At 73.3% G+C, this 111823-nt stretch carries 104 protein-coding genes and 1 pseudogene (1 of these 105 cut by a window edge); 42 read left to right on the top strand and 63 right to left on the bottom strand.

All coding sequences use genetic code 11. The features are described 5' to 3' along the window. Together AB0G11_RS02695 and AB0G11_RS02690 are read right to left on the bottom strand one after the other, a co-directional pair. Positions 1–350, bottom strand: the start of a protein-coding gene (locus AB0G11_RS02695) for a homogentisate 1,2-dioxygenase (RefSeq protein ID WP_357583506.1). Its footprint begins 832 nt before the window's first position; 350 of the gene's 1182 nt are visible here — the first part of the coding sequence; it begins with the start codon at positions 348–350; the stop codon falls past the left edge of the window. A gap of 195 nt (positions 351–545) precedes the next feature. Further along, positions 546–1241 (bottom strand): helix-turn-helix domain-containing protein, encoded by a 696-nt coding sequence (locus AB0G11_RS02690; RefSeq protein WP_219510363.1) that lies wholly within the window; start codon positions 1239–1241, stop codon positions 546–548. Between the two features lie 203 nt (positions 1242–1444). Here AB0G11_RS02690 and AB0G11_RS02685 point away from each other — a divergent pair, with 203 nt between their 5' ends. Beyond that, positions 1445–3055, top strand: coding sequence for an FAD-dependent oxidoreductase (locus AB0G11_RS02685; RefSeq protein ID WP_357583504.1), 1611 nt, complete (start codon positions 1445–1447; stop codon positions 3053–3055). A gap of 29 nt (positions 3056–3084) precedes the next feature. After that, positions 3085–3558 carry an OsmC family protein gene (locus AB0G11_RS02680; RefSeq protein WP_357583502.1) on the top strand — a complete coding sequence of 158 codons (474 nt, stop codon included), beginning with the start codon at positions 3085–3087 and terminating at the stop codon, positions 3556–3558. A 35-nt stretch (positions 3559–3593) separates the two neighbouring features. On the opposite strand, the gene AB0G11_RS02675 is transcribed toward AB0G11_RS02680, so the two are convergent. Beyond that, the gene (locus AB0G11_RS02675) at positions 3594–4133 is read right to left on the bottom strand and encodes a dihydrofolate reductase family protein (RefSeq protein WP_357583500.1); all 540 of its coding nucleotides are present in this window, start codon (positions 4131–4133) and stop codon (positions 3594–3596) included. A 119-nt stretch (positions 4134–4252) separates the two neighbouring features. Between AB0G11_RS02675 and AB0G11_RS02670 the strand changes: the two genes are divergently transcribed. Genes AB0G11_RS02670 through AB0G11_RS02645 form a run of 6 tightly spaced genes read left to right on the top strand, consistent with a single transcriptional unit; the run spans position 4253 to position 8279 of the window. Further along, entirely contained in the window at positions 4253–4903 is a 651-nt protein-coding gene (locus AB0G11_RS02670; RefSeq protein WP_219510358.1) for a TetR/AcrR family transcriptional regulator, read from the top strand. Between the two features lie 33 nt (positions 4904–4936). Further along, the gene (locus tag AB0G11_RS02665; RefSeq protein WP_357583498.1) at positions 4937–5554 is read left to right on the top strand and encodes a TetR family transcriptional regulator; all 618 of its coding nucleotides are present in this window, start codon (positions 4937–4939) and stop codon (positions 5552–5554) included. Between the two features lie 4 nt (positions 5555–5558). Next, positions 5559–6041, top strand: a complete 483-nt coding sequence (locus AB0G11_RS02660) for a nitroreductase family deazaflavin-dependent oxidoreductase (RefSeq protein WP_219510355.1) — start codon at positions 5559–5561, stop codon at positions 6039–6041. Next, a complete protein-coding gene (locus tag AB0G11_RS02655; RefSeq protein WP_357583496.1) occupies positions 6038–6586 on the top strand; it encodes a DUF6461 domain-containing protein in 549 nt (182 codons plus the stop codon). The genes AB0G11_RS02660 and AB0G11_RS02655 overlap by 4 nt, the downstream gene beginning before the upstream one ends. Before the next feature lie 3 nt (positions 6587–6589). Then, positions 6590–7564: a pyridoxal-phosphate dependent enzyme gene (locus tag AB0G11_RS02650; RefSeq protein WP_357583494.1), complete on the top strand. Its 975-nt coding sequence runs from the start codon at positions 6590–6592 to the stop codon at positions 7562–7564. A 25-nt stretch (positions 7565–7589) separates the two neighbouring features. Next, the gene (locus tag AB0G11_RS02645) at positions 7590–8279 is read left to right on the top strand and encodes a class I SAM-dependent methyltransferase (RefSeq protein ID WP_357583492.1); all 690 of its coding nucleotides are present in this window, start codon (positions 7590–7592) and stop codon (positions 8277–8279) included. Positions 8280–8289: 10 nt separating this feature from the next. Here the strand turns inward: AB0G11_RS02645 and AB0G11_RS02640 are convergent, their stop codons facing one another. Then, positions 8290–8730 (bottom strand): nuclear transport factor 2 family protein, encoded by a 441-nt coding sequence (locus AB0G11_RS02640; protein ID WP_219510351.1) that lies wholly within the window; start codon positions 8728–8730, stop codon positions 8290–8292. Positions 8731–8786: 56 nt separating this feature from the next. Beyond that, positions 8787–9668 carry a LysR substrate-binding domain-containing protein gene (locus AB0G11_RS02635; protein WP_357583490.1) on the bottom strand — a complete coding sequence of 294 codons (882 nt, stop codon included), beginning with the start codon at positions 9666–9668 and terminating at the stop codon, positions 8787–8789. A 107-nt stretch (positions 9669–9775) separates the two neighbouring features. Between AB0G11_RS02635 and AB0G11_RS02630 the strand changes: the two genes are divergently transcribed. The 4 genes from AB0G11_RS02630 (at position 9776) to AB0G11_RS02615 (ending at position 16071) form a co-directional block, all read left to right on the top strand. Next, positions 9776–10159, top strand: a complete 384-nt coding sequence (locus AB0G11_RS02630) for a hypothetical protein (RefSeq protein WP_219510350.1) — start codon at positions 9776–9778, stop codon at positions 10157–10159. After that, the gene (locus tag AB0G11_RS02625; RefSeq protein WP_219510349.1) at positions 10152–11723 is read left to right on the top strand and encodes a multicopper oxidase domain-containing protein; all 1572 of its coding nucleotides are present in this window, start codon (positions 10152–10154) and stop codon (positions 11721–11723) included. The genes AB0G11_RS02630 and AB0G11_RS02625 overlap by 8 nt, the downstream gene beginning before the upstream one ends. 107 nt (positions 11724–11830) lie before the next feature. Beyond that, complete coding sequence (locus AB0G11_RS02620) at positions 11831–13066, top strand: FG-GAP-like repeat-containing protein (protein ID WP_357583488.1); 1236 nt, start codon at positions 11831–11833, stop codon at positions 13064–13066. Positions 13067–13245: 179 nt separating this feature from the next. Continuing rightward, positions 13246–16071 carry a hypothetical protein gene (locus AB0G11_RS02615; RefSeq protein ID WP_357583486.1) on the top strand — a complete coding sequence of 942 codons (2826 nt, stop codon included), beginning with the start codon at positions 13246–13248 and terminating at the stop codon, positions 16069–16071. Positions 16072–16238: 167 nt separating this feature from the next. Here AB0G11_RS02615 and AB0G11_RS02610 read toward each other — a convergent pair whose 3' ends face one another. After that, positions 16239–16709, bottom strand: a complete 471-nt coding sequence (locus AB0G11_RS02610; protein ID WP_219510345.1) for a DoxX family protein — start codon at positions 16707–16709, stop codon at positions 16239–16241. A 286-nt stretch (positions 16710–16995) separates the two neighbouring features. Between AB0G11_RS02610 and AB0G11_RS02605 the strand changes: the two genes are divergently transcribed. Continuing rightward, the gene (locus AB0G11_RS02605) at positions 16996–17988 is read left to right on the top strand and encodes an aldo/keto reductase (RefSeq protein ID WP_357583484.1); all 993 of its coding nucleotides are present in this window, start codon (positions 16996–16998) and stop codon (positions 17986–17988) included. An 11-nt stretch (positions 17989–17999) separates the two neighbouring features. Here AB0G11_RS02605 and AB0G11_RS02600 read toward each other — a convergent pair whose 3' ends face one another. From AB0G11_RS02600 to ngcE, 4 genes are all read right to left on the bottom strand, one after another. Next, the gene (locus AB0G11_RS02600; protein ID WP_357583482.1) at positions 18000–23237 is read right to left on the bottom strand and encodes an amino acid adenylation domain-containing protein; all 5238 of its coding nucleotides are present in this window, start codon (positions 23235–23237) and stop codon (positions 18000–18002) included. Between the two features lie 192 nt (positions 23238–23429). Then, positions 23430–24290: a carbohydrate ABC transporter permease gene (locus AB0G11_RS02595; RefSeq protein WP_357583480.1), complete on the bottom strand. Its 861-nt coding sequence runs from the start codon at positions 24288–24290 to the stop codon at positions 23430–23432. After that, complete coding sequence (locus AB0G11_RS02590) at positions 24290–25177, bottom strand: sugar ABC transporter permease (protein ID WP_308126015.1); 888 nt, start codon at positions 25175–25177, stop codon at positions 24290–24292. The genes AB0G11_RS02595 and AB0G11_RS02590 overlap by 1 nt, the downstream gene beginning before the upstream one ends. Before the next feature lie 25 nt (positions 25178–25202). Then, complete coding sequence (gene ngcE, locus AB0G11_RS02585) at positions 25203–26594, bottom strand: N-acetylglucosamine/diacetylchitobiose ABC transporter substrate-binding protein (RefSeq protein ID WP_357583478.1); 1392 nt, start codon at positions 26592–26594, stop codon at positions 25203–25205. Between the two features lie 133 nt (positions 26595–26727). Here ngcE and AB0G11_RS02580 point away from each other — a divergent pair, with 133 nt between their 5' ends. From AB0G11_RS02580 to AB0G11_RS02550, 7 genes are all read left to right on the top strand, one after another. Next, on the top strand, positions 26728–27681 hold the full coding sequence (locus tag AB0G11_RS02580; protein WP_357583476.1) for a hypothetical protein: 954 nt from the start codon (positions 26728–26730) through the stop codon (positions 27679–27681). Further along, the gene (locus AB0G11_RS02575; protein ID WP_357583474.1) at positions 27678–28604 is read left to right on the top strand and encodes a BadF/BadG/BcrA/BcrD ATPase family protein; all 927 of its coding nucleotides are present in this window, start codon (positions 27678–27680) and stop codon (positions 28602–28604) included. Before AB0G11_RS02580 ends, AB0G11_RS02575 begins: the two co-directional genes overlap by 4 nt. Further along, entirely contained in the window at positions 28601–30094 is a 1494-nt protein-coding gene (locus tag AB0G11_RS02570; RefSeq protein WP_357583472.1) for a glycoside hydrolase family 3 N-terminal domain-containing protein, read from the top strand. Before AB0G11_RS02575 ends, AB0G11_RS02570 begins: the two co-directional genes overlap by 4 nt. An 18-nt stretch (positions 30095–30112) precedes the next feature. Then, a complete protein-coding gene (locus AB0G11_RS02565; RefSeq protein WP_357583470.1) occupies positions 30113–31321 on the top strand; it encodes an ROK family transcriptional regulator in 1209 nt (402 codons plus the stop codon). Between the two features lie 52 nt (positions 31322–31373). Further along, on the top strand, positions 31374–32270 hold the full coding sequence (locus AB0G11_RS02560) for a Rieske 2Fe-2S domain-containing protein (RefSeq protein WP_219510336.1): 897 nt from the start codon (positions 31374–31376) through the stop codon (positions 32268–32270). A 56-nt stretch (positions 32271–32326) separates the two neighbouring features. Then, on the top strand, positions 32327–32908 hold the full coding sequence (locus AB0G11_RS02555) for a TetR/AcrR family transcriptional regulator (protein ID WP_219510335.1): 582 nt from the start codon (positions 32327–32329) through the stop codon (positions 32906–32908). A gap of 277 nt (positions 32909–33185) precedes the next feature. After that, on the top strand, positions 33186–33596 hold the full coding sequence (locus AB0G11_RS02550; RefSeq protein WP_357583468.1) for a PPOX class F420-dependent oxidoreductase: 411 nt from the start codon (positions 33186–33188) through the stop codon (positions 33594–33596). 39 nt (positions 33597–33635) lie between these two features. Here the strand turns inward: AB0G11_RS02550 and AB0G11_RS02545 are convergent, their stop codons facing one another. Further along, entirely contained in the window at positions 33636–35168 is a 1533-nt protein-coding gene (locus AB0G11_RS02545; RefSeq protein ID WP_357583466.1) for an alpha/beta hydrolase, read from the bottom strand. 183 nt (positions 35169–35351) lie between these two features. Between AB0G11_RS02545 and AB0G11_RS02540 the strand changes: the two genes are divergently transcribed. Continuing rightward, the gene (locus tag AB0G11_RS02540; RefSeq protein WP_219510330.1) at positions 35352–35660 is read left to right on the top strand and encodes a hypothetical protein; all 309 of its coding nucleotides are present in this window, start codon (positions 35352–35354) and stop codon (positions 35658–35660) included. Positions 35661–35711: 51 nt separating this feature from the next. Here the strand turns inward: AB0G11_RS02540 and AB0G11_RS02535 are convergent, their stop codons facing one another. The 8 genes from AB0G11_RS02535 to AB0G11_RS02500 form a co-directional block, all read right to left on the bottom strand. Then, positions 35712–36692: a glycoside hydrolase family 11 protein gene (locus AB0G11_RS02535; RefSeq protein WP_357583464.1), complete on the bottom strand. Its 981-nt coding sequence runs from the start codon at positions 36690–36692 to the stop codon at positions 35712–35714. A 152-nt stretch (positions 36693–36844) separates the two neighbouring features. Next, a complete protein-coding gene (locus AB0G11_RS02530) occupies positions 36845–37204 on the bottom strand; it encodes a hypothetical protein (RefSeq protein ID WP_357583462.1) in 360 nt (119 codons plus the stop codon). A gap of 10 nt (positions 37205–37214) precedes the next feature. Then, entirely contained in the window at positions 37215–38120 is a 906-nt protein-coding gene (locus tag AB0G11_RS02525) for a hypothetical protein (RefSeq protein ID WP_357583460.1), read from the bottom strand. After that, a complete protein-coding gene (locus AB0G11_RS02520) occupies positions 38117–38509 on the bottom strand; it encodes a YbaB/EbfC family nucleoid-associated protein (RefSeq protein WP_357583458.1) in 393 nt (130 codons plus the stop codon). The genes AB0G11_RS02525 and AB0G11_RS02520 overlap by 4 nt, the downstream gene beginning before the upstream one ends. A 74-nt stretch (positions 38510–38583) precedes the next feature. Next, entirely contained in the window at positions 38584–39030 is a 447-nt protein-coding gene (locus AB0G11_RS02515; protein WP_357583456.1) for a nuclear transport factor 2 family protein, read from the bottom strand. Positions 39031–39045: 15 nt separating this feature from the next. After that, entirely contained in the window at positions 39046–39237 is a 192-nt protein-coding gene (locus AB0G11_RS02510) for a ferredoxin (RefSeq protein WP_357583454.1), read from the bottom strand. Beyond that, on the bottom strand, positions 39237–40142 hold the full coding sequence (locus AB0G11_RS02505; RefSeq protein WP_357583452.1) for a pyridoxamine 5'-phosphate oxidase family protein: 906 nt from the start codon (positions 40140–40142) through the stop codon (positions 39237–39239). The genes AB0G11_RS02510 and AB0G11_RS02505 overlap by 1 nt, the downstream gene beginning before the upstream one ends. A gap of 28 nt (positions 40143–40170) precedes the next feature. Next, positions 40171–40623, bottom strand: a complete 453-nt coding sequence (locus AB0G11_RS02500) for a VOC family protein (RefSeq protein ID WP_357583450.1) — start codon at positions 40621–40623, stop codon at positions 40171–40173. Positions 40624–40722: 99 nt separating this feature from the next. Here AB0G11_RS02500 and AB0G11_RS02495 point away from each other — a divergent pair, with 99 nt between their 5' ends. After that, on the top strand, positions 40723–41337 hold the full coding sequence (locus tag AB0G11_RS02495; RefSeq protein WP_357583449.1) for an ABATE domain-containing protein: 615 nt from the start codon (positions 40723–40725) through the stop codon (positions 41335–41337). Between the two features lie 94 nt (positions 41338–41431). Next, complete coding sequence (locus tag AB0G11_RS02490; RefSeq protein ID WP_357583447.1) at positions 41432–42439, top strand: serine hydrolase domain-containing protein; 1008 nt, start codon at positions 41432–41434, stop codon at positions 42437–42439. Between the two features lie 38 nt (positions 42440–42477). Here the strand turns inward: AB0G11_RS02490 and AB0G11_RS02485 are convergent, their stop codons facing one another. The 4 genes from AB0G11_RS02485 to AB0G11_RS02470 all read right to left on the bottom strand — a co-directional run bounded on the left by AB0G11_RS02485 (position 42478) and on the right by AB0G11_RS02470 (position 50259). Beyond that, positions 42478–46572 carry a S8 family serine peptidase gene (locus AB0G11_RS02485; protein ID WP_357583445.1) on the bottom strand — a complete coding sequence of 1365 codons (4095 nt, stop codon included), beginning with the start codon at positions 46570–46572 and terminating at the stop codon, positions 42478–42480. 35 nt (positions 46573–46607) lie between these two features. Further along, positions 46608–46739, bottom strand: coding sequence for a hypothetical protein (locus tag AB0G11_RS02480; protein WP_281427272.1), 132 nt, complete (start codon positions 46737–46739; stop codon positions 46608–46610). A 32-nt stretch (positions 46740–46771) separates the two neighbouring features. Next, entirely contained in the window at positions 46772–49819 is a 3048-nt protein-coding gene (locus AB0G11_RS02475; protein ID WP_357583443.1) for an AAA family ATPase, read from the bottom strand. Between the two features lie 110 nt (positions 49820–49929). Further along, positions 49930–50259, bottom strand: a complete 330-nt coding sequence (locus tag AB0G11_RS02470) for a hypothetical protein (RefSeq protein WP_357583441.1) — start codon at positions 50257–50259, stop codon at positions 49930–49932. On the opposite strand from AB0G11_RS02470, the gene AB0G11_RS02465 reads away from it, so the two are divergent. From AB0G11_RS02465 to AB0G11_RS02455, 3 genes are read left to right on the top strand one after another with little or no spacing between them, the layout of a single operon-like run. Then, complete coding sequence (locus AB0G11_RS02465; RefSeq protein WP_357583439.1) at positions 50237–50398, top strand: hypothetical protein; 162 nt, start codon at positions 50237–50239, stop codon at positions 50396–50398. The two genes, AB0G11_RS02470 and AB0G11_RS02465, sit on opposite strands and share 23 nt — an antisense overlap. Further along, positions 50392–50532: a hypothetical protein gene (locus tag AB0G11_RS02460; protein WP_357583438.1), complete on the top strand. Its 141-nt coding sequence runs from the start codon at positions 50392–50394 to the stop codon at positions 50530–50532. Before AB0G11_RS02465 ends, AB0G11_RS02460 begins: the two co-directional genes overlap by 7 nt. After that, positions 50520–50690: a LuxR C-terminal-related transcriptional regulator gene (locus tag AB0G11_RS02455; protein WP_219510310.1), complete on the top strand. Its 171-nt coding sequence runs from the start codon at positions 50520–50522 to the stop codon at positions 50688–50690. The genes AB0G11_RS02460 and AB0G11_RS02455 overlap by 13 nt, the downstream gene beginning before the upstream one ends. Here AB0G11_RS02455 and AB0G11_RS02450 read toward each other — a convergent pair. Continuing rightward, a complete protein-coding gene (locus AB0G11_RS02450; RefSeq protein WP_357583436.1) occupies positions 50687–51589 on the bottom strand; it encodes a GntR family transcriptional regulator in 903 nt (300 codons plus the stop codon). The genes AB0G11_RS02455 and AB0G11_RS02450 overlap by 4 nt on opposite strands. 98 nt (positions 51590–51687) lie before the next feature. On the opposite strand from AB0G11_RS02450, the gene AB0G11_RS02445 reads away from it, so the two are divergent. Beyond that, positions 51688–52779 (top strand): FAD-dependent monooxygenase, encoded by a 1092-nt coding sequence (locus tag AB0G11_RS02445; protein ID WP_357583434.1) that lies wholly within the window; start codon positions 51688–51690, stop codon positions 52777–52779. A 19-nt stretch (positions 52780–52798) separates the two neighbouring features. On the opposite strand, the gene AB0G11_RS02440 is transcribed toward AB0G11_RS02445, so the two are convergent. The 5 genes from AB0G11_RS02440 to AB0G11_RS02420 all read right to left on the bottom strand — a co-directional run bounded on the left by AB0G11_RS02440 (position 52799) and on the right by AB0G11_RS02420 (position 60249). Further along, positions 52799–53752 carry a GNAT family N-acetyltransferase gene (locus AB0G11_RS02440; RefSeq protein ID WP_357583432.1) on the bottom strand — a complete coding sequence of 318 codons (954 nt, stop codon included), beginning with the start codon at positions 53750–53752 and terminating at the stop codon, positions 52799–52801. A gap of 61 nt (positions 53753–53813) precedes the next feature. Next, positions 53814–56051 carry a heavy metal translocating P-type ATPase gene (locus tag AB0G11_RS02435; RefSeq protein WP_357583430.1) on the bottom strand — a complete coding sequence of 746 codons (2238 nt, stop codon included), beginning with the start codon at positions 56049–56051 and terminating at the stop codon, positions 53814–53816. A 23-nt stretch (positions 56052–56074) separates the two neighbouring features. Then, positions 56075–57025 carry a hypothetical protein gene (locus AB0G11_RS02430; RefSeq protein ID WP_357583428.1) on the bottom strand — a complete coding sequence of 317 codons (951 nt, stop codon included), beginning with the start codon at positions 57023–57025 and terminating at the stop codon, positions 56075–56077. A gap of 91 nt (positions 57026–57116) precedes the next feature. Next, positions 57117–58505, bottom strand: a complete 1389-nt coding sequence (locus AB0G11_RS02425) for an MFS transporter (protein ID WP_219517930.1) — start codon at positions 58503–58505, stop codon at positions 57117–57119. Positions 58506–58647: 142 nt separating this feature from the next. Continuing rightward, positions 58648–60249: an ABC-F family ATP-binding cassette domain-containing protein gene (locus tag AB0G11_RS02420; RefSeq protein ID WP_357583426.1), complete on the bottom strand. Its 1602-nt coding sequence runs from the start codon at positions 60247–60249 to the stop codon at positions 58648–58650. A gap of 254 nt (positions 60250–60503) precedes the next feature. Here AB0G11_RS02420 and AB0G11_RS02415 point away from each other — a divergent pair, with 254 nt between their 5' ends. Beyond that, positions 60504–61160 (top strand): TetR/AcrR family transcriptional regulator, encoded by a 657-nt coding sequence (locus tag AB0G11_RS02415; protein ID WP_219517934.1) that lies wholly within the window; start codon positions 60504–60506, stop codon positions 61158–61160. A 31-nt stretch (positions 61161–61191) separates the two neighbouring features. Further along, on the top strand, positions 61192–62721 hold the full coding sequence (locus AB0G11_RS02410) for a serine/threonine-protein kinase (protein WP_357583424.1): 1530 nt from the start codon (positions 61192–61194) through the stop codon (positions 62719–62721). Positions 62722–62820: 99 nt separating this feature from the next. On the opposite strand, the gene AB0G11_RS02405 is transcribed toward AB0G11_RS02410, so the two are convergent. The 11 genes from AB0G11_RS02405 to AB0G11_RS02355 all read right to left on the bottom strand — a co-directional run bounded on the left by AB0G11_RS02405 (position 62821) and on the right by AB0G11_RS02355 (position 78145). Beyond that, on the bottom strand, positions 62821–64230 hold the full coding sequence (locus tag AB0G11_RS02405; RefSeq protein WP_219517937.1) for an MFS transporter: 1410 nt from the start codon (positions 64228–64230) through the stop codon (positions 62821–62823). A 124-nt stretch (positions 64231–64354) separates the two neighbouring features. After that, the gene (locus tag AB0G11_RS02400; protein ID WP_357583422.1) at positions 64355–66886 is read right to left on the bottom strand and encodes a DUF4118 domain-containing protein; all 2532 of its coding nucleotides are present in this window, start codon (positions 66884–66886) and stop codon (positions 64355–64357) included. Further along, positions 66883–67713: a potassium-transporting ATPase subunit C gene (locus AB0G11_RS02395; RefSeq protein WP_357583420.1), complete on the bottom strand. Its 831-nt coding sequence runs from the start codon at positions 67711–67713 to the stop codon at positions 66883–66885. Before AB0G11_RS02395 ends, AB0G11_RS02400 begins: the two co-directional genes overlap by 4 nt. After that, positions 67714–69744, bottom strand: coding sequence for a potassium-transporting ATPase subunit KdpB (gene kdpB / locus AB0G11_RS02390; protein WP_219517940.1), 2031 nt, complete (start codon positions 69742–69744; stop codon positions 67714–67716). Position 69745: 1 nt separating this feature from the next. After that, positions 69746–71407, bottom strand: a complete 1662-nt coding sequence (gene kdpA / locus AB0G11_RS02385; RefSeq protein WP_357583418.1) for a potassium-transporting ATPase subunit KdpA — start codon at positions 71405–71407, stop codon at positions 69746–69748. Then, positions 71407–71496: a K(+)-transporting ATPase subunit F gene (locus AB0G11_RS02380; RefSeq protein WP_219517942.1), complete on the bottom strand. Its 90-nt coding sequence runs from the start codon at positions 71494–71496 to the stop codon at positions 71407–71409. The genes kdpA and AB0G11_RS02380 overlap by 1 nt, the downstream gene beginning before the upstream one ends. 230 nt (positions 71497–71726) lie before the next feature. Beyond that, positions 71727–72407 (bottom strand): hypothetical protein, encoded by a 681-nt coding sequence (locus AB0G11_RS02375; protein ID WP_219517943.1) that lies wholly within the window; start codon positions 72405–72407, stop codon positions 71727–71729. Between the two features lie 16 nt (positions 72408–72423). Further along, complete coding sequence (locus AB0G11_RS02370) at positions 72424–75153, bottom strand: ATP-binding cassette domain-containing protein (protein WP_357583416.1); 2730 nt, start codon at positions 75151–75153, stop codon at positions 72424–72426. Further along, entirely contained in the window at positions 75150–76355 is a 1206-nt protein-coding gene (locus AB0G11_RS02365) for an OmpA family protein (protein WP_357583414.1), read from the bottom strand. The genes AB0G11_RS02370 and AB0G11_RS02365 overlap by 4 nt, the downstream gene beginning before the upstream one ends. Positions 76356–76377: 22 nt before the next feature. Further along, complete coding sequence (locus AB0G11_RS02360; protein ID WP_357583412.1) at positions 76378–77502, bottom strand: hypothetical protein; 1125 nt, start codon at positions 77500–77502, stop codon at positions 76378–76380. Then, a complete protein-coding gene (locus AB0G11_RS02355) occupies positions 77483–78145 on the bottom strand; it encodes a hypothetical protein (protein WP_219518427.1) in 663 nt (220 codons plus the stop codon). The genes AB0G11_RS02360 and AB0G11_RS02355 overlap by 20 nt, the downstream gene beginning before the upstream one ends. A gap of 328 nt (positions 78146–78473) precedes the next feature. On the opposite strand from AB0G11_RS02355, the gene AB0G11_RS02350 reads away from it, so the two are divergent. Next, positions 78474–79265 (top strand): IclR family transcriptional regulator, encoded by a 792-nt coding sequence (locus AB0G11_RS02350; RefSeq protein WP_357583410.1) that lies wholly within the window; start codon positions 78474–78476, stop codon positions 79263–79265. A 104-nt stretch (positions 79266–79369) separates the two neighbouring features. Here the strand turns inward: AB0G11_RS02350 and AB0G11_RS02345 are convergent, their stop codons facing one another. The 5 genes from AB0G11_RS02345 to AB0G11_RS02325 form a co-directional block, all read right to left on the bottom strand. Further along, a complete protein-coding gene (locus AB0G11_RS02345) occupies positions 79370–80584 on the bottom strand; it encodes a DUF6596 domain-containing protein (RefSeq protein ID WP_357583409.1) in 1215 nt (404 codons plus the stop codon). Continuing rightward, on the bottom strand, positions 80581–80916 hold the full coding sequence (locus AB0G11_RS02340; RefSeq protein ID WP_219518419.1) for a YciI family protein: 336 nt from the start codon (positions 80914–80916) through the stop codon (positions 80581–80583). The genes AB0G11_RS02345 and AB0G11_RS02340 overlap by 4 nt, the downstream gene beginning before the upstream one ends. A gap of 78 nt (positions 80917–80994) precedes the next feature. Then, on the bottom strand, positions 80995–81705 hold the full coding sequence (locus AB0G11_RS02335) for a TetR/AcrR family transcriptional regulator (protein WP_219518416.1): 711 nt from the start codon (positions 81703–81705) through the stop codon (positions 80995–80997). Positions 81706–81763: 58 nt separating this feature from the next. Beyond that, positions 81764–82714, bottom strand: coding sequence for a zinc-binding dehydrogenase (locus AB0G11_RS02330; protein WP_219518413.1), 951 nt, complete (start codon positions 82712–82714; stop codon positions 81764–81766). Positions 82715–82717: 3 nt separating this feature from the next. Beyond that, positions 82718–83119 carry a helix-turn-helix domain-containing protein gene (locus AB0G11_RS02325; protein ID WP_219518410.1) on the bottom strand — a complete coding sequence of 134 codons (402 nt, stop codon included), beginning with the start codon at positions 83117–83119 and terminating at the stop codon, positions 82718–82720. A gap of 114 nt (positions 83120–83233) precedes the next feature. Here AB0G11_RS02325 and AB0G11_RS02320 point away from each other — a divergent pair, with 114 nt between their 5' ends. Further along, positions 83234–84133: an NADP-dependent oxidoreductase gene (locus AB0G11_RS02320; RefSeq protein WP_357583407.1), complete on the top strand. Its 900-nt coding sequence runs from the start codon at positions 83234–83236 to the stop codon at positions 84131–84133. Between the two features lie 3 nt (positions 84134–84136). Here the strand turns inward: AB0G11_RS02320 and AB0G11_RS02315 are convergent, their stop codons facing one another. Then, positions 84137–85171, bottom strand: coding sequence for a hypothetical protein (locus tag AB0G11_RS02315; RefSeq protein ID WP_357583405.1), 1035 nt, complete (start codon positions 85169–85171; stop codon positions 84137–84139). Next, entirely contained in the window at positions 85168–85557 is a 390-nt protein-coding gene (locus tag AB0G11_RS02310) for a GntR family transcriptional regulator (RefSeq protein WP_219518402.1), read from the bottom strand. Before AB0G11_RS02310 ends, AB0G11_RS02315 begins: the two co-directional genes overlap by 4 nt. 57 nt (positions 85558–85614) lie before the next feature. On the opposite strand from AB0G11_RS02310, the gene AB0G11_RS02305 reads away from it, so the two are divergent. The 3 genes from AB0G11_RS02305 to AB0G11_RS02295 are packed head-to-tail and all read left to right on the top strand — an operon-like array spanning position 85615 to position 87640. Beyond that, positions 85615–85971: a hypothetical protein gene (locus AB0G11_RS02305; RefSeq protein WP_357583403.1), complete on the top strand. Its 357-nt coding sequence runs from the start codon at positions 85615–85617 to the stop codon at positions 85969–85971. Next, positions 85968–86849: an ATP-binding cassette domain-containing protein gene (locus tag AB0G11_RS02300; protein WP_357583401.1), complete on the top strand. Its 882-nt coding sequence runs from the start codon at positions 85968–85970 to the stop codon at positions 86847–86849. The genes AB0G11_RS02305 and AB0G11_RS02300 overlap by 4 nt, the downstream gene beginning before the upstream one ends. Continuing rightward, positions 86846–87640, top strand: a complete 795-nt coding sequence (locus AB0G11_RS02295) for an ABC transporter permease (RefSeq protein ID WP_357583399.1) — start codon at positions 86846–86848, stop codon at positions 87638–87640. Before AB0G11_RS02300 ends, AB0G11_RS02295 begins: the two co-directional genes overlap by 4 nt. On the opposite strand, the gene AB0G11_RS02290 is transcribed toward AB0G11_RS02295, so the two are convergent. After that, positions 87641–88276 carry a helix-turn-helix domain-containing protein gene (locus AB0G11_RS02290; protein ID WP_357583397.1) on the bottom strand — a complete coding sequence of 212 codons (636 nt, stop codon included), beginning with the start codon at positions 88274–88276 and terminating at the stop codon, positions 87641–87643. A gap of 64 nt (positions 88277–88340) precedes the next feature. Between AB0G11_RS02290 and AB0G11_RS02285 the strand changes: the two genes are divergently transcribed. After that, complete coding sequence (locus AB0G11_RS02285) at positions 88341–88478, top strand: hypothetical protein (protein ID WP_357583395.1); 138 nt, start codon at positions 88341–88343, stop codon at positions 88476–88478. Here the strand turns inward: AB0G11_RS02285 and AB0G11_RS02280 are convergent. The 3 genes from AB0G11_RS02280 to AB0G11_RS02270 form a co-directional block, all read right to left on the bottom strand. Beyond that, positions 88457–89599: a serine hydrolase domain-containing protein gene (locus AB0G11_RS02280; protein ID WP_357583393.1), complete on the bottom strand. Its 1143-nt coding sequence runs from the start codon at positions 89597–89599 to the stop codon at positions 88457–88459. The genes AB0G11_RS02285 and AB0G11_RS02280 overlap by 22 nt on opposite strands. A 107-nt stretch (positions 89600–89706) precedes the next feature. Continuing rightward, positions 89707–90360 carry a response regulator transcription factor gene (locus tag AB0G11_RS02275; RefSeq protein ID WP_219518151.1) on the bottom strand — a complete coding sequence of 218 codons (654 nt, stop codon included), beginning with the start codon at positions 90358–90360 and terminating at the stop codon, positions 89707–89709. Next, positions 90348–91565 carry a sensor histidine kinase gene (locus AB0G11_RS02270; RefSeq protein ID WP_246646850.1) on the bottom strand — a complete coding sequence of 406 codons (1218 nt, stop codon included), beginning with the start codon at positions 91563–91565 and terminating at the stop codon, positions 90348–90350. Before AB0G11_RS02270 ends, AB0G11_RS02275 begins: the two co-directional genes overlap by 13 nt. A 206-nt stretch (positions 91566–91771) precedes the next feature. Between AB0G11_RS02270 and AB0G11_RS02265 the strand changes: the two genes are divergently transcribed. The 3 genes from AB0G11_RS02265 (at position 91772) to AB0G11_RS02255 (ending at position 93636) form a co-directional block, all read left to right on the top strand. Further along, positions 91772–92497 carry a LuxR C-terminal-related transcriptional regulator gene (locus AB0G11_RS02265; protein ID WP_357583391.1) on the top strand — a complete coding sequence of 242 codons (726 nt, stop codon included), beginning with the start codon at positions 91772–91774 and terminating at the stop codon, positions 92495–92497. A gap of 79 nt (positions 92498–92576) precedes the next feature. After that, positions 92577–93104: a hypothetical protein gene (locus tag AB0G11_RS02260; RefSeq protein WP_219518146.1), complete on the top strand. Its 528-nt coding sequence runs from the start codon at positions 92577–92579 to the stop codon at positions 93102–93104. An 85-nt stretch (positions 93105–93189) separates the two neighbouring features. Continuing rightward, entirely contained in the window at positions 93190–93636 is a 447-nt protein-coding gene (locus AB0G11_RS02255) for a hypothetical protein (RefSeq protein WP_357583389.1), read from the top strand. Between the two features lie 52 nt (positions 93637–93688). On the opposite strand, the gene AB0G11_RS02250 is transcribed toward AB0G11_RS02255, so the two are convergent. The 5 genes from AB0G11_RS02250 to AB0G11_RS02230 all read right to left on the bottom strand — a co-directional run bounded on the left by AB0G11_RS02250 (position 93689) and on the right by AB0G11_RS02230 (position 98669). After that, positions 93689–93970, bottom strand: coding sequence for a hypothetical protein (locus tag AB0G11_RS02250; RefSeq protein ID WP_219518144.1), 282 nt, complete (start codon positions 93968–93970; stop codon positions 93689–93691). A gap of 78 nt (positions 93971–94048) precedes the next feature. Beyond that, positions 94049–95035, bottom strand: coding sequence for an aldo/keto reductase (locus tag AB0G11_RS02245; protein ID WP_219518142.1), 987 nt, complete (start codon positions 95033–95035; stop codon positions 94049–94051). A gap of 75 nt (positions 95036–95110) precedes the next feature. Then, a complete protein-coding gene (locus tag AB0G11_RS02240) occupies positions 95111–96709 on the bottom strand; it encodes a peptide chain release factor 3 (RefSeq protein ID WP_219518140.1) in 1599 nt (532 codons plus the stop codon). 27 nt (positions 96710–96736) lie between these two features. Then, positions 96737–98197 carry a SulP family inorganic anion transporter gene (locus tag AB0G11_RS02235; protein ID WP_219518138.1) on the bottom strand — a complete coding sequence of 487 codons (1461 nt, stop codon included), beginning with the start codon at positions 98195–98197 and terminating at the stop codon, positions 96737–96739. A gap of 64 nt (positions 98198–98261) precedes the next feature. Further along, positions 98262–98669 (bottom strand): MerR family transcriptional regulator, encoded by a 408-nt coding sequence (locus tag AB0G11_RS02230; RefSeq protein WP_219518136.1) that lies wholly within the window; start codon positions 98667–98669, stop codon positions 98262–98264. Between the two features lie 120 nt (positions 98670–98789). Here AB0G11_RS02230 and AB0G11_RS02225 point away from each other — a divergent pair, with 120 nt between their 5' ends. Further along, complete coding sequence (locus tag AB0G11_RS02225) at positions 98790–100292, top strand: alkaline phosphatase D family protein (RefSeq protein ID WP_357583387.1); 1503 nt, start codon at positions 98790–98792, stop codon at positions 100290–100292. Here AB0G11_RS02225 and AB0G11_RS02220 read toward each other — a convergent pair. The 3 genes from AB0G11_RS02220 to AB0G11_RS02210 form a co-directional block, all read right to left on the bottom strand. Continuing rightward, a complete protein-coding gene (locus AB0G11_RS02220) occupies positions 100261–100752 on the bottom strand; it encodes a hypothetical protein (RefSeq protein ID WP_357583386.1) in 492 nt (163 codons plus the stop codon). The two genes, AB0G11_RS02225 and AB0G11_RS02220, sit on opposite strands and share 32 nt — an antisense overlap. Positions 100753–100859: 107 nt before the next feature. Further along, a complete protein-coding gene (locus AB0G11_RS02215) occupies positions 100860–101744 on the bottom strand; it encodes a sugar phosphate isomerase/epimerase (RefSeq protein WP_219518132.1) in 885 nt (294 codons plus the stop codon). Positions 101745–101752: 8 nt separating this feature from the next. Then, positions 101753–103864 carry a PQQ-dependent sugar dehydrogenase gene (locus AB0G11_RS02210; protein ID WP_357583385.1) on the bottom strand — a complete coding sequence of 704 codons (2112 nt, stop codon included), beginning with the start codon at positions 103862–103864 and terminating at the stop codon, positions 101753–101755. 173 nt (positions 103865–104037) lie between these two features. Here AB0G11_RS02210 and AB0G11_RS02205 point away from each other — a divergent pair. From AB0G11_RS02205 to AB0G11_RS02195, 3 genes and pseudogenes are all read left to right on the top strand, one after another. Then, positions 104038–104736 (top strand): annotated as a pseudogene (locus AB0G11_RS02205) (BTAD domain-containing putative transcriptional regulator); the annotation flags it as partial. Continuing rightward, a complete protein-coding gene (locus AB0G11_RS02200) occupies positions 104718–107027 on the top strand; it encodes a tetratricopeptide repeat protein (RefSeq protein WP_357583699.1) in 2310 nt (769 codons plus the stop codon). The pseudogene AB0G11_RS02205 and the gene AB0G11_RS02200, both read left to right, overlap by 19 nt. 411 nt (positions 107028–107438) lie before the next feature. After that, complete coding sequence (locus AB0G11_RS02195) at positions 107439–108107, top strand: response regulator (RefSeq protein WP_357583383.1); 669 nt, start codon at positions 107439–107441, stop codon at positions 108105–108107. A 273-nt stretch (positions 108108–108380) separates the two neighbouring features. Here the strand turns inward: AB0G11_RS02195 and AB0G11_RS02190 are convergent, their stop codons facing one another. The 4 genes from AB0G11_RS02190 to AB0G11_RS02175 all read right to left on the bottom strand — a co-directional run bounded on the left by AB0G11_RS02190 (position 108381) and on the right by AB0G11_RS02175 (position 111818). Then, the gene (locus AB0G11_RS02190) at positions 108381–109184 is read right to left on the bottom strand and encodes an ABC transporter permease (RefSeq protein WP_357583381.1); all 804 of its coding nucleotides are present in this window, start codon (positions 109182–109184) and stop codon (positions 108381–108383) included. Continuing rightward, the gene (locus AB0G11_RS02185) at positions 109181–110125 is read right to left on the bottom strand and encodes an ATP-binding cassette domain-containing protein (protein ID WP_357583379.1); all 945 of its coding nucleotides are present in this window, start codon (positions 110123–110125) and stop codon (positions 109181–109183) included. The genes AB0G11_RS02190 and AB0G11_RS02185 overlap by 4 nt, the downstream gene beginning before the upstream one ends. A gap of 272 nt (positions 110126–110397) precedes the next feature. After that, a complete protein-coding gene (locus AB0G11_RS02180) occupies positions 110398–111234 on the bottom strand; it encodes a DUF4097 family beta strand repeat-containing protein (RefSeq protein ID WP_357583377.1) in 837 nt (278 codons plus the stop codon). A gap of 44 nt (positions 111235–111278) precedes the next feature. Further along, a complete protein-coding gene (locus tag AB0G11_RS02175; RefSeq protein ID WP_219518061.1) occupies positions 111279–111818 on the bottom strand; it encodes a toxin-antitoxin system HicB family antitoxin in 540 nt (179 codons plus the stop codon). Positions 111819–111823: the final 5 nt, after the last annotated feature.

Below are 111823 nucleotides of genomic sequence, written 5' to 3'. Positions count from 1 at the left end.
GCGTTGCGGTAGAGCGGGCTGTCGGCGTCGGCGGCGACGTACGAGATCGTCACGTCGGAGTTGCCCATGAGGACCCGCCGGTCGAGGATCGGGTCGCCGCCCGGCTCGAACGCGTGGGTGCGCAGGTGCCGTGGCAGCAGCGGGTCGTTCGGCCGGAGCCCGCCGCCGGTGTCGGGCCGGCTCTCCGCCGCGGTGATGGCGGTCGGGATCCGGCGGTGGTACAGGAACGACTGGGTCCAGCTGAACCCCTCCTCGCCCTGCATCTCCTCGTGGTAGAGGACGCCGTCGCCGCCGCGGAACTGGGAGTGCCGCTTGCGCGGCACTTCGCCCAGGCGCCTGTAGTAGACCATGGCCACCCCATTCGAGATCGTGCCCCTGCATGCATGGGCGTTCTATTATCGGTTACAGGTACCGCATATCGGCGATCCTCGCGCAGGGGGTGAAGGGTTGTCAATCGTGCGGACATGCGAAAGGCCCCGGTGCCCGCTCGGGGCTCCGGGGCCTCGCACGCCCGCGCTCGGCGCGGGCGGAGGTCACGTCAGGGGTCAGGTGAGGGCGAGCGCGATGCTCCTGGCCAGCGTGATCACCTCGTCGGCCAGCGCCCGCTCGTCGTGCTGACGCTCCTTGGGGATGACGACGCCGACGCTGGCGTCGCACCAGCCGTTGACCACGATGGGCGCGGCGATGCCGGTGAAGTTGGGGACGAGCTCACCCGTCGTGACCACGTACCCCTGCTCGCGCCCCTGGGCGACCTTGTCGCGCTCGCCCGGCTCGGCCGGGCGGCCGGCCAGGATGGCGATGCCGGTGGCGGCGGTGCCCAGCGGGTGGCGCGAGCCGGTGCGCAGGCCGATGTGGAAGCTGGCCCGCTTGGGCTCGACGGAGGCCAGGGTGACGGCGCCGTCACCGTCGGCGACGTGCATGACGGCGGTGGCGTCGAGGCGCTCGGCGATCTCGGTGAGCAGCGGGCCCGCCACGACCAGGAGGTTCTGCGACACCTGGCGGGCCAGCGTGAACAGGCCCATGCCCAGCAGGTAGCGGCCCTCGCGGTTGCGCCGGACGAACCCGCGCCGCAGCAGGGTCGCCAGCAGGCGGGCGGCGATGGAACGGTGGACGCCCAGCTTGGCGGCGGCCTCGGTCGGGGAGAGCCCGTGGTCCGGGTCCGCCTCGGCGAGGATCTCCAGCAGGTGCAGCCCCCGGTCGAGCGTCTGCGCGATCTCAGCGGGTCTGGCCGGTTCGGTCACGGTCTCACTCCCAGGCGAAGGACGGGGTTACCACCCCTCGAAAATCGGGGCATGTGAGCGATTATCGCGCTTCGCGCACTCACGCGCCAACACGACTTCACCGTACGCCTTGGCCGTACCTCTTGAAGTCCGGCCGCAGACAGGGCACGCTATGACCAATAGACGGTCGTAGCGACCGAATATCGGTCACGCCGGAGGTGGCGATGGTTCTGCCGGACAGCTCAAGTTCTTCTCCCCGTGTGGTGATCGTGGGAGCGGGGCCCGTGGGCCTGGCCACCGCGCTCCTCCTCGCCCGGCAGAACGTGCGCTCGGTGGTGCTGGAGCGGCGTGACCAGCCGAGCTGCCGCCAGTCGAGAGCCGTCACCGTGCAGCGTGACATCCTCGCGCTGTATGACCGGCTCGGCCTCGCCGACGAGATCGTCAACGACGGCGTGAGCTGGTCACTGGGCCGCACCTACTACGGCGACCAGGAGATTCTCCAGCTCAGGTTCCCGCCGAAGGGCGAGGAGATCTACCCGCCTTTCGTCAATTTCCCGCAGTTCCGCATCGAGGAGCTGCTCCACGAGGCGGCGCTGGCGACCGGCCTGGCCGACATCCGGCTCGGCCGCACCGTCGACGCCTTCGAGCAGGACGATTCCGGCGTACGGGTCACCGCCACCGGCCCCGACGGCGAGGAGACCCACACCGGCGCCTACCTGGTCGCCGCCGACGGCATCGGCAGCCGGATCCGCCGCCACCTGGGCATCACCTTCGACGGCTGGCAGACCCAGGGCCGCTTCCTCGTCGCCGACTTCGAGGCCGAGCTGCCGTTCGAGCGGGAGCGGCGGCTCTGGTTCAACCCGCCCTTCCACCCCGAGGGCATCGTGCTCATGCACGGCGTGACCCGGCGGCTGTGGCGGCTCGACTGGCAGATTCCGCTGGACGCCGACGCCGACGTCCTCACCGACCCCGAGCGCGTCCGCGCCCGCATCGCCACCGCGATCGGCGACCACCCGGTGCGCGTGGTCCGCAGCAACACCTACACCTTCCAGCAGTGCCGGGCCTCGGCCTTCCGCAGCGGCCGGGTGTTCCTGGTGGGCGACGCCGCGCACGTCGTGTCGCCGTTCGGCGCCCGCGGCATGAACAGCGGCATGGAGGACGCCGAGAACCTGGCCTGGAAGCTCGGCTTCGTGCTCAACGGCCAGGCCGGGCCCGCGCTCCTGGACAGCTACGAGGCCGAGCGGGCCGCCGCCGCCGACCACAACCTGGCGGTCACCGGGGCGTCCATGAAGTTCATGACCCCCGACGACGAGGCCGGCCGCCGGGCCCGCGACGCCGCGCTGGCCGCCGCCGCCGACGCCCCCGACCAGGCGAACCGGGTCGACAGCGGCAAGCTGTACGAGCCGTTCCCCTACACCGGCTCCGTCCTGACCGCGCCGACCGCGCTGCCCTCCCCCCGGGTGCGGCCGGGCGAGCCGCTGCCCGACCTGCGCTGCGCCCAGGGCGGCCGGACGACCACACTGCGCGCCGCCGTCGCGGGCGCGCTCACCCTGCTGGCCGTGCCCGGCCGGGGCGGCCTGACCTCCGGGCTGCGGACCGCGCTCGACGCCGTCCCCGCCCCCGCGTGGGTGCGCCGCGCCGTCCTGGCCCCCACCCCCGCCGGTTCCGGGGTGCTCACCGTGCTGTCCGACGAGATGTGGGACGTGTACGCCGGCGAGCAGGACGTCGTGTACGTGGTGCGCCCCGACTGCTACGTGGCCGCCGTCGTCCCCCTGGACGGCGGCCGCGTCGACTTCGGCGCGCTGACCGCCGCGGCGTCCAACACCACCCGCTGACCGCCCCGCCACGACAAGGAGCAGTGAACATGATCGACAGCAGCACCGTCGCCGAGATCGCCCGGGTGAGCGTCGAGGCCGCGCCCGGCCGCACGAAGCTGGTCACCGTGCCGCTGGACGGGCAGGTGCCGATGGGCATGCACGGCGGGGTGGCCGAGCACTACAACGTGCCGCTCGACACCATCGAGCCGCACGCCACCACCCTGGACTACCTGGTGGGCGCGACCGCCGGATGCCTGACCGGCACCCTGTCCGGCCTGCTCGGGCGGCTCGGCCAGCCGACGACCGACGGCGCGCTGACGTCGGAGGCCGAGGGGATCATCGTCAAGGACGGCGGGGTGCTGCGCATCGCCTCCGTGCACGTGCGCTACCTGGTGCGCCTGGCCGAGGGCGTGGACCCGGACGAGGTGGCCCGGGCGCACGACCGGCACACCCGCCACTGCCCCATCGCGCGGACCATCGGCGACAGCGTGGAGATCACCACCACGCTGGAGACCGTCTGATGATCCGGTCGGGCTGGCCAGGCTGGTCGGGCTGGTCAGACGGTGGGCGCGTAGGCCAGGTGCAGCACGCCGCTGGCGAAGGTCTGCGAGCCGGTCAGGCGGAGCGGCGCCTGCGCGCCGTCGCCGAAGAGCCGCTTGCCCGAGCCGACGACGATCGGGTGGAGCAGCAGGTGCAGCTCGTCCAGCAGCCCCTCGCGCACGAGTGAGCTGACGAGCGTGCCGCTGCCGGACATGCTGATCTTCCCGCCCGGCTGCTCCTTGAGCCGGGCGATCTCCTTGACGAGGTCGCCGGTGACGAGCGTGGAGTTCTGCCACTCGGTGACGGAGGTCAGCGTGTTGGACACCACGTACTTCGGGGTGTCGTTCATGTATCCGGCCAGGTCGTCGGTCGAGGTGGGCCAGTAGGAGGCGAACTCCTCGTAGGTGCGGCGGCCCAGGAGCATCGCCTCGGTGCCGTCCATCATGGCCTGGACGGCATTGCCCATCTCGTCGTCGAAGTAGGGGAAGTGCCACTGGTCGGGCGCCTCGACCACGCCGTCAAGCGAGATGAAGAGGCCACTCACGATCTTGCGCATCCGCGTTCTCCCTCTGCTGTAGCAGTACCGTACGGTACAGTTCTGCGTGATCGGAACCGTACGGTACTGTACGCTTGGTGTCAACAGGCCTGTTCACCGCACGCGTAGGAGGAACCGAAGTGACGCAAGTCGAAGCCCCGCACGCGACGGCCAAGGAACGGCCCGGCGCCCAGGTCAGGCGGCGCATCATGGACGCGGCCATGGAGGTCTTCCTGCGCGACGGGTACGTGGGCGCCAAGACCGACGAGATCGCGGCCGCCGCCGGGGCCTCGAAGCAGACGATCTACAAGCACTTCGGCCGCAAGGAGCAGCTCTTCGAGGAGATCGTGCTCGACCGGCTCGTCGGCATCGACCAGATCTTCAAGGCCGCGATGACCGAGCTGGCCACCGCCGACGACGTGGAGACCACGCTGCGGGCCGTCGCGCACGAGTTCGTGCGCGCTCTCACCCAGCCGTCGCAACTACGCGTGCGCCGCCTGGTCATCGCCGAGGCCGGCCGCTTCCCCAAGCTCGGCCGGGCCTACTTCGAGGCGGGGCCCGAGCGCGTGCACGCCTCGCTGGCGTCGTGCTTCGAGGAGCTCGCGCGCCGGGGCCTGCTGCGGATCGACGACTCGCTGATCGCGGCCAACCACTTCACCTGGCTCACCACCTCGATCCCGGTCAACAGGGTCATGTTCTGCGGTGACGACGTCGCATTCACGGAGGCGGAGCTCGACCACTACGCCGACTCCGCCGTGCGGGTCTTCCTGGCGGCCTACCGGCCCGGCTGAGCCCCGTCCGGGCGGGCGTGCTAGTTTGGCCGCATGACCAACTTGGCCGAGCGACCAAATTCGCCGCGCGGCGACCGGCGGCGCGAGCAACTGGTGGAGGCCGGGCTCGCGCTCCTGGGCGAGCACGGGTGGCCCGGCGTCACCGCGCGGGCCGTGGCCGAGCGCGCCGGCACCAACCCCGGCCTGATCCACTACCACTTCGGCGGCCTGCCCGGCCTGCACGCGGCGATCTTCCGGCGCGGCACCGACCTCCTCGTCAACCCGCTCGTCGACGAGCTGCTCGCCGCCGAGGACGAGCGGACCGCGCTGGCCGCCATCCGCGCCCTGCTGCCGCGCACCGGCGGCGCCGAGCCCGCGCCCCGGCTGGCCGCCGAGCTGATCATCGGCGCGACCCGCGACCCCGCGCTCGGCGCCATGCTGCGCGACGAGCTCCGCCAGGCCCGGCAGCGGATCGCCGACCGGCTGCGCGCCCTCCACCCCGGCCGGCCCGCCGCCCGGGCGATCGGGATCGCCACGCTGGCCGTCGCCGCGATCGACGGGCTGATGCTGCACCAGATGATCGACGGCGAGCTGCCCACGGACGAGGCGCTGGCCGTGGCGGAGAGCCTGCTCCCCGGCGAGGACCCGGCCACGACACCCGGAAGGGGCTGACACAGTGGAGATCGTCAAGAGGCCCGCGCCGCCGACCGGGCTGAGCCGCAGGCTGTGGCGGCTGCCCATCCTCCTCTACCGCCTGGGCCTGGGCGCGCTGCTGGGCCGCCGCGTCATGCTGCTCAACCACACCGGCCGGGTCTCCGGGCTGCGCCGCCAGGCCGTCATCGAGGTCGTCGCGCACGACGGGCGCGGCTACCTGGCCGCCTCCGGGTTCGGTGTCAAGGCCGACTGGTATCGCAACGTCATGGCCGCCCCGGAGGTGACCGTCCAGGTCGGCGGGCGCGTCCTCCAGGTGACGGCCACCCCTGTCCCCGCCGAGGAGGGGCCTGACATCATGGCCCGATACGCGTCCCGGCACCCCGCCGCCGCCCGCCGCCTGTGCAAGCTCATGGGCTACGCCGTCGACGGGAGCCAGGAGGATTACCGCGAGGTGGGCATGCACATTCCGTTCGTCCGGTTCGAGCCGAGGCAGGACCGGCGATGACCGGCTCGGCCCACGCCTGGCTGTGCGCCGGGTTCACCGGCGACCCCGGCGGGCCCTGGCTGCACGCCGGGTTCGCCCGCGACCTGACGCCCGAGGAGGCCATGCGGCGCATCGGCGTCACCCCCGGCCCCCTCGGCCAGGACGGGCACGGCGTCTCCGCCTACGCAGCCGACGGCGGGACCGTCCTGCTCGAACGCTTCGGCGACGGAGCCGTCCACGACGGGATCGCCCGCCTGTCGGCCGGCACGGTCGCGGCCGTCGTCCGGGTCACGCACAGCGGCGCGGACTTCGGCTACTACGCCGACGGGGAGCTGATCACCGCGTTCGGCCTGTTCTCCTACCGGCTCCGGCGGGGCTCCGACCCCGACCGGCTCGCGGACGACCTGCGGGCGCTCGGCGTCGACGTCGACGGTGAGCGGCCCGAGTTCCCCGGCCATCCCGTCGCCGGCGCGCTCGCCCTCGCCGAACGCGCCACGGGCGTCCACCTGTCCAGCGCCCACCGCGCCGCCCCCGTCCTGACCGGCGTCGGCCGCCCGGAGCGCTGACCGATGCCGCCCGCCGAGCCCGGCACGCGCCTCGACCTCGGCCGGATCCGCGCGGCCCGCGCGGTGATCGACCCGCGCTTCCTGGACACGCCGCTGTACGAGTGCGACGCGCTGGGGCAGCGGCTCGGCTGCACGGTGAGCGTCAAGCTGGAGACGGCGAACCCGGTCCGCAGCTTCAAGGCCCGGGGGACCGAGCTGGTCACGAGCCTGCTGGCCGATCAGGGCAGGCCGGAGGTGGTGTGCGCGAGCGCGGGCAACCTCGGCCAGGCGCTCGCCTGGTCGGGCCGCCGCCGCGGCCTGGGCGTGACCGTCGTGGCCGCACGCCGGGCGCCCGCCGTCAAGCTCGACCGGATCCGCGCGCTCGGCGCCGAGCTGGAGCTGGTGGCGGGCGACTTCGACCAGGCCCGCGAACGGGCCGCCGAGCTCGCCCGGCAGCGGGGCGTCCGGCTGGTCGAGGACAGCCTCGACCTCGAGACGTGCGAGGGCGCGGCGACCATCGGGCTGGAGCTGGCGGCCGGGACGCCCGCGTTCGACACGGTCCTGATCGCCCTGGGCGGCGGGGCGATGGCCACCGGCGTGGGACACGTCATGAAGACGCTGCTGCCGGAGGTCGAGGTGATCTGCGTGCAGCCGCACGGCGCGCCCGCGATGACCCGCTCGTGGCACGCGCGCGAGGTCGTCACCACCGACACCACCGACACCATCGCCGACGGCGTCGCCGGCCGCCGCCCGATCCCCGCCGTCCTGGCCGACCTGCTGGCGGTCGCCGACGACGCCGTCCTGGTCGAGGAGGCGTCGATCGTCACGGGTCTGCGGCTGCTGCTGGAGCACGCCGGGCTCGTCGCCGAACCGTCGGCGGCCCTCGGCGTGGCCGCCGTGCTGGAGGACCCTGACCGGTTCGCCGGGCGCCACGTCGTCACCGTCGTCTGCGGCGGCAACGTCGACCTCGGCCCCTACCGGCGCTGGGTCGGCCTGTAGCGGGCGCTCGCGCGATGATGGCCCGATGCGCACCGCTTACCATGACGCGCTCGGCGACCACTTCGCCGGGCATGCCGAGACGAGCCCGTACAACGCCTACACCGACAGGCCCGCGATGCTCGCGCTGGCCGGCGACGTGTCGGGGGCGCGCGTCCTGGACGTCGGCTGCGGGGCGGGCCACTACGCGGCCGAGCTGGTGGCGCGCGGCGCCCAGGTGGTCGGCGTCGACGGCAGCGCCACCCTGCTGGGCCACGCGCGGGCCCGCGTCGGCGGCCGGGCCGAGCTGCTGCTGCACGACCTGGAGGAGCCGCTGGGCTTCGCCGCCGACGCGTCGTTCGACGGGGCGCTCTGCGCGCTCGTGTACGAGCACGTCCGCGACCGGGCGCGGCTGCTGGGCGAGCTGCGCCGCGTGCTGCGGCCGGGCGGCTGGCTGCTGGTGTCGACCACCCACCCCACGGCCGACTGGCAGCACTTCGGCGGCTCGTACTTCAGCCACGACTGGCGGGACCTGCCTCTCGGCGACAGCGGGCTGTCGATCCACTACCAGCGCCTGCCGCTGGAGACGTTCCTGGGCGAGCTGCTGGCGGCGGGGTTCGTGCTGGAGCACCTGGCCGAGCCCCGGCCCACCGCCGAGCTGCGGGAGGTCGACGAGGCCGCCTACGACCGGCTGCACCGGGCGCCGTCGTTCCTCACGGTCCGGCTCAGGCGCCCCTGACCCGCTCGGGTCAGGGCTGGAGGTCGACGACGCCCCGGCCGCTGGCCAGGTCGAACGGCACGGACACCTGGTCGTGCGCGATCAGCCAGCGGCCGTCGGCCTTGCGGAAGCAGAACGTGCCCCGCACCCACATGCCGCTCGTCGCCGTGCCGTTCTTCAGCGTGCCGCTCAACCGGCCGAAGCAGTGCCCGAACGCCACCTCGTCGCCCACGGTGAGCGCGAGGTCGCGGACCTCGTAGTCGACGGTCTCGAAGACCGCGAACACGTTCGTCCAGTTCTTCATCTTCGCCTCGACCCCGACGTGCTGCAGGGGCGGCTCTATGTCGAAGGACACGACGTCCGCCGCGTAGAGGCTCCGCAGACCGTCGAGGTCCTTGGCCCGGAGCCCTTCGACGATCTTCCCGACGTGCTGCCGGATCGCGGCCTCGTCGCTCTCGCGCTGTGTGGGCATGATGATGCGTCCTCTCCTGTGGTGTCATCGGTACGACGACGCAGCCCCCTCGAACGTCAGGCCGGGTCCCAGTCCCAGCCGGTGATCGTGGAGCGCATCAGGCGGGCGGCGGCCGGCAGGCGGCTGCCGGTGGCCCAGTAGAGGGTGACCGTGCGCCGGCAGTCGGGGCTGTCGACGGGAATCCAGCACCCGGCGAACCCGGCGGAGACGCGCCTGGCGAAGCCGGGGACGAGGCCGATGCCGAGCCCGGCGCTGATCAGCCCGGCGATGGCGCTGGGCTCGTCCACCTCGCAGACGATCTTCGGGGTGAGGCCGCGCGCGGCGAACAGCCGCTCCAGCAGGCGGCGCTGCCAGTGGCCCGCGCGGGCGCTGACGAGAGGCTGCCCGGCGAGCTCGTCGACGCTCACGCGGGCGCGGCCGGCGAGCGGGTGGCCGGGCGGCGTGGCCACCCCCACCACGTCGTCGAGCAGCTGGACCGCCGTCAGGCCCTCGGCGGCGATGGGCTGGGAGGCCACGCACAGGTCGACCTCCTGTGCGCGCAGGGCGCGGGCCATGTCGTCGGCGGGCATCCAGCGGAGCTCGACCTCGACGTCGGGATGGGCGCGCTTGTAGGCGGCCAGCGGCCCGGTGAGCGTGAGGAACGTCTCCGACGCCAGCCGCACGCCGCCGACGCCCTCGCTGACGGCGTCGGCGACGGCCCGGGCGCCCGCGTCGAGCTCGCCCAGGGCGCGTTCGACGTGGCCGAGGAAGAGCCGGCCCACGTCGTTGAGCCGGAGACGGCCGCTGCGCTCGAACAGCGGCGTGCCCAGCTCGTTCTCCAGCCGGGCGATCGTGCGGCTGAGCGACGGCTGGGCGACGCGCAGCTCCTCGGCGGCGCGGCTGAGGTGCTCCAGCCGGGCCACGGCCACGAACTGGCGCAGCGCGTTCAGATCCATCATGCCTCCCGGTGCATGACAGCATAGCAATATTGATCTTCGACAAGATAACCGTCGAGTCATAGTGTCGGACGCGTCGACGAACGGACGACGTGACAGGAGGATCCGTCATGACGACGCCGACGGCATGGGCCCTGCGGGCCGTCGTCAGCGCGCACCTGGTGGCGATCGCCGCCCAGCCGGTCTTCGCCGGGGTCTATCTGACCGGTGACTACGGGAGCCTGCGCTGGCACGCGGTGGGCGCCGACGTGACCACCTCCATCGGCTACGTGCAGCTGGTGGTGGCCGTCGTGGCGTGGGTGCGGATGCGCCAGGTCTGGCCGTTCCTGGCCACGCTGGCGGTGGTCGCGGCCGAGACCGTGCAGTACTTCGCCGGGATGGAGAGCGCGCTGTGGCTGCACGTCCCGCTCGGGGTGACGACCGTCGCGGGGGTCGTCGTGCAGTTCATCGCCACCTGGCGGCCTCTCGGACGGCGGGAGGTCCGTGATGCCTGAGCAGTACGGGGTGACCAGGCGGCGGCTGTTCGGCATCGGCGGGACGCTCGGGCTGGTGGCCGCCGCCGGGCTGTCGACCTCGGCCGCGCTGGCCCGCCGCCCGGCCGTCACCGGCGCCGAGCTGCGCAGCGCCGTGCCGCTGCCGCCGCCGTTCCGGGTGCCGCTGCCGCTGCCCGCCGTGCTCAAGCCGGTCAGCACCGCCGGCGGCGTCGACCGCTACGCGATCACCCAGCGCGAGGTGACCGCGGAGATCCTGCCCGGCGTCAGGACGCCGCTGTGGACGTACGAGGGCGTCTTCCCCGGGCCCACGATCGAGTCGCGGCGCGGCAGGCCGGTCACCGTCACGCACCGCAACGACCTGCCCGTGCCCACCGTCGTGCACCTGCACGGCGGCCGGACCCCGGCGGACTCCGACGGCTACCCGACCGACCTCGTCCTGCCCCGCGAATGGGACCACGGCGGGCACGCCATGCACGACCCGCGCGCGGTGGTGTCGGAGCTGACCAGGGAATACACGTTCCCTCTCGACCAGCGGCCCACCCTGCTCTGGTACCACGACCACCGGATGGACTTCACCGCCCCGGCGATCTGGCGCGGCCTGGCCGGGCTGCACATCGTGCGCGACGACGCCGAGGACGCGCTCGGCCTGCCCGCCGGGCCGCGCGAGCTGCCGCTCATGATCGCGGACCGGGCTTTCACCGCCGACGGCGGCCTCGACTACCCGTCGCTCGACCCCACGCTGCGCGGACGGCCGGGCGTGCGCGAGGAGTACCTGGCCGGCGTGCTCGGCGACGTGATCCTGGTCAACGGCGCGCCCTGGCCCGTGCACGAGGCCGACGCCGCCCGCTACAGGCTGCGCCTGCTGAACGCCTCCAACGCCCGCCACTACGAGCTCGAAGCGGTCACCGGCGACGGGCGCCGCCTCGACCTCGTCCAGATCGGCGCCGACCAGGGGCTTCTCGCGGCGCCGGTCACCCACCGGGTCCTGCCGATGGCCCCCGCCGAACGCCACGACGTGGTCGTCGACTTCTCCGGCGTCCCCGTCGGCGGCCTGGTCCGGCTGGTGAACCGGCTCGGCTCGGGCCGGACGCGCGACGTGATGGCCTTCCGCGTAGCGCGCAGGGCCGCCGACGACAGCCGCATCCCCCGTACGCTCTCCACCGATCTGCCCCGATGGCGGCGGTCGGACGCGGTCCGGGTGCGCGACCTCTCGTTCCGTGCCGGGCGGATGCACGGCCGTCACGGCTGGCTGATCGGCGGGCTGCCGTTCGACCCCGCCCGCACGGACGTCACCGCCCGCCTCGGCGACGTCGAGATCTGGCGGCTCGTGGCGGACGTCCACCACCCCGTCCACCTGCACCTGGTCGGCTTCCAGGTGCTCTCGCGCCGGGGCCGGCCGCCGCTCCCCCACGACGCCGGGCTCAAGGACACCGTCGCCCTGCGGCCGGGCGAAGGGGTGGAGATCATCACCCGCTTCGACGGCTACCGGGGGCGCTACCTGTTCCACTGCCACAACGCCGAGCACGAGGACATGGCCATGATGGCCAACCTGGAGATCGTCTAGCCCTCGTACTCGACGACCGGGCGCAAGCCATCCCACCTCCCGCGCCAGTGTCACACGGGCCCTGCGCCGAGTGGCCGTGGGTGGGATGGATCCGCAATCATCGGGATATGTCACGGCGGCTCGTGCTCGCGTTCACGGCACTCCTCATCACGCTCACCGCGTGCGATCCCGGCGCGGGCGCGGCCCCGGCCGGCCCCACCGGCGCCGCCTCCCCCGCGGACCGTTGCGCCAAGGCGAGCGCGCGGGACTTCGACGGCGACGGACACGACGACGTCGCCGTGGGCAACCGCATGCTCACCGGCGGGCAGGTGTCGATCCTCAGCGCGGGCAAGCTCGTCCACCTGCGCATCCCCGACCTGGCCGCCGACGCCATCGGGTCCTCGGTGGCCCTCGCCCGCGTCAACGCCGACGGGTGCGCCGACGTCGTCGTCGGAGCCCCGTACACGAAGGTCGACGGCGGGCACAGCGCGGGCGCCGTCTACGTCCTGTACGGCGGGAACGCCGCGCCGTACAGGAAGATCGTCTCGCCGAACCCGCAGCCGGGCGCTCGGTTCGGCGCCGCCGTGGCCGCCCACGGCGGGACCATCGCCATCGGGGCGCCGGAGGAGAACGACAGCGGCGTCCAGCAGGCGGGCGCCGTCTACGTGACCGACGGCGACACCACGCCGCCCCGGCGCATCACCCAGGAGACCGAAGGCGTCCCCGGCAACAGCGAGCCGCACGACGGCTTCGGCGCCACCGTGGCCGTCGGCCCACTCCCCGACGGCCGCACCGGGCTGCTCGTCGGCTCCCCACGCGAACGCGACGACGGCAGCGGCAGGCAGCTCGCCAACGGCATCGGCCCCTACGACGGCGCCGTGACCATGATCGCGGACGTGCGGGCCGAGCGGCTCGAAGCCGTCAAGCACGACGGCGGCAGCGAGTGCGAGCTCGGCGACGCCGTCGCCTACGTGCCCGGCGGCACGTTCGCCGCCACGGAGGGGCAGTGCGGCAACGTGCTCGTCCTCGACCACGCCCGGATCCTCGACACCGTCGAGTGTGGAGCCTGCGGGTCCTCCAGCACCGGCTCCGCGCTCGCCGCCGCACCCGACGGGCGGGTGGCCGTGGCCTGGGGTGACTCGGCCCAGGTGCTGTCGATGCGGGAGGGCGTGCCCGGCACCGTCGTCCCCACGCTGCCCGGCGGCAACCTGCCGGTGGCCTTCTACGGGACCAAGCTGGTGTTCGGGATGCCCCAGGAGGCGCCGCCCCTGGGCGTGACCGTCTTCGACCCGGCGACCGGGCGCAGCGAACAGGTCATGAGCGCGATCCGCGACGTGGAAGGCGTCGGCGAAGCCCTCGGCTGACCCCCCGGGCGTTCCCCCGGGTGTCGGCTGCCGGTGCGCCCTCCCGGACGCCAGTGGGCCCTCCCGGATGTCGGTGGGGCGCTGGGGCCTTCCCCCGGCCTCCTGATGTCGGCCCCTGGTTGTCGGTGGGGGTCGGTAGCGTTCGGGCGTTGCTTGCCGTGGCCGGGTGGAGGTGGGGCGTGGGTCCGTGGGAGGAGATCCGGCGACGGATCGAGAACGGGGACGGCGGGGACGGGCTGGTGGCGTTCCTGTTGGGACTCGGGGCGGCCGACCGTAAGGCGGTGGCCGCGGAGCTGCCCGGCTACCTGGCCGGGCGGGTGCGCGACGAGTCACCCTGGGGGGTCGCCGGCGCCGCTCCCGCCCTGCGCATGGCGGGGGCGGCCTGCCTGGGCGGGGCCGCCCAGGTCGCCGCCTGGCTCGACCGGCGCGAGCTGCGTCCGGTGCCGTCGCCCAAGGCCGACGCCGAGCGGATCTCGCGGCTGGTCCGCGACCGGCCGGAGCCGTGGCGGCGCGACCTGGCCCGACGGCTGGCCGCCGGGCTCCGTCCGGGCGGTCGCGGGCTCGCGGGGCGGGTGGACGGCGAGCCCGGCTGGGACCTGGCCGCCACGCTGGTGATCGAGACGGGGATCGAGCCGCCCGACAACGACGCGTTCGTGGCGGGCTGGGTGTGGCACCTGCACCACAGGCTGTGGACAGGCGCGGGCGCCGACCTGGTGCGCGACCATCCGCTGCTGGAGTTCATGGTGCCCCGGCTGTTCCAGGCCGAGGGCGTCGCCCGGCCGCTGGCGCACGACCGGGCGTGGAACTCGGCGTACCAGCACCCCACGGTGATCGGGGCGCTGGCCGGGCTGGCGGGCGAAGGGCGGCTGGACCGGAAGGCGCTGATCGGCGGGTGCGCGTCGAAGTTCCTCAACGGTGGCGACGCCCGGGAGGTCGAGCCGTTCGTGTCCCTGTGGGAGGAGCTGCGGCCGGAGGTGGCGGAGCTTCCCGTGGTGGACCTGGTGCGGGTGCTGCCGTTCGCCGCCTCGCCGCTGGTGCGGCTGGCCGCCGCCGAGCTGCGCCGCGCCGACGAGGCGGGCGGGCTGGGCGACGAGCTGTTCGCCGAGGCGGTCGGCGCGCTGGCGTTCCGGCAGGAGCGGAAGTACGTCACGACGGCGCTCCAGTGGATCGCGCAGTCCGCCCCCACCCGCCCAGCCACCCCACGCCCGAAGGCCCCGTCCGACCGCGTCGGGGGCCAGCCCGGCGAGGGGGCGTCCGGCCTGGTCGGGGGCCGGCCCGGTGAGGGGGCGTCCGGTCACGGCGATGAGGCGGGCGGCCAGGGAGCGTCCAACCGCGTTGATGGGGCGGTTGTGGCGTTGGGGCTGGTTTTCGGGGTGGAGGTGCCGTCGTTGCGGGATCGGGCGGTGCGGTTGGCGGTCAAGCTGGCGCCGCAGGCGAGCCGGGCGGCCCGTGAGGCGGTGCGGGAGGCGGCGGCGGTCCTGCCGCCGGAGGCCCTGGCCCGGATCGCCGCCGCCTACGGGGAGGTCGTGCCGGCGCCGCCCGAGACCCCGGTCACCACGCCGTTGACCGCGCCCGCGCTGCCGGGCATGCCGGGGCCGATCGGCTCGGCGGCGGAGCTGGCCGCCGCGCTGTCCTCCATGAGCTGGCCGCACGACCCCATCCGCTACGAGCTGATGCTCGCCGCGCTGGTCGAGCACGTCCACCGTGACCGCGAGGGCACTGCCGAGGCGCTGCGGCCGTGGCGGAACGAGCGGTGGGGCAGCTTCGAGCACGGCTACCCGTTATGGGCTGACCCGAGCACCTGCTATCACCCTTACTCGCTGCTGTCCCTGTGCGCGCTCGCGGTGGTGTCGCCGTCGGACAGCGCCGTGCTCTCCCGCCAGATCAGCGACTATCTGGCGAGGAATCCTCCCTATGAGACCGTGCTCGACTGGTTCATCAGGGACCGCTACCGGGAGGTCGTGGCCCTGTTCGAGGCGGGTGGGAGCGTCCCGTTGCTGCTGGCCACCCCGACCGCGCGCACGGGGCGCCTCGACGCCGCAACGCTCGTCGACCGGCTCGAACTCCTGGGTGACCGCGAGCCGCTGCCTCTCGACTTCTGCCAGGCGCTGCTCCGCCTGCCCCGGGCCGTCGACCCGGTGGCGCTCGGCCGGGCGGAGAGGCTGACGTCGGCGGCGGGGCGGAGGCTGGCGGCGTGGCTGCGGGCGGGCGGGGCGGCCGATCCGGTCATCGCGTACGGCCCGGCGAGCGTGATGCGGAACCTCGGCGGCTACCAGAACTACGCCCCCGTCACCGAGCTGCACGCCCGTATGACGTCGGCGCCGGGCCTGCCGGAGCGGATCCGCGAGCTGTTCACGCTGGAGCCCAGGGAATACTTCGCCGGCCATTCGGACCGGATGGCGTGGTGGCCCTCGGTGCTGCCGTCCCATCGGGAAGCGCTGGCCGCGCACGTGCTGGAGTGTTTCGCCGTGGACCTGCGCCACCGTGACGCCCAGGTGGACGTGCTGCCCGCGCTGGCGTACGGGGACGGTCCGGTGGGGCGGGCCACGGCCGCCGCGATCGTGCTGGGCATGGGGCACAAGCAGCCTGCCGTACGGGTGCACGCGATCGACGCGGCGAAGATCCTCGCCCTGCGTGGGGAATTGTCAGCCGGGGATCTCGGCTGGGCGCTGGCCACCCTTGTGGCGCTGGACTCCGTGACGCTCAAGCGGGTCGCGCCCGCGCTGGAGGAGCTCGCGCTGTCGGGTGCGCACGGCGAGACGTGGACGATGCTGGCGTCCGCGCTGCCCGCCCTGCTGCCGGGGGCCGGTGAGCCTGCCCGTCCAGGGCTTGCCGACCTGCTCGCGGTCGCGGTCAAGGCCGCCGCCCTGGCCGGGGCACGCACCGGCCCACAGGCCGGAGCGCGGGTCGGCATTCCCGGGCTGGCCGAGCTGGCGGCCCGCAAGGGCGCCGCCCGCCCGGTGGCCGAGGCCCGCGCCCTCCTCCAGGCGATCGCCCCGGCATGACCCGCTGGGGCGGCCGCTCCAGCCCGCGCGCCGCCCCGGCCCGGCCGACCCGGCACGGGCGCACCGGCTCGGCCCGACCGACCCCGCCCGACCTGGTGTGAGGCGTGGGCCCGGGGGGCATGGAGATGCCTCCCGGGGCAGGGCCGGGAGGCGGGGGGCTGGTCTGGTCATGCACGGGCGGGGACCAGGCGGGCGCCGAGTGCGCGGGCGCCGATCACCATGGCGGCCGCCGCGAGCACGATGTCCTTGAAGATGTACTGCGCCTCGAGCGTGGGGGCCCCGGGGAACAGGTTCGTGAAGAACAGCGCGTACGGGGCGAAGAAGCCGGCCAGCGCGCCGGCCATCACCACGAGCCCGGTCTTCAGGAACTTGCCGGTGACCAGCGTGAGCCCGATGAAGACCTCCATGGCGGCGATGACGAACTGCGCCGCGTAGCCAGACAGCATGCCGAACGACAGCTTCTCCAGCGTGGCCACGGACAAGGCCTCCGCCGGGCTGACCCCTGGGAAGAACTTGAGCGTGCCGAAGGCCACGAACACCAGGCCGAGGCTGACCCGCAGGATGTCGATGCTGTGCCGGGACAGCCAGCCGGCCAGCCCGGTGATCATGGTCTGGGTGGGGGTGACGGTGGTGTTCATCTCGCGCTCCCTGTCGGTGTCGTTCCGCGTTGGATCCAGAGTCGCGAAATCCAGGTCCGGCGACGTCGGCCCACGGGAGGCAGTCGTCCTACACCGTCGCACGTACGCGGGGACCGGCGCGTACCGCCGTGGGCCTCGGGGATCGCCCCTAGGGACGGACGAGCGCCACGTCAGAGCGCACGGGCCCGTACGACGGCGGGCGTAACGGGTGGTGGTTGACCTCGAGCCGGCTCTAGCGGCGATACTCCGGCTCTGCCCTCCGATGAACGTCCGGGAGAGGATTCTCATGAAGTACCGCGTGATCGGCAGTGATCCGGGGACCCGTCGCCGGGTCAGCGTGCTGAGTCTGGGCACGATGCTGTTCGGCACGGCGGTGGACGAGGCGACCTCGTACGCCGTTCTGGACCGGTTCGTCGAGGCCGGCGGCAACTTCCTCGACACCGCCAACAACTACGCGTACTGGGTCAACGGCACGCAGGGCGGTGAGAGCGAGGCGCTGCTCGGCCGGTGGCGGCGCAGCCGGGGGGTGACGGACGAGGTCGTCGTCGCGACGAAGCTCGGCGGCCGGCCCAACGCGCCGGCGACGAGTCTCAGCCATGATCTGGAGGGTCTGTCGGCCCGGGTGATCCGGGAGTCCTCGGAGCGCAGCCGGGAGCGGCTGGGCATGGAGAGGCTGGATCTGCTGTACGCGCACGCGTACCTGGAGAGCTGGCGGGTGCCGCTGGAGGAGACGGTGGAGGCGTTCGCGGCGCTGGTGACGGAGGGCGCCGTGGGGCTGCTCGGGGCGAGCAACCACTGGTCGTGGCGGCTGGAGCGGGCCCGGGGGCTGGCGGCGTCGGCGGGGCTGCCCGGTTATGAGGTGCTGCAGTATCAGCACTCCTATCTGCGCCCGCGTCTGGACGTGCCGACGCCGCGTTCGGTGGACGGCAATCTCGGCGCGGTGGGCGGTGACCTGCTCAGCTATCTGCGAGCCGAGCCGGCGCTCACGCTGGTGGCGTACTCGCCGCTGCTGGGCGGCGCGTACGTGCGTGACGACAAGCCGCTGGGCGACGCGTACGACCATCCGGGCACGCCGCGGCGGATGGCGGCGCTGCGGGAGGTGGCGCGTGAGACGGGGGCGAGCGTCAACCAGGTGGTGCTCGCCTGGCTCATGGGCGGCGACGTGCCGGTGATCCCGCTGGTCGGGGCCTCTTCGGTCGAGCAGTTGGAGGAGAGTCTTGGCGCGGTGGACCTGGAGCTGACGGCCGGGCAGCGGGCGGTCCTCGACGCCGCCCGCTGAGCCGGACGCCGCTATTCGCTCTGCTTGAGGCGGGCGACGCCGATCAGGTCGTCGGGGGTCGCGTCGGGGACGTGGTCGTCGAAGCGGGACAGCACCCTGGTCCGGAGCGCGCCTGCCACCAGCAGCGCGATGAACAGCCCGAAGATCACGTAGATCAGCGCGATGCCGCGTCCCGGCCCGGTGCCGATCACGGCTCCGACGGTGCCGGCCAGCGCACCGCCGGGGAGCATGAGCGGTTCGAGTGCCCGTTCGGCGAGCGGCGTCAGCACGCCGACGCCGAGCGGGATCGTGGACCAGGCCACCATCTGGTTGAGCGCGAACACCCTGCCGTGGTAGCGCTGGGGCACCTTGACCTGGATGATCGTCGCGTACACGCCGTTGACCAGCGCCAGCCCCAGCGACACGCCGAACGCGCCGATGCCGATGAGCACGAGCGACCGGGTCAGGCCGACGAGCACGCAGGACACCGCGATCACCAGCGTGAGCAGCAGCATGCCGATCATGCGCCGGCGGCGGGGGCCGCCCCACAGGCTCATCCACAGGCCGCCTGCCGCCGCGCCCGCGCCGCCGCACAGCGCGATCACGCCGACCTGCGACAGGCTGGAGAAGGAGAGCACGAGCGGCGAGTAGAGCATGAAGACCGGTGACAGCACGATGGCCAGCAGCGCGAAGAACGCGACCATCGCCCGGAAGTCCCGGTTGCCGATCGACAGCCGGAACCCGGCCTTGATCTCGGCGCCGACCGACTCCCTGCGCTGGTGGGCGAGCGTGGCGGGGAAGCGCACCACGGTCAGCACGATGGCGGCGACCAGGTAGCCGATGATGTCGGCGATGAGGATGCCGCCGAGCCCGATCACGGACATGAGCCCGACCGCGGCCAGCGGGGCGACGAACTGGGCGACGCCCGCCGTCATCTGCGCGACGCCGTTGGCGTGCCCGAGGTAGCGCTTGGGCACGAGCTGCGGGATGGCCGACGAGTACGCGACCCGCTGGAAGGCCAGCGCCACCGACAGCATGGTGAGCAGCGGGTACAGGGTCCAGGTGTCGAGCCCGTCGGTGAACAGCAGGGCGGCCGCCGCGCCCTGGATGGCGAGGCCGGCGAGGCTGCTCGCGAGCATCACCTTGCGCCTGCTGGTCCGGTCGACGATGGCGCCGACCAGCGGCGCGGCGAGCACGCCGGGGATCACGGCGAGCACGGTCATCAGCGCCATCTGCGCGAGCCGCCCGGTGCTCAGGTAGATCCAGATGGGGATGGCGAACTCGGTGATGGTCGCGCCGGTGATCGTCACCATCTGGCCGAGCGCCACGGCCAGGAAGCGTCCGACGCTGGGTTCGGGTCCGGCTGTGGTCTCCGGGGAGGCGGCCCGGGGAGTGGAGGTGGCCTCGACGCTCCAGCCGGGGCCGCTGTCGCCGGGGGTGAGCGGGTCGCGGGAGAGGATCGCGGCCAGCTCCTCCGCCCGATATTTCAGGAAGTAGTGACCGGCTTCGCTGATCACCGCCAGCGTCGTGCGCCCGGTCATGAAGTGCCACTCGCGGTAGCGCTCCTCGTAGTACTCCGTCGTCGGGTCCTGCTCGCCCACGACCGACACGATCGGCGCCCGCAGCGGCGCGGCGTCGGCGTCCAGCAGTCCGGTGAAGTACTCCTCCGCCTGCCGCGCGTCGTGCCGCATGTTGCGCACGATGAACGCCCGCTGCTCCTCGTCGAGGTCGCCCAGGTCGGCGCCCATCGAGGTCAGCCAGGCGAGCTGGCCCCGGTCGCTGCGCCACCGGTCGCTGCCGGTGAGCTTCGCCCACAGGCCGAGCAGCCCGCGCGTCGGCCGGGCGAACGGGAAGATCCCGCCCAGGTAGACGGTCTCGATCTCGCGGCCTGCCTCCTCCAGCAGCCGGGCGATCGCCACGGTCAGCGCGCCGCCGACCCCGCAGTGCCCGTACAGCGACAGCGGCCCGCCGACCTTCTCCATGATCTCGGCCGCGCACTCGGCGGCCACCTGCGCCAGCGGCCTGGGCTCCTCGGCGAGGCCGAGGTCGTGGCCCGGCACGGCCACCGAGTACAGCGCCGTGCCCTCCGGCAGGGCGTCGGCCAGCGGCTGGTAGACGACCGCGCTGCCTCCGCCGTACGGGACGCAGACGAGCGTGCGCGTGGCCGGGCCGGGCGGCGTGAGCAGGTAGAGCAGCCCGCGCCGGGCCGACGGCTCGCCCGCCACGGCGGCCAGCCGGCGCACGGTCGGATGCTGGAACAGGTCCATCACGCTGACCGGCGCGCACTCCTCGGGCAGGTCGCGGCGGAGCCTGGCGACGACGCGGGTGGCCAGCAGCGAGTGGCCGCCCAGGTCGAAGAAGTCGTCGAGCGCGCCCACCCGGGGCAGCCCGAGCACGTCGGCCACGGCCGCCGCGATCACCTCCTCGACCGGCCCCGACGGCGGCTCGTAGGCCACGCCCTGGTCGGGGCGCTCGGCCTCCGGCTCGGGCAGCGCGGCCCGGTCGACCTTGCCGTGCGACTTCAGCGGCAGCCGGTCCAGCCACACGTAGCGGGTCGGCACCATGTACTCGGGCAGCGCGGCGCCCAGCGCCCGCCGCAGCTCGCCGACCGGCATCCGCTCGCCGTCGGCCACCAGGTACGCGACCAGCTCCAGCGCGCCGGGCTCGCCCCGGGCGTCGGCCACCGCGTGCGCGACGCCGGGCAGCTTGCGCAGCGCCTCGTCGATCTCGCCCAGCTCCACCCGGTAGCCGCGGATCTTCACCTGGAGGTCGCGGCGGCCCAGGAACTCCAGGTCGCCGCTCGGCAGCCAGCGGGCCAGGTCGCCGGTGCGGTAGAGGCGCTCGCCCCGGACGGTCACGAACTTCTCGGCCGTCAGGTCCGGCCGGCCGAGGTACTCGCGGGCCAGCCGGTCACCGCCGACGCACAGCTCGCCGGGCACGCCGATCGGCACCGGCCGCATCGCGGCGTCGAGCACGTGGACGCGGGCGTGCCCGAGCGGGCGGCCGATCGGCGTGACGGGGCCGCGGATCTCGTCGTCGGGCCTGACCGTGTAGGTGGTGACGCCCACGGTGGTCTCGGTCGGGCCGTAGTGGTTGACGATCTCGCACCGGCCCAGCACCGCGAGCTCCCTGGTCTGCTGCCAGCTCGACCCCTCGCCGCCGAAGATCATCGTACGGCGGGGCAGCAGCTCCTCCGGCGGCACCTCGGCGGCCAGCGCGCCGAAGTGGGACGGGGTCATCTTCAGGTAGTCCAGGCCGTGGCCGGCGAACTCGGCCCCGGAGATCCGCGACGGGTACAGCTCCAGCGTCCCGCCGGTCATGAGCGCCAGGTAGAAGACCGTGACGCCGAAGTCGAACGAGAGCGACTGCAGCAGCCCGAACCTGGCCCCGTCCACGACGCCGAAGCGTTCGCGCACGTCGGACAGGTAGTTGAGGACCTGCTGGTGCTGGACGGCCACGCCCTTCGGCCGCCCGGTGGACCCGGAGGTGTAGATCACGTACGCCAGGTCGTCCGGCCCGGCCGACGGCCCGACCGGCTCGCCGCTCTCCTGCGGGACGCCGAGCAGCGGCCCCGCGAAGCCGCCCACCGGCGTGTCGGCGACCAGCGCCGCCGCGCCCGAGTCGGTCAGCAGGTACGCCAGCCGCTCGTCCGGCTGCTCGGGGTCGACGGGCACGTACGCGGCTCCGGCCTTGAGCACGCCGAGCACGGCCACGGCGAGCTCGGGCGACTGCTCCAGGCAGATCGCCACCCGGTCGCCGATGCCCACCCCGGCCTCGCGCAGCAGCGCGGCGAGCCGGTCGGCGCGGCCGTCGAGCTCGGCGTACGTGAGCGTGCGGCCGGCCTGGACGATGGCGGGGTGCGACGGGCGGGCGGCGGCGGTGGCGGCCACCATCTCGTGCAGCGTGCGCGCCCGGGGCGGCACCGGTTCGGCCCGGCTCCATGCGTCGAGGAGGGCGAGCTCCCCCGGCCCGGCGAGTTCGAGCTCCGACAGCCGCACTTCGGGGTCGTCGGCCACCTGGCGCAGCACGTTGGCGAAGTGGCCGGAGAAGCGCTCGGCGGTGGCGCGGTCGAACAGGTCGGTGCTGTAGACGAGGAAGAGCCGCAGCCCGTCGGCCCCGGGCGCCGCCTCCAGCGCCAGGTCGAACTTGGCCTGCGCGGTCCCCGGGTCGTAGGGCTCGGCCGTCACGCCGTCGAGCGCGAGCTGCCCGGCGGTCTCGGCGCCCATGACGAACTCGGCCTGGAACAGCGGCGTGCGGCTGAGGTCGCGGCGCAGGTCGAGGGCGTCGACGAGCCGGTCGAACGGCACGTCGGAGGCCATCAGCGACTCCATCGCCGTGGCGCGCACCCGGTGCATGAGCTCGCGGAAGGTGGGGTCGCCGGACAGGTCGGTGCGCACCACCAGCGTGTTGAGGAAGAAGCCGATCAGCGGCTCCAGCTCCTCGCTGTCGCGGGTGGAGACCGGGGTGCCCACGCACACGTCCTGCTGGCCGCTGTAGCGGGAGAGCTGCGCCTGGAACGCGGCGAGCAGCGTCATGAACAGCGTGCACCGCTCCCGCCTGGCCAGCAGGCCGATGCGGTCACTGATCCCGGCGGGCAGGGTGGTGACGACACGGTCGCCGGCGGTGGTCTTCACGAGCGGGCGCGGCCGGTCGGCGGGCAGTTCCAGCGCGGGCGCGTTCCTGAGCCGGTCGACCAGCGCCTGGGGCGGCGTGGCGTCCCGCTCGCGCTGCTCGCGGGCGTGGTCGGCGTACTGCAGGGTCAGCGGGGCCGGGGCCGGCTCGCCGTTGTAGGCGCGGGTGAGCTCGCGCAGCAGGATGCCGAGCGACCAGCCGTCGGCGGCGATGTGGTGCAGCACGACGACGAACACGTGCTCGCCGGGGCCGAGCCGGATCAGGCCGGCCCGCAGCGGCTGGTCCTCCACCAGGTCGAACGGCCGTCCGGTCCACTCGGCCACCAGCCGGGCGGCGCGTTCCTCACCGTCGGGGCCGGCCAGGTCGACCCGGGTCAGGGTGACGCGCGGGTGCGGGTCGACGACCGCGACCGGCCGGCCGTCCTCGTCGGCGTAGCGGGTGCGCAGCACCTCGTGCCGGGCGGCGACGGCGAGGAGGGCGCGTTCGAGCGCGCCGGCGTCGAGCGGGCCGCGCAGGCGCTCGGTGACGAACATGTTGTAGGAGGCGTTGCCGGGGTCGAGCTGGTTCAGGAACCAGAGCCGCTCCTGGCCGGACGACAGCACGCGGGTATGGCCCGCGACCACGTGATCGGTAGTCATTGGGCTGTCTGCCTCCAAGACATGGGATCTATAAGAGAGCGGATTCTAATAGGAAAGAATCTTTTCTATTTAGATGATCGCCAGTCTCGCACCAACGAAGCGGCATGCGCAAGGGTGATGCAGCAGACAGGGTGGGGTCCCAGCTTGACTCCTACGGCAAATACATCGGACCCTTCGAGTCAACATCGCCGCCTACTTGAGCGCCCCCGCGGTCATGCCGGCCTGGATGCGCCGCTGGAGGAGGACGTAGACGATCAGGATCGGCGCCATCGCGATCGTCAGGCCCGCGAACAGGCCCGAACGGTCACCCGCGTAGCCCTGCTCGACCGCGAGGTTGGCCAGCCCCTGCGACAGGACGAACTTGCTGTCGTCGCTGACCAGCACCAACGGGATCAGATACTGGTTCCACTGGCCGATGAAGTTGAAGATGCCGACGCTGATGAGCCCCGGCTTGGCCATCGGCAGCATCACCCGGAAGAACGTGGCCACCTCGCCGCACCCGTCGAGCTTGGCCGCCTCGGCGACCTCCTCGGGCAGCGTGCGGAAGAACGCCACCAGGAAGAACATCGAGAACGGCAGCGAGTACGCGGCGTACACGAGGATGAGGCCGGGCAGCGAGTTGCCGAGCCCGAGGTTCTGCACGACGAAGAACAGCGGGACGAGCGCCATGAAGACGGGGAACGTCATCCCGGCGATGAAGAAGTAGTAGAGCACGCCCTTGACGCGGAAGTCGAAGCGCGCGAACACGTAGGCGCCCATGGCCGACAGCAGCAGCGTCAGCACGACGCCGCCGACGACGACGATCACGGTGTTGCCGAAGTACGTGCCGATGGAGGCGGTGTCCCAGGCGCGGGCGAAGTTGTCCCAGCGCAGGGCCTCGGGGAGCGACCACGGGTCGGCGACGATCTCCGGGTCGCTCTTGAGCGAGCTGACGACGGCCCAGATCAGCGGCACGGTCGACACGACGGCCCACAGGACGAGGAACGCCTGGGCGACGGCGATCGTCGGGCCCGCGGATCTGCCTCGCGGCCTGCGCGCACCGGTGGCGGCCATCAGAATTCGATCCTCTCTCGGCGGGTCGCGCGGAGCGTGAAGGCGGACAGGGCCAGGGTGACGACGAAGAGCACGACGCCCATCGCCGAGGCGTAGCCGAACCGGCCGTAGGAGAACGCGTTCTGGTAGAGGTAGAACGAGCCCACCTGGGTGGAGTCGTTCGGCCCGCCGCCGGTCATGATCTGCACGATGGCGAACGCGTCCAGTGCGGCGATCCCCAGGTAGACGGCCGCTGTGCGGATGTTCTCCCAGATGAGCGGCACGGTGATGCGGAAGAAGACCTGGCTCCTGGAGGCGCCGTCGAGCACCGCCGCCTCCAGCAGCGACGCGGGGATCGCCTTGAGGCCGGCGGTGAACAGGACGACGTAGAAGCCGACGCCGTTCCAGACGAGGACGGCGAGCACCGCCCAGAAGGCCAGTCTCTCGTCGCCGAGCCACGACGGCTGCACGTGCCCGAGCCCGATCGCGCGCAGCCCGCCGTTGAGCAGGCCGTTGATCGGGTTGTAGATGTTCATCCACAGCACGCCGATGATCGCGATCGACAGCACGTACGGGAAGAAGAACACGACCCGGTAGAACGTGGCGCCCCGGACACCGCGGATCTCCCCGCTGCGGGGGCCGCCCGCGGCGTTCAGCATGAACGCCAGGAACAGCGCCAGCCCGATCGTGACGAGCGGCAGCGTGATCAGGAGGATCAGGTTGTTGCCGAGCGCCTTCCAGAAGACCGGGTCGCCGAAGAGCTCGGCGAAGTTGGCCAGGCCGATCACGTCGAACTCGGCCGACAGGCCCCGCCAGTCGGTGATGGCGATGTAGAACGCCTGCACGTACGGCGAGGCCACGAACACCGTGTAGAGGATGAGCGGCGCGGCGAGGAAGCCGACGATCACACGGCGCTGGTGCCGGTTTCGCATCTCAGTTCCGGGCCGCGTCGGTGAGGCGCTGCGCTTCCTTGGCGAGCTGGTCGGCCTTCACGTCGCCGTTCATGAACCGGCCCATCACCTTGGCGATGTCGTTCCACAGGCGGCTGTTACGGGTGTCGACGGTCAGGCCGAAGATGTTGTCGCCGGCCTCCTTGAGCGCGTCGTTGATGGAGACGAGGCCGTGCTTGGCATCGGCGGGCAGCGTGGCGTTGCGGTTGGAGGAGAGCGCGCCGGCCTGGGCGATGAAGTTGGAGCCGCCCTCGTTCGAGAGCATCGCGCGCAGGAACTCCAGGCCGCCGGCGGAGTTGGCGGCGTCACGCGGCACGATGTACGGCTCGCCCGCCTTGGCGCACAGGGCGCCGAACGGCCGGTCGTCGGCGTCGGTGATCGACGGGACGCGGCAGATCGACATGTCGAAGCCGGCCGGGACGCTGTCGCCCATCTCCTTCTCCAGCCAGGAGCCGCCGGGGACGAATCCGGCCTTGCCCTGGAGGAACTGCATCTGGGCGTCGGTGTGGTTGAGGCCCGAGCTGCCCTTGAGCACCCAGCCGTTGGCGGGGATGGCCTCGAACGCCTTGAGCGCGGCGACGGCCCGCTCGTCGGTCCAGGCGTCCTTCTCGAAGTTGTTGATCTTGTCGATGACTTCCTTGCCCGCGACCTTGTAGATCATCGAGGCCAGCCACCAGAACATGTAGTACGGGAACTGGCCGGGGTAGGTCCAGGGGGCGATGCCGGCGGTGGCCATCTTGTCGCACAGCCCGAGGTAGTCGTCCCAGGTCTGCGGGTAGGTCCAGCCCTTCTCCTCGAACAGGGAGGCGCTGTACCAGGCACCGTAGGCGCCGTAGGAGTAGTTGAGGACGACGAACTGGCCGTCGTGCGTGCCGACCTCGACCACGCCGGGGCGCAGGGTGTCGCGCACGGGCACGGCTGGATCGCTCCAAGAGGGCGCGTCCAGCAGCGGGGCCAGCGACAGCAGGGCCTTGTCGCCGACGAGCGCGCCGTAGTCGATGGCGTTGGAGCCGGAGTTGTTGACGACGTCCGGCGGGTTGCCGGCGACGAAGCGCGGCTGCAGCGTCTGCTGGATCTGCTGGGTGGAGGTCTGCTTGACCTCGGTCTTGGGATGCTTCTTCTGGTAGAGCTCGACGGGCAGCTTGATGTAGGCCTGGCCGTAGCCGCCGTCGAAGAGCACGACCTCGACGGGCGTGCCGGCGGCCACCCCGAACGGATTGCCCGCGACGGCACGGCCCGTCGGGGACGCGGCGGGCGCCTGCTTTCCGCCGGACGTGGCACAGCCGGCGGCGAGCGCGCCGGCGACGGGGGACAGCGCCAGGAACGCCAGGACCGAACGGCGGGTCGGCTGGGGCTGCGACGGACGATCATGCATTCGGGTACACCTCCACAGGATTCGTACTCCTTTGACGATCCTGAGTAAGGTAAGCTACCTTACTAACATGGCTACAGCAACAGTTTTCCCGTGGAACTCCTTTGACGAGGCCTTTCGCAGCCAGCCCAAGTCGTTGGCGGACCTCGCCGGGGCTCTGCCGGGGCAGCTTGACCGTCACGGCGACGTCACCCGCCTCGTCGCCTTCGCGATCGGGGCCAGCCGCGCCGCCGCGCACGTGCTGGTCGCCGGGCTCACCGCGCGCGGCGTGGCGTGCGAGCTGCTGACTGGAGCCGATTTCACCGCCGACCAGGTGCGCCCGGAGACGACGTACCTGGGGGTCTCCCAGTCGGGACGCAGCGTCGAGATCGTGCGCGCGCTGTCACTGGCCCCCGAGGAGTCGCGGATGAGCGTCGTCAACCGGACGCCCTCGCCGGTGTCCGAGCTGGCCCCCCGGCACCTGTGGCTGGGCGGCGTCGCCGACTCCCGCGTGTCCACCGTCGGCTACACGGCCACCGCGCTCGCCCTGGCCATGCTGGCCGAGCACCTGACCGGCGGCGTCGACGAGCCGCGCTGGCGCTCGTTCGGCGAGCGGCTGGCCGCGGTGATCGACGGGCAGCGCGCGGCAGCCGGGCGCATCGCCGCCGACCTGGTGCGCGCCGGCCACCTCGACGTGGTCTCCTCCGGAGTGGGGCTGGCGGCGGCCGAGGGCGCCTCGCTGCTGTTCCGCGAAGGCGTCGCACTGCCTGCCTCCAGCTTCGACACCCGCTCCTACCTGCACGGATTCATGGACAGCGCCCGGCCGGGCACCGTCCACGTGATCGTCGACTGCGGCAGCGAGGCGCTGCTCGCCCGCCAGCTCGCCGACCACGGCGCCACCGTGCACCTCATCGGCGCCGAGCCGATCGCCTACGACGGCCCCGGCCCGCTGCACCAGATCCACCTGCCCGGGATGAGCGGCGCCGAGCTGTCCATCGCGGCCACCGTCATCTGCCAGATGGTCGTCCAGGAGGCCTGCGCGGCCACCGGCCGGCGCCCCGAGGACGCGGTGTTCACCCGCCTCGACACGAAGGTGGAGACGACCGCGTGAGCGTGGCCCCCCAGCCGCGCCCCGGCGTCGCGGGCCTCGACATCGGCGGCTCGTACCTGCGCGTCCACGTCGAGGACGCCGTCACCGGCGAGCACCTCGCCGGTCAGACCCTGCCCAACACCGACTGGAACGACCTGTCCACGGCCGGGCGCGCCGCGCTGATCCGCGCCGCCACCGGCCAGGTGACGCCCGCGAGCCACCGGCTCGCCGCCGTCGGCGTCGGCGCCCGCGGCTGCGACTCCGAGGCGCTGACCAGGGAGCTGCACGCCGCCGTGGCCGCAGAGTTCGGCCCCGGCGTCACCGTACGGGTCTGCAACGACGCCCTGCTGGTCGGCCTGGCAGGCGGGTACGACCATGCCGTGTCGGTGATCGCGGGAACCGGGGCCGTCGTCGGCGGCCGGACCCCCGACGGCGTCACGATCCTCACCGACGGGTGGGGCTGGCTGCTCGGCGACCACGGGAGCGCGCCGCGCATCGTCATCGACGCCCTGCGGCTGTACGCCGAGAGCCTGGACCGCGGCGAGGGCGACCGGGTGTTCCGCACGTTCGTCGCCGGCGCGTTCGACGTCATCGAGGACCGCCGCCTCCCCGGAGCGCTGGAGGGCGTGCGCGAGGAGCTGGGCGAGCTCGCCGAGAGCGTCTTCGCCTGCGCGGAGGCCGGCTCCCCCAGCGCGCGGCGGGCCATCGTGGGCAACGCCCAGCGGCTCGCCGGCAACGTCGCGGCCGCGCTGCGCCTCGGGGTCCGCGCGGACGCCGTCGTCGGCGCGGGCGCGGTCATGGTCAAGCAGCCGTCGTTCCGGTCCGCGTTCGCCGAAGCGCTGGTCGAGCAGGGCGTCACGCTGCCGCTGTCGGTCCTCGGCACCGAGCCGGTCTTCGGGGCCGTCCGGCTCGCCCACCTGGCATATGAGGAGCAATTCGCATGACATCAGACCTGCGGCAACTCGCCCTCGGCACCGTGCTGCCCGCGTTCGAGGGCACCACCGCTCCGCCGTGGCTGCTCGACCGGCTGCGCGAGGGGATGGCGGGCGTCATCCTGTTCGGCCGCAACATCGTGTCGCCGCAGCAGGTGGCGGAGCTGGTCCGGCAGATCCGCGAGGCCCGGCCGGACGCCGTCGTGGGGATCGACGAGGAGGGCGGCGACGTCACCCGCATCCACCACGACGAGGGCAGCCCCTACCCCGGCAACCGGGTGCTGAGCGAGAACGGCGACCTGGACGCCACCCGGGCGGTGGGCCGGGGCATCGGCGCCGAGCTGCGCGACCTCGGCGTCAACTACAACCTGGCGCCGATCGGCGACTACGTGACCGACCCGCTCAGCCCGCTGACCACCCGCTCCTACGGCCGCAGCCCGCGTGACAACGCCGAGCACGCCGCCGCCTGGATCGAGGGCCTGCAGGAGGCGGGCGTGGCGGCGTGCGTCAAGCACTACCCGGGGCTCGGCGGCTCGCTGCTGGACTCGCACCTGTCGCTCGGCCGGGTGACCGCCGGGCGGGCCGAGTTCGACGACGAGCACCTGCGTACCTTCGTCAGCGCGGCCGCCTCCGGCGTGGCGAGCATGATGACCGCGCACGTGGTGGTCGACTGCCTCGACCCCTCGGCGCCCACGACGCTCAGCCCCGCCGTGATCAGCCGCCTGCTGCGGGACGAGATCGGCTACGACGGCGTCGTCATCTCCGACGCACTGGAGATGCACGGCGTGCTGAACCACGCCTCGTCGCTGCCCGCCGCCGCCGTGGGCGCGCTGCGCGCCGGCGTCGACGTGCTGTGTCTCGGGGCCGAGCAGTACGAGGAGGCGACCACCGCCGTCGTCGACGCGATCGTCGCCGCCGTGCGGTCCGGCGAGCTGCCCGCCGAGCGGCTGGAGGAGGCCAACCGGCGGGTCGCCGCGATGGCCCGCGCCTACCCCGGCACGGTCGGCGTGCCCGGCGCCGCCGACACCGCCGCCGAGCGCGCGGCCGGGCTGGCGGCGGCCTGGGGGGCGACCACCGTCGAGGGCGACGCGTCGATCGCGGGCAGCACGGGCGGCACCGGCAGCACGGGTGGCACTGTGCACGTCGTCACGTTCGACGACCGGACCTCCATCGCGGCCGGGCCCGTCCCGTGGGGCATCGGGCCGGAGCTGCGCGCGGCCGGCGTCGCGTTCGCCGACCACGTCCTGACCCCGCCGATCAGCGACCCGCCCGACCTGCCGGGCCTCGGGCCGTCCGACGTCGTCGTGGCCGTCGTACGGGACCTGCCCCGCCATCCCGCCAGCGCCGAGGTCTTCGACCGGCTGGACGCGCCACGCCTGGTCGTCGTCGACATGGGCTACCCGGGGACGGACTACCCGCGCGCCACCGGCGTGGTCCGGACCTTCGGCGCCTCCCGGGCGAGTTCCGCCGCCGCCGTACGCGCCCTGACAAGACAGGCGTGACTCCGATTGGATGACCACATGCGTTCGCCGGAACTCCCCCCGACCCAGCGCCACGTCCTGAGTCACACGCTCGGCCACGGCTCGACCACCCGGCCCCGGCTGCTCGCCGCCACCGGCCTGTCGAAGCCGAGCGTCAACGACGCCGTCAGCGCCCTGGAGGAGGCCGGCTACCTGCGCCGCAACGGCAGGCACGTCCCGGCGACGGGCAAGCCGGCCGTGCTGTTCGAGGCGGCCGACGAGGTCGGCTGGGCGCTCGGCGTCGACCTGGGCAGCTCCCACGTCGAGCTGATGGCCGTCGACCTCGCCGGGGCGCGCACCACGCACGTGTCCATCTCCGAGCCGGTCCGCCCCGGCGAGGCCCGCCGCCGCGAGCCGTCGCCGCACGTCATGGAACGGGCGGCCCGGCAGCTCGCCGACTGGTGCGCCGGACGCGACCGGCTGCGGGCCGTGACGATCGCGCTGCCGCAGATCATCGACGCCCGCCGCAGCCAGGTGCCCGCCTCCGCCGGACAGGAGAAGGGCGCCGTCGCCACGCTGCTCGACGCGCTCACCGACCACTTCGACGGCCCGGTGCGGCTGGAGAACAACGTCAACTGCTCGGCGGTGGCCGAGATGCGGATCGGCGCCGGGGCCGACGTGCCGAGCCTGGCCTACCTGCAGCTCGGCGTGGGCGTCGGCGCTGGGCTCATCAACGAGGGCCGGCTGGTGCGCGGCGCGCACGGCGCGGCGGGCGAGCTGTCGCGGCTGCCGTTCCCGTGGGCCGACGGCGCCGAGCAGACCTCGCGCCACGCGATGGAGGAGCGGCTGGCGGCCTCCCGCCTGGTCGACTCCTACCGTTCGCAGGCTCCCGGCGCGGCCTCCGTCGGCGAGGTGGTCAAGGCGATCCTGGCCGACGTCGCGGCCGGCTCGGCCGAGGCCAAGGCCGTGCTCGACGCGTACGTGCTGGACGTCGCCAGGGCGTGCGCCGCGCTCGCGGCGGTCGTCGACCCCGACCTGGTGGTGATCGGCGGCGAGATCGGCGACGCTCCCGAGGTCGTCGAGGCGGTGCAGGCGGCGGCCCGGCCGCTGCACGAGTTCGTGGCGATCTCCAGCAGCGTCGTCGGCGCGCTGGCCACCGTGCTCGGCGCCGTCATCCTCGGCCTCGAACAGGCCCACTCCGAGCTTCTCGGCGAGTACGCGGTGCACGCGACGGCCGCCGTCGACCGGCTGCGCGCCGAGCGGCCGTAGCGCGCCGGGCTCCCCCAGGCATGAGTCACCCGGCCTGGGGAAGCCAGCCGTCATGAGCAAAAAAGTCGAGGACTGGAGTGCGCTCGACGGCGCATCGAACAAGCTCGCGGGCCTGGTCGGACGGCTGACACGCCCAGACGCGATCAAGAACGCGCTGTCGGGCACCTGGCTGGGCCACTCGCTGCACCCCGTTCTTACGGACCTGCCCATCGGCGCCTGGACCATGGCCTCCTTCCTGGACGTGGCCGGAGGCGAGGCCGGGGCCGAGTCGGCGCGCCGCCTGGTCGGCGTCGGGCTGATCGCCACCGTGCCGGCCGCGGCGGCGGGGGCGTCCGACTGGTCGGAGACCTACGGGCCCGAGCAGCGGACCGGGCTCGTGCACGCGCTGTGCAACGTGACGGCGACCGCGCTCCAGGCGGCCTCCTGGGTCGCGCGCGGGCGCGGGCAGCGGCGGGCCGGGATGCTGCTGAGCGGCGCGGGCCTGGCCATGACGTCGATCGGCGCGTACCTGGGCGGACGCCTGTCGTTCGTGCAGGGCGTCGGCGTCAACCACACCGCGTTCCAGCAGCCCGTCACCGACTGGACCGACGTCGCGGCGGTGGCCGAGGTGAGCGACGGCCGGGCGCACCGCGTCACGGCGGACGGGGTGGCCGTGCTGCTCGTCCAGCACGACGGGACGCTGCACGCGCTCTCGGCCACCTGCACGCACGCCGGCGGGCCGCTGGACGAGGGCACGATCGTCGGCGACGGCTGCATCCGGTGCCCGTGGCACGGCAGCACGTTCCGGCTCGCCGACGGCAAGGTGGTGCGCGGGCCCGCGACGGTCGAGGAGCCGCGCTGGGACGTGAAGATCGACAACGGCCGGGTGCTCGTCCGGTCCACGACCGGCGACCGGGAGCCCGTACGGGCGGTGATCCGGAGCACCGAGCGGATCACCGCACGGGCCTGACCCCGAACGCCCGCAACCCCCGCCAACGGCACGTGCCGTTCTAATAGGCTGTCCACATGACGGACACCCCACGCACCCGGGCCGACGACCGGACCGAGGCCATCAGGCGCACCACGCTTGAGCTGGCCCAGGAGATCGGCTACGCCAAGCTCAGCATCGAAGGGGTCGCGGCCCGCGCCGGCGTCGGCAAGCACACGATCTACCGCCGCTGGCCGTCCAAGGGCGCGCTGTTCCTGGACGCGGTCCTGTCACCGCAACAGCCGGACCTCGACTACCCCGACACCGGCGACGTCATGGCCGACCTCCGCACGCAGATCCACCATGCCGTCGACCTGCTCGGCCGCCCCCCGTTCGGGCCGCTCTTCCAGTCGCTGATCGGCGAGGCCCAGCACAACCCGGCCGTCGCCGCCGAGCTGAACGAGCGCTTCACCAAGCCGCAGGAGGCCAAGACCGTCGCCCGGCTCACCAAGGCCAGGGAGCAGGGGCAGCTCGCCCCCGAGTTCGACCTGGACCTGGCCATGTCGATCCTGACGGGGCCGCTGTTCTTCACCCTCATGGTCACGCAGGAGCCGGTGACGCACGAGTACGTCGACCGGGTGCTCGAAGCCCTCTTCGCCGGAATGCGCCCCCGCCCCTAGCTAGGCAGCGCGCCACCCTCATGGGGTGCGCACACGGGCTCGGCCTTCCAAGTCAGCTCCGTGGTCGTTCAGTGGGTGAACTCTGCGATGTTCGCGGTCTCGTGAGGTCGCCGCCCTGCCCGGGATCCAGGTCCGCCGCGCGGACGTCGCGCTCCACGATCTCCAGGGCGCGCTCCAGCGTCTTCCACCAGTCTTGGTCTTCGATGGCCACGCCGCAGTCTGGCGTCACGTACGGCTTCCCGGCAAGGGGAAGGGCGTGACAGAAAGGAGGAGCGTCATGGCGTTCACCGAGGAGGAGATCGCGTACCTGCGGTCGCAGCCGCTGGCGCGGATCGCGACGCTGGGACCGGGCGGGCAGCCGGACGTGGCGCCGGTCGCGTTCGAGTTCGACGGCGAGCGGTTCTGGGTCGGCGGGTCGGGCGCGTCGGTGCTGGAGACGCGCAAGTTCCGCAACGTCAGGGCCGGCAACCACCTGGTGGCGGTGGTGGTCGACGACCTGGTGTCGATGGAGCCGTTCGTCGCGCGGGGGGTGCGCGTCTACGGCCGGGCCGGGGAGCCGGTGGAACGGGTCGGCATGGTGGGGCCCGGCTTCTACCTCGGCATCACGCCCGTGGTGTCGTGGAGCTGGAACCTGGCGGGCGAGCCGGTGGGCGCCACCTGGTACGAGGCGCGCAGGACAGTGCACTGAGGGCCGGGCCCGGGGTGGTTTCCGGGCCCGGCCACGGGGTCAGCGGGGCAGCGACGACCAGGGGAGGCCGTCGGTGGGCCAGAGTTCGGCCTGCCGCTTGAGCGTGTTCTCGACCCGGCCGCCGACGGGGCAGCGGTAGCCGTGCGGGGGCACGGTCAGCGAGATCAGGTAGTTGTCGATGGGCACCGTGCTGCACTCGTCCTTGCCGTAGATGCGGTGGCCCCAGCCTTCGTAGGTGAGCAGCACCGCCTTGCGGCCGAGCTGCCTGGCGACGTTGGCCGACCAGCCGTACGGGGTGGACGGGTCGTGCAGCGAGTTGCCGAGCAGCAGCGGCGCGCTGCCCTTGTAGCGCAGCCGGTGCTGCGGGTTGTTGGTGGGGTGGTTGAGGCAGACGGGCAGGTCCTCGATCGGCATCGGGTTGAAGCGCATGTCGGGGGCCCGGCGGGCGGAACTGCGCAGCAGTGCGGCGTATTCGCGGTAGTTGCGCACCCGCAGACTGTAGTCCTGGCACAGGATGACGGTCGGCAGGTGGGCGAGTTCGCCCTGCACGGGCTGGCGGCCGGGCAGCGGGGGCACCCAGTCGGGCGGGGTGCCGCCGTTGAGCGCGTTGATCATCTGGGCGAGGAGCTGCCAGGCGGGGCCTTCGGTGCCGAGGACGCCCTGCCACAGCACCTGCAGCTCGGTCATCGGCCGGTCGGGCACCCCGGGGTAGTAGAGCTCGCCGCGCCGGGCCTTGGCCAGCAGGTCCTTCCAGATCGCGCGGACGTCCTGGCCGTGCAGGGCGCAGCTCGGCTCCTGGTCGCACCAGCCGACGAACTGGTCGAAGGCGTCCTCGACGGCGGCGGCCTCGCTGTCGAGGAACTGCTTGACGCGCAGGCTGTGGTCCATGTTGCTGTCGAGGGCGAGCGCGCGGATCCGGCCGGGGAACAGCTCGGCGTACATCTGGCCGATCAGCGTGCCGTACGAGATCCCGTAGTAGGTGAGCTTCTCCTCGCCGAGTGCGGCGCGGATGGCGTCCAGGTCGCGGGCCACGCTGACGGAGTCGACGTGGTCGTACAGGGGGCCGGTGCGGGCGCGGCAGTCGGCGCGCAGCCGCTCGTTGTAGGCGGTCCACCTGTCGAAGTCGGCCTGGCTGGTCATGACGGCGTACGGCATCTCGTTGTAGACGGACGCCGAGCAGACCACGGGGTTGCTGCGGCCGACGCCGCGCGGGTCGAACCCGACGATGTCGAAGTGCCGCTGCAGTTCGGGGGTGAAGAAGCCGGGGGCGCCGTAGGCGGCTTCGACGCCGGAGCCGCCGGGGCCGCCGGGGTTGATCACCAGTGAGCCGATGCGGGCGGCGGGGTCGGTGGCCTTGCGCCTGGCCAGGGCGAGCTCGACGGTGGGGCCGTCGGGCTGTGACCAGTCGATCGGGACGGCCAGCTTGCCGCACTCGGCGGCGGGCTCCTCTTCGCACGGCGTCCAGGTGATCGCCTGGGGCGGCTGCTGGGGGCTCGCTCCGGCGGCCTGAACGGGTAAGACTGCCGCGACCGTGACGAAGGCGGTCGCCAGCAGGGTCAATCTTCTCTTCACATCGCTCCCATCGGTCATCCGGCCGAGTTAGATCATGCCGGGTCGGCAGGGCGTGCGAAGCAAGATGAGAAATGTCGTGGTTGACGGGCAAACGGCTGTCTTGACGGTGGGGGAAACAGCGATCTAGCCTCACTTTTAGGAAACTTTCCTAAAAGTAAAACCCCCCCACCCCTGGAGACTCGTATGAGCCTTCGTCATCGTGCCGCCATTCTGGCGGGCGCCGCAGCCCTGGCCTTCGGCCCGGCCGTCCTCCTCGCCTCCCCCGCCGCCGCGGCGCCTACGGGATGCACCACCCAGTACGGCGCCGGCTCGGCGAGCAGCTTCTGCTCCTCCGGCACCGGCATGCACCAGGTCGTCGTCCTGCAGAAGCACGCTTCGCCGCTCGCCGGCCCCATCCTCGTCGTCGGCCCCTGTGTGCCGGTCGGGCAGACCTCGCACACCTCCATCACCCCCTGGCCCGTCGTCTCGATCCGCGCCAACACCTGCGGCTGAGCCGGCATCGGCGCGGCGGCCCCGGCCGCCGCGCCTTCGCGTGCCCCGGGGTCAGCCCGCGCTGCAGGAGACCGTCGGCCAGTTCCAGTTGCCGTTGTGCTGGATGGTCACGCCCCAGTTGTTGCCATTGCCGTTCGGCCTGGCGGTGAGCACCTGGGAGCTGGGATAACTGGCGCTGACGTTCCAGGTGGACAGGACCTTCGCCGGGGAGGGCACGTTCATCGTCACGGTCCAGTTGCTGGAGCCGCTGACCGCGACGTTCAGGTTGTAGCGGTCGCTCCACTGCTGGCCCGCCGACAGCGTCGCCGAGCACCCGCCGCTCCCGTTGCCCCCGTCGCCGCCGCCGGTGGTGCCGCCCACGGTGATGTTGGAGTTGCCGCTGCTCTGGTAGCCCTCGGTCGCCATGATCATGTAGTCATGGCCGCCCAGGTTCATGCCGTGCCTGGCCCAGGCGTCGAAGTGGTTGCCCGAGGTGATGGTGCCGCCGGTCTTCTTCGACTGCCGGACGCTCCAGTACTGGTTGAACGTCCTGGTCCCCTCGATCGACGGGGCGTTGTAGCGGGTCGTCTGGTAGATGTCGTACGTGCCGCCGTCGCTGGTGACCGTGCCCTTGTACGTGCCCGTGGGCCGATAGGTGCCCCAGTTGTCGACGATGTAGTACTCGACGAGCGGGTTCCTCGTCCAGCCGTAGAGGGTCAGGTAGGCGTTGCCTGACGGGTTGAAGCTGCCCGAATAGCTGACGGTGCGGCGTCCGCCGGTGCTCCAGCCCTTGCCCGCGACGAAGTTGCCGGTGTTGCGCCACGAGGTGCTGTAGTTGCCGCCGGAGCCCAGCTCCATGGAGACGGTCCCGTTGCTGTCGGTCCAGAACGAGTAGAAGTAGCCGTTGTTGGTGCCCGTCTGGTTGGTCGTGATGGCCGCGTGGGCGACGCCGGGGAGCATCGCCGTGGCCACGGCCACCGCCACGACGCAGGAGCGGGCGACGAACCGCCTGACGGGTCCGCGGCGTTTCGGGGGTGCGAGGGGCTCGTTCATGTGCGCGCTTCCTCCTCGAAACTATCGGCGAGTTGGCGAAAGTATCGGCTCGAATTTGTCAAGCTGTCAATGCCGCCCACTCGTCACGATGCCGAGATCCCGGCTCACCTGCGCAGTTGTCCCGATGAAAATTTCGTACGGCTACCGAAACATCAGCTCGCCCCCCAGATCGGCCGGTCCGGGTCGCCGGGCGGGAGCTTCGACAGGATCAGGGCGACCTGGTTCCAGTCCCCCACCTCGACGTTGTCCCTCATCAGGCGCAGCCGCCGGGCGATCTCCCCGTGCCCGGTCAGGAAGTTCGCCACCCCCTCCTGGATCTGCCCGGTCACCGCCTCGTACCCCGACGCGCCACCCTCCCCCTTGAGGAACGTGGCGCCCAGGTCGTCGTCACCCCAGAACGCGCCGATCGCCTCCAGGTCCCTGGCCGCCTCCCCGACGAACCGTCCGAGCTCGTCCCGCTCGACGTCGAACGCGTGCGCCGCCGAGCGCATCATGTGCTTGTGGATGTCCATGCCGTCCTCCTCAGCTCGCGGGTTTGTGCGCCATCGTGAAGTAGAGGAGCAGCCGGCCCAGCGTCTCCTTCCACGTCGGGATCAGCTCGGCGCCCTCCTGGCCGTTCATGGCGTCGTACGAGGGGCCGTATCCGATGGAGCCGCCGGCCACCCGGCTCAGGAAGTAGCGGACGTCGGGATTCTGGCTGATCCTGCCGGCCAGGGGCATCGCGGCGTCGAACGCGCCGTAGAAGGCGACCGAGGCGGCGAACTCCTTGAGCGCCTGCGTGGCGTTCTGCTCCAGCGAGCCGGGGTCCTCCCCGCGCAGCGCCTTCACGCCCGCGACCACGGCCACGTCCCCGACGGCGAAGAAGGTGCTGCCGATCGTGTACTCCGTCAGCTTGGCCAGCACGATTCTGGCGACGCTGTGCTCCAGCAGCTTGGCCAGCATGCCCGCCTGCGCCCGGCGCATGAGGAACTGGCTGATCTGGTACGCCGTCCCCGCCTGCCAGGGGAAGGTGGTGATGAAGATGAAGCTGGCGAAGTTGGCCAGCGCCAGCGTCCAGTACGTGTGCCGCGCGGTCTCGATGACCTCCGCGTACTCGGCGCACGCCTGGCTGTTCTGCCGGCAGCGCTGGGCGAGCCTGGCGGCGTAGCCGGCCGTGGGCGGCTGTGGATAGAGGCCGGCGGTAACCGCCTTCTTGAAGGCGTCGACCCCGGCCCCGCTGTTCTGCCTCCACACCGTCTCCGCGGCGGCGAACGTCTTGTCCGGGCTCCGCTCGACGCGTTCGGCCAGCCTGGCCCACACCTCGGCGGCCTGGCGGGCCTTGGCCGGGTCGCCGGTCGGGTAGTCCACGGCGAGCATCTTGAAGACGAACCCGGCGATGCCCAGCGCGCCGAACCCGTAGATGCTCGCGCGGCCCGGGTTGATCCTCAAGGCCGCCGCCCGCGGTCGCCCCCGGCGCCCGGCCGGTCGCCGCTCGGGCCCGCGCCGTCCAGCACGGTCTCGGCGATGAAGGGGGCCACCAGGTCGCCCGCCTCCCGCTCGGCGTCCCGGGCGGCCCGGCCCGCCGCTTCGAGTACCGCCGCCGCCAGCTCCGCGGAGCCGAGCCGCATGGCGCGCGGGTCGATGGTGAGCCCGGTCAGCGCCCCCGTCTGTGTCACCTCGGCCACCACCCGGCCCTCGGCGGCCTCCCCCCGTCCCTTGACGGCGGCCATCCGGCCGCTCAGCCGCTCGATCGCGGCCACGTCCTGCCGGAACTGGTCCAGCAGCCGGCCGAGCTCCTGGTCGCCGCCCGCGTTGAACGGATCGCCCGGTGAGGTCATCGCGTCTCCTGACTCTCGTGATCATCGCTGTACGAGAGTTAACCAGGAGGAAATACCGGCTATTTCCCTCTTTGTCAGGCGAGCGGCAGGGGCACGCCCCGCTCATCCTCCCCGCGCGGCCCGAAGATCCGGCGCTCGCCGGCGGCGATCGGCAGGTCGTTGATGCTGGCCTCGCGCCGCCGCATCAGCCCGCTCGCGTCGAACTCCCACAGCTCGTTACCGTAACTGCGCCACCATCCCCCGGCCGCGTCGCTCCACTCATACTGGAAACGGACGGCGATCCGGTCGGCGGTGAAGGCCCACAGCTCCTTGCGCAGCGCGTAGTCCAGCTCCCTGGCCCACTTGCGGGTCAGGAAGCCGACGATCTCCTCCCTGCCGGTGACGAACTCGTCCCGGTTGCGCCAGACCGAGTCGGGTGTGTAGGCGAGGGACACGCGGCGCGGGTCACGGGTGTTCCAAGCGTCCTCGGCGGCCTGGACCCTGGCGCGGGCGCTCTCTTCGGTGAAGGGCGGAACGGTCATGAGCTCTCTCCTCGGTCAGTCTTCTTCGAGCGTGATCGCCTGGACGGGACAGGCACGCGCCGCCTCCTCGACGGCGGGCCAGTACGCGTCGCCGGGCTCCGCGTCGTAGACCAGCTCGTCATCGGCGTCGAGGCTGAACACCTCCGGCGCGGCGAACACGCACTGGGCGTGGATCTGGCACAGGGCGTCGTCGACGCGGACCCGCATCACGCCCTCCTCTCGGCGGCCTGGGCCGGGTTGAACCGCGAGTAGCCGCCGAACGACCAGCGTTGCGGAAGCCCTCCGGTGATCTGGACGGCCCGCTCGACCTCGAAGTCGACGAGCCGGTGGGCGCCGGGCACGGCCGCGGCCCGGCCGGGGTCCCAGTCGACGCGGGCCCGGCCGGTCAGCTGCAGTGTGTCGCCGTTCTCCCAGTCGAGGAACAGCAGCCCGCAGCGGGGTTCGACGGCGAGGTTGCCCAGCGTCATGAACATGGAGTTGCCCGTGTAGTCGGGCCAGGTGAGCCGCCCGTCGCCGGTCACGGTGACGAACCCGGGGTTCCCGCCCCGGTGCGAGGCGTCGGCGCCCTGCCCTGCCGCGTAGGTGGCGACGAAGAAGGTGTCGGCCCCGGCGATCCACCGCCGCTGGTGATCGGTCAGCTCGCCGGTGACGGCCGCCGCCCGGCCCGGCGAGGGCAGCTCGTCGAGGTACGTACGCGTCTGGATGTACTTCGGACAGTTCGCGTACACCTGGTGGGTGCTGGTGACGAGCCGGTCGCCGTCCCTGCGGGCCCGGCCGTTGACCCGCATCCTGCGCCGCCCGGAGGGCTCGATGACGAGCATGCCGAGGTCGCGTTCGGTGTCGAACAGGCCGGCGAGCGGATCGCCCGCGCCGGGCAGCCGGTCGGTGACGACGGTCCGGTCGTCCGGGGCGGTGACGAACCCCGGCGGGCCGGTGATCAGCCCGGCCCAGGCCGCGCCGGTGTCGTCGGCGGCCGCGATCACGACCAGCCGCTGCTCGCGGAGGAAGTTCGCGGCGACCGGCGGGACGGCCGCGCCGACACCCGCCGATCCCCATCCGTCGGTGGTCAGCCCGGCCCGGCGTTGCACCACGTGTTCGCCGTGGTGGAGCACGGTCGGCTCCTTTCCTGGCCGCTGGGTTCTAGAAGAAGCCGCACGTCGGCGCGCCCTTGGTGGGCGCGGGTGCGGTGTCGGCGCCGGAGGGGGCGTAGATCTCCAGGCGGATGCCGTCCGGGTCGGTGAAGAACACGCCGCCGGACGAGGCGCCTTCGCCGTGCGGGACGACGCCGTCGTGCAGCGGCTGCACGCCGAGCCCGCGCAGGACGGCCTCGGCGCGGTGGACCGCCTCGATGTCGGGGGCCTGGAACGACAGGTGGTGCAGGCCGGGCCGGTCGGCGGGGAACGCGCCGTCGCTCTGCTGCCACAGCGTGACCATCAGGGCGCCGTCGCGGCCGAGGAGGGCGTAGCGGCGGTCGCCGTCGGTCTGCTCGTTGTAGACCTCCAGCTCCAGGACCTGGCGGTAGAAGGCGGTGGAGCGGGCCAGGTCGGTCACGTTCAGGCCGACGTGGCCGGTCCGCAGGGCCAGTGCGCTCATGCGAGTCCTCCGGTTTTTCTCATGGTTAAAGGCAAGGACGACCGTTAGAAATATGGCGGACGGTCCTCACGGTGTCAAGCTGCCGGTAGCGTTAGAAGTGTGGATGTGGCAGACCTCACCGGTGGCGGCGCTCCCCAGCTCGGGGAGCTGCCGCCGATCGAACTCGGCAACACCACGCATGCCGTGCGCGGCCAGGTCCTCGACGGCCTGCGTACCGTCGAGCACCTCGCCGCGTGGCTGCGCGACGTGCGCGACCGGCTCGCCGTCCCGCTCTCGGACGCCGACCTCCTGGGCGTGACCGGCGACGACCTGCGTCACGCGCGGGAGCTGCGGGAGGCCGTACGCGCCCTCGCCGCCGCGACCGTCGCCGGGCAGGAGCCCGGGCCCGGCTCGGTCGCGACGCTCAACGCGCACGCCGCCCGCGCCCCGCGCTGGCACGAGCTGCGCACCGGCCCGGAGCCGCAGGCCGTCGTGCGCACCGCCGGGCGCGCCGTCGACGCCGCGCTCTCCGCGCTGGCCGAGGACGCCGTCACCCTGTTCGCCGGGCCGCAGCGCCACGAGCTGCGCGCCTGCCAGGCCCCGGGATGCGTGCTCTACTTCCTGCGCGAATCCGCGCGGCGCGAGTGGTGCTCGGCCGGCTGCGGCAACCGGGCCAGGGCCGCCCGCCACTACGCCAAGGTGCGCGGCACGAAGAAGCCCACTGGGGCCGCATAGCCCGGAGCCTCCAGAATAAGCAACCGCAGTTGACTAAATTCGAAATAGTCAACTACGGTTGCTTGCATCTTCCCCTGACGCCTCTGGAGGCACCATGTCCCCGTTCCGCCCCGATCAGCTCGCCGCCGCCCTCGACCGGGCCGTGGCCGACGGCGACGGCCCCGGCATCGTCGCCGAGCTGCGCGACCGCGACGGGACCCGCTGGTTCGGCACGGCGGGAGTGGCCGACCTGACCACCGGCCGCAAGCGGCGGCCCGGCGAGCACTTCCGCATCGGCAGCTTCACCAAGGCGTTCGCCGGCACGGTCGTCCTGCGCCTGGCCGCCGAGGGCAGGCTGAGCCTGAACGACACGGTGGCCACGTGGCTGCCCGGCGTGGTCGAGGAGCACCTGGGCGGCGACGGCTCCGCGATCACCGTCAGGCAGCTGCTCAACCACACCAGCGGGCTGCCCGACGCCGTCATCGGCCAGGAGCCCCCGCGCCCCGAGACGCCGGGCACGCGCTTCATCTACTCCAAGCTCAACTACACGCTGGCCGGGATGATCGTCGAGGGTGCGACCGGCTCCACTCTGGCCGCCGAGATCGACCGCCGCATCGCCGGCCCGCTCGGCCTGACCGGGACGTACCTGCCGACGGGCGCCGAAACGGTACGCGAGCCGCGCGCCCGGCACTACTCCCGCTCCGACGAGGGCGGCGGGCCCGCCGACCTCCACGACGTGACGGACGCCGACCTGAGCTGGGCCGGGGCCGCGGGCGGCATGGTCTCGACGACCGCCGACCTGCACCGGTTCCTGCGCGCCCTGCTCGACGGCGAGCTGCTGCCGCCCGCCCAGCAGGAGGAGATGTTCACCACGGTCCCGACCGACGGCGCGGACTGGGTGCCCGGCACCCGCTACGGCCTCGGCGTCTACGAGCAGCGGCTCCCGTGCGGGGTGACGCTCTGGGGCGGCGGCGGCTTCATCCAGGGCTCGACCTCGTTCGCGATGGGCGACCGCCAGGGCCACCGCACGCTGGTGGTCAACCTCAACGGCGACTGGAACGACTTCCTGAAGACCTTCGACGACCTGTACGAAACGGCCTTCCGCCCGGGCCGGGACGCGTGAGCGCCCGGCGTCGGCGACGCCGGGCGCTCACGAGCTGACTAACGCAGGCCGAAGGCTCGGACGGTGGTCTGCTTGACGGTGTTGCCCGCCTTGTCCCACGCCTCGACCTTGAGGGTCACGGCGCCCTTGGTGGCGCCGAGCGCGGGATAGCGGGTCCTGGCGGTGTACGTGCCGTCCTTGCCGCGCTTGACGGGGACGGGCGTGTACGTGGCGCCGTCGTCGGTGCTGGCCCACAGCTTCAGACCGGCGATGCCCGGCATGTCCGACGCGGACGGCGAGTGGTAGGCGGACACGGTGAAGGCGTGCGTACGACCGGCGCGCACGCTGTTGGCGGCGTCCAGCGTGTCACCCAGGTCGTAGCCGACGAACACGACCGGGGCCGGCTTGCAGGGGTCCGCCGTGCCGTACAGCACTTCGAGCGAGCAGAACGAACCGGGCAGCCGCTCGGCCCCGGCCGCCGGGGCGGTGAAGGTCCACTCGGTGTCGTGCCGGTCGTTCCTGGCGGTCAGCCGGTAGCTGCCCGCCTGCTGCGGCAGGGTGAAGACCGGCAGGACGGTCGAGCCGCCGGCCTCGGTGCGCGGGATCTCCTTGCCGTCCCTGTAGAGGCGGACCTCGAACCCCGGCTTGGTCAGGTCGTTCGTCGGCCAGTAGCCGCCGCTGTACTGCCTGGCGCCCGGGGAGCCGTAGCTGGGCTCGAACTCCGCCCACAGCTTGTCGCCCTGGACGCACATCATGCACCGGAAGAAGGCGCCGAGGTTCGCGCCCGGCTTGGCCAGCTTGTAGACCTTGTCCGAGCCGGTCGCGGCGCCGGGCGTGAACGGCGTGGCCATCCAGGTCTGACGGATCCGGACCGGCTTGTCGAGCACCTCCAGCGCCCACTGCGGGACCCGGGCGTCGGCCGGCGTGCCGCGCAGCTCCTCCATGCCGTGCGACCAGAGCATCCCGCCGTCGAGCGGCCCGACCCAGTCGCGGCGTTCCTGGAGGCCGAGCCGGGGGCCGCCCCACCCGGCGAGCTTCGTCGACAGCGGCATGACGTCGTCGGGCTTGTGCGCGTACCGCCAGTCGTCGTAGCGGTGAGGAGCGACGACGTGGGCGTCCAGATCGACCCTGGCCAGGTCACGCTCGCCGAAGGTGTAGTGCAGCGAACGGGACACCCGGCCCTCCTCGTAAGGGGCGAAGGTGTAGCTGTAGGGCGTCTCCTCGGTGCCGGTCACCCGTACGGTCAGCCGCTTGCCGCCGGTGAGCCGGGCGCGCAGGGCGAGCCCTTCGGCCGACGGCAGCGACACCGTGGCGACGCCGATGGGCTTGGCCTCCCCCGTGAACGGGACCTGCGTGAAGCCCAGCGGGATCGCGCAGCCGGACCCGGGCTTCGGGAAGTACGCGACCACCGCCGCGCCGGCGTCACGGATCGGGCCGAGCCGCTCGATCTGCACGCCGCACGCGTCGCCGAACACGCCCTGCGACAGCGGCGCCTCCAGCAGGACGAGCTTGCCGCGCAGGTCGCGGCCCGCGAGGTCCTCCGGCCTGCCCTCGCCGACGTCGACGACGTCCAGGTCGCGGGTCCCGGTGAGCGGCACGTAGCCGGGGAAGCCGTCGCTCTGCTCGTGCACCCCGGCGGTGTTGACGCCGTGCAGCGCGGTCATCGGGTGCAGGGTGAGCTTGTCACGCCCGCGCACGCTCATGGCGACCTCGGCCCGGCCGAGGGTGAAGCGGGTGTGGAAGCGGAAGGCGCCCTTGGTGACCTTCTCGGTGGGCAGCGCCCACAGCTTGGCGGCCCCTCCGTAGGGCGCGCGCGGCCAGGTGAACCCCATGTAGGAGTCGCCGTTGCCGACCGTCCGCTGATACGCCAGGTAGACGTAGTTGTTCAGCGGCTCGGCCGGCTGCGGGGTGCTGAACCGCACCTGGCTCAGCTTCCGGCCGTCGAGCGTGATCTCGGTGTCCTCCGTGACGGTCAGCTCCGGCACCGACAGCATCGCCAGGTTGAGCCGGTCGTCGTCGTCGACCCACTGCACGAACTGGGCCACGCTGATGACGCCGTGCGGGACGCGGACGATCGTGGTGCCCTCGGCGGGCACGGAGACGCCGCCGATGACGCCCTTGCCGCCGGACACGTCGATCGTGTCCTGAGCCCACGGGGTCAGCGGCTTGCCGTCGCGGCCCAGGGTGTGGATGGTGAGCGTGGCCTTGGGCGTCTCACGGACGACGCCCACGGGGGTGCGCAGCCGGACGCCGTCGGCGGTCGCGGTGACGGCGCCGGTGTAGTTGTCCAGCTTTGCCAGCGCCTTGGGGTCGACGGTGACCGTGGCGGTGGCCGCGCCTCCTGCTGGCACGGTGAGCGTCGTCGCGCCCAGTCTCAGCGCGCCCTCGACCGCGCCGCCGTCCGACCCGCTCAGGGTGGGGGCGAGCGTCAGCGTGACGGGCGCGCCGCCCAGGTTGGTGTAGGTCAGCTCGCGGGTGGCCGGCTCGGCGCCGCTCTCCACCGCGCCGAAGTCGATCCCGCCGGTGACGGCGAAGACCTGCTGGGTGTACGCGGTGGCGAGGTCGACGCGGCCTGCGCCCTGCTTGTACACGCTGAGGGCGTCGTCCTTGGCGGTCGACATGAGCGCGGCCTTGAGCTGCGGTCCCGTCCATTCCGGGTGCCGCTGCGCCATGATCGCGGCGGCTCCGGCGACGTGCGGGGTGGCCATCGAGGTGCCGTTCGCGGCCGTGTAGTGCTCGTCGATCGGGCTGCCCATGCTCGTGCCCGCGGCGCGCGCCGCGGCGATGGCCACGCCGGGGGCGGCGATGTCCGGCTTGAGCCCGCCGCCGACCCGCGGTCCCTGGCTGGAGAACGGGGCCCATGCGTCGTTCTTGTCCACGGCGGCCACGGTGAGCGCGGCCTCGGCGGTGCCAGGGGTGGCGACCGTCTCGGCGCCGCCCTCTCCAGCGTTGCCCGCGGCGATCACGAACAGCGCGCCGGACGACGCGGTGAGCGCGTCGACCGCCTGGCTCATCGGGTCGCTGCCGTCGCTGGCACCGCCGCCCAGGCTCATGCTGACCACTTTGGCGCCGGAGGCGGCAGCCCACTCCATGCCCTCGATGATCTGTGAGTCCTGGCCCGAGCCCGCGTCGGACAGCACCTTGCCGACGATCAACCGCGCGCCCGGCGCGACGCCCTTGTGCCTGCCGCCTCCGGCCGCGCCCGAGCCGGCGATCGTGGAGGCGACGTGGGTGCCGTGGCCGTGGCCGTCCCGCACCTCCTCGCCGGGGATGAAGGACCTGCTGTCGGCGATCCGGTCCGCCAGGTCGGGGTGCGTGGCGTCCACCCCGGTGTCGAGGACGGCGACCTTCACACCCGCGCCGTCGTGCCCGCCGGCCCACGCCTGCGGGGCGCCGATCATCGGGACGCTCTCCGCCAGATCGGCCTTGACCTTGCCGTCCAGCCACACCTTGGCGATCCCGCCGCGCAGCGCCGCCCGCCCGGCGAACCCGCTCGCGTCCGGCTCGGCCCGCACCGCGGTCCAGAACGCGCCCGCCTCCGCCTTGGTGACGGCCAGCGCGGCGGCGTTGACGCTCTCCAGCGTGAGCACGGGCTCGCTGGCGGGTATGGCCTCGGCCGCCGAGGCGACCGCCCGGTCCGTGTGCTGCCCTGGATACTGCACGATGACGGGTAACTGCTTGGCCCGGTCGTCGGTGTAGCCGTTCTCGGCCAGGTAGGTGACGTTGAACAGCTCCCGGTCCAGGCGGCCCGCGTTGATGGCGGGCACGGCGTCGCTCGGGGTGACGTAGACGCCGTCCGGGGTGGCGAGCGTGGAGAGCTGGGCGGTGGTGCCGTCGGGGCGCACGCTCGACTCCGGCCGGACGGAGTACGTGCCGCCGCCCGCGTCGCTGAGGCGCACCCGGTCGCCGGTGATCAGGGTGACCGTGCGGTCGCCCTTGCCGAGCCCGGCCAGCGCGATCGGGCCGGTGACCTGCCCGGTCGCCGGGGCGGTCGCCGGGGCGGTCGCCGGGGCGGCGGGCTCGGGTTCCTGGGCCAGAGCGGGCGCGCCCGGAACGGCGAGCGTGCCGAGGACCAGGGCCGAGGCCGCGATCAGCGCGCCGGTGCGGCGGGGCCTGAAGGAGGGGGGATCATGCGGTGAAGTGCGTGGAGACATACCGAACTGCCCTTTCGGGTGCTGAGGGGTGAGAGTCAGACGGGCTCGAACCCTTCGGGGGCGTCTTCGAGTGGTTCGATGACCGGCTGCTCCGGCGGGGCCGCCGGTCCTTTCCGCGCTGGGTCGGAGTCAGCCGGATCGCCGTCGGTGGCGTCGGTTTCGGACATGCCCCAAGCGTCGTCCGCACCGCCGGTGGGGACTATGGGTAGGCCACCCCATTCGCGGCCCCCGTACCGGGCGGGTCACTACGGGGGTCCCCGAGGTGAGCGGCGAGCGCGGTGCGGGAGCGCAGGCCGAGCTTGCGCAGCGCGGCGCCCAGGTGCTTCTCGACCGTCCGGGGCGAGACGAACAGCCGGCGGCCGATCTCCCGGTTCGTCAGCCCGGCGGCGGCCATTTCGGCTATCTCCCGTTCCCGGGGCGACAGGTCAGCGCCGTACCCCTGCGGGCCGCCGGGATACCGGCCCCTGACCGTCACCCCGTGCTTGCGGGCGAGCTGCGCCGCCCGGTCGAGATCCCACCGCGCAGCCAGCTCCCGAAACCCCGCGATCGCCTCCAACAACAACCCCGGAGCATCCGAAGGGCGGGAGAGGCCGACAGCCCCGGAAGAGGCGGCACCCCCCGAAGAGGCGGCAGCCCCCGAAGAGGCGGCCCTCCCGGGTGGGGCGGCTGGTTCGGCGGGGTCGGGTTCGGTGGGTTTGGTGGGTTTGGTGGTGAAGAGGTGGGCGGCGGCGAGTTCGCGGGACTGGGCCGCCTCGTACGGGGCTCCCAGGAGGTCGTAGCCCGCCGCCGCCGCGCGGAACAGCGCCGCCGCGTCCGCGCCGTCGGCGGCGAGGTGGCCGCGGGCGTGCGCCAGGGCCGCCGCAGCCATCGGCGCGTCGAGCCCGTCGAGCTGCGCCGACACCCGCTCCACCAGCGCGGCGGCCTCGGCACGCCGGCCCGCCGCCGCCATCGCCTCGGCCAGCGCGGGCAGCGCGCGCACCGCCAGCGGCCAGAGCCCCTTGACCTCCCACACCTCGACCGCCGCCTCGACGGCCGCGAGCGCGGCCCCGGCCTCGCCGCTCGCCGTGGACAGCCGCAGGAAGGCGGCCATCGACAGCGGAAGCAGCTCGTAGGCCCCCTGGACCAGGGCGGTGCCGGTGACCTCGGGCAGCTCGCGCCGGGCGGTGTCGAGCTCGCCACGCGCGAGCGCCAGGCAGGCTGCGACGATCTCGGCGCCCAGGCGGTCGAACGGCCGCCCGCCGTACTCGTCGAGCAGCAGCGCGGTCTCCTCCTCCAGCCCGTCCCAGCGGCCACGGCAGCAGGCGAGCAGGAGGGCGACCAGCCGGCAGCGCGACAGCGGCTCGCGTGACGACTCCTCGCCGGCCGCGCCGCGCATGGCGGCGGCCAGCAGGTCGGCGGCGACGGCGTAGTTGCCCGCGAGGCAGGCGTTCTCGGCGATGGACCGGTAGGCGCCCACCTCCTGCCGGTGCCGTGGCCGGCCGCCGGTCCTGCGGCGCACCTCCTCGGTCAGCTCCAGCCAGCGCGGGTCGCCGTACCCGCTGAAGGAGGTCGCGACCTTGCCGAGGACGAAGACCTCCTCGGCCGGGTCGCCGACGCGCGGGGTCGTCTCCAGGGCGCGTTCCAGCCACGTGACGTGCTCGGCCAGCGGCACGCTCGGGTCCATCGGCCTGCCGAGCGACGCCATCGCCCAGGCCGTGAGGTCGGGCCGGTCGGCGAGGTCGCCGACGGCGGCGGCGATGGTGCGGCGCTGCGCGCCCGAGTCCTCGCCGAGCCTCTCCTGGAGCATGCCGACGAGGAAGTTGAGCTCGCCGCGCAGCGGGCCGGGCTGCTCCGTCTCCAGCGCCTGCGTCAGCAGGCCGATGATCTGGGGCGGGCGCAGCACCTGGGCGGCGGCCCAGCCGAGGCGCGCGGCCAGGCGGCCCCGGCGTCGCGGGTCGAGCGGGGCGTGGCGCAGCACGTCCTCCAGGATGCGCACGGCTTCGGCGTCGTCGCCGAGGCGCGAGGCCTGCTCGGCCGCCCGTTCCGCGGCCTCGACCCAGTCGGCCAGCCGCCCGGCCTGGCGCAGGTGGTGGGCTTCCTGGCCGAGCGGCACGGGCCGCAGCTCCCGTACGACCGCCGCCGCGCGGGCGTGCAGCTCCTGGCGGCGCCCGAGCGGGATCGCGCCGTAGACGGCCTGCGCGGCCAGCACGTGCCGGAACGCCACCGCGCCCGCCTGCTCGGCCAGCAGCCCGGAGACCAGCAGCTCGTCCACCCCGGCCACGGTGTCGGCCCTCGGCAGCCCGCACACCCGGGCCAGGTCGGCCGGCCGCGCCGGGGCCTGTAAGACCGCGGCTGCCTCCGCGACGGCACGCGCCGCCTCGGGCAGCCGGGCGACCCGTTCGCGCACCGAGTCGCGCACGCCGGGCGGCACGTCGAGCTCCGCCACCGCCTTGCGCGCCCATCGCCCGCTGCGCAGCCTGATCAGCGCGCCCCGCGCGCGCAGCAGGGCCATCAGCTCCTGTACGGCCAGCGGCAGCCCTGACGACAGCTCGTGCAGGTGGGCGCCGAAGTCGGCGGTGACGCCGGACTCGCCGAGGATCGCCGCGGCCAGGTCGCCGGTCTGGGTGACGTCCAGCGCCTTCAGCAGAATGTGATCGTGGAACACCGCGTCCGCCGGACGCCCGGTCACCTCCCTGACGACCGCGCCGGCCTCCTCGCCCCGGTAGGTGAGCACGATCGACAGCCCGGGCGGCGGCACCGCCAGCGCGTAGGCGAGGAACTCGACGGTCTGCTCGTCGGCCCAGTGCAGGTCCTCCACGACCAGCACCACCGGGCCGAGCGCGCGCAGCACCTCCGCGAGCCCTCGGAACAGCCGGTGCCGTTCGGCGGCCCGGTCGTCGAGCGGGTCCAGCGCGGGCGGCAGCACCGGGGCCAGCTCGGGCAGCAGGCCGCGCAGCGCGCCCGCCACCGGCGACAGCCCGGCCCGCGCCAGCGGCTCCTCGGCGCCGCGCAACGCCTCCACCAGCGGCCCGAGCGGGAACGGCTCCCGGATGCGCCGGGCACCGCCGCGCAGCAGCAGCCGGCCGGCGGTCTCGGGCCGTGCCGCCAGCTCGGCCAGCAGCCTGCTCTTGCCGATCCCGGCCTCGCCTTCGAGCACCACCACGGCCGGTGGCCGGCTCACCGCCGCGGCCAGGCGGCGCAGCTCCTCCTCGCGCCCGACCAGGACCGGCGAGATCACCCGTCCCGAGACCGTGTCACCGTTGGTCATCGGGACCGCCTCCGCTCACCAGGCCATGCTGCGATCATTCATACAGCAACCGGCCCGGCGGGCTCACGGGCGGGCCGTGCATTGTGCATGGCGCATCGGTGCACGCGGAACTACTGGCCGGCGCCGAGCGCGACGGCGGGCACGGACCAGCGGGCGGGCAGCCACAGCAGGGTGTTGGCCACGGCCAGGCCGACCAGCGGCGACAGGGCGCCTTCGCCGACGTGCAGCGCGGCGGCGGTGACGGCGAGGATGTGCGCTGGGAGCGTCCGCCGCCAGTGTCGGGCGGGCCTGGCCCGGGGCACGCCGTGGTGGAGCTGGAACGCGACGGCCAGGACCGCGGCCGTGACGGCGACGGCCCAGCGGCCGGGATCGGCGGCACCACTGCCGGGCCCGCTGTCGGCGACGTTGTGGAGCGCGATGACGGCCACGTTGACGGTCATCGCGGTGAGCGCCCACCAAGCGAGCCGCGACGGCGCATCGGGCGGGCCGGTGGGGGCGGCGGGCGTCGAAGGCGCGCCGGGAGCGGCGGCGACCGCCCTGGCCTCGGCGGCGGCCTCGCGGGCGGCTGCCGGGTGCTGATCCTCACCGCGCTGGGCCGGCCCGGCAACCTGCGGCGCGGCGTCGACGCGCACGTGTCGGGGTTCATGCTCAAGGACGCGCGGCCGCAGGAGCTGGTGGCCGCGATCCGCGACGTCGCGGCGTGCTGCGCCTGACCGGCGCCGGGGCCGGGGCCGCGCCCCGCGACATCGCCAGGGACCTGTACCTCAGCTACGGCACCGTGCGCAACTACCTGGCCTCCGCCGTCACCAAGCTGAACGCCCGCACCCGGCAGGACGCGATCCGCATCGCCACCGAGGCCGGCTGGCTCTAACTCGTCGCCGACCGTTCGATCAGCCTGTCGATGCCGTCGAGCAGCGGCTGCAGGCCGAACTCGAAGAACGCGTCCAGGTCCAGGTCGTAGCCCTCGCTCGGCAGCCCGGCGAGCACCTTGGCGAACGTGGGCATGCGGCGCAGGTCGAGGGCGCTCATCCGGGCGTCGACCCACTCCTGGTCGGACACCCCGGTCGCCGCCTGGACCTGGGCCTCGTGCTCCAGGTTGGCGGCCAGGCCCTGGACGTGGCTGAAGACCAGGACCTGGAGGTTGAGCATGGTGACCGAGCCGAGGCCGAGGCCGTCGAGCGCGGCCAGCAGGGACTCGGCGTAGACCATCAGGTTCGGCAGGGGCAGCGGCCGGTTGAGCGGGGTGACGTGGGCCAGCCACGGGTGCCGCCGGTGCACCCGCCACAGCAGCCGCGCGATCAGCTCGATCCGGTCCCGGCGGCCCTCCGGCAGCGTCTCCGGCCACTCGGCGTCGCCGTAGGCCGCGTCGGCCATGAGCGCCACCAGCTCCTCCTTGCCGCCCACGTAGCGGTAGGGCGACATGGCCGAGACGCCGAGCCGGGCCGCGACGCCGCGCATGGACAGCACGGCCAGCCCCTCGGCGTCGGCGATCTCCATCGCCGCCGCGACGACGCGCTCGCGGGTCAGGCCCTGCTCCCCCTGCGGGCGGCGCCGCTGGGCGCGGTCGGCGACGACGGTGCCGGAGCGCGGGCGGGCCTCGACCAGGCCCTCGTGGCCGAGCGTGGCGAGCGCCTTGGCCGCCGTGGCGAGGGCGACGCCCCATTTCATGGCGATCTGCCTGGTCGACGGCACCCGGTCGCCGGGCGCGAGCTCGCCGTCGTCGATCCGCCGCCGGAGGTCGTCGACGATCTGCTGGTACGGCGCGGGCATGCGTCTCTCCTTCTGTACTAGTACAGAACTTACCAGATAGCCCTTTGCAACCTCTGTATTTACGCTGTACGTTCAGTCGTACACGAGAGGGGTTCACCATGAAGAAGGCACTCATCTCCGGCGCGGGGACCGCCGGATCCGCGCTGGCGTACTGGCTGGGCCGCCAGGGCTTCGCCGTCACCGTCGTCGAACGGTCACCCGCTCTGCGCACCGGCGGGCACGCGGTCGACGTACGCGGCGCGGCGCTCGAGGTCGTCGACCGGATGGGCCTGCTGGAGCGGGTCCGGGACGCCAGGACCGCCTACCGGGGCATGTCCGTGCTCGACGGCGACGGCAACGAGGTCTTCCGCACCACCGAGACCACCTACAGCGGCGGCCGGCTCGACAACGACGACGTGGAGCTGTTCCGCGACGACCTGGCGGGCATCCTGCACGAGCACGCCCCGGCCGGCTACCGGTTCGGCGACTCGATCACCGCGCTGCTCGAGCACGAGCACGGCGTGCGCGTCACGTTCGCCCACGCCGAGCCGGCCGACTACGACGTGGTGATCGGCGCGGACGGGCTGCACTCGGCCGTGCGCCGGCTGGCCTTCGGCCCCGAGGAGCGCTTCGTCCACCCCATCGGCCAATATGTCGGCATCTGCACGATGGACAACTTCCTCGGCCTGCGCGACTGGCAGACCTGGCTGAAGGACGGCGACGCCGGCTACGGCCTCTTCACCACCCGCGACAACAGCCGCATCAAGGTCTACCTGGGCTTCAACGCCGGGCCGATCGCCTACGACCACCGCGACGTCGAGCAGCACAAGCGCATCACCGCCGAGCACTGCGGCGGCCTGCGCTGGGAGACGCCCAAGCTGCTGGAGGGCATGTGGGCCGACCCGGACTTCTACTTCGACGCCATGGCCCAGGTCCGCATGGACCGCTGGTCGGCCGGGCGGGTGACGCTGCTGGGCGACGCCGCCTGCTGCCCCTCCCCGATGTCCGGCCAGGGCACCAGCCTGGCGTTGGTGGGCGCGTACGTGCTGGCCGAGGAGCTGGGCAGGGCCGGTCACGAGACCGCGTTCGCCCGCTACGAGGCCCGCATGCGGCCCTTCGCCGAGGTCAACCAGGCCCTCGCGCTGGAGAACCCGGGCGGCCCCGCCGCCGAGGAGTCCGTCGACCGGGCCAAGAACGCCATCACTCTGTGACGGCGGCTCAAGCTCGCCATCACTGCCTGACGTGCACGTACGAGGTCCTCGTCCGGAACGTGGCGAACCCGGCGCGCTCGTAGACGGAGACCGCGCCGGTGCCGTTGTCGGCGTCGACGCTGAGCCCGGCCGTGGCGTAACCCTGGGCCCGGAACGCGGTGAGCGCGTGGGAGACGAGCGCGCCGGCCACGCCTCTGCCCCGCCACTCGGCGACCGTGGCGACGACCTGGATCCACGCCTCGGGCGCGCCGGTCGGGGCGGGCCGGTGGTGGGTGAGCAGGCAGCCCACGGCGTGCCCGCCGGCCACGGCCAGGAACGAGCCTGCGGGACGGAAGACCCCGGTGCCGGTGATGGAGCGGTTCCAGCTCTCGGCGGTGTGCGGCGTGTAGCCCCAGTGGTCGCGGAAGGCGGCGTTGCGCACCTCGCGCGCCTGGTCGTCGAGCTCGGGAGCCCAGGGGACGATCGTGACGCCGCCGGACGGCCGGGGCGGCGGGACCGGGACCGTCAGGTCGCGCCGCCGGTCCTGGAAGACACGGGTGGGCACGAACCCGGTGCGCTCCGCCAGCACGGCCAGCCCGTGGTTGTCGTCGGGGACGTGCAGCTGCAGGTGGAGCGGCTTGCCGGGATGCTTGCGGGCGTGCAGCTCCGGCGCGGTGGCGAGCACCCAGTCGATGATCCGCCTGCCGTGGCCGCGCCTGCGATGGGCGGGGTGCACGCCGCCGCCCCACAGGTCCATCAGGTGGACGGGCTCCGCCGCGTGCCTGACCGGGGCCAGCCCGACCGCGACGATCTCCCGGCCCACGCGGGCCGCCAGCGTGCCGCGCTCCAGGTCGAGCAGCGGGTTGGCGAGGCGTTCCGTCATGAGGTCGACGCTGACCTGGTCACCGGAGCGGTCGGCCGCCGCGACGGCGGCGGCGAACTCCGCCCAGGCCGGCGCGTCGTCCGGGGTGAGCGGTCCCCACGTCACGTCCATGATCCCAGGCTAATGCGCCGCCGCCGGAGGTCGTCCGGCGGCGGCGCGTCACGCCCCGAGATCACTTGAAGCTGCGCAGGCGCAGGCTGTTGCTGACCACGAAGACGCTGGAGAACGCCATCGCGGCCCCGGCGATCATCGGGTTGAGCAGGCCGAGCGCGGCCAGCGGCAGGGCGGCCACGTTGTAGGCGAAGGCCCAGAACAGGTTGCCCTTGATCGTGGACAGCGTCCGGCGCGACAGCCGGATGGCGTCGGCCGCCACCCGCAGGTCGCCGCGGACCAGGGTCAGGTCGGACGCCTCGATCGCGGCGTCGGTGCCGGTGCCCATCGCCAGGCCGAGATCGGCCTGGGCCAGCGCGGCGGCGTCGTTGACCCCGTCGCCGACCATCGCCACGACCTTGCCCTCGCCCTGGAGCCGCTTGACCACGTCCACCTTGTCGGCGGGCAGCACCTCGGCGATCACCTCGTCGATGCCCACCTCGGCGGCGACGGTCCGGGCGACCGCCTGGTTGTCGCCGGTCAGCAGCACCGGCGTCAGCCCGAGCGCGCGCAGCTGGGCGATGGCCTCCTTGCTGGTCGGCTTGACCACGTCGGCCACCTCCAGGACCGCGCGGGCCTCGCCGTCCCAGCCGACCGCGACAGCCGTGCGCCCGGCCTCCTGCGCCTCGCGCAGAGCCTGCTCCAGCGCGGGCGTCAGGTGCTGCGACCACTCCTGGAGCAGCCTCGGCCGGCCGACGAGCACCGCGTGCCCGTCGACGACGCCCTGGACGCCGAGCCCTTCGACGTTGGCGAAGCCGTCGACCTCGGGCAGCTCGCCCACCTTGGCCTGGGCGGCGTTGGCGATGGCGCGGGCGATCGGGTGCTCGGAGGCGTGCTCCAGCGCCCCGGCCAGCCGCAGCACCTCGTCCTCGTCCTGGCCGTCGGCCACGTGGACGCCGGTGAGGGTCATCCGGCCCTCGGTGACGGTGCCGGTCTTGTCCAGCACCACGGTGTCGATGCGCCGGGTGGACTCCAGCACCTCCGGGCCCTTGATCAGGATGCCGAGCTGGGCGCCCCTGCCGGTGCCGACCAGCAGCGCGGTGGGGGTGGCCAGGCCGAGCGCGCACGGGCAGGCGATGATCAGCACCGCGACCGCCGCGGTGAACGCCGCCCCGACGCCGTCTCCGGTGCCGAGCCAGAAGCCCAGCGTGCCGACCGCCAGCGCGATCACGATGGGCACGAACACGCCGGAGATCCGGTCGGCCAGCCGCTGCACCTGCGCCTTGCCGGTCTGCGCGTCCTCGACGAGCTTGGCCATCTGGGCGAGCTGGGTGTCGGCGCCGACCCGGGTGGCCCGGACGATCAGCCGGCCGCCCGCGTTGACGGTCGCCCCGGTCACCGGGTCGCCCGGCCGCACCTCGACCGGCACGGATTCGCCGGTCAGCATGGAGGCGTCGACCGCCGAGCTGCCGTCCTCGATCACGCCGTCGGTGGCGATCTTCTCGCCGGGCCTGACCACGAACCGGTCGCCGACCTTGAGCTGCGCGGTCGGGATGCGGCGGCCGTCGGCCAGCTCCACGTCCTTGGCGCCCAGCTCCAGCAGCGCGCGCAGCGCCGCGCCGGCCCGCCGCTTGGACCGCGACTCGAAGTAGCGGCCCGCCAGGATGAACGCGGTCACGCCCGCGGCGGCCTCAAGATAGATGTTGCCCGAGCCGTCGCTGCGCGCGATGGTGAACTCGAACGGGTGCGTCATGCCCGGCACGCCCGCGGTGCCGAAGAACAGCGCCCACAGCGACCAGCCCAGCGCCGCGATGGTGCCGATCGAGATCAGCGTGTCCATCGTGGCGGCGCCGTGCCGCAGGTTGGTCCACGCCGCCTTGTGGAACGGCCAGCCCGCGTACACCACCACAGGAGCGGCCAGCACCAGCGACAACCACTGCCAATAGGTGAACTGCAACGCCGGCACCATCGCCATCGCGATCACCGGGACCGACAGCACCACGGAGGTGATCAGCCGCTGCCGCAGCGTGCGCAGCTCGTCGTCCCGCGGCTCGGCCGCGCCCTCGCCGGCAGCCTCGTCCTGCTCGGACGGGGGCAGCGCGGCCGAGTAGCCGGCCTTCTCCACCTCGGCGATCAGCAACTGCGTGTCCACGCCCTCGGGGAAGGTGACCTTCGCCTTCTCCGTCGCGTAGTTGACCGTCGCGGTCACGCCGTCGAGCTTGTTGAGCTTGCGCTCGATCCGGTTCGCGCACGACGCGCACGTCATGCCGCCGATCGAGAGTTCGACCGCGCTCTGCCGGTCATCGGTGCGAGACGTCATCGCCCTGCCTCCAGTTCTCTCGTTCAGTGACTGTGCTCGCCGTGCCCGGTGGGCTCGGCGTCGGGGGTGGGAGCACCCGTCGCCGGGCCGGTGCGCAGCGTGAAGTCGGCCGTACGGACCTTGCCCTCGTGCTGGAAGTCGAGGAAGAGCCGGTAGCCGCCGGCGCTGGGCGCCTCGGCGTAGAAGACGATCTCGGGTCCGGGCTTGGTCTTGCCGTCGCCCGGCTCGCCGTCGGGGTGAACGTGCAGGTAGGCCAGGTCGCCTGCGCGCAGCGCCACCAGATGACCATACGCGCCCAGGTAGGGTTCCAGGTCCGTCACGGGCTTGCCGTCCTTGCTGACGGTCAGCGTGAGCTTGCCGGTGCTGCCGGCGGCCAGGTCGCCGTCGAGCTTGACCTCGTAGCCGTCGACGGTCGAGGTCCGCGTCTCCTCGGGGAGCGGCTTGGGCTCGTGGTCGCCCGCGACGAGCAGGTCGGCGCCCAGGGTGAGCGCCTCGCCTCCGGTCGGGGCGAAGTCGGCGAACGCGCGGTAGGCGCCGGCGGACTCAAGGGTGAGCGGCACCGACCAGACTCCGTCGGCGGCCATCTCCGGGTGCACGTGCTGGAAGGTGTCGAGGTCGCGGGAGACGACGATGAAGTGCATCTTCTTGTCGTGCTGGACCTGGTAGTCGGTGACCGGCTCGCCGCCGGCGTCGGTCACGGTGAACCGGAAGTCGGCCTTCTTGCCTGCCTTGAGCGTGGTCAGCGGATTGAGCGTGTAGCCCTTCTCGGACACTTGGAGCCCCCCGGGGGTATCGTTCTTCGTCTGCTCGGCCTGGTGGCCGCCGTGGCTCTCCGTGGGCTTCGTCGCGGCGGCGTGGTGCTCGGCGGGCGGCTCGCCGACCACCGGGCCCGTCATGTTGCCCACGCCCAGGGCGCCGCCGAACACGACGGCCAGCCCCAGGACGTAGGCGCCCAGCTTGGTGGCCGCGTTCACTTGCGGCCCGCCCTCTCACACCCGGTCCTGCTCATCTCGATCTCCTCTTCGACCCGTTCCACGTCCGCTTCCCTCTCAACACTATACCCCCCTATGGTATTTCCGAGGCAACCTCCTGCCGCGCCGGGCGGCGCATCGAGACCACGGTGAGCACCGCGCCCGCGAGGGCGACGACGCCCGCGCCGATGAACGCGGCCTGGAATCCGCCCGTCAGGTCGGCACTCCCCTGCGAGGTCGCGATGGCCGTCATGACGGCCAGGCCGACGGCGGAGCCGACGTTGTAGGTGGTGTTGACGATGCCCGAGGCCAGCCCGCTCTCCTCCGGCCGCACGCCCGACATCGCGGACATCATGGCCGGGATGTAGGCCAGCGACATGCCGACGGCCGCGATCAGGCTGGCGGGCAGCACGTCGGTGGCGAAGGCCCCGTCCGCGCGGACCAGGCTCAGCCCGAGCACCCCGGCGCCGAGGACGGCCAGGCCGAGCACGATGAGCGGCTTGGCGCCGTAGCGGCCGAGCAGCCGGGCGGTGATGCCGATCATGAAGATCATGACCGCCACCGTCATCGGCAGCAGCGCCGCGCCGCTGGCGAACGCGCCGTAGCCGAGGACCTGCTGCAGGTAGAGGTTGAGGAAGTACCACATCGGGATCCAGGCGGCGCCGAGCAGCGCCATCGCCAGGTTCGAGGCGGCCAGGCCCGGCGTCTTCCACACGCTCAGCGGCATGAGCGGCTGCCGCACCGAGCGCTGCACCAGCAGGAACAGCCCGAGCAGCACCGCCGCGCCCGCGCCCTGGACCAGGGTGGCGGTCAGGCTCTGCTCCGGAGCCCGGACGATCGTGTAGACGGCCAGGGCGATGCCGCCCGTGACGGAGACCGCGCCGAGCACGTCGACCGATCCGCGCCTGCCCTGCGTCGCCGGCAGCAGCCCGGGGACGGCGGCCAGCGTGAGCAGGCCGATCGGGATGTACACGATGAACACCCACGGCCAGCTCAGGTATTCGGTGATCACGCCGCCGAGGAACACCCCGGCGGTGCCGCCGGCCGGCGCGGCGGCGCCGTACAGCGCCATGGCCTTGCCCAGCTCGCGCGGGTTGTGCCCGAACAGCATCATGAGCAGGGTCATCGCGGCCGGCGCGATGAGCGCCCCGCCGACGCCCTGAACGGCGCGGCCGAGGATCTCCACCCACGCGCTGCCCGCGAAGGCGGCGACCACCGATCCGGCGGTCAGCACGACCCATCCGGCGGCGAACACCTTGCGGGCGCCCAGCAGGTCCGACAGACGGCCGCCGAGAAGCAGCAGGCCGCCGAAGGCGATCACGTAGGCGTTGAACACCCACTGCAGGTCGCCCTGGGAGAAGCCGAGGTCACGCTGCATGTCGGGCAGCGCGACCCCGATGATCGACGTGTCCATGATGACCATGAACTGCGCGGCGGCGAGCACGACGAGCGCCCACCACCTGCGCGGGTTGACGGCATTCATAACCGCTCTCCTGACACTCCGGATACCCCTGTGGGGTATCTGCGCGAGGGAACGTAACATACCCCCTAGGGGTTTGCCAAGTGGGCCGTGGAACGCCGGAGGGGCGCCCGCCTCGTGGCGAGCGCCCCTCCGGGTGGTGCGGTCAGAGCTGGAGCCTGGGCCAGCCCGCCGTGTCACGGAGCAGCTGCCGGTCGTGCGTGGCCATCACCACGGCCGCGCCCGTGGCCGCCAGGGCCTCGGTCAGCTCCTCCACCAGCGTCATCGACAGGTGGTTGGTCGGCTCGTCCAGCAGCAGGACGTGCGGCCGGGCGGCCAGCAGCACGGCCAGGTCCAGCCGCCGCCGCTGGCCGAGAGACAGCTCGCTCACCGGCTGGTGCGTGGCGGCGGGCGGCAGCAGGCCGAGCTGCGACAGCCCGACCCGCTCCCCCGACGCCGCGGCGGCCGTCTCGTACACCTCGAAGGCGCGGCGGCGGGACGGCGGCGGCGGCTCCTGGGCGAGCAGCCCGATCCGGACGCCGCGCTTGTGCTGCACGCCGCCCGTCGCCGGGCCGAGCGCGCCCGCGAGCACGGCGAGCAGGGTGGACTTGCCGCAGCCGTTGGGCCCGGTGACCAGCAGCCGGTCACCGGCGCGCAGCAGCACCGAGCACGGCTCGTCGAGCCTGCCCGGCACCGTCACGTCGTCGGCCCGCAGCAGCGTCGCGCCCGCCGGGCCGCCGAGGACCGGCGGGTGGAAGCGCAGCGGCGGCTGCGGCACGTCCAGGACGTGCGCCTCCAGGTCCTCCTGCCGCCGGTGCACGGCCCGCACCAGGGCGGGCGCCCGGGTGGCGCGGGTGTGCTTGCCCGTGCCCTTCTCCGGGCGCCACCCGGTGGACAGCCGGTTCTGGGCCGCGGACAGGTCCTGGGCCAGCTTCCTGCGCTCCTCCTGCTGGTCGCGGTACTCGCTCTCCCAGCGCTCCCGCTCGGCGCGGCTGCCCTCGCGGTAGCCGGCGTAGCCGCCGCCGTAGACGCGGGGGCGGCCGTCGCGGGTCGGGTCGAGGTCGAGCACGGCCGTGGCGACGTCGGCCAGCAGCGCCCGGTCGTGGCTGACGAGCACCACGCCGCCCGGGTGCTCGCGCAGCCGCGCCGTCAGGTGTTCCAGCCCCGCCGCGTCGAGGTGGTTCGTCGGCTCGTCCAGCAGCAGCAGGTCGTAGCGGGAGCCGAGCAGGCACGCCAGCCGGATCCGGTAGCGCTGCCCCACGGACAGGCCGGCGAGCGGCCGGTCGCGGTCGGCGACCGCGTCCAGGGCGGCGAGCGAGACGTCGACGCGGCGGTCGGCGTCCCACGCGTCGATGGACTCGGCCGCGGCGAGCGCCGCCGCGTACTCCTCGTCGGCGCCGGGGCGCTGCTCGGCGAGCGCCGCCGTCGCCGCCTCGAACGCGTGCAGCACGGCCCGCACCTGGGCCAGCTCCAGATCGATCAGATCGCCGACGGTGCGGTCGCCGTCGACGGGCATCTCCTGGTCGGCGACGCCGATCGTGCCGGCGCGGTGCACGGTGCCGCTGTCGGGCGCCAGGGTCCCGGCGAGCACCTGCAGCAGGGTGGTCTTCCCGCGCCCGTTCTCGCCGACCACCCCCAGCCGGTCTCCGGCGGAGACGGTCAGATCGACCCCGGCGAGTACGGGACGGCCGCCACGGGCCAGATGCAGATCGACGGCATTGAGGTGGGCCCGCGCACGGGTGGACGACACAGTGGTGTCGGTGAACATACTTCCTCCGGAGAACCGGATCGCGGGCACGCCGAAGAGGCCGGGTGGCGATCCGGGAAAAGGTGAGATGACGGCGGAAGGCTCAGCCGCACCCGCACGGCGGGGGCTGAGGCCGTCACTCTCAGAGGAAGTACAGATACTGCATGTCTCCACGGTAACAACCGGGACGGCGACCCCGCAAAGGCATTTCCCGGGCTTGCGGCCCTGTGATCGTTCTTCTAAGTTAGGCCCCGTAACCAGGGAGGAAGGCGGCGATGCGGACCGGCGGGCGGACGGCCATGTTCACGCTGGACGACGTGGTCGAAGCCGGGATGCGCATCGGCCTGGTCGAGCTGACCATGCAGAAGGTCGCCGACGCGCTCGGCGTCACGACCGCGGCCGTCTACCGGCACGTGCCCAGCCGTTCTGCCCTGGAGAGCCTGGTCGGCGAGGCCATCCTGGCCAAGCTGGAGCTGGTCGACGACCCCGCCGAGCCGGCCGCCGCCCACCTGGTCAGCTTCGCCTCACAGCTGCGCCGCTTCACGCTCGAACACCCGGGCACCGCCCTCTACTTCCAGCGGCTGTTCCCGCGCGGCGCCTCCGGCGTCCGGCTGCTGGAGCACCAGATCGCCGCCCTGGGCAGGCGCGGCTACGACCCGGCCGCCGCCACCGTGCTCAGCTCGGCGATCGCCACCATCACGCTCGGCGTCACCGTGGGCGAGCAGGAGCGGGCGGCCCTTCTCGAATCCCCGGCCGCCGACGAGGCGATGGCCGCGATCGCCGGGTCCGACCTGCTGCGGCAGGCCGCGGCAGGCATCCCCGCACACACCCCGGAGGACTACTTCGTGCTGATGATCACCGCGACCGCCGAGGGACTGGTCGCCCAGCTCCCACCCGGCCGGCCGATCACCGTCCCGGGGACCGCGCCCTGAGCGCCGGTCGGCGCGGCTGCGAGGAGGCCCGGTGCCCGAGCCGCTGAACCTCCTCCCCGACGACCCGCGCACGGTCGGGCCCTACCAGCTCGAAGGACGGCTCGGGGCGGGCGGCCAGGGCGCCGTGTACGCGGCCCGCGGCCCCGAGGGCGAACGGGTCGCCGTCAAGCTGCTGCACCCGTACCTGATCGCCGACGAAGAGGCGCGCGTGCGCTTCCTGCGCGAGGTGGAGACCGCCAAGCGGGTCGCGCCGTTCTGCACCGCCCAGATGCTCGACTCCGGGTTCGCCGGGAGCAGGCCGTACATCGTCAGCGAGTTCGTGGACGGGCCGTCGCTGCAGGAGTCCGTCCGGGCGAGCGGGCCGCGCGGCGCGGCGGCGCTGCAACGGCTGGCGATCAACACGGCGACCGCGCTGGCCGCCATCCACGCGGCCGGGGTCGTGCACCGCGACTTCAAGCCGGGCAACGTGCTGCTCGGCCCCGACGGTCCCGTGGTGATCGACTTCGGGATCGCCAAGGCGCTGGACCTGAGCCAGTCGGTCGTCACCAGCCAGCCGATCGGCAGCCCCGCCTACATGGCGCCCGAGCAGATCGCCGGCCGCGAGGTGGGGCCGCCCGCCGACCTGTTCACCTGGGCCGCGACCATGCACTACGCGGCCACGGGCAGCCGGGCGTTCGGCGGCGACACCATCCCCGCCACCCTGCACGCGGTCCTCAACTCCGAGCCCGACCTCGACGGGCTGGAGGTGCGCTTCGCCCGGCTGCTGCGCGAGTGCCTGTCCAAGGACCCCGCCAAGCGGCCCACCGCCGCCCAGGTGGTCGAACGGCTCCGCGCGCTGCCCCCGCCCGCCTGGCAGCACGCCCCGGCCTCGGCGAAGAACGCCAGGAAGCCGGCGCGGCGGCGCGCGGTCGTCGCCGCCTCGGTCGCGGGCGCGCTGGGCGTGGCGGCCGGGGTCGGCTTCTACGCGCTGGCGCCCGCCACCGCCCAGCAGCAGGCGGCGGCCCCGACGTCCTCGGTCACCGGCACGCCCGGCACCCCCACCGGCAGCCCGCCGCCGCCCACGACGCCGCCCACGACGCACCTGCCGTCGATCACCGCGATGCAGGGCGACGTCTCCGACCTCGCCAAGAGCTCCGCGGCCACCCCGACCAAGGCGCCCCGCAGGGCCTCCACGGCCCCGCCCGCGGACCCCGACCCCGACCCCGACCCGCCGAGCAGCCGCAAGCCCACCACCGCCCCGAAGACGGCCAGGCCGACCCCGAAGGTCACCCACCAGTCGACGACCCCCAAGACCCCGGCGGACCAGGAGACCACCCGCCCGCCGGCGCCCGCCCCCTCCACGGGCCAGGTCAGCTGGAACGACGCCACGGCCTACTGCAAGGAGCAGGGCTACAAGGGGATCTCGTACATGGCCGGGTGGCAGGGCATGAAGTGCCAGGGCAGCGACCACGAGATCTCGCCGACGACGCTGTGCGCGTGGAAGTACCCCGCCTACTCCAACGCCGTCGGCGAGCAACCGTCCAACCCGTACACCCCGATGGCCACCTGCCGCCTGTCATGACCCCGCCCCCACGGGGACCCGCTCAGGGGCAGAACCGCGTCAGGGGCGGGGCCGTCGATGGGGCGGAGCCCGCTCTGGAGCAGAAGCCCGTCGGGGGCGTCAGGACGGGCGGCGGTCGTTGCGGGCCGCCAGGGCCATGCCCGCGGCGGCGGTGAGGACGCCGATCAGGGCGTAGCCGAACGCGGTCCGGTAGCCGGCGACCAGCGCCTCCGGGCCGCCCGGCGCGTCCGCCGTGACGGAGGCGGCGGCGCCGACCAGGACGGCCAGGCCGAACGCGCCGCCGAGCTGGTCCACCGAGCGCTGCACGCCGGAGGCGACCCCGGCGTCCGCCTCGGTGACCCCGTGCAGGGCGGCGTTCTGCAGCGCGATCAGCCCGATCGCCATCCCGGCCGCGACGGCGACCATGCCGGGCACCACGTCGATCCACAGCCGGCCGTCGACCGGCAGCCGGGCCAGCCAGCCCACCCCGGCCGCCGTGCACAGCAGCCCGGCGATCGCGGTGTGCTTCATGCCGAGCACCCGGATGAGCCCGGCCACCCGCGTGACGGCCAGCAGCAGCGCGGCGCAGAACGGCAGAAACGCCAGCCCGGACTGCAGCGGGCTCAGCCCGAGCACGTTCTGCAGGTAGAGGGTGGCCAGGAAGAACGTGGTCGACAGCGCGGCGCTGAGCAGCACGGTCGCCGCGTTCGCGACGGCCCTGGTGCGGTCGGTGAAGAAGCCGAGCGGCACCAGCGGCTCCCGGGTCCTGGCCTCCACCAGGACGAACAGGCCCAGCGCGAGCGCCCCGGCGCCGAGCGGGACCAGGACCCCGGGGTCGGTCCACGGGTGATGGGCGGCCCGCAGGATGCCGTACACCAGGGCGACGGGACCGAACGTGAGGAGCGCGGCCCCCGGCAGGTCCAGCCGCCCGCCCGCGCGGGGGCCGTCGCCGCGCACCAGGAGCGGCGTCACCAGCACCACCACGAGCGCGAGCGGCACGTTCACGAAGAAGATCCACCGCCAGTGCAGCAGCTCGGTGAGCACCCCGGAGAGCAGGACGCCGACCGCGAGCCCGCTGCCGGAGATCGCGCCCCACACGCCGAGCGCCTTGGCGCGTTCGGCGGGTTCGGTGAACAGCAGCGCGATCAGCGACATCGCGGCGGGTGAGGCCAGCGCCTCGCCCACGCCCTGCCCGAATCGGGCGAGGACGAGCGTCTCCAGGGTGGGGGCGAGCCCGGCGGCCAGCGACGCCACCCCGAAGACCGCGGCGCCGGCCAGGAACAGCCGGCGGCGGCCGAGCAGGTCGGCGATCCGCCCGCCGAACAGCAGCAGCCCGCCGCCGACCAGCGCGTATCCGTTGACGACCCAGGCGAGGGCCGCGGCGTCGGCGCCGAACTCCCCGCCGATGGACGGCAGCGCCACGTTGACCACGGTGACGTCGACGGCGATGAGGAACTGCAGGAGGGAGAGCAGGGAAAGGACGAGCCAGGACCGGCCGAGGGCGCGGTCAGGCTCCTGAACGAAAGCCATGTTGAAGGGAACTCCAGGCCAGGCGCTCGTCACGGACGAGAGCCGAAAAGAAGGAACGGGCACCTGTCGCGCCGCGGTGGGGCGCGCCTGGAGTTACTTGGTGAACGAGGCCATGCGCGGGAGGCTAGCAGATGGACAGGGTGACGGTCATGGTCAGGCCGCCTCCCGGCGTCTCCTCCGGTACGAGGGTGCCGCCCATCGCCTCGGTGAGGCCGCGCGAGAGGGCCAGGCCGAGCCCGACGCCGGAGTGGTTGTCGCGGTCGCCGAGCCGCTGGAACGGCTGGAAGACCCGGTCGTGCGCCTCCGGCGGGATGCCGGGGCCCCGGTCGACGACGCGGATCTCGACCCGGTCGCCGTGCCCGCTGGCGGAGACGGTGACGCGCTCTCCCGGCGGGCTGAAGCGTACGGCGTTGGCCATGAGGTTGGCCAGGACGCGCTCCAGCAGGGCCGGGTCGGCGAGGATGTCGGGCAGGCCGGGCGGGAGGTCGGCGTCGACGCGGTCGCGCAGCGGGCCGAGGTCGTCGACGGCTCGCGGGAGGATCTCCTGCACGGCGGTCGGCTGCTGGTGCACGCCGAGGACGCCGGCTTGCAGGCGGCTCATGTCGAGCAGGTTGTCCACCAGGCGGGCGAGCCTGTCGAGGGATTCGGCGGCGGTGGCGAGCAGTTCGGCGCGGTCGGCGTCGCTCCAGGCGATCTCGGTGTTGGCCAGGCTCTCGACGGCGGCCTTGGCGGAGGCGAGCGGCGTGCGCAGGTCGTGGCTGACGGCGGCGAGCAGCGCGGTGCGCATCCTGTCGGCCTCGGCGAGCGGGCGGGCCCGTTCGGCGGCCTCCTGGAGGCGTTGCTGGCGCAGCGCGACGGCGGTCTCGGCGGCGAAGGCCTCCAGGACCGCGCGGTCGGCGGCCTCCAGCGGGCCGCCCCGGGCGGCCACGATCAGGTCGTCGTCGACGACCACGTCGGTGTCGGCGCGGCCGGGGCAGGTGGCGGGGGCGCCGCCGGTGGAGGCGACGATGCGCCAGGCGTCCGGGTCGTCCTGGTGGTCGGGCGCGCGGGCGGCGCCGGGCTGGCGTTCGAGCAGGGTGACCGTGGTGAGGCCGAACGCCTCGCGCATCCGTTCCAGCAGCGACGGCACGGCCGCCTCGCCGCGCAGCACGTGCCCGGCCAGCGTGGACAGCAGCTCGGCGTCGGCGCTGGCGCGGGCGGCCTGGCGGGTGCGCCGGGCCGCGATGTCCACGATCGTGCTCACCGCGACGGCCACCAGCACGAACACGGCCAGCGCGAACAGGTTCTCCGGGTCGTGGATGGTGAACTCGCCGGTGGGCGGGGTGAAGAACCAGTTGAGCAGCAGCGATCCGCCCACCGCCGCGGTGATCGCCGGCCACATGCCGCCGGCCAGCGCGACGCCGACGGTCAGGCAGAGGAAGAACAGGATCTCGCTGGTCAGCGACAGCACGTCGCGGAAGGCCGACAGCGCGAACGTCAGCAGCGGCATCCCGGCCACGGCCAGCGCCCAGCCGGTGAGCTGACGCGCCCGGGTGAGCGCGGTCCGCGAGCGGACCGGCCTGCGGCGCCCCCTCTTGGCCTCCTCGTGCGTGATCATGTGGACGTCGATGGAGCCGGACCGGGCGGTGGTCTCGACGCCGACGCCGCGCGAGAGCACCTGCGCGAACCGGCCCCGCCGGGAGGCGCCGAGGACGAGCTGCGTGGCGTTGACGCCGCGGGCGAAGTCGAGCAGCGCGCGCGGCACGTCGTCGCCGACCACCTGGTGGTAGGTGCCGCCCAGGCTCTCGACCAGCGTGCGCTGCCGCGCCAGGCTGGCGGGGTCGGCCCCGGCCAGGCCGTCGGCGCTGGTGACGTGCACGGCCAGCAGGTCGGCGCCCTTGCTGCGGGCGGCGATGCGGGCCGCCCGGCGCACCAGCGTGTCGCCCTCGGGGCCGCCGGTCAGCGCGACGACCACGCGCTCGCGGGTCTCCCACGTGCCGGCGATGCCGTGGTCGGCGCGGTAGCGGTCGAGCTGGTCGTCGACCTTCCCGGCCACCCACAGCAGGGCCAGCTCGCGCAGCGCGGTCAGGTTGCCGACGCGGAAGTAGTTGGCCATCGCCGCGTCGACCTTCTCGGGCGCGTACACGTTGCCGTGGGCCATGCGGCGGCGCAGCGCCTCGGGCGACATGTCGACCAGCTCGACCTGGTCGGCGCGGCGCACCACCTCGTCGGGGACGGTCTCGCGCTGCGGCACGCCGGTGATCTCCCGCACCACGTCGTTGACCGACTCCAGGTGCTGGACGTTCACCGTGGAGATCACGTCGATGCCCGCGTCGAGGATCTCGTCGATGTCCTGCCAGCGCTTGACGTTCCGGGAGCCGGGCACGTTGGTGTGGGCCAGCTCGTCGATCAGCGCCACCTTGGGCGCGCGGGCGATCACGGCCTCGGTGTCCAGCTCGGTGAAGGTGGCGCCCCGGTGCGTCAGCGTCCGGCGCGGGATCACCTCCATGCCCTCCAGGAGGGCGGCGGTGCGGGGGCGGCCGTGGGTCTCGACGAGCCCCACGACCACGTCCCGGCCGCGCTGCAGGGCGCGGCGGCCCTCGCCGAGCATCGCGTACGTCTTGCCCACCCCGGGCGCCGCCCCGAGGTAGACGCGCAGGCGGCCTCGGCTGCTCATGACCGGTCGAGGGCCAGGTTCAGTTCGAGCACGTTCACCGCCGGCTCGCCCATGAAGCCGAGCGCCCGGCCGGTGGTGTGCTGGTCGATGAGCCGTTCGACGGCGGCCCGGTCGAGGCCGCGCTCCCCGGCCACGCGCGCCGCCTGGAGGCGGGCGTAGGCGACGGAGATGTGCGGGTCGAGGCCGGAGCCACTGGCGGTGACCGCGTCGGCGGGCACGGCGGGGGGGCCCGCCGCTCCCCTGACGGGCACGGTACGGCCTGCCGCGTAGTCCTCGCCGGGCGTGGCGCACTCGACCTTCAGCCCCCGGTAGGAGGCGGTGAACGGGGTGGCCGGGCAGGGCTGGTTGACGCTGACGGCGCGGCCGGGGAAGACCTTCAGCACCGCGCCGACCCCGTCCGGCGTGCAGTACGGGCGGGCGCCGCTGACGCCTTCGAGCTCGCCGACGGCCTTGGAGCGGGCGCAGACCTGGGTGAGCAGCGACTGGCGGCCCTCCTCGCCGGGCGTGGGCAGCGTGTCGACGACGTCCTCGGGGCCGAGGTTGCTCGCGCCGGTCGCGGTCGGGTCGTAGCCGGCGGCCGACGGCCTGGACTGGAAGTACTTCCTGACGGGCTCGCCGTCCGGGCCGGTGAAGGACTGGCCGATGAGCGCGCTGCCCACCTCCCTGCCCCCGGCCCGCACGAGCGAGCCGTCGGCGTGGTCGTCGAACAGCGCCTGGGCGACGCCGGTGGTGACCAGCGGGTAGACCAGGCCGAGCAGCACGGTCAGGACGGCGACCGCCCGGATCGCGGCGACATACCGGCGGAGCCGGCTGGGCAGACGTTCCATTTACGACATCCCCGGAAGGAACTGGACGAGCAGGTCGATGAGCTTGATGCCGGCGAACGGCGCGACGACGCCGCCCAGGCCGTAGACGTACAGGTTGCGGCTGAGCAGCTTGGACGCGCTGGACGGACGGTATCGGACGCCCCTCAGAGCCAGCGGGATCAGCGCGACGATGACGAGCGCGTTGAACACCACCGCTGACAGGATCGCCGACTGGGGGCTGGCCAGGCGCATGATGTTGAGCGTGTCGAGGCCCGGGTAGACGGCCGCGAACATCGCCGGGATGATCGCGAAGTACTTCGCGAGGTCGTTGGCGATCGAGAACGTGGTCAGCGCGCCGCGCGTGATGAGCAGTTGCTTGCCGATCTCGACGATCTCGATGAGCTTGGTGGGGTCGGAGTCCAGGTCGACCATGTTGCCGGCCTCTTTGGCCGCGCTGGTGCCGGTGTTCATGGCGACGCCGACGTCCGCCTGGGCCAGGGCGGGGGCGTCGTTGGTGCCGTCGCCGGTCATCGCGACGAGCCGGCCGCCCTCCTGCTCCCGTTTGATCAGCGCCAGCTTGTCCTCGGGGGTGGCCTCGGCCAGGAAGTCGTCCACCCCGGCCTCGTCGGCGATGGCCCTGGCCGTCAGCGGGTTGTCGCCGGTGATCATGACGGTGCGGATGCCCATCCGGCGCATCTCGTCGAACCGCTCGCGCATGCCCGGCTTGACCACGTCCTTGAGGTGGATGACGCCGAGCACCCGGCCCTTCTCGGCCACGACGAGCGGGGTGCCGCCGGAGGCGGAGATGCCGTCCACCAGGTGGCCGACCTCCTCCGTGGGGTGGCCGCCGGCGTCGCGCACCCACTTCATCACCGCCGTGGCGGCGCCCTTGCGGATCTCGCGCCCGCCCACGTTGACGCCGGACATCCGGGTCTGCGCGGTGAACCGCACCCATTCGGCGTCGGCCACCTCGCGTTCGCGCAGCCCGTACACCTCCTTGGCGTGCACCACGACGGAACGGCCCTCGGGGGTCTCGTCGGCCAGGCTGGAGAGCTGGGCCGCCTCCGCGAGCTGCTGCTCGGTGACCCCGGAGACGGGGACGAACTCGCCGGCCTGCCGGTTGCCCAGCGTGATCGTGCCGGTCTTGTCCAGCAGCAGCGTGGACACGTCGCCCGCCGCCTCGACCGCCCGGCCGGACATGGCCAGCACGTTGCGCTGCACCAGGCGGTCCATCCCGGCGATGCCGATGGCCGACAGCAGTGCGCCGATCGTGGTCGGGATCAGGCAGACGAGCAGCGAGACCAGCACGATGCCGGTGACGCCGTCGGCGTCCAGCGCGAGCGAGTCGGGCACGCCCGGGTTGACGAGCTTGGCGTACACGGCGAGCGGCTGCATGGTCACGGTGGCGACCAGGAAGATGATCGTCAGCGCGGCGAGCAGGATGTTGAGCGCGATCTCGTTGGGCGTCTTCTGCCGGTTCGCGCCCTCGACCAGGCCGATCATCCGGTCGATGAAGCTCTCGCCGGGCTTCTGGGTGATCCGGACGACGATCCGGTCGGACAGCACCTTCGTGCCGCCGGTCACCGCCGACCGGTCGCCGCCGGACTCGCGGATGACGGGCGCGGACTCACCGGTGATGGCCGACTCGTCCACCGAGGCGACGCCCTCGACCACGTCGCCGTCACCGGGGATGATCTCCCCGGCCTCGACCACGACGAGGTCGCCCTGGCGCAGTTCGGGGGCGCCGACCTCGGTCCACTCGCCGGACCCGCGGCTGGTCAGGCGGCGCGCCCGGGTGTCGGTCCTGGCCTTGCGCAGCGTGGCGGCCTGGGCCTTGCCGCGTCCCTCGGCGACGGCCTCGGCCAGGTTCGCGAAGATCACGGTCAGCCACAGCCACGCCACGATCGCCCAGGCGAACACCGACGGGTCGAGCACGGCCAGCACGGTGGTGAACGCCGCGCCGATCTCCACGATGAGCATCACCGGGTTGCGCCACAGCGTGGCGGGGTTGAGCTTCTTCAGCGCGTCAGGCAACGACGCGAGTGGCGACATGTCAGGACAGTCCTTCTGCGAGCGGGCCGAGCGCGAGCGCCGGGAGGAAGGTGAGGGCGACCAGGACGACGGTCACGCCGACGACCAGGCCGACGAACTGCGGCCGGTGCGTCGGCAGCGTGCCCGCGCCCTCGGGGACGGACGACTGCCGGGCCAGCGAGCCGGCCAGCGCCAGCACCAGGATGATCGGCAGGAACCGGCCGAGGATCATGCACAGGCCGAGCGCCACGTCGTACCAGGGCGTGCTGACCGTGAGTCCGGCGAAGGCCGAGCCGTTGTTGTTGGAGGCGCTGGTGAAGGCGTACAGGACCTCGGTGAGGCCGTGCGGGCCGCTGTTGAGCATGCCCGCGCGCTGTTCGGCCGAGCCCATCGCGAGCGCGGTGCCGGTCAGCACCAGCATCGGGGTGACCAGGAAGTACAGCGAGGCGAGCTTGATCTCGCGGGCGCCGATCTTCTTGCCGAGATACTCGGGCGTGCGGCCGACCATCAGCCCGGCCACGAACACGGTGATCACCGCCAGCACGAGCATCCCGTACAGGCCCGCGCCGACGCCGCCCGGGGCGACCTCGCCGAGCATCATGTTGACCAGCGGCATCATCCCGCCCAGCGGCGTGTAGGAGTCGTGGAAGGAGTTGACCGCGCCGGTGCTGGTGAGGGTCGTCGCCGCGGCGAAGGTCGCCGAGCCGGAGACGCCGAAGCGCAGCTCCTTGCCCTCCAGCGCCGCCCCGGCCGCCTGCGGGACCGTCGCGTCGCCGCTCAGCTCGAACACGTTGGTGAGCACGACGCCGGCCAGCGCGAGCACGCCCATCACCGCGAGGATCGCCCGGCCCTGCCGGAGCTGGCCCACCATCCTGCCGAACGTGCGCGGCAGCGCGAACGGGATGAGCAGGATCAGGAAGATCTCGAACCAGTTCGTCCAGCTCGTCGCGTTCTCGAAGGGGTGGGAGGAGTTGGCGTTGTAGAAGCCGCCGCCGTTCGTGCCCAGCTCCTTGATGACCTCCTGGGAGGCGACCGGGCCGCCGGTGATGTGCTGCACGCCGCCGGTCAGCGTCGTCACCTCGTGCGGGGCGGCGAAGTTCTGCACCAGGCCGCCCGAGACCAGCACCAGCGCGCCGGCGAACGCGATCGGCAGCAGGATGCGCACACAGCCGCGCACCAGGTCGACCCAGAAGTTGCCGATCGTCTCGGCCTTGCGGCGGGCGAACCCGCGCACCAGCGCGACCGCCACCGCCATGCCGACGGACGCCGACACGAAGTTCTGCACCGCCAGGGCCGCCATCTGGACCAGGTGGCCCATCGTGGACTCGCCCGAGTACGCCTGCCAGTTCGTGTTCGTGACGAAGCTGACCGCGGTGTTCCACGCGATGTGGTCGGTGACGGGCTCCATGCCCAGGCTCAGCGGCAGCCTGTCCTGGAGGCGCTGCAACCCGTACACGACGAGCAGGGAGACCAGCGAGAACGCGAGCAGGCTGCGTGCGTAGACCGCCCAGCCCTGCTCGGCGTCGGCGCGCACGCCGAGCAGCCGGTAGAGGACCCGCTCGGCGGCGTTGTGCCTGGCGCCGGTGTAGACGCGGTGCATGTAGTCGCCGAGCGGCCGGTGCACCAGGGCCAGCGCGACGACGAGGGAGACGACGAAGAGCGCCCCCGCGGCTGTCGCGCTCATCAGAACCGCTCCGGGAACAGCAGGGCCATGACCATGAAGGCGACCAGGACCACGACGACCCCGAGACCGATGGCGTTGATCGCGCTCACAGGCGCTCCACCGCCCGCACGACAAGCCCGAAGACCACGAAGATCGCGATCGTCAGGGCGACGAAGACGACGTCGGCCATCCCTGCTCCTCAACTCCGGTTGCTGTGTCAACCGCTCGGGAAGAGCGGTTCACGACCCAGCAAAATCCCGAAATAGAGCGATTCGGCCGATCTTGACGACTTCTGTACGCCCAGCGCGGGTTTATTGACGCGATCCGTACGCCCCCGGCGTCAGGGCTTCCACGTGGTGAACGCGATCTCCAGTTCGACCGGCTCGTACGAGACCCGCATGACGGTCACCAGCGCCACGTGCTTCTCCGTCGTCTCGGCGCAGACCTTGGCGCCCTGCCCCAGATCCTCCAGGCCGAGCTCCGGCCGCCGGTACTTCTGGTGCGCGAGCAGGTTCGCGCAGTCGGCGGCGGAGGCGGCGGTCGCCGGGGCGATCACGTAGCGGGCCGTCGAGTCGGAGCCGTGGACGTGGTCGTCCTCCAGGATGACCTCGGCCGGGCCGCCCTCCCTGGCGGGGCCCACCAGGATGTCGGAGCCGCCGTGGCCGGGCTTGCCCGTGTCGAGGTCCACCTTGTCGCCGTCGTTGCACACCATCGTCCACGAGCACGGCCGCAGCACGTAGCCGTCGCTGGCGGCGACCACCGCCGGCTGCGTGGCCGCCGCCGACGGCGCGGGCGTGCCGGACGCCGTGGTGGCCAGGGCGGAGGCCACCAGCGGCCACAGCGCGGCGAACATCGACACGATGCCGGCGAGCCAGCCGCACCGCTCCGTCCAGGTCCAGAACGGCGACTCCTGGCCGCCGCCCCCGCCGGAGGCGGCGCGCCGCTTGACCGCGTGGCGGATGGCGAGGATCAGCGCTCCGGCCGCCACGCAGACGATCAGCCAGATGCCCGTCCACAACATGGATGCTTGTCTCCCGTCAGTGACTCTTGGTGAGGCGCCGGGACAGCCAGAACGTGGCCCCGGCGAAACAGGCGAACGTCACGACCCCGAGCGCGGCCAGGTCGAACAGCCACTGGTCGAGGTCGTGCCGCCACAGCGCGTCGGCCGGGGTGCCGGGCGCGCCCAGCTCGCGCAGGCCGAGCGAGGACGCCGCGGCCGCCAGCCCCCAGCGGTCGGGCAGGAGCGCGGCCACGGTGGTGAGCAGCGCATTGCCGGACAGGTCGGCTGTGACGCCGTTCAGCGCGATTTGCGCGATCGAGGTGGCGGTCACCAGGGCGACGGCCTGCTCCAGCCGCCGGGCCGCCACCGAGATGAGCAGGCCCAGCGACATCGACGCCACGGTCAGAGCCGCCAGGTTCACGGCCAGCTCCACCGCCGGGCCGAACGCCAGCGAGTGCGCGGGCCCGGTTCGCACCTGGAGGAACACCACGGTGATCAGCACCGCCTGCGCCACGGCGACCACCGCGTGGACGAGCCAGCGCGACAGCATCACGGCCAGGGCCGGCGTCCCGGTGCGGCGCTCTCTGCGGATGATCGGGTAGTCCGCGACGATCTCGCTGTAGGTGAGCGCCTGGCCGCTGAGCACGCAGAGCGTGGTCAGCAGGCTCAGCGCCGTCGGCGCCGCCGCGCCGCCGAGCCCCGACTCCCCCGCCACGAGCCCGGCCAGGGCCGCCGACCCGGCGGCGATCAGCAGCGGCATCAGCGCCACCGCCGCCCGGCGCGCCCACTCGGCCGCCTTCCGGTCGTCATCCCCCCGGTTGCGCGACGCGCCGCGTGCGACCAGCAACGCGACCTGCCGCAGCACGAGCACCACGAGCTGCCGCGCGAACGTCCGCACCGCCCGCCGCCGCGGCCGCACCCCGCCCGCGCCCGGCCGCCCGGCGGGCTCGGCCCGGGCGGCCCGGGTCGCCTCCGCTTCCGCCTCGGCGGCCGCCGTGCCGGTGGCGTAGCGCTGGGCGGCGGGCAGCGGGTCGTCGGCGAGCGACCTCATCAGGTCGGCGTAACCGGCCGCTCCGAGGGCGGGCCTGACCTGCTCAGGCGGCCCCGAGTAGACCGGCCGCCCGTCGCGGACGACGACGAGGACCTGACCGGCCCGGTCCAGGTGCTCGGTCGCGTGGGTGATCACGATGACCGTGTTGCCGTCCTCGGCGTAGTCCCGCAGCAGCGTCATCAGCTCGCGGTCCATCCCCAGGTCGAGCCCGGAGGTGGGCTCGTCGAGCATGAGCAGCCTCGGCCGGGTGAGCAGCTCCAGCGCGATGGAGACGCGCCGCCGCTGCCCGCCGGAGAGCGTGGAGACGAGCTGGTCGATCTGCTCGCCGAGCCCGAGCCTGGCGCACACCTCGATGACGCGCCGCTCGCGCTCGGGCCGGCGCCACGGGCTGCGCAGCCAGGTGGAGTACGCCAGCAGCCGCCGTACGGTGAGCGTCTGGTAGAGCTCGATCTCCTGCGGCACGAAGCCGAGCTGGTCGCGGATCTGCCGGGCATGGGTCCTGAGGTCGAGGCCGAGGAAGAACAGCTCGCCCCGTTCGGTCTCCAGCTCGCCGAGCAGCGCCGCGAACAGCGAGCTCTTGCCCGCCCCGGACGGGCCGAGAATGGCGAGCAGGGTGTCGTCCCGCTGCACGAACGACATGTTCGTCAGGCGTGACTTGGCCCCGCTCTTGGCGTACACGCCGGAGACGACGAGCGCGCAGCCGCCCAGCGGCCGGTCCGACAGGCCGGTCCCGTCGGCGCTGATGCGGTAGCGGTGGTCGGCGAAGTCGAAGCAGTCGCCGGGCCCGAGCGTCGCCGACCTGACCGGCTGCCCGGCGATGAACGGCCCGTGCCCGTACCCGTGGTCCGTCAGCCGGAACAGCGCCCCCTCGCGGCGCAGCGTGAAGTGGCGCGGGGCGGCCGAGACCGCGTCGAGGACGACGTCGGCGGCCGGGTCGGAGCCGAACACCGTGACGTCGCCGAGCGGGATCGACGGCGGCGGCTCCTCGGCGGGCGGCTCCTCCTCAGGCTGGGGGCCCGACGTCCGGCGCGGCGTCCGGCGCGGGGGCGGCGGGGGCGGCGGGCCGAGGACCGCCCAGCCGGGGATCTCCGGCGCGGGCGAGCTGAGCACGTCGTTGACCCACGCCCCGTACGGGTGGGTGCGCGCCAGCCGCCGCCGGTAACCGGCGAGCCTGCGCTGCGTGTGCTCGTGGACGCGCCGGACGCGGGCCGAGGCCGCGCGCAGGAGCCCGTCGGCCTCCTGGGAGGCGGCGTCGATCCGGCCGTCGAGCGTGGCGAGCTCCGCCCGGGCGTCGCGGGCGGCGGCCCGCGCGGCGCGGACCCGCCTGCCCTGCTCGCGCAGCCGCCGGGTGACGACGACGCGCTCGTCGCGGTCGTCCTCGCCGAGGCGGCGTCGGGTCCGCTCCTCGTCGGGCAGGGGCGCGGAGACGGCGGCCAGCCGCTCCTCGGCCCGTGCCGTCTGCTCCTCGGCCTGCGGTTTGAGCGACGCGGCCACGGCCCGGCGGGCCAGGATCCCGGCGCGCACGGCCTCGTAGCGGAGCCGTTCGTGCTCGAAGGCGTCCTGCGCCCGCCGGATCAGGGCGTCGCGGTGCGGGGTGGTGACCGGGCGGTCCGGTTCGCCGTCCGCCGCGGGTGAGGGGATCTCGGCCCGGCCGTCGCGCCAGCCGTGGTACCAGTCGGTCGCGCGGGCGAGCGGGCCGTATCGGATCGGCGTCATGTGGCCGGGCAGGCGAGGCGGACGACGACCTTGCGGTTGCGGGCGGCCGGGCCGGGCAGCAGTGTGCCGTCGGGGGCGAGGTCGTCGGCCCGGCCCCGCAACTGCTCGCCCCGGCCCTCGGTGGTGATGTCCGCGTCGGGGACGCCGAGCGCGACGAGCTCGCGCTTGACCGCTTCCGCACGCTCGCGCGAGAGGCGGAGGTTGTCGGCCTTGCCGCCCTCGGCCGAGGTGCTGCCGGTGAGCCGGACCTTCAGCCGGTCCTTGCCGATGGTGGCGGCCAGGTTGGCGAGCGTCTTCCTGGCCTCGGCGGGCTCCCGGAAGGTCGCCGTCCCCTGCTCGAAGCCGACATGGTTGCCCTCGCTCAGCTCCGCCTCGCCGCAGGCGGTGAACGTGGTGGGCACGGCGGGCGGCACGACGACGGTGACGGCGGGGGTGTCCGTGGCGGCCTTGTGGTGGTTCGGCCTGGCGTCCACGGCGACGCAGGCGGCCCCGCCGGCCCGCGCGATCTCGCGCCAGATGGCCACGATGTTGCGGCGCAGCCCGGGGTGCGGCTCGGGCTGCGGCGTCGCGGTGTAGCCGAGCCCGGACAGCAGCACCGTACGCCCGGTCAGGTCCGGCAGGAGCTTCTTGTCCCGCAGGTACGCGACCACCTGGGCCGGCTCGGCGTCGATCACCTCGCGGAAGTCGAGAGGCGCCACGGTCTGCAGCCCCGGGTCGACGAGCACGACGCTGCCGCCGGGCCCGGTGGCGTCCGCCGCGAGCGAGAGCGCGGTGAGCACGTCCACCTCGGGGGCCTTGGCCCGGGCGCCGGTGCCGAGAGTCCGCTCGACCTCGGTGAGGTAGGCGTTGACGTCGTCCTCCAGGGCGACGTCGTTGCCCGCGTCGCTGGCGAACTCGGTGTCGAAGACCACCTCCGGGGCGCCGTCGAGGCGGATCACGGAGATGTCGTGGCCCGCCTTGGCGGTGCGCCGCATCAGGTCGACGACCTCGGACCTGATCGCGGGCTCCGGGGCGTTCGCGTGCGCGCCCACGGCCAGCGCGAGCGGGCCGCCGCCGGGCAGCTCGCAGCCGAGCGAGGCCGCCGCGTTCCCCGGGCTGCCCTCGCTGCCCGGGCTGCCCGGGCTGCCCTGGCTGTCCGTGCAGGCGGTGAGCGTGAGGCCGGCGAGCAGGGCGGCGGCGATACGGGTGATGGATGCAGGCATCGGTGTCTTCCGTGAACGGGCTCTACTGCCAGGCGTAGGGCCGCAGGTCGGGTTCGAGGATGGCGTCGGTGACGGCCGGGTCCTGGGCGTGCTGCGCGATCAGCACCCGGGCCAGCTGCTTGAGCCGCTCGGCGAGGGCCAGGCGGACCTGGAGCGCGTGCAGCAGCCGCTGCCGCGCGGCCATGAGCTGGTTGGCGTGCGCGGAACGGGCCGCCTCGGCCAGCGCGAGCTCGCGGGCCGCCGTCGCGGCCGCCCCGAGCGCCTGCCGGTGTACGCGCGCCGCCCTGCCGTACGCCGACCGGAGCGGGTTGTGCGTGAGATACGCGCCGACGGCCGCGACGATGCCGGTGCCGACGAAGAACGCGAGGAAGAACAGCGCGGGCATCAGCGCGCCGCCGTCGTCCGGCGGGGCCTCGGCGCCGAACGCCGGGCGTCGCGCGGTGATCGTGAGCCGGGCCAGGAAGGCGGCGGCCCCGAACACGGCCCACCCCAGGACGCAGAGCACGGCCAGCGGCAGGCTCACCCCCGCCGAACCGGCCCGGATGTCGCGGAACATGCACCCGGCGGCATGCGCCAGATAGATCACGATCGCGGTGAATCCGACCACGACCGCCGAGGTGACGACGTCGCCCTCACCGCGCATGAGCAGCTTCACCACCTCCAGGAACGCCGCCCAGTCGGCCGCCACCGCCGCCGCGAGCGCCGCCGCGTGCAGCAGCAGCGGCCCCAGCGGCCGGCCCGCCATCAGCGCCGGGTCCGCGTGGCCCCGGGCGCCCCAACCGGCCTCCCCGCCGGGGGACAGCCGCGACCGGGCCGCGTCCAGGGCCGCGCGGGCGTCCGCCAGCCGCTCACGGGCGTCCTCCTCGGCGGGCCGGCTCCCGGCCACCGCCGCGTCGGCCACGCCCAGCCGGGTGGTCGCCTCCGCGCAGTAGGCCGCGTACTCGGCCTGGACCTCCTGCTCCCAGCGCGCCGACATGGCGTTGACCAGGTTGTCGAGCGAATGCCCTGTGGCCTCGTCCACCCCGCCGGGGGCCAGCCCCTCCACCAGGAACGTGATCTCGGCGCGCGCGGCCTCCTCGTCGACGTCCGGGGGGACGAACGGGCCGGGTTCGGGCGCGCCCGCGCGCCTAGGGCGCCATCGTGCCATCCGGGACCTCTCCTCCTCGTGTGCGTACATGTCCGTTCACCCACGGGCGGCGCTCGTGCGCGTCCGTCTGCGGGTGGTCGTGCGCCTGCGGCTCGGGGCGGTCCTCCTCGGCCCAGGCGGGCAGTTCGGGGGCGAGCAGGTCCAGGCGCGCGTTCAGCTCGGGGCCGCGCGGGTGCGTGCGGACGAGCTGTTGCAGGTACGCCGCCACGCGCCGGCTGGTGAACTCGTGAATGCGCCGGACCCGCGCCCGGTTGCCCGCCTCCGCACGGGCGAGCTCCTGCGTGACCGCCTCCACCTCGCGGACCGCCGCGGCGAGCCGGCTCTCGGCCGCCGCCCAGACGGTCTCGGCGGCGGCGCACCGCCTGGCGTGGTCGGCCTGCCGCCGCGCCCGTACCAGGGAGCCGGGCCGCCCGTCCCTGATGGTCTCCGCGAGCCGCCGCTCGTCCGGGTCCGGGACCCAGGTGCGGGCCTCCACCCAGGCCAGCCGGGCGACGCGGGCCGTGTGCTCGGCCGCCTGCCGCCGTTCGCGGGCCTCGGCCAGCCTCGCGCGCAGGGCGCCGGAGCGGGCGAGCCAGGCGCCGCGCTCGTGGTCGATCTGGTCGCGGGCGAGATGGCGCAGGTATTCGATTTTCGGCGTGACCACGACGGCCTTTTCGGCTTCACCGATAGCCGGAATGCGGCGACGTCCGTCCCGGAATCCCTGATAGGCGTCCCACAACCGGAGTAAGAACCCGTAACGGATCGGCTTGGCAGGCGGATCCGCCCATTCCCCCATCCGGAACCTCCCGCCAGATAATTCCCAAATAGGGCATATGGCCCGATCGGGTGAAAAGCAACTTCACGTATACGTGTGGAACACTATGCGTGATACGCGAGCCGCACATGAAGTACGATCCCGCCCAGCGGGAAACGCACTGGCCCACCTGGGACGATGCGGATCAGGACGCGAATCGGGACTGAGTGGAGACTCAATGACGGGGAACGGCAAGGGCCCCCGGACGTCGGCCGCGGGCAAGGCCATGTCAATCTTCCGGGCCTTCACCGGCGACCAGCTCGAACTGACGCTGAGAGAAGTCTGCGACCGCACGAACATGACGTCGAGCACCGCCCATCGCTGGCTGCAGGACCTCGTGGCCCACGGCGCGCTCGTCCAGTCGCCGTCGGGGCGATATTCGCTGAGCAAACTCATGTGGGAGATCGGCACCCGTTGCCCGCGCGCCTCCATCATGCGCGAGGTCGCCATGCCGTTCCTGCAGAACCTTTATCACATCACCCGGGGACACGTGCTGCTCGCGATGCCCGCCGGTGACGAGGCGCTGCTGGTGGAAAGGCTTTCCAAGAGCCTTCCCGTCAAACCGGTCGGCCGCGTGGGCGGACGCCTCCCGCTGCACGCCACCGGCGTCGGGAAAGCCATTCTCGCCTATTCACCGGCGGACGTGCGGAAAAGAATTCTCAGCCGGAACTTGACCGCTTACACCTGCCACACGATCACCTCTCCGCAGCGTTTGCGAGAGGATTTGACCGGCATTCGCGAACGCGGTTACGCCACCTGTTACCAGGAGCGCCAATTGGGCGTCGACTCCTACGCGTTCCCCGTTTTCGAGTACGGCACGGAAAGCGTGGTCGTGGCCGCCGTCTCGGTGCTCGTGGAGGTGCGGTCGCGCGAGCCCGACGGCCTGCTCGACGCGCTCCGGCCCGCGGCGCTCCAGATCTCCCGCGCCCTGCGCAAACTCCCCCTCCACCACCCCTTCGACGGCCTCTGACCACCGCCCCCGGGAATGACCCCGCCGGTCAGGAGGAGTGCCCGGCGGCGCGGTCGAGGAGGACGCGGCGCCACCGACTCCGCCCCCGGGAATGGCCCCGCCGGTCAGAGGGAGTGTTCGGCGGCGCGGTCGAGGAGGGCGCGGCGTTCCGGGTCGCTGTGGGCGACGGCCGCCGCCCGGCGGAACAGGTCGGCTGCGCGGGCGTGGTCGCCGCTCCGGGCGGTGAGGTCGGCCTCCGCGGCGAGCGCGAGCGGGTGGTCGTCGAGCGCGCCGCCCTCCCGGGCGAGGGCCAGCAGCGCGAGCCCGGCCTGCGGTCCGTGCGCGTAGCCGTGCGCGACGGCGCGGTTGAGCTCGACCACGGGCGTGGAGCGCAGCCGGGACAGCGCGTCGTAGCAGCGGGCGATCTCCGCCCAGTCCGTGGCGGACGCCGTCGGCGCGGTGGCGTGGCAGGCGGCGACGCGCGCCTGCAACCCGTATGGGCCGTCCTGGTCGGCGTCGGCCAGCGCGGCCAGGCCCTCGGCGATCGCGGCCCGGTCCCAGCGGGTCCGATCCTGCCGTTCCAGGGGGACGAGGCGGCCCTCGGCGTCGCGGCGGGCGGCGCGCCGGGAGTGTTGCAGGAGGAAGAGCGCCAGCAGCGCCGGCACCTCGCGCCGCCCCGGCATGAGCCGGCGCAGCAGCCGCGCGAGCCGGATCGCCTCGTCGGCGAACGCGGGGTCGCCGTCGGCGTTGTAGCCCTGCGTGAACAGCAGGTAGAGCACGGCCAGGACGCCGGGCAGCCGTTCGTCCAGCGCCGGGCCGCTCGGCACCCGGTACGGGATGCCCGCGTCGGCGATCTTCGTCTTGGCCCTGGTCAGGCGGCGGGTCATCGCCGATTCCGTGACCAGGAAGGCCCGCGCGAGGTCCGCGGTCGGCACCGCGCAGACGGTCCGCAGCGTCAGCGCCACGCGCGACTCCAGGGCCAGGGCCGGATGGCAGCATGTGAAGACGAGCCTCAGCCGGTCGTCCACGACCTCCTCCTTCCCGCCGTCGCCGGGGCCGGTCCCGTCCGGTGTGAGCGCGGCCAGCTCCGCCAGCTTGCGGCGTTCGACGGTGGCGCGGCGCAGCGCGTCGATCGCGCGGTTGCGCGCCACCGTCATGAGCCAGCCGCCGGGATTGTCGGGTGTGCCCTCCTGTGGCCACCGCTGCACGGCCTGGGCCAGCGCTTCCTGGGCGCAGTCCTCGGCCAGGGTCCAGTCGCCGGTGACGCGGATCAGCGTGGCGACGATGCGCCCGTAGGCGTCGGCGGCCACCTCCTCAAGGCGATCCAGGCGGCCCGTCACTGCTCGAATTCGGCGAACGGCCGCAGCTCCAGCCGTCCGGCGCGGGCCATCGGGTGCGTGCGGGCGACCTCGATCGCCTCGTCCAGGTCGGCGCATTCGAGCAGGTCGAAGCCCACGATCACCTCTTTGGTCTCGGCGAACGGGCCGTCGCTGAGGATGAGCTCGCCGGCGCGGACCCGGACGGTGGTCGCCGCGCTCTCCGGGGCCAGCACCGCACCCCGTACGCGCCTGCCGCGGGCGTCGTTCTCCGCCACCCAGACGTCGATGTCGGGCCAGTCGGACCGGTCGGTGTCGGGCTCGGCGTCACTGCAGACGAACATCATGTACTTCATCGTGCGCTCCTTCGGTCGTGCGTTCACCAGGGTGACGAACGGGGGCGCCGCTTCCGGACAGGTGGGCCGGGAAAATTTTCAGCCGCCCGGGTAGTCGAGGGCGAGCATGCCCGCCAGGTCGCGCAGGCACTCCTCGAAGACGGGCTCCAGGTCGGTGTAGGCGAAGTCGAGCTGGTGCAGGACTTCCATGCACAGCAGCCCGTACAGCCTGATCCAGCACGACAGGAAGACGTGGACGGCCTCCGGCGGGAGCGCGCCGCCGATGCCTTCGGAGAAGGCGGTGAGCTGGTCGCGCAGCGAGCCGGGCAGGTCGGCGGGCACCGGGAACGGGCGCGTCCGCCACAGCTCGACGGTCAGGTCGAGCAGGACCTGCTCGAAGCGGGTCGCGGCCTGGTGGCGGACGGAGTCGCGGCGCAGGTTGGGCGGGGCGATCGGGCTGGCGAAGATCCAGCCGAACTCGGCGGGGTGGCCGACCGCCCAGGCGCGCATGGCCCGGCAGGCGGCGATCAGGCGGACGGCGACCGGCTCGCCCGCGTGGGCGTCGCGGGCCTGCTCCATCGCGGCGGCCAGCTCGCGGAAGAAGCCCGCGGTCACCGCGCCGACCAGCTCGTCGTGGCTGGCGTAGTAGTGGTAGAGGGCGGGGCCGCTCATGCCGATCTCGCGGGCCACCGCGTTGATGGTCACCGCGGCCGTGCCCTGCTCGACCAGCAGTTTGCGCGCGGCCTCGTGGATCTCGTCGAGGGTGGCCTGGCGCAGCCTCTCCCGCCGGCTGGTGGTGGGTGTGGACATCGTCACCTTCCTCAGGGGAGCCGCCTCAGTCTATGGCATCTATGTTTCCTTAACGGCTCTAAGCCACGGTCAGCAGGGTCTTGCCGGTCGTGGCGCGGGCCTCGATCGCCCGGTGCGCCTCGGCGGCCCCGTCCAGCGGGTAGGTCTGGCCGATGACCGGGCGCAGCCGCCCGGCCGCGGCGTGGGCCAGCGCCTCCTCGGCGAGAGCGCGGATCTCGGCCGGGGTGGGCACACTGCGCGGGACGACGGTCACGTGGGCGGCCGGCTCGGTCCAGGAGCCTGACGCCATGCCATATAGGCAGGCCCGGCCACCGGGCCGCACGGCCTGCATGCCCCGCGTGCCGGTCTCGCCGCCGACCCCGTCGAAGACCACGTCGACGCCGCCGCCGGACCGCTCGGCGACGGCGCGCTCCCAGCCCGGCTCGGAGTAGTCCACGTAGGCGTGCGCGCCCAGCGAGGTCACCAGCCCGGCCTTGCCCGGCCCCCGGGCCGCGCCGATCACCTTGGCCCCGGCGGCCGCCGCGAGCTGGACCAGCAGGCTGCCGACGCCGCCGCCGGCCGCCTCGACCAGCACCCACTCGCCCGGCCGCACCTCGGCCTGCCGGTGGACGAGCACCGCCGTCCTGCCGTCGGCCAGCAGCGCCACCGCGTCACGCAGCGACACGCCGGCAGGGACCTGGGTGAGGTCGTCGGCGCGGGCCACGGCGAGCTCCGCGTAGCCGCCGGTGCCGCCCGTCGTGGTCACCACGGTCGTGCCGGCCAGCGCGGGGTCGGCCTGCGGGCCGACGGACAGCACCCGCCCGCCCACGCCGTTGCCGGGGACGCGCGGCAGCTCGGGCGCCGACCCGGCCGCGGGCCCGGTGCCCGCCCGCACCTGCGTCTCGACGAACGTGATGCTCGCGTACGCGACGGCCACCAGCACCTGGCCGGGCCCCGGCACCGGGTCGGGGACCTCGCGGACGCGCAGCACCTCCGGCCCGCCCAGCCGGTCCATCACCACAGCGCGCATGGCCTACTCCTCCGCGTCGTACTGTTCGCGAGCCGCTCTGACCTGATCGATATGGGTTTCGGCCCATTCTTTCACCGCGACGATCAAGCCGCTCAGGCTGGCCCCGAGCTCGGTGAGCCGGTAGTCCACGCGTACCGGGACCGCCGGGGTCACCGTGCGCGCGACCAGGCCGTCACGCTCCAGGGAGCGCAGCGTCTGGGTGAGCATCTTCTGGCTCACGCCGGGGATCTTGCGGCCCAGGTCGCTGTAGCGCATCGTGCCCTGCTCGCGCAGCGCGCTGAGGATCAGGCTCACCCACTTGTCGCTGATGCGGTCGAGCAGCTGGCTGGTCGGGCAGTCCTTGAGGTAGGCGTCGTACGCGACACGCTCGTCGGCGCGGCGTTCGGCGGCCGTCCGGGTTGCCATGGCGCACCTCCGGGTCCCGTACGCACTTGCGGGTGCGTACTTTCCGAAAGAGAGTAACACCCCCTACGTTCGCAGCAGGCGGACAGACCGCTACTGCGAACAGGGGAGCAACCCATGCGTGCGGCAATCGTGAAGTCCTTCGGCGGCCCGGAAGCCGTGGAGATCGTCGAGGTGCCGGTGCCCGCGCCCGGCCCCGGCCAGGTCCGCGTCAAAGTCGCCGCCGCCGCGCTGAACCCGGTCGACGCCGGGGTGCGCGCCGGCGCCTTCGGCGACGCGGGGCCGGTCGGGCTCGGCTGGGACCTGGCCGGGACGGTCGACGCGGTGGGCACGGGAGTCACCGGGCCCGCCGTCGGCGACGCGGTCGTGGGCCTCGTCTACGGGCCGGTCAAGCCGCTCGGCTCGCACGCCGAGTACGTGGTGCTGGACGCGGACGCGGTGGCCGCCGCGCCCCGGTCGGCCGACAGCGCGCACGCCGCGACGCTGCCGCTCAACGGGCTGGCCGCGGCCCAGGCCGTGGACCTGCTGGCGCTCGAACCTGGGGCCTCCGTGCTCGTCACCGGCGCGGCCGGCGGCCTGGGCGGATACGCCGTGGCGCTGGCCCGGCTCGCCGGGCACCGGGTCACCGCGATGGCCTCCCCTGCCGACGAAGACCTGGTGCGCTCGTTCGGCGCCGACGACTTCCTGCCCCGCTCCGCGACGGACGACCCGGCCGCGTCGTTCGACGGGGTGGTGGACGCCGCGGTGATCGGGGCGCCCGCGCTGGCCTTCGTCCGGGACGGGGGCGCGTACACCGGGGTGATTCCCGGGGCGCAGCCCGGCGAGGTGCGCGGGATCCGGACCGGCGCGATCGAGGTGCGCCCCGACGGCGCACGCCTGGCGGAGCTCGTCAGGCTGGCCGACGATGGCCGCCTGCGGCTGCGGGTGGCCGCGACGTACCCGCTGGCGCGGGTCCGGGACGCGCACGCCCGTCTGGACCGCGGCGGCCTGCGCGGCAGGCTGGTCCTGGTGCCCTGAGCACTACAGGAAGCCGCGCTTCTCGGGCAGGTCGATGACGCCCGACAGCGCGAGCACGCCGCCCACGACGAGGACGGCGGCCAGCACGCCGAGCAGCACCCAGGCCACCGGGTGCCCCAGGTTGAGCGTCCAGGAGGACGAGCTGACGCGGGCGTGCACGAGCAGGGCGGGGTCGCGGCGGTTGGCGTAGACGGTGCCGGCCAGGTGCCAGTGGCGGTTGTCGTCGCGCTGCCCGAGCCCGGAGTCCTCCTGCTCCTCGCCGGGCAGCGCGGGCAGGCGGTGCCCGGCCTGACCGACCCGCGTCTCCCAGATCACCCACCCGGCCAGCAACGCGGCGAGCGGCAGGTACGTGGCCACCTGCCAGACGGGCGTGCCGGGGACGAACCCCCACAGGCGCAGCGCCCCGGCGAACAGCGTCAGGTTGAGACAGGCGGCCGACAGCAGCGTCATGGTGGCGACGCCGCGCAGGTAGACGCGGTAGCGGCGGGCCGAGCCCCGGGGCCTGGCGGCGTCGAGGTCGGGCCGGGCCCGCAGCACGACGATCGTCACCAGCGGCACGAGGAGCGTGACCGCGAGCTGGTGGAGCACCGGCTCCAAGGTCGCGGCCCCGCCGATCCAGCCGACGGCGGCGGTGAGCAGCACGACGGCCACGGCGGGCAGGCCCCACAGCCAGGGCACGCGGACCGGGTCGGTGCGGAACGAGGTGTCCACGGTCAGGCCCGCGCGCCGCCCGGCCGCCCACGCCCCGGCCTGCGCGGCGGCCCGGATCCGGTGGTGGGCCAGCCCGAACAGCAGCAGGTGGACGACGGCCACCGCCGTGCAGACCGCCTCCGCCCATCCCGTCAGGAACAGGACCGGGACGGCGAGCAGCGACACCGCCACGACCGCGCGGGTGTAGCGGCGGCGCTCGGTGACGACGACGGGATCGCCCGCCCGCTCCACGGGCACCCGCACGCCGAACGGCAGCGTGGGCCTGGGGAGCGCCGGGAGCGCCAGGGTCAGGCAGGTGATCAGGACGAGCCCGGCGAGCGCGATCATGGCGCGCCTCCGAAGCCGTCGAGCAATGCCGCGCACCGGCGCAGCACGTCCTCCCGGTCGAGGCCGTGGACCGTGGCCTCGGCCAGCAGCACACGCATGCGTTCCTCCCATTCGTCGGTGAAGGGGGCCTCGGGCGGCCCGCTGTCGGGGTCGCGGCGCACGACGGCGCCGCTCTTGCGGTTGATCCGGATCACGCCCTGCTGTCGCAGCAGGTCGTACGCCTTGTTCACGGTGTGGAAGTTGATGCCGAAGTCGGCGGCGAGCTGGCGCGTGGAGGGCAGCGGGTCGCCCTCCTTGGCTTCCCGGCCGGCGATGGCCTCCACGATCCGGTCCCGGATCTGCTGGTAGATCGGGACCTCGCTGTCGAGGTCGAGGATCAGGTGCACACCCACACTCTATCTGATATACAACTAATAGAACAGATAGAGCGAGGAGGACAGATCATGATCCAGGCCCACCTTCACGAGGACACGCTGGTCGTGCGCTTCAGCCCCTGGGCACGGCTGTTCACCAGGACCGCCGTCGTCAGCGTCCCGCTGGCGGCCATCGCCGGGGCGCACCGCCTCGACCGGCCGCTCGCGGCCGCCCGGGGCACGCACTTCGGCCTGCTCGTCAGCGGCTTCGTCAAGATCGGCACGTGGACGTCGTCCGACGGCGTCAAGCGCCTGGTCGCGGCCCGCCACGACGTCCCCGGGCTGCGCATCGCCCTCACGGGCCGGGTGGCCGGCCACGACGAGCTGATCCTCTGCCTGCCGGACGCCGACGACCTGCTGCGGCGCCTGACGGCGGTGACGGCGTGAACATCGAGGTCCGCGGCCTGACCAAGACGTACGGGACGGTGACCGCCGTCAGCGACCTGAGCTTCGACGTGCCGCCCGGCGCCGTCACCGCCTTCCTCGGGCCCAACGGCGCCGGCAAGACCACCACGATGCGGATGATGCTCGGCCTGGTCACGCCGACCGCCGGCACCGCCCTGTTCGGCGGCAGGCGCTACGCCGACCTGCCCGCGCCGTCCGCGACCGTCGGCGCCGCGCTCGACGGCGCCGGCTTCCACCCGGCGCACACCGCCCGCGACCACCTGCGGGTCTACGCCCGCATGGGCCGGTACGGCACGGCGCGGGCCGACCGGGTCGCGGAGCTGACCGGGGTGTCGGCGTTCGCCGGCCGCCTCACCCGCGCCCTGTCGACCGGCATGCGCCAGCGACTCAACCTGGCCACCGCGCTGCTCGGCGACCCCCGGGTGCTGCTGCTCGACGAGCCGGGCAACGGCCTCGACCCCGAGGGCACCGCCTGGCTGCGCCGGTTTCTGCGCGAGCTGGCCGCCGAGGGCCGCACCGTGCTGGTCTCCAGCCACGTGCTCGGCGAGGTCGAGCACCTGGCCGACCACGCCGTGGTGATCCGCCAGGGGCGGCTGGTCAGCACCGGGCCCATCGGCGAGCTGTACGGCCCGGCCACGGTGCTGGTGCGCTCCCCGGAGGCCGAGCGGCTGGCGCGCGGGCTGGCGGGCGACGGGGTCCTGGTGGAGCCCGGACCGCCCGGCGCGCTGCGCGTCCACGGCCTGGACGCCGCCGAGGTGGCCGCCGCGGCGACCGCGCTGGGCGTCGCGCTGCACGAGATCACATCCGAACGCCCCACCCTCGAACAGGCGTTCCTGCACCTCACCGGAGGCTCCCGATGACCGCGCTCCTGTCGGCCGAATGGACCCGCCTGGCCGCCACCAGGCTCTGGCTGTGGGGGCTGCTGGCCGCGCTGGCCAGCGGCGGGCTGGTCGGCCTGCTCGCGCTGGTCGGCCCGGAGAACTTCAACCCGCCGATGCCCGGCCTCGACACCGAGCAGGGCACCCGCGTGCTGCTCGGCCTGCTCGGCTTCACCGTGTTCGCCCCGGCGCTGCTCGGCACCGTGGCCGTGGCCGCCGAGCACCGGCACCGCACGATCACCACCTCGACGCTGTTCGCGCCCCGGCGGTGGACCTGGCTCGCCGCCAAGCTGGCCGTCTACACCGGCGCGGGGCTGGTCTACGGCGTCGCCGCCTCGGCGGTCGCGGGCGGCGCGCTGTTCGGCGCGGCGGCGCTCAAGGGCGTCACGCTCGGCCTGCCCGCCTCGACGGTGCTCGCCCTGCTGGGCCGCATCGCGCTGACCATGGCCGTCTACACGCTGCTCGGCGTCGCCGTGGGCGCCCTGCTGCGCAACCAGGTGGCCGCGCTGGCCGTCGTGGGCGCGTACTTCTACATGATCGAGACGACGCTGATGCTCATCCCGGGCGTCAAGCTGATCTATCCGTGGCTGCCGGGCGGGGCCACCTCCGCGCTGACCGGCTTCACCTACCTGGCCGACGCGGTCGCCGACCAGACGGGCGGCTCCGCCACCGCGCTGCTGTCCGCGCCGGCGGGCGCCGCCGTGCTGGTCGGCTACGCCCTGGTCGCGATCGCCATCGCGGTCGCCGCGCCGCTGCGGCGCGACGTCGCGTAGCTACGGCAGCAGTCCGCCGACGAGCGCGCGCAGCCCCCGGTCGTAGGTGTCCTTCGCCGTCAGCTCCTCCCAGCGCCGCCCCACCTCCGCGAGCCGGGGGAACTCCTCCGCGTCCAGCTCGGCGAACACCCGCTCCCGGTAGGTGCTCCCGCCCTGGGCGCGCCGCCTGCGCGCCGCCGCCCGCCCGCCGAGCTCCCCCGCCGTGTAGTGCCAGATGATCCGGTACGCCTCCACGGCCGACTCCGTCGTCAGCCCGGCTTCCACGGCGGCGTCGATGATCCGCTCCGGATACCACAGCGCGCCCACGGACAGCAGGTCGTCGGCCCGCAGCACGTCCACGATCCACGGGCAGCCGGACAGCGCCTCGCGCATCGCCGTCGCCACGGCCACCACGCGCTCGCGCGGCTCCTCCGGCAGCTCCGCGGGCCTGGGCCGGCTCGCCGCGTAGTCGTCGAGCAGCAGCAGGAGCAGCTCCTCCTTGTCGCGCACGTGGTGGTAGAGGGCCATCGCGGTGCTGCCTACCTCGCGGGCCAGGCGGCGCATGGTCAGGCTCTCGACGCCGTCCTCCTCGATGACCCGGTGGGCGGCGGCCACGATGTCGGCCCTGGAGATCTTCGGCGGCCGTCCGGTACGCATGCCGCCATGCTACTTTCTATACATATATAGAAACTCGTGGGCTTCCTCGGCGGCGCTGGGCACGATGGCCGTCGAGCACGCCGCGCCGGCCGGGGCGGCGGTGCTGTCAGCGGGCGGTCCCGGCTGGAGCTTCACGCTCTCCGGGCCGGCCGCCCTGTTCGCCACCCTGTTCGCGGCCCTCTACCGCGTCCGCCCGGCCTGAGCCGAGCAGAGCGCGGTGTCGAGCGCGGCTTCGAGGCGCTTGAGCGCGGGCATCGAGGCGGGCAGCGCGGTGACGGCGACCGTGGCCGCCCTGCCGTCCTCGGTCACGCCGTTGCTCGTCGCGTATCCGGGCGCCGAACCGCCGTGCGACCAGGCGAAGCCGCCGCAGCTCAGCTTGAAGGTGGCGAGGCCGAGCCCGTAACGGGCCCCGCCGGCGGTGTCGAAGTCGGGCGCGGCCACCGTCTTCTTCATCTCCTTGAGCTGCGCCGGCTTGAGCAGCCTGCCGTCCATGAGCCCGAGCATGAAGCGGTTGAGGTCACCCGGGCTGCCGACGAGCTGCCCGGCGGCCCAGGCCATCGACGGGTCCATGACGCTCACGTCGGCGTACGGGTCGCCCGGCTTCGCGGCGAAGTAGCCCTTGGGGTGCGGCCCGCGGATGCGCTGCTCGCCGACGCCGGGCCAGTACGTCTTGCGCAGGCCGAGCGGCTTGATGACGCGCCGGGTGATCTCCTCGCCGATCGGCCGCCCGGTGACCTTCTGCACGATGAGCCCGGCCAGCACGTAGTTGGTGTTGCTGTAGCTCCAGCCCTTGGCCATCTTGCCGGTCAGCGCGGCGTCGAGCAGGTCACGGGGCTCGTAGTGGGTGTGCTGGATCGCGAAGTAGTCCTTGATCAGCAGGTCGTCGTAGTCGGCCAGGCCGCTGGTGTGCTGGAGCAGCTCGCGTACCGTGATCTTCCGCCCGTCCACGCCCCTGCCCCGGACGAGCTTGGGCACGTACTTCTCGATGGGCGCGTCCAGCTCGATCCGGCCCTCGCCGACGAGCTGCAGCACGACCACGGCGGTGAACATCTTGGTGTTGCTGGCGATGCGCACCTGGCCGTCGGCGGGCACCGCCGCGCCGGTCTTCAGGTCGCCCACCCCGGCCGTGTAGTCGCGGGTGCGCCCGTCGCGGTCCCGCACCGACGCGAGCGCGCCGGGGAACCCGTCGTCGGTCAGCGCGTCCAGGCTCTTCTGCACGCGGTCGGCGGACTGCGCGCCCGCCGGGGCCGCGCCGAGACCGGTCAGCGCGACGACGGCGGCCGCCGCCAGGGCCAGCCGGCGGCGCACGGTGGGGTGGAACATGGACGGGCTCCCTGCTTGACGGCATGTGGTGGTGACACCGTCAAGCCTGCCGCCGGGGGCCGGGCGTGGTCGATCCCGCACGCTGGAGTCCCCGGGTACGGCAGGCCCTACCGCTCGCCGTTCTCCAGGTAGTGCAGGACGGCGGCGACGCGCCGGTCGGTGCGGTCGGTGGGGGCCAGGTCGAGCTTGGCGAAGATGCTGCGGATGTGCTTGTGCACGGCGCCGTCGGTGACGACGAGCTTCTCGGCGATGGCGGCGTTGCCCAGCCCCTCGGCCATCAGGGCCAGCACGTCGCGCTCGCGCGGGCTGAGCCGTTCGAGCCGGTTGTCCGGCCGGCTGCGCGACAGGAGCTGCGCGACGACCTCCGGGTCGATGGCGGTGCCGCCCTCCGCCACCCGGCGCAGCGCGACCAGGAACTCCTGCACCCGCCCGACCCGCTCCTTGAGCAGGTAGCCGAGCCCGGCGCTGCCCTGGGCCAGCAGGTCGGTGGCGAAGGCCTGCTCCACGTACGCCGACAGCACGAGCACGGCCAGGCCGGGGCGGCGGCGCCGGGCCTCGACGGCGGCGGCGATGCCCTCGTCGGTGTGGGTGGGCGGCATGCGCACGTCGACGATGGCGACGTCCGGCCCGTGCTCGTCCACGGCGGCCAGGAACCCGGCGGGGTCCTCCGCGGTGGCCACCACGTCGAGCGACTCGGCGCGCAGCAGCAGCGCCATGCCCTCGCGCAGCAGGGGGTCGTCCTCGGCGATCACAATCCGCATGGCAGGCTCACGTCCAGGGTGGTCGGACCGCCCGGAGGGCTGGTCAGCGTGAAGGTTCCGTCGTGTGCTTCGGCCCGGCGGCGGATGCCGCCGAGCCCGGTGCCGTGGCGGTCGTCGGCGCCGCCCCGGCCGTCGTCGGTGATCCGCAGGAGCAGCAGGTCCGCCGTCCGCCGGACGGTGACGGTGGCCTGGCGGGCGCCGCTGTGCCTGGCGATGTTGGTGAGCGCCTCGGCCACGATGAAGTACGCGGTGGCCTCGACGGACGCCGCGCACCTGGCCGGGAGGTCGGCGTCGACCCGGCACGGCACCGGGCAGGCGGCGGCCAGCCCGGTCAGCGCGTCGGCCAGGCTGCGGTCCTCCAGCACCGGCGGCAGGATGCCGCGCACCACGGCGCGCAGGTCGGCGAGCGCCTGCTCGGCGGCGTCCTGGGCGCGGTCGATCACCTCACCGGCGATGGCCGGGTCGCGGTCCAGGGCGCGGCGCGCGACGCCGAGCATGACGGTGACGGCGACGATCCGGTTCTGGGTGCCGTCGTGCAGCGACCGCTCGATGCGCCGCAGCTCGGCGGCGTGGGCGTCGAGCGCCGCCGCGCGGGTGGCGGTGAGCTGGGCGACGCGCAGCGCGAGGTCGGTGTCCGCGTCGGCCGCCAGCAGCCGCCGTCCCGGCCAGGTCTGGAGCCGCGCCATGCCGGGCAGCAGGAGCAGGCACAGCGCCAGCCAGCCGACGCCCAGTGCCGACACGGCCAGGCGGCCGGGCAGGTCGTCGGCGATCCACAGCCCCATCGCCGCCCCGGCCATCTCCTCGGGCGGGAGCAGGTGCCCGTACAGGGGAAAGGCGAGGTCGCGGACGGCGCTGAACGGGAGCGTCAGCCCGGCCACGCCGAGGAGCAGCCCGAGCGAGGCGTGGGTGGCGAGCCAGCAGAGCTCCCTGCGGGTGACCGGGCTGGCCAGCTCGGCGCGCAGCCCGGCCGGCGGGCTGCCGGGGCCGACGAACTCGGGCCCCAGGCGGGAGAGCCTGGCGCGTTCGCGGCCGGCGGCGCCGTGCAGCCCGCGCAGCGCGACGGGCGCCAGGAGCAGCCCCACGCCCACGGCACAGAGCACCGCGGTCGCCGCCAGGCCCATCAGCGCGAGCAGCGCCAGCGTCGCCGTGCCGAGCCCGCCGACGAGATGTTCGAGCGCGTCCAGGGCAGCACGGGACCGGGTCAACACGCCCCACGGTCGGGCCGTGGAGTGGGTCGGCATCCGCGCTCAGCTCCTGCCTACGAGTCAGATCACCGGTCGAGAGTACAGCCTGCCCTATCGCCACATGTCGTATCAGCGGGCAGCCGGACGCTGAACACCGCGCCGCCGCGCGACGACCGGGCCGGCTGACTCCTGCGCCGCGGCCGATATCCTCGGCGGCGGAGGATCGTGTGGAAGAGAGCGTGTCCCTGGCCCAGCTCGCGGATCGGCTGCAGGAGGTCGTGGGCGAGCTGCGCGGCATCCCCGTCGAGGTCGAGCGGCTCGACGACAGCGAGCTCGTCCGGCAGCAGATCGCGCAGGTCGCCCGCACGGCCGGGGAGCTGCGGGCGATGCACCCGGTGGGCACCGGGAGCCAGGGCCGCCAGGAGCACCTGAGCCGGCGCAGCGTGCTCGACGCGCTGCGGCAGGGCATGACGATGCGCACGATCGTCCACGCGAGCGTGCTGGACGACCCGCGCAAGGCGGCCCGCATCCGGGAGCTGCACGCGGCCGGCGACCTGCACCGGGTGGTCGACGAGCCGCTGCAGCAGTTGCTGATCTTCGACCGTTCGGTGGCGTTCGTCCGGATCACGCCCGTCGCCTACTCGCCCGGCGCGCTGGCGATCAGGCAGCAGGGCCTGATCGCCACCCTGATCGACCTGTTCGAGCGGACGTGGTCCCGGGCCAGGGAGGTCACCGAGCCGTCGCACCGGCTGACCCCGCGCGAGCGCGAGGTGCTGGCGCTGATCGCCGAGGGGCGCTCCAACAGCGCCGTGGCCCGCGCGCTGTCGATCACCGAGGCGGCCGTGGGCAAGCACGTGGCCCGTGTGTTCGCCAAGCTGGAGCTGCCCGCCTCCGAGGACGACAACCGGCGGGTGCTCGCCGTGCTGGCCTATCTGCGCGGGGCGGTCAGGTAGGGCCAGGCCTACCCCGTTCTCGCCCCAGGCCCCGTGTGCGCGGCGTCCGGCGTCCAGTTGGATGAGCGGCATGCAGCGTATGACTGGATTACTGGTGGGCGCGGTGTTCGGCGCGGTCTTCGTCGTCGTCAACGCGCAGAGCCCGCTCAGCACGCCGGCCGTGACCGTCCTGCGGGTCGTCGCCTGCCTGGCCGCCGCGGCCGTCCTCGTGCTGTGGCTCGCGACCGCGCGGAGGGAGGGCCGTGACGGCGGCGGGCAGCGCCCCATGTTCGGCCGGGGCTACCTGGTCGTCGTGCTCGCCGAGGCGATCCTGCTCTTCGGCGGGCTGCGGGTGCTGGCCGCCCTGGAGCGCCCGGTGGAGACGAACGTGGCCTGGATCGCGTTCGTGGTCGGCGTGCACTTCGTCGCGCTGGCGCCGATCTGGAAGGACTGGAGCATCGCGGCCCCGGGGGTGGCCCTGACGCTGCTCGGCGTCGCCGGCCTCGTGATGGCCGCGACGGCGGCGGTGACGTGGGTGCCGCTGGTCAGCGGCGTGCTGTCGGGTGTGGTGCTCCTGGCCGGCAGCCTCACCTTCGCCTGGCGCGGGCGGCGGGCCGTCCCGGCGTGACTTCCCCGCACTCCCCCGTGCAGGGGAGCGCGTTCACTCGCGGGCGGGAGTCCCCGCAGGCCGCCCCGGGCGCATGCTGGGCGTCATGGAACGACATCAGGTGCGCTGGCCCGCCTGGGTGATGGCGGTGCTGTTCCTCGGCTACGCCGCGGGCAAGGCCGTCTACGCCGCGCAGGGCCGGCTCGGGTTCCCCGGCGGCCCGGCGGTGCCTCCGGGCGAGTACGAGCGCTACACCAATGAGGTCATGGACGTGACCACCGCCCAGTGGGCCGCGGTCGCGACCGGGGTGCTGGCGGCGGCGCTCGTCCTGCTGACCGTGACACGGGTGGGCCGCCGGGTGCCACGGCCGCTGATGCTGGCCGTGCTCGGCTGCGCGCTCCTGGGCGTCGGCGCCGGGGCGGCGATCGTCGCGGCGGACGGGTTCATCGGCCTCGGCGTGGGCTGGCAGTGGTATCACGGCGTCGTCATGCTCGCCGTGACGGCGCTGCTGGCGGCCACGGCCTGGTCCTACGCGCGGGCGACCAGGCGATGACCGTCCAGGGACCGCCGGGGAGGGCCGGGACCTCCCCGGTGGCGAGCCTGGCTTACGCCTGCCGGCGGTGCAGCCCGACCAGGTGACCGTTGTGCCGGATCCGGGCCGCGTCGTAGGGACACGACGGGCGGTTCACGTACGTCTCGGCGATGTTGTCGGCTTCGACCCGGTCGATGCCCCAGCCGATCGTGTGCCAGTACGGGCGGCCGTCCTCAGCGGTCGTGTCGAGGACGGCGATCTCGAAGAGTTGCCTGGCGGGCGGGGGCGTGCAGCGAACGTGAGCAGATGTTTCCTCGTGCGCGTCACGCGTGGCCCGGCTGCCCCGCTGGTCCATCTGGATCTCCCTCCGCTCAAGTGATCCGATCCGGAGATCCATGCCCCGTCATGGGGCCGATCACTCGCGCCGGGCGGATCAGTGGACCGAATCGAGGCGCTCGCGCTGGTCAGCGGTCAGTTCCAGATTCACCGCGCCCAAGTTCTCCTCCAGCTGGGCGAGCGAGGAGGCGCCGGCGAGCGGGATCACCGGGAAGCGGTGGCCGATCTGCCAGGCGAGCACGACCTGGTTGACGCTCGCCCCGGTCTCCTCGGCCACCTGGCGCAGCACGGCGAGCCGGGCCGGGGTGCCGGGGTGGTCGTAGTCCGGCGGGACGGGCTTGTCCTGCCGGGTGTAGGCGCCGCCGAGCAGCGGCGAGTAGGCGACGAGCGTCAGGCCGGGCTCCGCGCGCAGGTAGCTGAGCAGCTCGGCGCCGGCGTGCCCGAGGCTGCCGTCCTCGAAGATGGACTCGGGCATGTCGAAGCGGGGCCGCAGGTGGCTGTGCTGATACTGCAGCACCTCGTACCCGGCGAGCCCGGCCGAGGCGGCCAGGGCTCGGGCGCGCTCCACCCGCCAGATCGCGTGGTTGCTGGCCCCGAGCAGCCCCACCGTGCCCTCGGCCACCAGCTCGCCGAAGCCCTCGACGGTCTCCCGCAGCGGCACCGTCCGGTCCTCGATGTGGGCGTAGAGCAGGTCGATGCGCTCGACGCCGAGCCGTTCGCGGCTGCGTTCCGCCGACTCGCGGATCGTCTTGGCGGACAGGCCTTCGGCGTTGCCGACGTAGCTGGTGCCGGGCGCGAGCGGGCGCGCGCCGAGCTTGGTGGCGATCACGATCTCCGAGCCGACGCCGCGGCTGCGCCGCCAGCGGCCCAGCAGCTCCTCGCTCTGCCCGCCCTGGCCGCCGTCGGCCCAGAACGCGTAGTTGTTCGAGGTGTCGATGAACGTGCCGCCGGCCTCGACGTAGCGGTCGAGGATCGCGTACGAGGTCTTCTCGTCGATCGCCGACCCGAACATCATCGCGCCGAGCGCCAGCACGCTCACGTCACGGCGGGTCGCGGGGTCGGTGCCGATCGTCCGGTGCTTCATCATCTCTCTCCAGTCCGGGCCGCCAGAACTGGGCCCGGTCAGGAGTGTGCGTGCTGGAGCGAACTCCAGGTCAAGTCAGAATCCGGCTTCGTGGGCGGTGTCGGCGATCAGGGCGTGCAACGTGATGCCGGGGTGGTCGGCCTTGATCGAGCGCATCCGCCACCGGTCGGAGAACAGCGCGAGCAGCGCCTGGTCGTGGCTGCGGACCAGCACCTCGGCGCCGCGCTGACGGGCCAGCAGCTCGGCCGACTCGGCGTCGGTGCGGCGGGCCAGCGTGTAGTCGAGCCGGTCGAGGCTGATCTCCGCGCCGAACTCGGCGGACAGCCGGTGCTGGACGACCTCGAACTGCATCGGCCCGACCGCCGCGAGCACCGGCGCCTGGTCGCCGCGCAGGTCGGAGCGGAGCACCTGGATGACGCCCTCGCCGTCGAGCTGGTCGATGCCGCGCCGGAACTGCTTGGCCTTGCTGGAGTCGCGGGCCCGTACGACGGCGAAGTGCTCGGGCGCGAAGCTGGGGATCGGCGGGAAGGTCACCGGCGCGCCCTCGTAGAGGGTGTCGCCGGGCCGCAGCGCGGTGGCGTTGACCAGGCCGACGACGTCGCCGGGGAAGGCCTCGTCCATGGTGGTCCGGTCCTGGCCGAAGACGCTCTGGGCGTACTTGGTGGCGAACGGGCGGCCGGTGGCGGCGTGGGTGAGCACCATGCCGCGCTCGAAGCGGCCCGAGCACACGCGGACGAACGCGATCCGGTCGCGGTGGGCGCGGTCCATGTTGGCCTGCACCTTGAACACCAGCCCGGAGAACGGCTGGTCGATCGCCCGCGCGACGCCGTCGACGTCGGGCCGGGGCGCGGGGGCGGGGGCCAGCTCGACCAGCACGTCCAGCAGGCGGCCGATGCCGAAGTTGGGCAGCGCGGCGCCGAACAGCACCGGCGTGGACTCGTGCGCCTCGAACGCCTTCTGGTCGTGGTCGGCGCCGATCGCGTCGAGCAGCGCGGTCTCCTCGCTCGCCTGCTGCCAGTCGCCGCCCAGCTCGGCGTCCGCCTGGTCGGGGGTGAGCTCGGTCTCCAGCGCCTTGGTGGCGCCGCCGGGGGTGCGCTCGTAGCGGACGGCGCTGCCGCGCAGCCTGTCGATCACCCCGTGGAAGTTGCCGGGCAGCCCGATGGGCCAGGTGACGGGCGTGGGCCGCAGCCCGGTGCGCTCCTCGATCTCGTCGAGCAGCTCCAGCGCCTGGCGGCCGGGCCGGTCCCACTTGTTGACGAAGGTGATGACCGGGATGCGGCGGTGGCGGCAGACCTCGAACAGCTTCATGGTCTGCGGCTCCATGCCCTTGGCCGCGTCGATCAGCATGACCGCGCAGTCGACGGCGGCCAGCACCCGGTAGGTGTCCTCGGAGAAGTCGGCGTGGCCGGGGGTGTCGACCAGGTTGAAGACGTGGCCCCGGTAGTCGAAGCGCAGCGCGGCCGAGGTGATGGAGATGCCCCGGGCGCGCTCGATCTCCATCCAGTCGGAGGTGACGCCGCGCCGTCCCGCCTTGCCGTGCACGGACCCGGCCTGGGTGATCGCCGACGCGTGGAGCGCCAGCGCCTCGGTCATGGTCGACTTACCGGCGTCCGGATGGCTGATGACGGCGAACGTCCGGCGTCGCGCGGCCTCGTGGGCGACGTCATCCCGCATGGTCCCTACCTTAACGTGAGAGTATGGTCAGTGGCTGACGGTGAGCGTGTCGTGGAGCTCGGCGCTCGGCTCGTTGAGGCCGACGACGGTGACCTTCTTACCGCGTGCCGCGTACTTGGCCCGCACCGCGTCCAGCGCCGCCACCGACGAAGCGTCCCAGATGTGGGCGTCGGTGAGGTCGATGACCACGTCGTCCGGGTCGGTGGCGTAGGCGAAGCGGTGGACGAGGTCGTTGCTGGAGGCGAAGAACAGCTCGCCGGTGACCGCGTAGACGACCTGGTGGCCGTCGGGGTCGAGGCAGGCGGTGACGTCCGCCAGGCGGGCGACGCGGCGGGCGAAGACGACGAGGGCGGCCAGGCTGCCGACGACCACGCCGACGGCCAGGTTGTGGGTGGCCACGACGACGGCGACGGTGATCACCATGACGCCGGTCTCGCCCCACGGCATGCGCCGGAGCGTGCCGGGCGCGATCGAGTGCCAGTCGAACGTGCCGACCGAGACCAGGATCATGACGGCGACCAGGGCGGCCATCGGGATCTGCGACACCCACGGCCCGAAGACGACGCACAGCGCCATCAGGAAGACGCCGGCGGAGAAGGTGGACAGCCGGGTGCGGGCGCCGTTCTTGACGTTGATCATCGTCTGGCCGATCATCGCGCAGCCGCCCATGCCGCCGAAGAACCCGGTGACGATGTTGGCGACGCCCTGGCCGATGGACTCGCGGGTCTTGCCGGAGCGCGTGTCGGTGATCTCGTCGACGAGCTTGGCCGTCATCAGCGACTCCATCAGCCCGACCAGGGCGAACGCGAGCGCGTACGGGGCGATGAGGGTCAGGGTGTCCAGCGTGAAGGGCACGTCGGGCAGGCCGGGGACGGGCAGCGACGACGGCAGCGCGCCCTTGTCGCCCACGGTGGGCACGGCCAGCCCGGCGCCCAGCGTGATCGCGGTCAGAATGGCGATCGACACCAGCGGCGCGGGCACCGCCCTGGTGATGCGCGGGAAGAGCACCATGAGCGCCAGCCCGCCGGCGACCAGCGGGTAAACCACCCACGGGACGCCGGTGAGCTCGGGCACCTGGGCCATGAAGATCAGGATGGCCAGCGCGTTGACGAAGCCGACCATCACGCTGCGCGGCACGAACCGCATCAGCCTGGCCACGCCGAGCGCGCCCAGCGCCACCTGGAAGACGCCGCCCACGATGACCGTCGCCACCAGGTAGCCGAGCCCGTGCTCGCGGGCCAGCGGCGCGACGACCAGCGCGATCGCCCCGGTGGCGGCCGAGATCATGGCGGGCCGGCCGCCCACGACGGAGATCACCACGGCCATGGTGAACGAGGCGAACAGCCCGATGCTCGGGTCGACGCCCGCGATGATCGAGAACGAGATCGCCTCGGGGATCAGCGCCAGCGCCACCACCAGCCCGGACAGCAGCTCGGTGCGCAGCACGCGGGGCGTCAGGCGCCGCAGCGCCGGAAGGGGAGAAGGCAAGGAGCGTCCAACCGGAAAGAGGTAAGCAAACGTTTCAAACTACCCTGACGTAAGGGTTGGACCCTCAGGGCGGCGGGGTGAGAAGCGTCATACGGGACGCGCCCAGCCGCTGGCGGCGCAGCTGCTCGCCGAACTCCCTGGCCATGGCGAGCTGGTCGCGCAGCTTGTCGGCGCGGACCGCGACCGCGCGCTCGAACATCTGCAGCCGCGCCACCAGCGAGGGGTCGTCGTCGCCGGCGGCCAGCCGGTCGGTGATCTCCAGCAGGTCGCGCATCTCGTCCAGGCTGAACCCGAGCGGCTTCATCCGCTTGACCAGGGCCAGCCGGCCGATGTCGGTCTCGCTGTAGAGGCGGAAGCCGCCGGGCGTGCGCTCGGGCACCACCAGGCCGACCTCCTCGTAGTGGCGGATCGTGCGCAGGGACAGCCCGAGCCGCTCGGCGACCTCGCCGATCTGCACCAGCCCGTCCGGCATCCGCCCTCCGCCCCTTGCCAGAATCTCCTGTTACGTAAGCTTAACCCGCCGCCGGAGTAGTGACCTCGGCCGCACTCTCGGCATACCGAGAGATTGCCGCCCGCACGCGATCATCGTCGTGTGTTGGACAGACGGTCGTTCCTCGCCCTGGGGCTGTCGCCGGTCCTGCCGCCGTACCGAGCCCCCGCCGACCCGTTCACGCTGGGCGTGGCCAGCGGGGACCCGGCCCCCGACGGGTTCGTGCTGTGGACGCGCCTGGCGCCGCAGCCGCTGGCCGAGGACGGGCTCGGCGGCATGCCGGCCACGCCGGTCGACGTCCGCTGGGAGGTGGCCGCCGATCCGCGCTGCGCCCGGGTCATCCGGCGCGGCGTCCAGCGTGCCGTCCCCGAATGGGCGCACAGCGTGCACGTGGAGGTGACCGGGCTGCGGCCCGGGCGGCCGTACTGGTACCGGTTCAAGGCGGGGCAGCACCTGTCGCCCATCGGCCGCGCCCGCACCGCGCCCGCGCCCGGCACGCTGCCCGGGGCGCTGCGCCTGGCCGTCGCCTCGTGCGCCAACTACCAGCACGGCCACTTCACCGCGTACGCCCGCATGGCCGCCGAGAGCCCGGACCTGATCCTGCACCTGGGCGACTACCTGTACGAGAACGAGGCCGAGCCCGGCGCGTACGTGCGTGACCACGAGGGGCCGGAGCCGACCACGCTGGCGGGCTACCGGCGGCGGCACGCGCTCTACAAGACCGACCCCGACCTGCGGGCCGCCCACGCCGCCGCGCCCTGGGTGGCGATCATGGACGACCACGAGGTGGACAACAACTGGACGAACCTGATCCCGCCCGAGCGCCGCGCCGCCGCGTTCCGCGCCTACTACGAGCACCTGCCGCTGCGCGCGAGCGCCCGGCCCGGCGGGCCCGCGATGCAGCTCTACCGGCGGCTGCGCTGGGGGCGGCTGGCCACCTTCCACCTGCTGGACACCCGCCAGCACCGCGACCCGCACCCGTGCGGCCACGGCTTCACCGCCTGCGCCACGCCGCTGCCGCCCGGCCACACGCTGATCGGGCTGGACCAGGAGAACTGGCTGCTGGACGGCTTCCGTACCTCCAGAGCCCGCTGGGACCTGGTCGCCCAGCAGGTGTTCTTCGGCCGCCGCGACCGCGACCCCGGCCCCGGCGAGGTGCTGCGGCGCGACGCCTGGGACGGCTACACCGCCTCGCGCACCCGCGTCACCGGCGGCTGGGTGAGCGCCGGGGTCCGCAACGCGGTCGTGCTCACCGGCGACGTGCACGCGCACTGGGCCGGCAACCTGGTGCTCGACTACGACGACCCCGGGGCCGAGCCGGTCGGCGTGGAGTTCGCGGTCACGTCGGTGTCCAGCGGCGGCGACGGCCGCGACCCGGAACCGGGCGGCGACCCGCTGCTCGACGGCAACCCGCACCTGCGCTTCCACCGGCGCCGGCGCGGCTACCTCGCGGTGCGGATCACACCCGCCGAGCTCACCGCCGACTTCAAGATCCTGCCGTACGTGAGCGCGCCGGGGGCCGAGGCGGTGACGGCCGCCGCGTTCACCGTGCGCGACGGCCTTCCGGGGCTGGCTAGCCCCGGTGCCGCCGGATCGTCGAGATGATCAGGAGCAGCAGCGCGCTCTGGGCCAGCATGCCCGGGGCGAGCGGCGGGGCGTTCCCGACGGACTTGGTGAACGCGTACCACCACTGGGTGAGCGGCGAGAGCGAGCCCCAGGCCGGGTCGAACGCGCCCATGCCGCGGTTGACGGAGACGTGCGTGAAGACGCCGTAGAGCGAGGCGAGCAGCACGACCGCCGCCAGCACGCGCACCACGGTCAGCACGCGCGGCGAGTCGCGCCCGGCCAGCAGCGCCAGCGCGGTCCCGAGCAGCAGCAGCGCCGCCCACGGGATGAGCTGGACCGGGCTGCCCCAGTGCCGTTCGGCGGCGAGCTCGAAGGCGGCGCCGCCGATGCCGATCGCGACCAGGCCGAGCAGGGCGAGGCGGAGCGCTCCCGGGCCGGTCCTGGCGGGCGGTGCGGCGGTCTTCGCGGAGTCCAGGGTCTGGTGCGAGGGGTCGGTCACGGGACAAGACTCCCCGCTGAGCCTCAGAAGACGCTCAGCGAAAGGTGAAGATTTGGTGAGAATTCAACTAGTTGGGCCCGGCCCCCCTCGGACCGGGCCCGCCGCCGCTAGTAGCGGATCTCCCGCAGATAGCGGTATCCGACCTCGGCCGTCTGCCGGGGCGTGACGTCCGGGGTGTCGTTCTCGACGATGTACTCCTTCACCCGGTGCGCGTCGAGGATGCGCCGGAAGTCGATCGTCCCGGTGCCCAGGTCGGCCATGTCACCGTCCAGGTGCCGGTCCTTGACGTGGAACTGGAGCACCCGCTGCGGCGCCCGCCTGATCACGTCGAGCGTGAATCGCACCGGGTCGGCGACGCCGCGCCCGACACCGCCGGTGACCGCCCAGTAGAGGTCGAGCTCCAGGTGGACCAGCCGGGGGTCCAGCTCGGCGGTGAGCACGTCCCACGGCGTCCGCCCGCCGCCCAGGTCCGTGGTGAACTCGTGGGCGTGGTTGTGGTAGCCGTACCGGATGCCCGCCGACCTGGCGACCTCGGCCTCCACGTTCATCCGCTCGGCCCACGCCTTCCACTGGTCCTCGCTGGACGAGCTCAGGTACGGCACGACCAGGTACGACTGGCCGAGCGTCACCGCGTTCTCGATCTTGGTGTGCAGCGCGGCGTCGTCGGCGCTGATGCCGTCGTGGCTGGACGTGGAGCGGATGCCCAGCCCGTCGAGGAACTGACGCAACTGCGCGGCCGTCCGGCCGAAGTAGCCCAGCGCCAGCTCCACCTTCGGATAGCCGATCTCCGCCAGGTAGGCCAGCGTCGCGTCGTAGTCACGCGACAGGTCGTCGCGGACCGTCCAGAGCTGGATGCTGATCAGCCCCGGCGGGACGCGATGCCCCCGGGAGCCCGCCGACGCGGCGGCCGGGCCTGCCGCGAAGGCCGCAGCCCCCGCGCCGAGGCCCGCGGCGAGCAGCGCGCGCCTGCTCGGGCCGTAGCCGTAACACATGGGATCTCCTAACTGGTCGGCTGGAGGACGACCTGGTGGCTGCCGGTCAGCGGCGGCAGCCCGCCGGTGCCGGGGTCGGTGTAACTGGCGACGAAGACGCCGGTGAGCTCGTCGGTCTCCGGGTCGTGCCCGCCCGGCTCCGTCGTCTGGATGGAGCCCGTGCAGCCCCGGGCCGTGGTCTGCGGATGGCCGTGGTCGTCGTGGCCGAGGATGTAGTTCACGGTCACGTTCGCGCAGTCGACCGGCTGGTCGTCCGTCACCCGCACCTCGAACTCGACCACGTCGCCGAACGAGAACGAGTCCCCCGCCGCCGGGCGCACCAGCTCGACGACCGGAGCGGCGTTGCCGATCACGATCCGCACCGACGTGGCCGCCGACATCCCGCCGCCGTCGCTGACCCTCAGCGTCGCGTTGTAGAGGCCGTTCTCGGTGAAGGTGTACGTCGCCTCGGGCCGCCGGGAGTCGACCCGGCCGTCGGCGTCGAAGTCCCACGCGTAACGCAGCCGGTCGCCGTCCGGGTCCGTGGTGCCCTCGCTGGTGAACGTGACCGCGAGCGGCGCGTGCCCGTCGGTCGCCGACGCCTTCGCGACCGGGATCGGCGAGTGGTTGCCCCGGTGGCCGATGTAGTCGAAGCGCGACAGCTGGGCGTCCGGGTTCTCCCGGAAGTAGCCGTCGCCGTACTCCAGCACGTAGAGCGCGCCGTCAGGGCCGAACTCCAGGTCCATCGGGTTGTCGAACACCAGCGACGGCAGCACGTCCTCGATCCGCCCGTCGCCGTGGAACGCCTTGACGTAGTCGCGGGTCCACTCGTAGAAGAGCGGGACGCCGTCGTAGTACTCGGGCCACGCCACCGGCGCGCGGCCCTGCGTGTCACGCGGGTCGAAGTCGTACGCCGGTCCCGCCATCGGGCCGATGCCGCCGGTGCCCAGCGCCGGGAACTCCGGCGACGCGCCGTAGGAGTACCACACCTGCGGCTGGACCACCGGCGGCAGCGCCCGTGCCCCGGTGTTGTGCGGCGAGTCGTTCACCGGCGCCGCGCAGTCGAACGCCGCCCCGGACGTGCCCGTCCCGAAGTCGAAGTCCACGTACGGCAGCCGCGCCGTCGCGCAGTACGGCCAGCCGTAGTTGCCCGGCTCGCGGATGATCGCCCACTTGCCGGTCCCCGACGGGCCGCGCGCCGGGTCGGCCTCCCTCGCGTCCGGCGAGTAGTCGGCCACGTACAGGTCCCCGCTGTCCCGGTCCAGCTCGATGCGGAACGGGTTGCGCAGGCCCATCGCGTAGATCTCCGGCCTGGTGCCCGGCGTCCCCGGCGCGAACAGGTTCCCCTCCGGGATCGCGTACGAGCCGTCCTCCCCGACCTTGATCCGCAGCACCTTGCCGCGCAGGTCGTTCGTGTTGCCGGAGCTGCGCTGGGCGTCGAACGCCGGATTGCGGTCGGCCCGCTCGTCGATCGGGGTGAAGCCGTCGGAGAAGAACGGGTTCGTGTCGTCGCCGGTCGACAGGTACAGGTTGCCGTCGGCGTCGAAGACGATGTCGCCGCCGACATGGCAGCAGATGCCCCGATCCACCGGCACGTCCAGGATCTTCTGCTCGGTGGACAGGTCGATGCTGGCGCGGCCGAGCCGGAACCTCGACAGCCGGATCAGCCCCTCGAACGGCGCGAAGTCCGCCGGCGTCCCGGTGAACGGGGCGTCGCCCTCGTTCACGTCCGGCGTCGCCGGGTCGTCCACCGGCGTGTCGAGCGGCGGCGAGTAGTACAGGTAGACCCAGTCGTCCTTCTTCGAGCCCTTGCCGAAGCCGGGGCTCAGCGCGATGCTCTGCAGCCCCTCCTCGTCGTGCTGGTAGACGTCCAGCCGGGCGGCGAGCGTGTTCAGCCCGGTCTTCGGGTCGTGCAGCCAGACCTCGCCGGTCCGGGTGGTGTGCAGGACCCTGGAGTCCGGTAAGACCGCCAGGTCGACGGGCTCGCCGGGGCTGTCGTTGAGCGTCACCTTCTGGAACTGGTCATCGGGCGGCGCCTGGGCGCTTCCTAAAGTTTGGGCGCTTCCTGCGGCCTGGGCGACGGTGGCCGGCATGAGGATCGCCGCAGCAGACACGGCCGCGATCGCGGTTCTCACTCTCATGCCTCTCCCTTCGGTCGACGTGGAGGGATAAGAGGGAGCAAATATCGTGAATGTAACCGCGTTATGCCGATCCGGGAGGGCCTAATTACCGGCAAACACGCTACTTTCGCGGCCTATCGGACAAAGTGCAGCGCCGATTTGCCCCCATCCGGCGCGCAGGATGAGATGACCCGGTGATTTTCCGCATCCTCGGTCCCGTCACGATCGAGCCGGGCGACGCCGCCCGCCAGGCCGGGGCGATCAAACAGCGCACGGTGCTGGCCGCGCTCGTCGCCGACGCCGGACGGCTCGTCACCGTGGAAACCCTCATCGACCGGGTGTGGGGCGAAGCGCCGCCGACCTCCGTCCGTAGCTCTCTCTACGCGTACGTGACCCGCCTGCGCGCCCTGCTCGCCGGCATCGAGGACGTCTCACTCGTCCGCAGCCCCGGCGGCTACACGCTGCACGTCCCGCCCGGCCAGATCGACGCCGGCCACGCCCGCGCCCTCGCCGAACGGGCCGCCCGCGCCGGCGACGAGGAACGGGCCGAACTCCTCGGCGAGGCCCTGAGCCTGTGGCGCGGCGCCGCCCTGACCGGCATCACCGGCGAATGGGCCGAACGCTACCGCCAGAACCTCGAACAGCAGCGGATCGCGATCGCCGCCGACTGGGCCGAGAGCGCGCTGCGCCTGGGCAGGAGCGGCGAGGTCATCGCCACGCTGACGCCGCTCCTCGTCGAGCACCCGCTCGCCGAACGCCTGATCGGCCAGCACCTGCGCGCCCTTCACCACAGCGGCCGGCACGCCGAAGCCCTCGCCGCCTACGCCGCCGCGAGCGAGCGCATCCGCGACAAGCTCGGCGTCGACCCCAGCCCCTGGCTGCGCGAGGTGCACGCCGGCCTGCTCCGCCAGGACACCGCGCCCCGAGGCGGCCCGCCGCCCGGCCGCCTCTCCCAGCTCCCCCCGACATCACCGACTTCACCGGCGCCTCCGCCGGGCTCGCCCGCGTCCTGGCCGCCGCCGAAGGCGCCCAGCGGCCCGGCACCGCGCTGCCGATCGTCTTCATCTCCGGGCGCAGCGGCGTCGGCAAGTCCACGCTCGCCGTCCGCGCCGCCCATCTGCTGCAGGAACGCTATCCCGACGGCCAGCTCCACATCGCCCTGCGCGGCGCCCAGGCCAGGCCCGTCACCCCCGCCGAAGCGCTCGACCGGCTGCTGCGTCTGCTCCGCGTCGAAGGCCACGACGAGAGCCTGCCCCTCGACGACAAGATCGAGCTCTACCGGCTGGCGCTCGCCTCCCGGCGCGTCCTCGTCGTCCTCGACGACGCCGCCGACACCGCGCAGATCCGTCCCCTCCTGCCCGGCAGCGCCACCTGCGCCGTGCTCGTGACCAGCCGCCGCCGCCCCGACGGACTGCCCGGCGCCACCGTCGTCGAACTCGCCGAGATGACCGAACCCGAATCGCTCGACCTGCTCCGCGCCATCGTCGGCCCCGAACGCGTCGCCGCCGAACCCGACGCCGCCCGCACCCTCGTCGCCCAGTGCGACCGGCTCCCCCTCGCCATCCGCGTCGTCGGCGCCCGGCTGCAACGCAAACCGCACTGGTCGCTGGCCCGCCTCGTGCACCGGCTGGACGACGAACGCCGCCGCCTCGACGAGCTGTCCATCGGTGACCTCGGCGTACGCGCCGGCATCAGCGCGAGCTGCGCCGAGGTCGGCGCCCCCGCCCTGCGCGCCTTCTGCCTCCTCGGCTACTTCGACCCGCCCGACTTCGACCTCCTCATCGCCGCCTCCTTACTCGACCTCGGCCCGGAGGCGACCGAGGAGATCGTCGAAGAGCTCATCGACGCGCGCCTCGTCGAGCCCCTGCCCACCGGCGACGGCCGCACCCGCTACCGGATGCACGACCTCGTCCGCCTGTACGCCAAGGAACGGGCCGCCGCCACCATGCCCGAACCCGACCTGCACGCCGCCGTCACCCGGGCCCTGGAGAAGATGCTCGCCCTCTGCGAAGGGCTCACCCAGCAGCTCCCCATCGCGCTGCCCCGCCTCGGCCACACCGCGCCCGCCCCTCCCTGCGACGACGCCGCCCACTGGTTCCCCACCGCCGAATCGGCGCTCATCGTCGCCGTCGAACGCGCCGCCGAACTCGGCCTCGACACCCTCGCCTGCGCCCTCGCCGACACGCTCATCTTCACCTCCTTCGGCGGCTCCAACCGCTTCGCCGGCTGGAGCCGCACCCACACCGCCGCCCTCGCCGCCGCCCGCGCCAAAGGCAACCGCCGGGCCGAAGCCGTCGTCGAATGCGGCCTCGGCCAGCTCGCCTACAACGGCGACGACTTCGACGAGGCCGAACGCCACTTCCGCGCCGCACTCCGACTCTTCCGCGCCGAAGCCGACGAACGCGGCATCGCCGTCGCGCTCAACGGCCTCGGCACCGTCCACCGCGAGGTCGGCGAACACCACACCGCCCTCCCCCTCATGCAGCAGGCACTCGCCGCCCTCACCGCGCTCGGCGACGAGGAGGGCCTCGCCCACGCCCTCTACGGCATCGGCTTCTCCAACCGCGAACTCGGCCACGACTCCCAGGCCGTCACCAGCCTCCGCGACGCCCTCACCCGCTACCGCGCCCTCGGCCACCGCCGCGGCGAAGCCCTCGCCCTGCGCGGCATCGGCCTCGTCCACCGGGCCCGCGGCGAACTCGACGACGCCGAACACCTCTGCTCCCAGGCCCACCGGATCATCCTCGACACCGGCGACGAAGTCCTCACCAACTACACCTCCCAGGCGCTGGCCAAGGTCTGGATCCGCCAGAACCGCCTCGCCGAGGCCGAACCGCCGCTCCGCGCCGTCGTCGCCTCCACCGCCCGCTTCCACGACCGCGTCGGCACCGGCCTCGGCCTGCGCACCCTCGGCGAACTCAACCTCGCCGCCCGCCGGCCCCACGAAGCCCTCTCCTGGCTCGGCCGCGCCCTCGAAACCTGGGACGAACTACGCCACCTGCTCTGGCGGGGCCGCACCCTGCGCGACGTCGGCGCCGCCCACGCCCTGCTCGGCGACCACACCCGCGCCGAACGCGCCTGGCGCGAAGCCGCCGACCTCTTCGCCCGCTTCCCCACCCGCGACGCCGCCGAACTCCCCACCTGGCGCACCCACTGGCTCAACCCCCCACCTCACAAGCCGTAGCCCCTGCGCTCCCTTGCCTCACCCTCTCCTCGCCATCCCGCCCGCTACGGCCAGCCCACCCACCGCTGGACCTGGACAGCCCTCTCACGGGACCCCTCACGGGACCTCACCCCCTCACGGGAGCCGACCCCCTCACGGACACGACCCTCCTCACGGGGATCAGCCCTTCCACGCTGGACCAGCCACCCCCACTGGACCAGCCCTCCTCACTCGGTCGGCCCTCACGGGGCCAGCCCCACCCCACCCCCCACCCCCGGATACTCGAGCCGTCGGCGAACATGAGGGAGTGACACCGGAGCCCAGGACAGCAGCAAGTGCACCCCGCATGACCGGACAGGCCACTCCCGCCACCCCTGTCCCACCCCGCGGTCAGGAGGCCGTGACGATGCACGTACACCCTGAGGAGCAGGCGTGAAGGTCCTGGTCGTCGATGACGAACCGCAGATCCTGCGGGCCCTGCGCATCAACCTGCACGCCCGCGACTACGAGGTGGCCACCGCCCCGGACGGCGCCACGGCGTTGCGCCGGGCCGCCGACTGGCACCCCGACCTGGTGCTGCTTGACCTGGGCCTGCCCGACATCGACGGCGTGGACGTCATCCACGGCCTGCGCGGCTGGACGAGCCTGCCGATCCTGGTGCTGTCGGGCCGCGCCGACAACCTGGACAAGATCGAAGCCCTGGACGCCGGGGCCGACGACTACGTGACCAAGCCGTTCGACCTGGAGGAGCTGTTCGCCCGCATCCGCGCGGTGACCCGCCGCACCGGCGCCCACGGGACGGAACCGGCCCAGGTGCGGATCGGCGACCACGTGGTGGACCTCGCAGGCAAGACCATCACCGGCGGCGTACGGCTGACCCCGACCGAATGGCACGTGCTGGAACTGCTGGCCCGCAACCCCGGCAAACTGGTCAGCCAGCGGCAACTGCTCACCGAGGTCTGGGGCAGCAGCGCCGTCAAGGAATCGCACTACCTGCGCCAGTACATGGCCCAACTGCGCAAGAAGCTGGAACGCGACCCCGCCCACCCCATACACCTAATCACCGAACCCGGCATGGGCTACCGCCTCAACCTCGACTAACCCCACCCCAACACCCCGCCCCCCACCACAGGCCACCGACGCCCCACCAGGCACCTCAGCCCGGCCCACCCCAGCCCGGAACCCCGTCCACCCCAGCCCGGCCACGGCATCCCGCGCCGCCGGGTCCCGGCGGCCGCCTGATCAGGGCCACCCCCGATTGAGACGCCCAGCTCCCCCACGGTGCGCCGCCCGGCCCGGCCCCCACATGCCTCCCGTTCACCCGAGGGACGGAACTCAGCGGCGGGGCTCAGCGGCAGGGGCTCGGTGCCCGGCTCAGCGGCTGACGGCTCGTTTGTACAGGCGGATGGACAGGGGGACGAAGACGGCCAGGATCAGCACCGACCACAGCAGCGAGGCCAGCACCGCGTGCTGGAGCGGCCAGGCATCAGGCACGGGCATGGCCGCGTTCGTGTTGCCGAAGAGCTCGCGGGCGCCCTGGATGATGGTGGAGACCGGGTTCCACTCGGCGACGACCTGCAGCGGACCGGGCAGGCGGGAGCTGTCCACGAAGGCGTTGGAGAGGAAGACCAGCGGCAGCGACACCATGGTGGCGATGTTGTTGAACGACTCGGGCGTACGCAGCGTCAGTGCGACCGCCACCGTCACCCACGAGAACGCGTACGAGAACAGCAGCAGCATCAGGAAGCCCAGCGCGGCCTCGTACGGCGACGAGTGGATCCGCCACCCGACCAGCAGTCCGACCACGGCCATGACGGCGATGCTGGTCACGTTCATCAGCACGTCGCTGAGGGTCTGGCCGGCGAGGACCGCCGAGGGTGACATCGGCAGCGTGCGGAACCGGTCGAAGATGCCCTTCTGCAGGTCGAGCGTCAGCGTGTAGCCGGTGATCTGGGTGCTGGTGACGATCGCCTGGACGAAGATCCCGGGGATCATGTACTCGCGGTAGGACATGCCGGGCAGCTCGATCATGCTGCCGATCACGTACGCGAACAGCAGCACGAGCACGATCGGCAGCATGACGACGCCGCCGAGCAGGTCGGGCGCGCGCCGGATCTTGAGTGCGTTGCGCTTGGTGATGGTGAGGCCGTCGGCGACCGCCATCTGGAGGGAGTTCATCGGCTGGGTTCCTTCGTCGTCTCGTGCCCGGTGAGGGTGAGGAACACGTCGTCCAGCGTGGGACGGCGCAGACCGGCGTCACGTACGGCGACGCCTTCGGCGGCCAGCTTGGACAGGGCGTCGTTGAGCGACGCGGCGCCGCGGAACGCCGGGAGGGTCACCCGCAGCGCGGTGTCGTCGGTGACAGCGTGCGGGGCGAGCACGCGTTCGATGGTGGCGAGGTCGGCGGTGCTCGTCGCGGTGAGCTCGACCCGGTCGCCGCCGACCTGGTCCTTGAGCTCGTCGGCCGTGCCGAGGGCGATCACCCCGCCGTGGTCGACGACCGCGATGCGGTGGGCGAGCCGGTCGGCCTCCTCCATGTACTGGGTGGTGAGCAGGAGTGTGGTGCCGGCGGCGACCAGCTCGGCGATGACGTCCCAGAGACCGGCGCGGGCTCTGGGGTCGAGACCGGTGGTCGGCTCGTCGAGGAACAGCACCGGCGGGCTCGCCACCAGCGCCCCGGCGAGGTCGAGCCGGCGGCGCATGCCTCCCGAGTAGCCCTGCACGGGGCGGTCGGCCGCCTCGGTGAGGTCGAAGCGTTCGAGCAGCTCACGGGCGCGGGCTTTGCTGCGTTTCGTGCCGAGGTGGTAGAGCCTGCCGACCATCTCCAGGTTCTCGGCGCCGGTCAGATGGTCGTCGACGGCGGCGTACTGACCGGACGCGCCGATGTGGGGCCGCAGCTTGTCGGCGTCACGCACCACATCGAACCCGGCGACCGACGCGCGGCCGGCGTCCGGTTTGAGCAGCGTGGTGAGAATGCGCACGGTCGTCGTCTTGCCTGCGCCGTTGGGGCCGAGCAGGCCCAGCACCGTGCCCTCGGGCACCGCCAGGTCCAGGCCGTCCAGGGCGGCCACGTCGCCGTACTTCTTGACCAGGCCTTCAGCCGTGATCGCGGGGGGCATGGGTCTTCTCCTTCCGGTCAGCGCGGCCCACCTCTGGGTCTGCTTTCTTGCAGTTAGCTGCGATTTCGGGCGCGCCACAGCCCCCGGCCCCGGCTTGACGCCTACCGGCACCCCTGTGTCGCCGAATTGGGAGGCCGCGGAGCTTGGAACCTTCGAGGCTCGGCCCCGCGAGGCTCGAAGTCGCGGCGCTGCGGTGAGCGGTGCCGGGGCGAGGGGTTAGGTGGGCGGGTGGGGCGGTCTCTGGTGGGAGCCGTGGGGGGTGCGGCATTGGGTTAGTGGGGGGTTGGGGTGGCTCGGCGGATGTGGATGTCGCCGTAGGCCGTGCGGGCGCGGAGTTCGGCGGTTTCGTCGGCCTGTCCGGGGCCGCTGGTGGGGGTGAGGCCGATGTGTGCGTTGCCGTAGTCGGTTCGGACGTCGAGGTAGGCGGCGGTGCCTGCGCGGATGCCGGCTTCGACGGCGCCCGAGGCGGTTTCCAGGCTGATCTGGCCACGCACCACTTCGCCGATGCGGACGTTGCCGGTGGCTGTCTTGGCGGCGACGTCCGAGAGGGCGCGGTCCACAGTGATGTCGCCGTGTGCGGTCTTCATCCGCAGGTCGCCGGCCACTTCGCCGAGGGTGATGTCGCCGTGTGCGGTCTTGATGGTGGCCGCGCCGTCGATCCGGTTGATGCGGATGCCGCCGTTGTCGGCGGTGATGTCGGCGGGACCGGACCTGGCCACGGTGATGTCGCCGTTTCCGGCCTGGACCTGCAGTCTGCCGGTCTCGTCGAGCCAGACGTCGCCGTCGGCGCTCTGGAACCGGCAGTCGCCGAGGCGGCCCTCGCACCGGAGCTCGCCGGTGGTCTTGACCTCGGCGCGGGAGCCCGTCGGCAGCTCGATCTCCACGTCGATCGACTCGCCGCCCCACAGCAGCCAGCGGAACGTGGCGGGCGGCGAGCGCACCAGGAGCCTGCCGCGGGAGTAGTCGATCTCGACCTGGTCGCTGGTGTCGTGGTGGGCGGGCCGGATGCGTACGACGGTGTCGGCGCGGTCGGTCGCGTGGATGCGGACGTCGGCCATGTGGAGGTCGACGGTGGCCAGGATCGGGGTGGGAGTGTCGAAAGTCGGCATGCTGGGTGGCCTCGCGGATGGGGTGGTCGGATGGGACAGGCCGGCTAGCTCACCCAGCCGGTGTAGTGCCGGCCGCCCGGCGGATCGTCGGACCTGACCGCCTCGCCGGGCTCCAGCGCTGCGGAGATGGCGCGGACGAGCCAGGCGTTGACCGAGAGCCCGTCGTGGCCGGCCGCCTCCTCGATGCGCGACTTGAGGTGCTCGGGCACGCGCAGGGAGATCCGTGACGTGCCGCCCTCGTCGGCGTCGGGGACCGGGGCGCGTACGCCCATCGCGACCTCCACCGCGCCGGCGAGTGCGGAGCGCAGCGTGCTCTGCGGGGACGCGGGGGCAGGTGGGGTGTGCGCCGGTCGCACGACGAAGTCGGCGTCGCGCCCGCGCAGGCGTACGTCGACCGAACCCGGGGCGAGGTCGCGCGTGATCTCGCCCGCGGCGGTGGACAGCGCGTCGAGCAGGGTGAGCCGGACGGCTGATTCGAGCGGCGCGGTGAGTCGCTCGGCCAGCTCGCGGGCCTCGGGGCCGCCGGCCTCCGCGGCGACCGCCAGCTCTCTGCGGAGTTGGTCGACGAAGGGCGTGAGGTTCATGACGC

The organism is Nonomuraea sp. NPDC023979 (assembly GCF_040639085.1).
In the GTDB taxonomy this organism is placed as follows: domain Bacteria; phylum Actinomycetota; class Actinomycetes; order Streptosporangiales; family Streptosporangiaceae; genus Nonomuraea; species Nonomuraea ceibae.
This window is presented reverse-complemented; position numbering and strand designations above follow the sequence as displayed.

Coding starts and splice junctions, on each gene's coding strand:
- AB0G11_RS02685 (WP_357583504.1), top strand. CDS start 1,445: ATGGTTCTGCCGGACAGCTCAAGTTCTTCTCCCCGTGTGGTGATCGTG.
- AB0G11_RS02680 (WP_357583502.1), top strand. CDS start 3,085: ATGATCGACAGCAGCACCGTCGCCGAGATCGCCCGGGTGAGCGTCGAG.
- AB0G11_RS02675 (WP_357583500.1), bottom strand. CDS start 4,133: ATGCGCAAGATCGTGAGTGGCCTCTTCATCTCGCTTGACGGCGTGGTC.
- AB0G11_RS02665 (WP_357583498.1), top strand. CDS start 4,937: ATGACCAACTTGGCCGAGCGACCAAATTCGCCGCGCGGCGACCGGCGG.
- AB0G11_RS02655 (WP_357583496.1), top strand. CDS start 6,038: ATGACCGGCTCGGCCCACGCCTGGCTGTGCGCCGGGTTCACCGGCGAC.
- AB0G11_RS02650 (WP_357583494.1), top strand. CDS start 6,590: ATGCCGCCCGCCGAGCCCGGCACGCGCCTCGACCTCGGCCGGATCCGC.
- AB0G11_RS02645 (WP_357583492.1), top strand. CDS start 7,590: ATGCGCACCGCTTACCATGACGCGCTCGGCGACCACTTCGCCGGGCAT.
- AB0G11_RS02640 (WP_219510351.1), bottom strand. CDS start 8,730: ATGCCCACACAGCGCGAGAGCGACGAGGCCGCGATCCGGCAGCACGTC.
- AB0G11_RS02635 (WP_357583490.1), bottom strand. CDS start 9,668: ATGATGGATCTGAACGCGCTGCGCCAGTTCGTGGCCGTGGCCCGGCTG.
- AB0G11_RS02630 (WP_219510350.1), top strand. CDS start 9,776: ATGACGACGCCGACGGCATGGGCCCTGCGGGCCGTCGTCAGCGCGCAC.
- AB0G11_RS02625 (WP_219510349.1), top strand. CDS start 10,152: ATGCCTGAGCAGTACGGGGTGACCAGGCGGCGGCTGTTCGGCATCGGC.
- AB0G11_RS02620 (WP_357583488.1), top strand. CDS start 11,831: ATGTCACGGCGGCTCGTGCTCGCGTTCACGGCACTCCTCATCACGCTC.
- AB0G11_RS02610 (WP_219510345.1), bottom strand. CDS start 16,709: ATGAACACCACCGTCACCCCCACCCAGACCATGATCACCGGGCTGGCC.
- AB0G11_RS02605 (WP_357583484.1), top strand. CDS start 16,996: ATGAAGTACCGCGTGATCGGCAGTGATCCGGGGACCCGTCGCCGGGTC.
- AB0G11_RS02600 (WP_357583482.1), bottom strand. CDS start 23,237: ATGACTACCGATCACGTGGTCGCGGGCCATACCCGCGTGCTGTCGTCC.
- AB0G11_RS02595 (WP_357583480.1), bottom strand. CDS start 24,290: ATGGCCGCCACCGGTGCGCGCAGGCCGCGAGGCAGATCCGCGGGCCCG.
- ngcE (WP_357583478.1), bottom strand. CDS start 26,594: ATGCATGATCGTCCGTCGCAGCCCCAGCCGACCCGCCGTTCGGTCCTG.
- AB0G11_RS02570 (WP_357583472.1), top strand. CDS start 28,601: ATGACATCAGACCTGCGGCAACTCGCCCTCGGCACCGTGCTGCCCGCG.
- AB0G11_RS02565 (WP_357583470.1), top strand. CDS start 30,113: ATGCGTTCGCCGGAACTCCCCCCGACCCAGCGCCACGTCCTGAGTCAC.
- AB0G11_RS02560 (WP_219510336.1), top strand. CDS start 31,374: ATGAGCAAAAAAGTCGAGGACTGGAGTGCGCTCGACGGCGCATCGAAC.
- AB0G11_RS02555 (WP_219510335.1), top strand. CDS start 32,327: ATGACGGACACCCCACGCACCCGGGCCGACGACCGGACCGAGGCCATC.
- AB0G11_RS02550 (WP_357583468.1), top strand. CDS start 33,186: ATGGCGTTCACCGAGGAGGAGATCGCGTACCTGCGGTCGCAGCCGCTG.
- AB0G11_RS02540 (WP_219510330.1), top strand. CDS start 35,352: ATGAGCCTTCGTCATCGTGCCGCCATTCTGGCGGGCGCCGCAGCCCTG.
- AB0G11_RS02535 (WP_357583464.1), bottom strand. CDS start 36,692: ATGAACGAGCCCCTCGCACCCCCGAAACGCCGCGGACCCGTCAGGCGG.
- AB0G11_RS02530 (WP_357583462.1), bottom strand. CDS start 37,204: ATGGACATCCACAAGCACATGATGCGCTCGGCGGCGCACGCGTTCGAC.
- AB0G11_RS02520 (WP_357583458.1), bottom strand. CDS start 38,509: ATGACCTCACCGGGCGATCCGTTCAACGCGGGCGGCGACCAGGAGCTC.
- AB0G11_RS02515 (WP_357583456.1), bottom strand. CDS start 39,030: ATGACCGTTCCGCCCTTCACCGAAGAGAGCGCCCGCGCCAGGGTCCAG.
- AB0G11_RS02510 (WP_357583454.1), bottom strand. CDS start 39,237: ATGCGGGTCCGCGTCGACGACGCCCTGTGCCAGATCCACGCCCAGTGC.
- AB0G11_RS02500 (WP_357583450.1), bottom strand. CDS start 40,623: ATGAGCGCACTGGCCCTGCGGACCGGCCACGTCGGCCTGAACGTGACC.
- AB0G11_RS02490 (WP_357583447.1), top strand. CDS start 41,432: ATGTCCCCGTTCCGCCCCGATCAGCTCGCCGCCGCCCTCGACCGGGCC.
- AB0G11_RS02485 (WP_357583445.1), bottom strand. CDS start 46,572: ATGTCTCCACGCACTTCACCGCATGATCCCCCCTCCTTCAGGCCCCGC.
- AB0G11_RS02480 (WP_281427272.1), bottom strand. CDS start 46,739: ATGTCCGAAACCGACGCCACCGACGGCGATCCGGCTGACTCCGACCCA.
- AB0G11_RS02475 (WP_357583443.1), bottom strand. CDS start 49,819: ATGACCAACGGTGACACGGTCTCGGGACGGGTGATCTCGCCGGTCCTG.
- AB0G11_RS02465 (WP_357583439.1), top strand. CDS start 50,237: ATGACGGCCACGTTGACGGTCATCGCGGTGAGCGCCCACCAAGCGAGC.
- AB0G11_RS02470 (WP_357583441.1), bottom strand. CDS start 50,259: ATGACCGTCAACGTGGCCGTCATCGCGCTCCACAACGTCGCCGACAGC.
- AB0G11_RS02450 (WP_357583436.1), bottom strand. CDS start 51,589: ATGCCCGCGCCGTACCAGCAGATCGTCGACGACCTCCGGCGGCGGATC.
- AB0G11_RS02445 (WP_357583434.1), top strand. CDS start 51,688: ATGAAGAAGGCACTCATCTCCGGCGCGGGGACCGCCGGATCCGCGCTG.
- AB0G11_RS02440 (WP_357583432.1), bottom strand. CDS start 53,752: ATGGACGTGACGTGGGGACCGCTCACCCCGGACGACGCGCCGGCCTGG.
- AB0G11_RS02435 (WP_357583430.1), bottom strand. CDS start 56,051: ATGACGTCTCGCACCGATGACCGGCAGAGCGCGGTCGAACTCTCGATC.
- AB0G11_RS02425 (WP_219517930.1), bottom strand. CDS start 58,505: ATGAATGCCGTCAACCCGCGCAGGTGGTGGGCGCTCGTCGTGCTCGCC.
- AB0G11_RS02420 (WP_357583426.1), bottom strand. CDS start 60,249: ATGTTCACCGACACCACTGTGTCGTCCACCCGTGCGCGGGCCCACCTC.
- AB0G11_RS02415 (WP_219517934.1), top strand. CDS start 60,504: ATGCGGACCGGCGGGCGGACGGCCATGTTCACGCTGGACGACGTGGTC.
- AB0G11_RS02405 (WP_219517937.1), bottom strand. CDS start 64,230: ATGGCTTTCGTTCAGGAGCCTGACCGCGCCCTCGGCCGGTCCTGGCTC.
- AB0G11_RS02400 (WP_357583422.1), bottom strand. CDS start 66,886: ATGAGCAGCCGAGGCCGCCTGCGCGTCTACCTCGGGGCGGCGCCCGGG.
- AB0G11_RS02395 (WP_357583420.1), bottom strand. CDS start 67,713: ATGGAACGTCTGCCCAGCCGGCTCCGCCGGTATGTCGCCGCGATCCGG.
- kdpB (WP_219517940.1), bottom strand. CDS start 69,744: ATGTCGCCACTCGCGTCGTTGCCTGACGCGCTGAAGAAGCTCAACCCC.
- kdpA (WP_357583418.1), bottom strand. CDS start 71,407: ATGAGCGCGACAGCCGCGGGGGCGCTCTTCGTCGTCTCCCTCGTCGTC.
- AB0G11_RS02375 (WP_219517943.1), bottom strand. CDS start 72,407: ATGTTGTGGACGGGCATCTGGCTGATCGTCTGCGTGGCGGCCGGAGCG.
- AB0G11_RS02370 (WP_357583416.1), bottom strand. CDS start 75,153: ATGACGCCGATCCGATACGGCCCGCTCGCCCGCGCGACCGACTGGTAC.
- AB0G11_RS02365 (WP_357583414.1), bottom strand. CDS start 76,355: ATGCCTGCATCCATCACCCGTATCGCCGCCGCCCTGCTCGCCGGCCTC.
- AB0G11_RS02360 (WP_357583412.1), bottom strand. CDS start 77,502: ATGGCACGATGGCGCCCTAGGCGCGCGGGCGCGCCCGAACCCGGCCCG.
- AB0G11_RS02350 (WP_357583410.1), top strand. CDS start 78,474: ATGACGGGGAACGGCAAGGGCCCCCGGACGTCGGCCGCGGGCAAGGCC.
- AB0G11_RS02340 (WP_219518419.1), bottom strand. CDS start 80,916: ATGAAGTACATGATGTTCGTCTGCAGTGACGCCGAGCCCGACACCGAC.
- AB0G11_RS02335 (WP_219518416.1), bottom strand. CDS start 81,705: ATGTCCACACCCACCACCAGCCGGCGGGAGAGGCTGCGCCAGGCCACC.
- AB0G11_RS02330 (WP_219518413.1), bottom strand. CDS start 82,714: ATGCGCGCTGTGGTGATGGACCGGCTGGGCGGGCCGGAGGTGCTGCGC.
- AB0G11_RS02325 (WP_219518410.1), bottom strand. CDS start 83,119: ATGGCAACCCGGACGGCCGCCGAACGCCGCGCCGACGAGCGTGTCGCG.
- AB0G11_RS02320 (WP_357583407.1), top strand. CDS start 83,234: ATGCGTGCGGCAATCGTGAAGTCCTTCGGCGGCCCGGAAGCCGTGGAG.
- AB0G11_RS02315 (WP_357583405.1), bottom strand. CDS start 85,171: ATGATCGCGCTCGCCGGGCTCGTCCTGATCACCTGCCTGACCCTGGCG.
- AB0G11_RS02305 (WP_357583403.1), top strand. CDS start 85,615: ATGATCCAGGCCCACCTTCACGAGGACACGCTGGTCGTGCGCTTCAGC.
- AB0G11_RS02295 (WP_357583399.1), top strand. CDS start 86,846: ATGACCGCGCTCCTGTCGGCCGAATGGACCCGCCTGGCCGCCACCAGG.
- AB0G11_RS02290 (WP_357583397.1), bottom strand. CDS start 88,276: ATGCGTACCGGACGGCCGCCGAAGATCTCCAGGGCCGACATCGTGGCC.
- AB0G11_RS02285 (WP_357583395.1), top strand. CDS start 88,341: ATGGCCGTCGAGCACGCCGCGCCGGCCGGGGCGGCGGTGCTGTCAGCG.
- AB0G11_RS02280 (WP_357583393.1), bottom strand. CDS start 89,599: ATGTTCCACCCCACCGTGCGCCGCCGGCTGGCCCTGGCGGCGGCCGCC.
- AB0G11_RS02275 (WP_219518151.1), bottom strand. CDS start 90,360: ATGCGGATTGTGATCGCCGAGGACGACCCCCTGCTGCGCGAGGGCATG.
- AB0G11_RS02260 (WP_219518146.1), top strand. CDS start 92,577: ATGACTGGATTACTGGTGGGCGCGGTGTTCGGCGCGGTCTTCGTCGTC.
- AB0G11_RS02255 (WP_357583389.1), top strand. CDS start 93,190: ATGGAACGACATCAGGTGCGCTGGCCCGCCTGGGTGATGGCGGTGCTG.
- AB0G11_RS02250 (WP_219518144.1), bottom strand. CDS start 93,970: ATGGACCAGCGGGGCAGCCGGGCCACGCGTGACGCGCACGAGGAAACA.
- AB0G11_RS02245 (WP_219518142.1), bottom strand. CDS start 95,035: ATGAAGCACCGGACGATCGGCACCGACCCCGCGACCCGCCGTGACGTG.
- AB0G11_RS02240 (WP_219518140.1), bottom strand. CDS start 96,709: ATGCGGGATGACGTCGCCCACGAGGCCGCGCGACGCCGGACGTTCGCC.
- AB0G11_RS02230 (WP_219518136.1), bottom strand. CDS start 98,669: ATGCCGGACGGGCTGGTGCAGATCGGCGAGGTCGCCGAGCGGCTCGGG.
- AB0G11_RS02215 (WP_219518132.1), bottom strand. CDS start 101,744: ATGTGTTACGGCTACGGCCCGAGCAGGCGCGCGCTGCTCGCCGCGGGC.
- AB0G11_RS02210 (WP_357583385.1), bottom strand. CDS start 103,864: ATGAGAGTGAGAACCGCGATCGCGGCCGTGTCTGCTGCGGCGATCCTC.
- AB0G11_RS02190 (WP_357583381.1), bottom strand. CDS start 109,184: ATGAACTCCCTCCAGATGGCGGTCGCCGACGGCCTCACCATCACCAAG.
- AB0G11_RS02185 (WP_357583379.1), bottom strand. CDS start 110,125: ATGCCCCCCGCGATCACGGCTGAAGGCCTGGTCAAGAAGTACGGCGAC.
- AB0G11_RS02180 (WP_357583377.1), bottom strand. CDS start 111,234: ATGCCGACTTTCGACACTCCCACCCCGATCCTGGCCACCGTCGACCTC.
- AB0G11_RS02175 (WP_219518061.1), bottom strand. CDS start 111,818: ATGAACCTCACGCCCTTCGTCGACCAACTCCGCAGAGAGCTGGCGGTC.